Source organism: Clostridioides sp. LIBA-7602, assembly GCF_056688945.1.
Genome location: NZ_CP196991.1, coordinates 3633300 through 3748642, shown reverse-complemented (window position 1 = coordinate 3748642; position 115343 = coordinate 3633300). Strand labels below are relative to the sequence as shown.

Annotated in this window: 94 protein-coding genes, 1 other RNA gene, 4 pseudogenes and 1 CRISPR repeat array (1 of these 100 only partly in view); of the genes and pseudogenes, 72 read left to right on the top strand and 27 right to left on the bottom strand. The window is 28.0% G+C overall.

Annotated features, from left to right (window positions below):
* The first annotated feature begins 86 nt into the window (after positions 1 to 86).
* Positions 87 to 758 (top strand): response regulator transcription factor, encoded by a 672-nt coding sequence (locus tag ACTG45_RS17430; protein ID WP_021386163.1) that lies wholly within the window; start codon positions 87 to 89, stop codon positions 756 to 758.
* The gene (locus ACTG45_RS17425; RefSeq protein WP_021386148.1) at positions 755 to 1885 is read left to right on the top strand and encodes a sensor histidine kinase; all 1131 of its coding nucleotides are present in this window, start codon (positions 755 to 757) and stop codon (positions 1883 to 1885) included. The genes ACTG45_RS17430 and ACTG45_RS17425 overlap by 4 nt, the downstream gene beginning before the upstream one ends.
* Positions 1886 to 2093: 208 nt before the next feature.
* Here the strand turns inward: ACTG45_RS17425 and ACTG45_RS17420 are convergent.
* Positions 2094 to 3493, bottom strand: a pseudogene (locus ACTG45_RS17420) (IS3 family transposase).
* A 208-nt stretch (positions 3494 to 3701) separates the two neighbouring features.
* On the opposite strand from ACTG45_RS17420, the gene ACTG45_RS17415 reads away from it, so the two are divergent.
* From ACTG45_RS17415 to ACTG45_RS17400, 4 genes are read left to right on the top strand one after another with little or no spacing between them, the layout of a single operon-like run.
* Positions 3702 to 3830: a hypothetical protein gene (locus ACTG45_RS17415; RefSeq protein ID WP_021386161.1), complete on the top strand. Its 129-nt coding sequence runs from the start codon at positions 3702 to 3704 to the stop codon at positions 3828 to 3830.
* A complete protein-coding gene (locus tag ACTG45_RS17410; RefSeq protein ID WP_021386155.1) occupies positions 3827 to 4672 on the top strand; it encodes an ABC transporter ATP-binding protein in 846 nt (281 codons plus the stop codon). Before ACTG45_RS17415 ends, ACTG45_RS17410 begins: the two co-directional genes overlap by 4 nt.
* Entirely contained in the window at positions 4672 to 5700 is a 1029-nt protein-coding gene (locus tag ACTG45_RS17405; RefSeq protein WP_021386145.1) for an ABC transporter permease, read from the top strand. The genes ACTG45_RS17410 and ACTG45_RS17405 overlap by 1 nt, the downstream gene beginning before the upstream one ends.
* 5 nt (positions 5701 to 5705) lie before the next feature.
* Positions 5706 to 6716 (top strand): ABC transporter permease, encoded by a 1011-nt coding sequence (locus tag ACTG45_RS17400; protein ID WP_021386158.1) that lies wholly within the window; start codon positions 5706 to 5708, stop codon positions 6714 to 6716.
* Positions 6717 to 6842: 126 nt separating this feature from the next.
* Here ACTG45_RS17400 and ACTG45_RS17395 read toward each other — a convergent pair.
* The 7 genes and pseudogenes from ACTG45_RS17395 to ACTG45_RS17365 all read right to left on the bottom strand — a co-directional run.
* A pseudogene (locus ACTG45_RS17395) lies at positions 6843 to 7340 on the bottom strand (MFS transporter); the annotation flags it as partial.
* Positions 7341 to 7461: 121 nt separating this feature from the next.
* A complete protein-coding gene (gene tnpB / locus ACTG45_RS17390; protein ID WP_479919500.1) occupies positions 7462 to 8571 on the bottom strand; it encodes an IS200/IS605 family element RNA-guided endonuclease TnpB in 1110 nt (369 codons plus the stop codon).
* A gap of 616 nt (positions 8572 to 9187) precedes the next feature.
* Positions 9188 to 9952 (bottom strand): annotated as a pseudogene (locus ACTG45_RS17385) (MFS transporter); the annotation flags it as partial.
* A gap of 85 nt (positions 9953 to 10037) precedes the next feature.
* A complete protein-coding gene (locus ACTG45_RS17380; protein WP_479919499.1) occupies positions 10038 to 10784 on the bottom strand; it encodes a MerR family transcriptional regulator in 747 nt (248 codons plus the stop codon).
* Positions 10785 to 10880: 96 nt separating this feature from the next.
* Positions 10881 to 11903 carry a serine hydrolase domain-containing protein gene (locus ACTG45_RS17375; protein WP_479919498.1) on the bottom strand — a complete coding sequence of 341 codons (1023 nt, stop codon included), beginning with the start codon at positions 11901 to 11903 and terminating at the stop codon, positions 10881 to 10883.
* Entirely contained in the window at positions 11903 to 14323 is a 2421-nt protein-coding gene (locus tag ACTG45_RS17370) for an excinuclease ABC subunit UvrA (protein WP_479919497.1), read from the bottom strand. Before ACTG45_RS17370 ends, ACTG45_RS17375 begins: the two co-directional genes overlap by 1 nt.
* 85 nt (positions 14324 to 14408) lie before the next feature.
* Entirely contained in the window at positions 14409 to 15329 is a 921-nt protein-coding gene (locus tag ACTG45_RS17365; RefSeq protein WP_479919496.1) for an AraC family transcriptional regulator, read from the bottom strand.
* Between the two features lie 576 nt (positions 15330 to 15905).
* Here ACTG45_RS17365 and ACTG45_RS17360 point away from each other — a divergent pair.
* Positions 15906 to 16817, top strand: a complete 912-nt coding sequence (locus ACTG45_RS17360) for a conserved phage C-terminal domain-containing protein (RefSeq protein ID WP_479919495.1) — start codon at positions 15906 to 15908, stop codon at positions 16815 to 16817.
* Between the two features lie 128 nt (positions 16818 to 16945).
* Here the strand turns inward: ACTG45_RS17360 and ACTG45_RS17355 are convergent, their stop codons facing one another.
* The 6 genes from ACTG45_RS17355 to ACTG45_RS17330 all read right to left on the bottom strand — a co-directional run bounded on the left by ACTG45_RS17355 (position 16946) and on the right by ACTG45_RS17330 (position 24668).
* Complete coding sequence (locus tag ACTG45_RS17355; protein WP_479919494.1) at positions 16946 to 17566, bottom strand: response regulator transcription factor; 621 nt, start codon at positions 17564 to 17566, stop codon at positions 16946 to 16948.
* Positions 17538 to 19004 carry a sensor histidine kinase gene (locus ACTG45_RS17350; RefSeq protein ID WP_479919493.1) on the bottom strand — a complete coding sequence of 489 codons (1467 nt, stop codon included), beginning with the start codon at positions 19002 to 19004 and terminating at the stop codon, positions 17538 to 17540. The genes ACTG45_RS17355 and ACTG45_RS17350 overlap by 29 nt, the downstream gene beginning before the upstream one ends.
* Positions 19005 to 19278: 274 nt before the next feature.
* Complete coding sequence (locus ACTG45_RS17345) at positions 19279 to 21306, bottom strand: FtsX-like permease family protein (RefSeq protein ID WP_479919492.1); 2028 nt, start codon at positions 21304 to 21306, stop codon at positions 19279 to 19281.
* Positions 21307 to 21318: 12 nt separating this feature from the next.
* Positions 21319 to 22068 carry an ABC transporter ATP-binding protein gene (locus ACTG45_RS17340; RefSeq protein ID WP_479919491.1) on the bottom strand — a complete coding sequence of 250 codons (750 nt, stop codon included), beginning with the start codon at positions 22066 to 22068 and terminating at the stop codon, positions 21319 to 21321.
* Between the two features lie 405 nt (positions 22069 to 22473).
* The gene (locus tag ACTG45_RS17335) at positions 22474 to 24135 is read right to left on the bottom strand and encodes a cell wall-binding repeat-containing protein (RefSeq protein WP_479919490.1); all 1662 of its coding nucleotides are present in this window, start codon (positions 24133 to 24135) and stop codon (positions 22474 to 22476) included.
* 194 nt (positions 24136 to 24329) lie between these two features.
* On the bottom strand, positions 24330 to 24668 hold the full coding sequence (locus ACTG45_RS17330; protein ID WP_479919489.1) for a winged helix-turn-helix transcriptional regulator: 339 nt from the start codon (positions 24666 to 24668) through the stop codon (positions 24330 to 24332).
* A gap of 180 nt (positions 24669 to 24848) precedes the next feature.
* On the opposite strand from ACTG45_RS17330, the gene ACTG45_RS17325 reads away from it, so the two are divergent.
* From ACTG45_RS17325 to ACTG45_RS17310, 4 genes are all read left to right on the top strand, one after another.
* Positions 24849 to 26234 carry an MATE family efflux transporter gene (locus tag ACTG45_RS17325; RefSeq protein ID WP_479919488.1) on the top strand — a complete coding sequence of 462 codons (1386 nt, stop codon included), beginning with the start codon at positions 24849 to 24851 and terminating at the stop codon, positions 26232 to 26234.
* A gap of 164 nt (positions 26235 to 26398) precedes the next feature.
* Entirely contained in the window at positions 26399 to 27520 is a 1122-nt protein-coding gene (locus tag ACTG45_RS17320) for an aldo/keto reductase (protein WP_021386128.1), read from the top strand.
* Between the two features lie 230 nt (positions 27521 to 27750).
* Positions 27751 to 28140, top strand: coding sequence for a MerR family transcriptional regulator (locus ACTG45_RS17315; protein WP_479919487.1), 390 nt, complete (start codon positions 27751 to 27753; stop codon positions 28138 to 28140).
* A 16-nt stretch (positions 28141 to 28156) separates the two neighbouring features.
* Entirely contained in the window at positions 28157 to 28696 is a 540-nt protein-coding gene (locus ACTG45_RS17310; RefSeq protein WP_479919486.1) for a flavodoxin family protein, read from the top strand.
* 203 nt (positions 28697 to 28899) lie between these two features.
* Here the strand turns inward: ACTG45_RS17310 and ACTG45_RS17305 are convergent, their stop codons facing one another.
* Positions 28900 to 29385 carry a hypothetical protein gene (locus tag ACTG45_RS17305; protein WP_479919485.1) on the bottom strand — a complete coding sequence of 162 codons (486 nt, stop codon included), beginning with the start codon at positions 29383 to 29385 and terminating at the stop codon, positions 28900 to 28902.
* A gap of 871 nt (positions 29386 to 30256) precedes the next feature.
* On the opposite strand from ACTG45_RS17305, the gene ACTG45_RS17300 reads away from it, so the two are divergent.
* The 18 genes from ACTG45_RS17300 (at position 30257) to eno (ending at position 56275) form a co-directional block, all read left to right on the top strand.
* The gene (locus ACTG45_RS17300) at positions 30257 to 30634 is read left to right on the top strand and encodes a RidA family protein (RefSeq protein WP_003421988.1); all 378 of its coding nucleotides are present in this window, start codon (positions 30257 to 30259) and stop codon (positions 30632 to 30634) included.
* Positions 30635 to 31027: 393 nt separating this feature from the next.
* Positions 31028 to 32830, top strand: coding sequence for a sigma 54-interacting transcriptional regulator (locus ACTG45_RS17295; protein WP_479917560.1), 1803 nt, complete (start codon positions 31028 to 31030; stop codon positions 32828 to 32830).
* A gap of 352 nt (positions 32831 to 33182) precedes the next feature.
* Entirely contained in the window at positions 33183 to 33563 is a 381-nt protein-coding gene (locus ACTG45_RS17290) for a DUF3139 domain-containing protein (protein WP_021386117.1), read from the top strand.
* Between the two features lie 761 nt (positions 33564 to 34324).
* The gene (dpaL, locus tag ACTG45_RS17285) at positions 34325 to 35539 is read left to right on the top strand and encodes a diaminopropionate ammonia-lyase (RefSeq protein WP_479917559.1); all 1215 of its coding nucleotides are present in this window, start codon (positions 34325 to 34327) and stop codon (positions 35537 to 35539) included.
* 195 nt (positions 35540 to 35734) lie between these two features.
* On the top strand, positions 35735 to 36922 hold the full coding sequence (locus tag ACTG45_RS17280) for a YgeY family selenium metabolism-linked hydrolase (protein ID WP_479919484.1): 1188 nt from the start codon (positions 35735 to 35737) through the stop codon (positions 36920 to 36922).
* A gap of 15 nt (positions 36923 to 36937) precedes the next feature.
* Complete coding sequence (locus tag ACTG45_RS17275) at positions 36938 to 38521, top strand: N-acyl-D-amino-acid deacylase family protein (RefSeq protein ID WP_479919483.1); 1584 nt, start codon at positions 36938 to 36940, stop codon at positions 38519 to 38521.
* 27 nt (positions 38522 to 38548) lie between these two features.
* Complete coding sequence (gene ssnA / locus ACTG45_RS17270; protein WP_021386013.1) at positions 38549 to 39877, top strand: putative aminohydrolase SsnA; 1329 nt, start codon at positions 38549 to 38551, stop codon at positions 39875 to 39877.
* A gap of 105 nt (positions 39878 to 39982) precedes the next feature.
* Positions 39983 to 41335: a nucleobase:cation symporter-2 family protein gene (locus ACTG45_RS17265; protein WP_021386095.1), complete on the top strand. Its 1353-nt coding sequence runs from the start codon at positions 39983 to 39985 to the stop codon at positions 41333 to 41335.
* Positions 41336 to 41458: 123 nt separating this feature from the next.
* Positions 41459 to 42568, top strand: a complete 1110-nt coding sequence (locus tag ACTG45_RS17260) for a 4Fe-4S binding protein (protein WP_479919482.1) — start codon at positions 41459 to 41461, stop codon at positions 42566 to 42568.
* Positions 42569 to 42784: 216 nt separating this feature from the next.
* The gene (hydA, locus tag ACTG45_RS17255; RefSeq protein ID WP_479919481.1) at positions 42785 to 44176 is read left to right on the top strand and encodes a dihydropyrimidinase; all 1392 of its coding nucleotides are present in this window, start codon (positions 42785 to 42787) and stop codon (positions 44174 to 44176) included.
* Entirely contained in the window at positions 44170 to 46731 is a 2562-nt protein-coding gene (xdh, locus tag ACTG45_RS17250) for a selenium-dependent xanthine dehydrogenase (RefSeq protein WP_021386024.1), read from the top strand. The genes hydA and xdh overlap by 7 nt, the downstream gene beginning before the upstream one ends.
* 152 nt (positions 46732 to 46883) lie before the next feature.
* The gene (gene rpoN, locus ACTG45_RS17245) at positions 46884 to 48230 is read left to right on the top strand and encodes an RNA polymerase factor sigma-54 (RefSeq protein WP_021386088.1); all 1347 of its coding nucleotides are present in this window, start codon (positions 46884 to 46886) and stop codon (positions 48228 to 48230) included.
* 589 nt (positions 48231 to 48819) lie between these two features.
* Positions 48820 to 49842, top strand: a complete 1023-nt coding sequence (locus tag ACTG45_RS17240; protein WP_021386036.1) for a sugar-binding transcriptional regulator — start codon at positions 48820 to 48822, stop codon at positions 49840 to 49842.
* 59 nt (positions 49843 to 49901) lie between these two features.
* Complete coding sequence (gene gap, locus ACTG45_RS17235; RefSeq protein WP_479919480.1) at positions 49902 to 50909, top strand: type I glyceraldehyde-3-phosphate dehydrogenase; 1008 nt, start codon at positions 49902 to 49904, stop codon at positions 50907 to 50909.
* 221 nt (positions 50910 to 51130) lie between these two features.
* Complete coding sequence (locus ACTG45_RS17230) at positions 51131 to 52333, top strand: phosphoglycerate kinase (RefSeq protein ID WP_044213946.1); 1203 nt, start codon at positions 51131 to 51133, stop codon at positions 52331 to 52333.
* A 25-nt stretch (positions 52334 to 52358) separates the two neighbouring features.
* Positions 52359 to 53102, top strand: a complete 744-nt coding sequence (gene tpiA / locus ACTG45_RS17225) for a triose-phosphate isomerase (protein WP_021386084.1) — start codon at positions 52359 to 52361, stop codon at positions 53100 to 53102.
* A gap of 11 nt (positions 53103 to 53113) precedes the next feature.
* The gene (gene gpmI, locus ACTG45_RS17220; RefSeq protein ID WP_479919479.1) at positions 53114 to 54643 is read left to right on the top strand and encodes a 2,3-bisphosphoglycerate-independent phosphoglycerate mutase; all 1530 of its coding nucleotides are present in this window, start codon (positions 53114 to 53116) and stop codon (positions 54641 to 54643) included.
* A 339-nt stretch (positions 54644 to 54982) separates the two neighbouring features.
* Positions 54983 to 56275, top strand: coding sequence for a phosphopyruvate hydratase (gene eno / locus ACTG45_RS17215; RefSeq protein ID WP_479919478.1), 1293 nt, complete (start codon positions 54983 to 54985; stop codon positions 56273 to 56275).
* 119 nt (positions 56276 to 56394) lie between these two features.
* Here eno and ACTG45_RS17210 read toward each other — a convergent pair whose 3' ends face one another.
* Positions 56395 to 56823: a MarR family winged helix-turn-helix transcriptional regulator gene (locus tag ACTG45_RS17210; RefSeq protein ID WP_479919477.1), complete on the bottom strand. Its 429-nt coding sequence runs from the start codon at positions 56821 to 56823 to the stop codon at positions 56395 to 56397.
* Positions 56824 to 56907: 84 nt separating this feature from the next.
* Here ACTG45_RS17210 and ACTG45_RS17205 point away from each other — a divergent pair, with 84 nt between their 5' ends.
* A complete protein-coding gene (locus tag ACTG45_RS17205; protein WP_479917551.1) occupies positions 56908 to 57414 on the top strand; it encodes an N-acetyltransferase family protein in 507 nt (168 codons plus the stop codon).
* A gap of 117 nt (positions 57415 to 57531) precedes the next feature.
* Positions 57532 to 57756, top strand: coding sequence for a preprotein translocase subunit SecG (gene secG / locus ACTG45_RS17200; protein ID WP_003421948.1), 225 nt, complete (start codon positions 57532 to 57534; stop codon positions 57754 to 57756).
* Between the two features lie 253 nt (positions 57757 to 58009).
* Here secG and ACTG45_RS17195 read toward each other — a convergent pair whose 3' ends face one another.
* The 6 genes from ACTG45_RS17195 to ACTG45_RS17170 all read right to left on the bottom strand — a co-directional run bounded on the left by ACTG45_RS17195 (position 58010) and on the right by ACTG45_RS17170 (position 61813).
* Positions 58010 to 58396: a DUF3795 domain-containing protein gene (locus ACTG45_RS17195; RefSeq protein ID WP_021385992.1), complete on the bottom strand. Its 387-nt coding sequence runs from the start codon at positions 58394 to 58396 to the stop codon at positions 58010 to 58012.
* Between the two features lie 194 nt (positions 58397 to 58590).
* Positions 58591 to 59529: an AEC family transporter gene (locus tag ACTG45_RS17190; protein ID WP_044213943.1), complete on the bottom strand. Its 939-nt coding sequence runs from the start codon at positions 59527 to 59529 to the stop codon at positions 58591 to 58593.
* A gap of 3 nt (positions 59530 to 59532) precedes the next feature.
* A complete protein-coding gene (locus ACTG45_RS17185; RefSeq protein ID WP_479917549.1) occupies positions 59533 to 59907 on the bottom strand; it encodes a VOC family protein in 375 nt (124 codons plus the stop codon).
* A gap of 290 nt (positions 59908 to 60197) precedes the next feature.
* Entirely contained in the window at positions 60198 to 60695 is a 498-nt protein-coding gene (locus tag ACTG45_RS17180; RefSeq protein ID WP_021386079.1) for a YbhB/YbcL family Raf kinase inhibitor-like protein, read from the bottom strand.
* A 123-nt stretch (positions 60696 to 60818) separates the two neighbouring features.
* Positions 60819 to 61181: a winged helix-turn-helix transcriptional regulator gene (locus ACTG45_RS17175; RefSeq protein ID WP_021386106.1), complete on the bottom strand. Its 363-nt coding sequence runs from the start codon at positions 61179 to 61181 to the stop codon at positions 60819 to 60821.
* A 17-nt stretch (positions 61182 to 61198) separates the two neighbouring features.
* Entirely contained in the window at positions 61199 to 61813 is a 615-nt protein-coding gene (locus ACTG45_RS17170) for a DNA alkylation repair protein (RefSeq protein WP_479917548.1), read from the bottom strand.
* Between the two features lie 600 nt (positions 61814 to 62413).
* On the opposite strand from ACTG45_RS17170, the gene rnr reads away from it, so the two are divergent.
* The 5 genes from rnr to ACTG45_RS17145 all read left to right on the top strand — a co-directional run bounded on the left by rnr (position 62414) and on the right by ACTG45_RS17145 (position 69022).
* On the top strand, positions 62414 to 64549 hold the full coding sequence (gene rnr, locus ACTG45_RS17165) for a ribonuclease R (protein WP_479919476.1): 2136 nt from the start codon (positions 62414 to 62416) through the stop codon (positions 64547 to 64549).
* A 311-nt stretch (positions 64550 to 64860) separates the two neighbouring features.
* Entirely contained in the window at positions 64861 to 65352 is a 492-nt protein-coding gene (locus tag ACTG45_RS17160) for a YfbM family protein (RefSeq protein ID WP_021385952.1), read from the top strand.
* Between the two features lie 937 nt (positions 65353 to 66289).
* Positions 66290 to 67162, top strand: a complete 873-nt coding sequence (locus ACTG45_RS17155; RefSeq protein WP_479919475.1) for an ABC transporter ATP-binding protein — start codon at positions 66290 to 66292, stop codon at positions 67160 to 67162.
* The gene (locus ACTG45_RS17150) at positions 67159 to 68448 is read left to right on the top strand and encodes an ABC transporter permease (RefSeq protein ID WP_479919474.1); all 1290 of its coding nucleotides are present in this window, start codon (positions 67159 to 67161) and stop codon (positions 68446 to 68448) included. Before ACTG45_RS17155 ends, ACTG45_RS17150 begins: the two co-directional genes overlap by 4 nt.
* Positions 68378 to 69022, top strand: a complete 645-nt coding sequence (locus tag ACTG45_RS17145) for an ABC transporter permease (protein WP_479919473.1) — start codon at positions 68378 to 68380, stop codon at positions 69020 to 69022. Before ACTG45_RS17150 ends, ACTG45_RS17145 begins: the two co-directional genes overlap by 71 nt.
* A gap of 594 nt (positions 69023 to 69616) precedes the next feature.
* Here ACTG45_RS17145 and ACTG45_RS17140 read toward each other — a convergent pair.
* Positions 69617 to 70444, bottom strand: a complete 828-nt coding sequence (locus tag ACTG45_RS17140) for an AIM24 family protein (RefSeq protein ID WP_021386022.1) — start codon at positions 70442 to 70444, stop codon at positions 69617 to 69619.
* A 711-nt stretch (positions 70445 to 71155) separates the two neighbouring features.
* Between ACTG45_RS17140 and smpB the strand changes: the two genes are divergently transcribed.
* The 7 genes and pseudogenes from smpB (at position 71156) to ACTG45_RS17105 (ending at position 75965) form a co-directional block, all read left to right on the top strand.
* Entirely contained in the window at positions 71156 to 71611 is a 456-nt protein-coding gene (gene smpB, locus ACTG45_RS17135) for an SsrA-binding protein SmpB (RefSeq protein ID WP_021386105.1), read from the top strand.
* Positions 71612 to 71768: 157 nt separating this feature from the next.
* Positions 71769 to 72118: a transfer-messenger RNA gene (ssrA, locus tag ACTG45_RS17130) on the top strand.
* A gap of 517 nt (positions 72119 to 72635) precedes the next feature.
* Positions 72636 to 73814, top strand: a complete 1179-nt coding sequence (locus ACTG45_RS17125) for a protein NO VEIN domain-containing protein (RefSeq protein WP_021386072.1) — start codon at positions 72636 to 72638, stop codon at positions 73812 to 73814.
* A 16-nt stretch (positions 73815 to 73830) separates the two neighbouring features.
* Positions 73831 to 74178, top strand: coding sequence for a nucleotide pyrophosphohydrolase (locus tag ACTG45_RS17120; protein ID WP_021385990.1), 348 nt, complete (start codon positions 73831 to 73833; stop codon positions 74176 to 74178).
* Positions 74179 to 74380: 202 nt separating this feature from the next.
* Positions 74381 to 75247 (top strand): toll/interleukin-1 receptor domain-containing protein, encoded by an 867-nt coding sequence (locus ACTG45_RS17115; protein ID WP_021386092.1) that lies wholly within the window; start codon positions 74381 to 74383, stop codon positions 75245 to 75247.
* 302 nt (positions 75248 to 75549) lie between these two features.
* A pseudogene (locus ACTG45_RS17110) lies at positions 75550 to 75657 on the top strand (transcriptional regulator); the annotation flags it as partial.
* A 77-nt stretch (positions 75658 to 75734) separates the two neighbouring features.
* Positions 75735 to 75965 carry a hypothetical protein gene (locus tag ACTG45_RS17105; RefSeq protein ID WP_021386053.1) on the top strand — a complete coding sequence of 77 codons (231 nt, stop codon included), beginning with the start codon at positions 75735 to 75737 and terminating at the stop codon, positions 75963 to 75965.
* A gap of 117 nt (positions 75966 to 76082) precedes the next feature.
* On the opposite strand, the gene ACTG45_RS17100 is transcribed toward ACTG45_RS17105, so the two are convergent.
* The 3 genes from ACTG45_RS17100 to ACTG45_RS17090 all read right to left on the bottom strand — a co-directional run bounded on the left by ACTG45_RS17100 (position 76083) and on the right by ACTG45_RS17090 (position 78943).
* Positions 76083 to 77249 (bottom strand): tyrosine-type recombinase/integrase, encoded by a 1167-nt coding sequence (locus ACTG45_RS17100; protein ID WP_021386015.1) that lies wholly within the window; start codon positions 77247 to 77249, stop codon positions 76083 to 76085.
* Complete coding sequence (locus ACTG45_RS17095) at positions 77239 to 77991, bottom strand: Fic family protein (protein WP_479919472.1); 753 nt, start codon at positions 77989 to 77991, stop codon at positions 77239 to 77241. The genes ACTG45_RS17100 and ACTG45_RS17095 overlap by 11 nt, the downstream gene beginning before the upstream one ends.
* Positions 77992 to 78082: 91 nt before the next feature.
* Positions 78083 to 78943: a helix-turn-helix domain-containing protein gene (locus ACTG45_RS17090; RefSeq protein WP_021362988.1), complete on the bottom strand. Its 861-nt coding sequence runs from the start codon at positions 78941 to 78943 to the stop codon at positions 78083 to 78085.
* A 139-nt stretch (positions 78944 to 79082) separates the two neighbouring features.
* On the opposite strand from ACTG45_RS17090, the gene ACTG45_RS17085 reads away from it, so the two are divergent.
* The 25 genes from ACTG45_RS17085 to ACTG45_RS16965 all read left to right on the top strand — a co-directional run bounded on the left by ACTG45_RS17085 (position 79083) and on the right by ACTG45_RS16965 (position 108134).
* A complete protein-coding gene (locus ACTG45_RS17085) occupies positions 79083 to 79277 on the top strand; it encodes a helix-turn-helix transcriptional regulator (RefSeq protein WP_021362987.1) in 195 nt (64 codons plus the stop codon).
* A gap of 3 nt (positions 79278 to 79280) precedes the next feature.
* A complete protein-coding gene (locus ACTG45_RS17080) occupies positions 79281 to 79595 on the top strand; it encodes a transposase (protein ID WP_021386028.1) in 315 nt (104 codons plus the stop codon).
* 20 nt (positions 79596 to 79615) lie between these two features.
* Entirely contained in the window at positions 79616 to 80359 is a 744-nt protein-coding gene (locus ACTG45_RS17075; RefSeq protein ID WP_021386102.1) for a hypothetical protein, read from the top strand.
* A 12-nt stretch (positions 80360 to 80371) separates the two neighbouring features.
* On the top strand, positions 80372 to 81706 hold the full coding sequence (locus ACTG45_RS17070) for a replicative DNA helicase (RefSeq protein ID WP_021386017.1): 1335 nt from the start codon (positions 80372 to 80374) through the stop codon (positions 81704 to 81706).
* Positions 81707 to 81955: 249 nt separating this feature from the next.
* Positions 81956 to 82234 carry a DUF6809 family protein gene (locus tag ACTG45_RS17065; RefSeq protein ID WP_021385959.1) on the top strand — a complete coding sequence of 93 codons (279 nt, stop codon included), beginning with the start codon at positions 81956 to 81958 and terminating at the stop codon, positions 82232 to 82234.
* Between the two features lie 763 nt (positions 82235 to 82997).
* Positions 82998 to 83645 (top strand): CRISPR-associated protein Cas5, encoded by a 648-nt coding sequence (cas5, locus tag ACTG45_RS17060; RefSeq protein WP_021362982.1) that lies wholly within the window; start codon positions 82998 to 83000, stop codon positions 83643 to 83645.
* Entirely contained in the window at positions 83636 to 84400 is a 765-nt protein-coding gene (cas6, locus tag ACTG45_RS17055; RefSeq protein ID WP_021386075.1) for a CRISPR-associated endoribonuclease Cas6, read from the top strand. The genes cas5 and cas6 overlap by 10 nt, the downstream gene beginning before the upstream one ends.
* Before the next feature lies 1 nt (position 84401).
* Positions 84402 to 85550: a hypothetical protein gene (locus ACTG45_RS17050; protein ID WP_021385950.1), complete on the top strand. Its 1149-nt coding sequence runs from the start codon at positions 84402 to 84404 to the stop codon at positions 85548 to 85550.
* Positions 85551 to 85570: 20 nt separating this feature from the next.
* Positions 85571 to 86641 carry a CRISPR-associated negative auto-regulator DevR/Csa2 family protein gene (locus ACTG45_RS17045; RefSeq protein ID WP_021362979.1) on the top strand — a complete coding sequence of 357 codons (1071 nt, stop codon included), beginning with the start codon at positions 85571 to 85573 and terminating at the stop codon, positions 86639 to 86641.
* Positions 86642 to 86651: 10 nt separating this feature from the next.
* The gene (locus ACTG45_RS17040; RefSeq protein ID WP_021385995.1) at positions 86652 to 88634 is read left to right on the top strand and encodes a CRISPR-associated helicase/endonuclease Cas3; all 1983 of its coding nucleotides are present in this window, start codon (positions 86652 to 86654) and stop codon (positions 88632 to 88634) included.
* A 566-nt stretch (positions 88635 to 89200) separates the two neighbouring features.
* Positions 89201 to 90805: a CRISPR direct-repeat array (repeat unit 29 nt; unit sequence GTTTAAATTACACTAAGTTAGTTATAAAT).
* A gap of 336 nt (positions 90806 to 91141) precedes the next feature.
* Positions 91142 to 92104, top strand: a complete 963-nt coding sequence (locus tag ACTG45_RS17035) for a helix-turn-helix transcriptional regulator (protein ID WP_479919471.1) — start codon at positions 91142 to 91144, stop codon at positions 92102 to 92104.
* 78 nt (positions 92105 to 92182) lie between these two features.
* On the top strand, positions 92183 to 92812 hold the full coding sequence (locus ACTG45_RS17030) for a type 1 glutamine amidotransferase family protein (protein WP_479919470.1): 630 nt from the start codon (positions 92183 to 92185) through the stop codon (positions 92810 to 92812).
* A gap of 836 nt (positions 92813 to 93648) precedes the next feature.
* Positions 93649 to 94083, top strand: coding sequence for a hypothetical protein (locus tag ACTG45_RS17025; protein WP_479919469.1), 435 nt, complete (start codon positions 93649 to 93651; stop codon positions 94081 to 94083).
* Between the two features lie 31 nt (positions 94084 to 94114).
* Positions 94115 to 94531 (top strand): hypothetical protein, encoded by a 417-nt coding sequence (locus ACTG45_RS17020; RefSeq protein WP_021386009.1) that lies wholly within the window; start codon positions 94115 to 94117, stop codon positions 94529 to 94531.
* Positions 94532 to 94543: 12 nt separating this feature from the next.
* Positions 94544 to 94744: a helix-turn-helix transcriptional regulator gene (locus ACTG45_RS17015; protein ID WP_021397358.1), complete on the top strand. Its 201-nt coding sequence runs from the start codon at positions 94544 to 94546 to the stop codon at positions 94742 to 94744.
* Between the two features lie 634 nt (positions 94745 to 95378).
* Positions 95379 to 96422 carry an extracellular solute-binding protein gene (locus tag ACTG45_RS17010; RefSeq protein WP_479919468.1) on the top strand — a complete coding sequence of 348 codons (1044 nt, stop codon included), beginning with the start codon at positions 95379 to 95381 and terminating at the stop codon, positions 96420 to 96422.
* Positions 96423 to 96701: 279 nt separating this feature from the next.
* On the top strand, positions 96702 to 97559 hold the full coding sequence (locus ACTG45_RS17005) for a hypothetical protein (protein ID WP_479919467.1): 858 nt from the start codon (positions 96702 to 96704) through the stop codon (positions 97557 to 97559).
* 18 nt (positions 97560 to 97577) lie between these two features.
* A complete protein-coding gene (locus tag ACTG45_RS17000; RefSeq protein ID WP_479917529.1) occupies positions 97578 to 98579 on the top strand; it encodes an ABC transporter ATP-binding protein in 1002 nt (333 codons plus the stop codon).
* Positions 98572 to 100266 carry an ABC transporter permease gene (locus ACTG45_RS16995; protein ID WP_479919466.1) on the top strand — a complete coding sequence of 565 codons (1695 nt, stop codon included), beginning with the start codon at positions 98572 to 98574 and terminating at the stop codon, positions 100264 to 100266. The genes ACTG45_RS17000 and ACTG45_RS16995 overlap by 8 nt, the downstream gene beginning before the upstream one ends.
* Positions 100267 to 101149: 883 nt before the next feature.
* Positions 101150 to 102040, top strand: a complete 891-nt coding sequence (locus tag ACTG45_RS16990; RefSeq protein WP_479917527.1) for a ketose-bisphosphate aldolase — start codon at positions 101150 to 101152, stop codon at positions 102038 to 102040.
* A 24-nt stretch (positions 102041 to 102064) separates the two neighbouring features.
* The gene (locus ACTG45_RS16985; protein WP_479917526.1) at positions 102065 to 103960 is read left to right on the top strand and encodes a PTS fructose transporter subunit IIABC; all 1896 of its coding nucleotides are present in this window, start codon (positions 102065 to 102067) and stop codon (positions 103958 to 103960) included.
* A 221-nt stretch (positions 103961 to 104181) separates the two neighbouring features.
* Entirely contained in the window at positions 104182 to 106089 is a 1908-nt protein-coding gene (locus tag ACTG45_RS16980; protein WP_479917525.1) for a BglG family transcription antiterminator, read from the top strand.
* Complete coding sequence (locus tag ACTG45_RS16975) at positions 106079 to 106528, top strand: PTS sugar transporter subunit IIA (RefSeq protein WP_479917524.1); 450 nt, start codon at positions 106079 to 106081, stop codon at positions 106526 to 106528. The genes ACTG45_RS16980 and ACTG45_RS16975 overlap by 11 nt, the downstream gene beginning before the upstream one ends.
* A gap of 448 nt (positions 106529 to 106976) precedes the next feature.
* Positions 106977 to 107753: a nitroreductase family protein gene (locus tag ACTG45_RS16970; RefSeq protein ID WP_479919465.1), complete on the top strand. Its 777-nt coding sequence runs from the start codon at positions 106977 to 106979 to the stop codon at positions 107751 to 107753.
* A 15-nt stretch (positions 107754 to 107768) separates the two neighbouring features.
* The gene (locus ACTG45_RS16965; protein ID WP_227859683.1) at positions 107769 to 108134 is read left to right on the top strand and encodes an ArsR/SmtB family transcription factor; all 366 of its coding nucleotides are present in this window, start codon (positions 107769 to 107771) and stop codon (positions 108132 to 108134) included.
* 164 nt (positions 108135 to 108298) lie between these two features.
* Here the strand turns inward: ACTG45_RS16965 and ACTG45_RS16960 are convergent, their stop codons facing one another.
* Positions 108299 to 109048 (bottom strand): EFR1 family ferrodoxin, encoded by a 750-nt coding sequence (locus ACTG45_RS16960; RefSeq protein WP_479919464.1) that lies wholly within the window; start codon positions 109046 to 109048, stop codon positions 108299 to 108301.
* A 1136-nt stretch (positions 109049 to 110184) separates the two neighbouring features.
* On the opposite strand from ACTG45_RS16960, the gene ACTG45_RS16955 reads away from it, so the two are divergent.
* The 4 genes from ACTG45_RS16955 to ACTG45_RS16940 form a co-directional block, all read left to right on the top strand.
* Positions 110185 to 110853 (top strand): ABC transporter ATP-binding protein, encoded by a 669-nt coding sequence (locus tag ACTG45_RS16955; RefSeq protein ID WP_479919463.1) that lies wholly within the window; start codon positions 110185 to 110187, stop codon positions 110851 to 110853.
* Positions 110854 to 110864: 11 nt separating this feature from the next.
* The gene (locus ACTG45_RS16950; RefSeq protein ID WP_479919462.1) at positions 110865 to 113366 is read left to right on the top strand and encodes an ABC transporter permease; all 2502 of its coding nucleotides are present in this window, start codon (positions 110865 to 110867) and stop codon (positions 113364 to 113366) included.
* Positions 113367 to 113863: 497 nt separating this feature from the next.
* Complete coding sequence (licT, locus tag ACTG45_RS16945; protein WP_479917520.1) at positions 113864 to 114706, top strand: BglG family transcription antiterminator LicT; 843 nt, start codon at positions 113864 to 113866, stop codon at positions 114704 to 114706.
* A gap of 146 nt (positions 114707 to 114852) precedes the next feature.
* Positions 114853 to 115343: the 5' portion of a beta-glucoside-specific PTS transporter subunit IIABC gene (locus tag ACTG45_RS16940; RefSeq protein ID WP_479919461.1), read on the top strand. 1438 nt of this gene lie beyond the right edge of the window; the window shows 491 of its 1929 coding nt (coding positions 1–491); it begins with the start codon at positions 114853 to 114855; its stop codon lies beyond the right edge, outside the window.

The following is a 115343-nucleotide window of genomic DNA, read 5'->3' as shown; positions in this document are numbered from 1 at the left end:
ATAATAATACTATTAAAAATAGTTGCAAAATAAATAAATTAATATAGACTAAAATAAAGTCTACAAAAAAGAGGTGATAAACAAAAATGTCTAAAATACTGGTTGTAGAAGATGAAAAAAAAATGCAAGATATTATTGTAGAATACATGCAAAAAGGAGGATACACTTGCATAACTGCTGATGATGGAGTTGAAGCACTTGCAATATTAAAAAACAATAATATAGATTTAATGATATTGGATATTATGATGCCGTATTTAGATGGATTCTCAGTATGTAGAGTTTCACGTGAAATGACTAATATACCTATTATTATATTGACAGCTAAGGGTGAAGAGGAAGATAAATTAAAGGGGTATGAGTATGGTGCAGATGATTATATAACAAAGCCATTTAGTCCCAAAGTACTATTAGCAAAGGCTAATGCATTATTACGTAGATATACTAATGATATTCCAAAAAATTCATTAAGTCTAGGAAAGATACTTATTATGCTAACATCAAGGCAAGTATATGTAGAAGATAATTTAATTGATTTAACATACAAAGAATATGAATTATTACATCTATTTATGGAAAATCCTAATCAAGTTTTCTCTAGGGAGAAACTTTTAACTTGCATATGGGGATATGAATTTGAGGGTAATACACGAACTGTAGATACACATATAAAAACTTTACGTAAAAAACTTGGTAGTGAAGGACATCGTATAGTTACATTAATTCGTTCAGGGTACAAGTTTGAGGTTAAAGGATGAGTAGTTTAAGAAAAATTAAAAAAATAATAAAGAGTGTAGATATCTCAAACTGGGTTAAAAAGAATTTTGGACTTTATTCAGTTAGAAAAAAGGTATTTTTTCTCTCTAAATTATCAGGTGCATTAATTATATTCTTCTACCTGATTGTTGAAGACTTTTCGAAAAATACTAAATTTGGATTTTGGCTTTGGTTTATAATACTAGTTATATTCATTATGAGTATTGATTTTTTATTAGGAAAATTTATTTCAGAGCCAATCACATCTATAAATAAATCTGCAAAGAGTATGTCTCAACTTGATTTTTCTAATCCATGTACTGTAAATACTAATGATGAATTTGGAGAACTTTCTAGAAGTCTGAATACAATGTCTACAAATCTACAACAAGCATTATTTGAACTGGAAAATGCAAATATCCAACTTGAAAAAGATGTAAATAAGGAAAGGATGTTATTAGAGCAAAGAAAGGAATTAGTAGATACAATTTCACATGAAATGAAGACTCCACTTGGCATTGTACGTGCATATACAGAAGGGCTTATAGATGAAGTTGATGAAGTAAAAAAGAAAACTTATATGAATATTATTATAGAAGAAACGGATAGAATGAACAATATGATTGTATCATTATTAGATTTATCTTCATTAGAAGCAGGCATTTCTAAACTTAGTCTAGAATGTTTTGATTTTATAGAGTTTGTTGAAACTGTAGCAGGGCGTCTCTTAGTCGATATACCAGATGTCAATTTTTATTTTACATATGATTTGCCAGAACATGAAGTTTTTGTAGTGGCAGATAAAATGAGAATGGAACAAGTGATAGAAAATCTGATTATTAATGCAAAGAAACATGTTATATGTAATGGAAATTTAGACTTATCTCTTATATGCTTAAATGGTTTACTTTCATTTAAAATATATAATGATGGTAGAACTATAGAACCAGATGAGATTTCAAAGATTTGGTCTAAATTTTATCGTAGCCCCCAATCTCAGTGTACAGGAGGTTCTGGTCTAGGTCTTGCGATTATTTCACAAATACTTACAATGCACGGATTAGAATACGGAGTGAAGAATCGTGATAAAGGAGTAGAATTTTATTTTACAATTCCAATTGCTGAGTAAGCTAATATTAATTTATAAATTATAAGGATTTGATATAAAACTTATTACTTTAAGTATGTAGAATGAAGGGAAAAATTTTAAAAGAAATAAAACATAAAAAGTATAACGATAGAGCTTAATAAAAGGGGCTATCTCAAATAGAGATTGTACTGAGACCCAAAAGTTGGACTTTATACAGGAATGGAATTTTCATTCCTGTTTTTTTACTTTATGTAACTTTAGATACATATTCAAGTCTATATTTAACAGGGCTACGCCAATTTAATTTTTCTTTAATTCTTTTGTTATTATAATAGTAAATATATTCTGTTATAGCTGTCTTTAATTCGTTGAAACTTTTATATGTTTTTCTATAATACATTTCTTGCTTCATTATTCCAAAGAAATTTTCCATAGGAGAATTATCAAGACATGTACCCTTACGAGACATACTTTGAAATATTCTATTTTTCTTAAGTGTTTTGCTATACTTATTCATTTGATATGCCCAACCTTGGTCTGAGTGAAAAGTTCTTCTATAAGGACAATCTTTTGTAATATTGATGGCTTCATTTAAAGCATCACTTATTGATTTAAAGTTAGGTCTATCTGAGATTCTGAATGATAAAACTTCTCCATTAAACATATCTAAAAATGGATCAAGATATGCTTTTTTTATAATTAAATTTCCATTTTTATCAGTAGTATATATTTTAAATTCTGATGTATCAGTTGTTATTTTCTGATGTGGAATTGATGTTTTAAATCTTCTATTTATTTTATTATTTACCTTTCCAATTGTACCTTTATAAGAATTATATTTACGTAATTTACGAGAAAAAGCTATGCATTTAAGTTCTAATTTTCTCATAATACGTCTAACTTTCTTTTGATTAATAACGATACCACTATTTTTTAATGTAGCTGTAATTCGGCGATAGCCATATCTGCCATTGTGATCTTCAAAAATAGACATGATTTTTTCTTCAATATCTTTATCTGGATTTTCAATATCAAATCTCTTCTGGTAATACATCTATGTTGATTTAGGAAATTTAGTAGCTTCAAGAATAATGGAGAGTTTAAACTCCTTACGAAGATCATAAATTACTTTTGCTTCGTATTGTTTTTTAACCTTTCGGGAACATTCATCCCTGAAGCACGCAACTTTTTTAGAAATGCAAGCTCCGCTTTTAAAAGTTTATTTTCATATTCTAATTCTTGTTCTCTTGTTAATTTATTTTTTTCTTTAGTGTTTTTGTTTTTATTCATTGATGGTCTTCCTTTCATTTTAGACAAGGCATCGACACCACCATGTAAAAATTTTTGTTTCCATATTGCTATAAGTGTACTATTGTTCATTCCAAAGTGGTTAGCGACTTCTTGTGCACTGGATTTAGTTGTTATCATATAGTTTATAACATCTAGCTTGAACTGTATAGTATAGAAAGTATTTTTATTTTTTCTTTTTAGTCCATTCTCTCCTAATGTATTATATGTATTAACCCATCTTTCAACTTGAGAATGGTTAGCAACTCCATGTTGTTTTGCTATTGAAACATATCCTCCTTCTTTATTTAAATAGGATTTAACTACTTTTAATTTGAAATTAAAATCGTATTTAGCCATATAGAAACACCCCAATCGTTAGATTTTTAGTCCAACAATTGGGGTGCAGTACAGATAAGCCTCTTTTTCATTGTTAAAATGATGAAAATATATTTATTTCACCTCGATTTCACAATAGAGACACTTCGATTTCACAGGCTGGAAATAAAATAAGTTAAATAAAAAGATTAGAAGAGTAATTAAATAAAGAAGAGAGGGAGGAGTACTTATGAGATGGTCTACATGGTTAATTATTATATTGATAGTATTAATTTCTATTCCATTTAAAATTAAATTTGTAAAGTGGTGGGATAAAAGACAAAAAGAAAAAAATGATGAAGGAGGAGATGAGATATGATAAAAGTCAAAGATTTGACATTTTCCTATGGAAAGGATAAACAGATATTACATGGGCTTAATTTTGAAGTGAAAGAAGGGGAGATATTTGGATTTCTTGGACCTAATGGCTCAGGAAAATCCACAACACAAAAAATCTTAAATGGAGTTTTAAAAGGATATAATGGTCGAGTGTCACTTTTTGGCAAGGAAGTTGAAACATATACAGAATCTTTATATCAAAAGATTGGTGTTTTATTTGAATTCCCTTACTTATATACAAACTTAAGTGCAATTGATAATCTAGAATATTTTTCATCTTTTTATCCTAAAAATCAGAGGAGAGATATATATGAGCTTTTAGATTTGTTAGAGTTTAAGAAAGAGTTTATAAATAAGCCTGTATCATCTTATTCAAAAGGGATGAAGCAACGTATTAGTATGGCAAGAGCATTAGTCAGTAATCCAAGATTATTGTTTTTGGATGAGCCTACTAGTGGGCTTGACCCATCTGGAGCTGTATTATTTCGCAAGATTATTGAAGAAGAACGAAAAAAAGGAACAACTATATTTTTAACTACACACAATATGCAGGATGCGGATTTAATGTGTAATACAGTGGCTTTTATAGCAGATGGTAAGATTATAACAATAGATAGCCCTAAAAATTTAAAAATACAAAATAGTAATGATAAAGTCGAAGTAGAATTTATTTATAATGGAAAACGTGATATCAAAATTTTAGATATACAGGAGCTGAAATATGGAATAACTTTTAAACATGATGAAATCTTAAGTGTACATTCTAAAGAGCCTACATTAGAAGGAGTTTTTATAAAATACACAGGAAGGATGTTAGAGTAATGTATTCTAAATTTTTTACCTTAATAAAAAAAGATTTCTGGATGATGATTTATGGTAAATTTTTTGTACTAACACTTGCTTCTCTCATTCTTTATTCATGTTACATTAACTTTGGATATGTAAGATTTATGGATGAGGATAGCTATCATAATAGTGTATATTTGTATAATCCCAAGAATACAAGTATGGACGTATCTCCATTAATTCATCGAGTTTTTTCTATAGATGAATTAAAATCAAAACTGGGTGAAGATACGAATGCAGTTGGCATTGATATAAGTGATAATAAGCAAAAAGTAATTTTACATGAAGGGATTAAAGGCGTTGATAATTATAGAGCTGATTATGCATTGTCTTTGTTGGAATCAGAAAAAGATAATAATACTAAAGGGTTAGATAACAATGGAATGATTCAAATAGATGATAAAGATACAACTGAAATAAGGCTAAGAAAAGAAATGACTTGTGAGATTTTATTCTTTGAAATTGTAGCTATTGGATTTCTTGGGATTGCCTCTTTACTGTTTAAAGAAAAGCAGATGGGGGTAATGCGTATTACTGGTATTTTACCTGTAAAAAGAAGTCTTTTTATATCGTCAAAGTTATTTATTTTTTTGATATGTGACTTATGTTTTACAGTTCTTTTAGTAGCACTTAACATTGGGATTTCTGAAGGCGTAAAAATACTACCTCAAATATTAGTTCAAGTTGCTATTTTATCAATTATTATGTCTTTGATTGGGTTTGGATGTTCAATGTTATTGAGGGATTTTAAACAGTTTTCTCTTGCATATCTTCTGCTTGCTGTATTTATAACTACACCTGTATTTTTGTCTGCAAATACATCCTTTGAAATAAATTGGATTAAATATCATCCTTTTTATCACGTTTATAGTCAACTTAAAAATGCGTTTTTTACAAATGTTTCAAGTGAATCAATATATTTCATTTTGTGTTCTTTGATAATAATAGTCTTGTTTTTTATTGTAAAAAGTATTTTTAATAAAGAATTGATTAGGGAGGGATAATATTGATGGGATTACGTTATCAGTTAAAGAGTATAAGAAAAGATAAAATTTGCATAATTTCCTTCTTCTTACCAGTTGTTATGGCAATTTTAATAAATTTTATGGGAACAATTGATATGTCTTCAATAGGAGAATTACACTTCGGAATAGTAAAAAATACACTCTCCATAGAAACAGAGCAGTGGTTAAAAAGATATGGTACAGTAAGCTTATATCAAACAGAGAAGCATTTAATAAATGAAATTAAGAATATTAAAACAGATACAATTGGAGTTATCAGTGATGGTAAAGGGATTAAAACTATACTTTATGGAGATGAAATTAATGCTATAAAAAATGTAGGAAAGAGATTACCAAATGTTTTTAGACTAAGGGGGGATTTAAAAAATTCTGATGTTACAATATTACCCAAAGACAATGTTTTAAAAGAATTTCAAAATATTTTTATTACTATGATTCTAATTACAGCTATGTTTATGGGATGTACCTTTAATGCAATGAATATTATATCTGAAAAAGAAGATGGAATATCATTTATAAATGAAGTTTTACCACAGAGTAGAAGTAAATATATTATACAGAAAATATCTTTGGGTTTTTTGTGTGGGTGTTTATCTTCAATGATAACTGTATTTATATGTTTGGATATCTTGGTATTAGATATGGTAATGATGTTGTCACTTGTTGTATTTTCATCATTTATTTCATCATTGATAGGTCTATTTATTGGTAAGTTTTCAGAAGGTCTTATGGTAGGAATTGTTTATATTAAAATAATAATGATTTTATTTATAGGTGCACCTTTATTAATATATATCTTAGGAGTTGATATGAGTGGTATAGGTAATTTATGTTATATGATGCCATCAGTAGCCACATTTAATGGGATTATGGGGATTATTAATGGAAATTCTATTGTTGTAAAAGACGTTATAATTTTAGTTGTACATTGTATAGCATGGCTTATTTTGTATATGATTTTAGATAAAAAAAGAACTTTATCTTTTAGTAGATAATGAAATGTACTTAGCATAATTTAGTAGATACTTGAACGATATAAATATTTTTGTTTACCTCCGTTTCTGTAGTAAATTCAACTATTGATATAAATTGAAACGGAGGTATTATTATTTTAATATATATTATTTAGATTCTTTTGACTTAAATATACCTTGCTTATAAAACTGTTTTGAGTAGGGAATAGAAAAGGCAAAAAATAAGAGTATAGTACCTGCTATTATGATTAAATTATTAATAGATATTATATCCGCCATTGGTCCGAAAATCATCATACCAAGAGGTATGAAGCCAGTATATATAATAATAGGTAAACCAAGCACTCGACCTTGCATTTGTGGTTCTACATGTTCTTGTAACATAGTCATAGCTGATGCTTGAATAATTGGGATTGAAAAATTGGTAAAAAACATAAATATAAAAAATTGCCATGCCTGTGTTACAAAACCTAAAATAATTGAAAAAACAGCATAAGATAATATTGCTAAGAAAAAAGTCTTGTTTCTGTTTTTAAAGCCACCAAATATTCCTATAATCAATCCACCTAAAACCATACCCAAAAATCCAATCATTTCAATAATGGACAGATAGATATAACCTCTACCAAATGTACGTTCACTGAACCTCCCATGACTAAAGTCACAGGGTTCCTGCTTCATAGAATTTTGCATACTAAAATATGTCTTACAAACTCTCCACAGGCTATCCCCGTAGTTCCTACGGTTCTTACATAAGTTATTTATTTTAAACTGTTATTAGTCTTAGTCCTTCTTTTAGTATATTTATACTTGCATTTATATCTCTATCGTGAGTTACATTACAACAAGGACAAATCCATTCTCTTATATTTAAATTCTTCATTTCCTCGTTTTTGTACCCACATTTATTGCATATTTGTGAACTTGCAAAGAATTTACCTACCTTTACAATTTGTCTACCATACCAATTAGCCTTGTATTCTAATTGACGAACAAATTCTGACCATGACACATCAGAAATTAAGCGAGATAGTTTACTATTTCTAGTCATATTCTTTACTTGTAAATCCTCTATACAAATAATATTATTCTCTCGTATTAATTTAGTAGATAGTTTTTGTAGAAAATCCTTCCTTTGATTAGCTATATATTCTTGAAGTCTTGCAACTTTTAATCTTGCTTTATTTCTATTTAAACTACCAATTGTTTTTCTTGATAATTCTCTTTGTAATTTAGCAAGTTTGTTTAATGACTTTAGAAGATACTTAGGATTTTCTATAAATTCTCCACAACTTGAGATACAAAATTCTTTAATTCCTAAATCTAAACCTATCTGATTATTAGTATTTTCAAATGCTTTAATATCTATATCAGTACAACATAATGATACATAATATTTACCACTTGGTTCTTTGGATACTGTAGCATTAAGTATTCTCCCTTGAGGTACTTGTTTATCCCTTACTTTAACCATACCAAGTTTAGGTAATTTTATATATTGACCAAGGTGCATAATATTTCCATTTGTAAAGTTAGTTCTATATGAAAACCTATTAGTTTTCTTTGATTTAAATTTAGGAAATCCTACATTTTCTTTAAAGAATTTTTTATATGCGTTTTCTAAATCTTTTAAGGTGTTTTGTAGTGAAAATTTGTCAGGCTCTTTAAGCCACTCTAATTCTCTTTTTAAATTGGTCAAATCAGAACTACACTGTTTATAAGTAAAAGTTTCTTTATTATTTTCATAAACTTCTATTTTTTTAGCAAGATACTTATTATATACAAATCTACAACATCCAAAAGTTTTGTTAATTAACTCTTGCTGTTTTTTATTTGGATACATTCTAAACTTATAAGCTTTTTCCACTACTATCACCTCACTTTAATTGTTTTTTATGATTATTAATATACATATCCGAGTAACTTCTATTTTTCATCACCCATTATAATATTAACAAACGTAATTATTTAAAACAATTATTTCGAAGGTTTTTATATTTATTTTTAAATAACATATTTAAGAACCGTAAGTCCTAACTTTTATCATTTTTGAGGTTGTCGTTCACATAAGTTCGCTACTACCTATGCAGTTCTCTTATGAACTTCTTACACTTTCATGCAAGCACAGACTATATCTTATCCTTCGGCATTATCCGTTAAGGTCTACCCACTTCCACTACCGATAGCTTGTAGTGTACTTCCCTCAGGAGGAATAGTCGTTGAAGTTTCTCCTATTCGGAGCTTACCTGCTGATTGCCCATTTTAAAGTACTTAGGGTTTAACCTTATACCATCTAACCAATTTTTTCTACTTTCGTAACTTTCACACTTAGGTTTATTTCATCCTTATGTTTTAGTTTGGTTAGCTTTAGGGGTTTCCAGCAATTCAAGTAGTATTGGATAGGTTCTATCCTATCTCTACATATAAGTTTCCCTATATGCTGACTATTTTAGCTACTAACTCATGACTAAAGTCACAAGTGTGCGTAGCTATTTTTCAATCAACAGTCCTATAAGGAATCCTGATGGAACACAAAGAAACATAAAAGCTCCATAACTAAAAAGTATCTTTCTAATGAATTTATCTGAAAAGCAGTAGTTTATTCCTGACACCATATCCGTAAAAAATGATGCTTTTTCAACTTGTTTTGGTATGTTATGCTTAGGAATCTTGATAAATATCAACAATACAATAGCAATAATTGCAGTGAATACATCGATTAAAAGAACTTGATTTATTTGGTTACCAAAGCTAAGTATTGCTGCAGCTACAATAGGAACTATAAATTGTACTATAGATTGTAGACTACCATTTATGCCATTAAAACGCATTAAGTGTTCTTCTGGTACAAGTTGAGGAATCATTGCATTTACAGCAGGTGTCTGCACACCACTTCCTAGAGAACGTATAACAGATACTATTGCTATGGCTATCAATTCATTTTTTGTTCCAGTTGATGACATCATAAATATGATTAGAACTAATGTAGAGATGGCAATTATTGCATCTGATACAATTATGAGTACTTTTCTATTGTAGTAGTCTGCCCATACCCCAGCAAAAAAAGAAATTATCATTTGAGGTATAAAGGAACATACAGTTAAAACTGTTACCCATATACCTGATGATGTTTGAAGTGTGACATACCATATTAGAGCCATCTGTACAAGTGATGAGCCAAATAAAGAAATATATTGACTTGCTAGAAATGTGATTACTTTTTTCTTCCATGTAGAGTGAGTATTTTTGTTTTCCATTCTATTCCTCCTTTGATTTGTGTGTTGAATTTTTCTCGTTCTTAAGGATAACACACAAATCAAAGTCTGGAGTTAGAGTGTAGGGTTAAGAAAATTGTTTTTTCATAATTTGAAGATGGGACTTCATGGTTTTTGCATTATGCTCAGCTTCTTTCAACGAAGTTATCAATTTGTCACATACTGAAATAATTTCATCGTCATCTTTTGGAGTGTCAATGACAACTTTGATATTAGTATCAGGATTACAAGACAAAGCATTTAACATTCGTAAAATAGATGAAAGAGAATAGTTTGCTAAACGAAGTGAACTGATAATTTTAAGTCTCTTTATATCTTCATCAGTATATACACGATAACCATTTTGTTTTCTTTTTACTTTTAGCAAACCATTCATTTCCCAGTTTCTTAGAGTATCTATTGTAACATTTAAGTGTTCTGCAGTTTCTTTTCTAGTTAAAAATAGTTTATTTGTTTCCTGAGAATTTCCATTTAAAATCTGAGTGACAATAGTGAGTGCTTCTTCAGCATTAGATTTTTCTATTTCTAATTGTTGCAAGTAGTGATTTACAAGACAAATAGCCTTGTCAAAATCTCTATTTGCTGACGTTTTAATAATCTCAAGAGCATTTTTTCTCAATCCTCTTTGTAGAACTTCAATTTTTAAGGCTGTACGAGCAAATCTAAATTGTTCTATATGAAAATCATTAAAGATACGATAACCATTTGTATTACGCTTGGGTCTAGGTATTAAGTTGAGTTCCTCATATAAACGCACAGTATTAGGATGTACACCAATTAATTCTGCTACCTCTGATGTTGTGTAAGTCTCCATTAGTATTCATCTCCTTTTATGTATATAGTATCAATCATAATATCACTAAACCAAAGTCTGGTGTTATAGTGGAGGGTTTCGCTATTTGTGATATAGTTAATCTATCATAGATGTAAGTATGTGCTTTTGAATAAAATCCCATCTGTCATGAGGTTTAAAAACTATCTTAGATGGGATAGCTATCACTAAGTCATATTGTGGAATACAACAGATAGCATTTCCTCCAGCTCCCATTGCTGAATACCATAAAACTCCATCTTTTTTACATAGCCACCATAGGTAACCATACTCATTGGTATTCATTTTGACAGACTCTTCAATCCATGATTTAGATATAATACTTTTATTATTCCAAATACCTTTATTTAAATATAGAAAACCAAATCGTAACATATCTCTAGCGCTCAACATAAGTCCCCATCCACCTGTAGAATTACCTTGTCTATCTTTTGCCCAACCCTTAAGATTTTTTCCAAATAAATCTTCAAAGCCAAAGCCGTTCATATCATAATCTGGTATCTCTTTCATACCAATAGGTTTAAATAAGTATTCATTAGCAAATTCACGAGCAGATTTTCCTGTAGTCTTTGTGATAATAGCTGAAAGTAGATGCGTTCCAGCTGAAGAGTATTTGAAAGTACCAATATCACCTTTTTGACCAAGTTGATTTAAGGCATATTTTATCCAATCTTTCTGTTTACAAAATCTCTCTAATGACTCAGTATTATTTTTAAAAGGGTATGGTGCAGTCATTGTAAGTAGATGACGTATAGTTACTGCCTTTTTACATATTTCAGTAGGACTACAAGTATATTCAGGAAAAAAATCAACAACTTTTTGGTCAACATCTTTTATATATCCTTTGTCTATTGCGATACCTATTAAAGCTGATATAACACTTTTTGTAACTGATGCAACATGAAAAGTATCATCAATATTATAACCATTATAATATTTTTCAAATACGATATTTCCTTTTCTTGCGATAATTATTCCATTTATATTGTTGTACTGAGAGATTATTAGAGGTTCAAGTTGTGAAAGTTTTTTTGAACTCATACCAACATTTGAGGGTTCTATACTTTCAAATGTCAAATCTAAGCAACTATTTTTATTCATTATAGGTACCTTCCTGTTATAGAGTTTGGATTTTCTTTTAGAGTTTTAGGGGAGCCTTCTGCAATTATATAGCCTCCTTTATCACCACCTTCTGGACCAAGTTCAACAATCCAGTCGCAAACATTTAAAACATCTATATCATGTTCAACAACAATTACAGAGTTTCCATTTGCTACTAACTCATCCAACAGTTGAATTAGTTTGGCAGTATCATATAGACTTAGACCAGTAGTTGGCTCATCCAATACATAAAGGATATTACCATTTCGTTTTTTACCAATTTCTTTTGCGAGTTTGACTCTTTGAGATTCACCTCCACTTAAAGTAGGTGTGGGTTGACCCAATTTTATATATCCCATACCTATTTGTTCCAGTACCTTTAAGTGTGAAACAATATTTGGCATATCTTCAAAGAAATTTACAGCTTCAGAGACACTCATATTTAAAACATCATGAATATTTTTATTTTTATATTTAATGGATAAAGACTCATCATTAAACCTCTTTCCATGACATTCGCTGCATATATGGTCGATGCTTAAGTTATTACCCAGCCAGACCTTTTCATATCCACTACCACTACATTTAGAGCAAGCTCCTTTAGAATTAAATGAAAAATGACCAGCTGTAAATCCTCTATTTATTGATTCTGACTGATTTGCAAATAATGTACGTATCTTATCCCATATACCAATATAAGAAGCAGGAGTTGAATTCATATTTTTGCCAATAGGAGATTGAGATATTTCTGAATATCCAGAAATATACTTAGTACCTATTAATCTATCTGCTATAGTCTCAACAACTGCATAATCATCTTCATCACTTATTTCACTCTCTAGGACACTTGATTGACTATTGATAGTATGGTTATTAAAGTGACTTCTAAGAAGAGGGAGTAGGGTGTCTGATATAAGTGAACTCTTTCCACTACCTGATTTACCAGATATTCCAACCATAGAACCCAAAGGCATTGACACTGTTACATTTTTAAGGTTGTTTGTATTTGCATTTTGAACAGTTATACAAGGCATTTTATCAATACTATCAATATTTCTAGAGGTTGCTCTGTTAGGCATTGAGCATTTTCCTGATAAATATTGTCCAGTAATTGACTTGTCTGATTTAAGTAGACCATTTAAATCTCCTTGATAAATTAGTTGTCCACCTTCAATACCAGCCTTTGGACCAATATCAATAATATGTTCTGCCATTTCAATTGTATTTCTATCATGTTCAACGACTATAACTGTATTTCCTAAGTCTTTAAGTTTTTTTATTGATTTTAAAATGTCTATTTTTTCTGATTCATGTAATCCAGCAGTTGGCTCATCAAGTACATAAATTAATGAATCCATCTCTGAATCAAGATGTGAATTTAAAAATAGTCTTTGAATTTCTCCACCACTTAAAGTTGACATCTCTCTGTATAAGGATAAATGACCTAATCGTGATTCTATTAGATGTCTTGTTTTGGATAAAATATCATTTATAAGGTTTGTACCAAATGTATTTAAATTCCCTTGACCTAATAAGATTTTAAGGAACTCATCAATTTCTAAAATAGTCATTTTTCCAAGTTCACCAATATGTTTTCCATTTAAGAGTACTCCACGTGCTTCTTCACCAATCTTAAAGCCTTGACACTCAGAACAAGCAGTCATAGTGTAAACTCCATTCAAATCCTCACCCCTTTTGTAACGGTTGTGAAATAGCTTTGATAAAGAGGAACTTTTTTTGCCATTTTCATAGTGACCATAGAGTACTTCATTTTTTATTTCTTCAGGTAATTGTAAGAATTGTATCTCTAAATAATCGTTGAATTTTTTAGAGAATACTCTCAAATATCCTGGTGTAATTTTTGCTCTATCCAAGACTTGTTTTAGGGTATCGTGTTTATCAAAGACTAACTTTTCAATATTAATCTCAAAGTATGCTCCATGTCCAGAACATTTCATACACATTCCATCTGAAGAGTTGTATGAGAAATAACTTGGTCTCAATCGTTCTTCTTCATGACCACAATTATTGCAAACTAGATTGGTGCCTAAAGGAGTATTACACATTGTACACATTATCTGTCCCTCTGCTGAGTACAATAGTGTAAGCATATTAAGTATATTGGTTCTTGTACCTACTGTTGAACGAGGATTACTTTGACGAATAATATTTTGTTGAACAGCTATAGTAGGAGCTAGGCCTTGAATATTATCAAATTTATCTTCCTTATCAATACCTGAAAGTATACCTAAAGATTGCAGATATTGTTTACGCCCCTCCTCAAATACAATGTCAAACATAAGGCTGGATTTACCTGAGCCACTGACACCTGTTGCAACAACAAGTTTGTCTTTTGGGATAGAAACATCTATATTTTTAAGATTGTGTATCTTAGCTCCATTAATTTTTATTTCTTTCATTGGTTCACCTCATTTTATCAATCTTATCAAACCATAAAATATGGATTATGAACCCTTAATACAAGAATAATTTATACGAAGTTATTTAAAAAGGTTCTATTGGCAAATATATATCGACTAAGTGCCTATTTTGAGGGTGATTATTTGGGTTATTAAGATATACTTCAAAAGGAAAGGATGCACGTAGCTTGTAATTGCCATTTGATAGCCATTCTCTATACATAAAATCCCACGCATCACTGTATTCGTATTTTGAAATATCGAAATGTCCCACAAGATACTTTCCAGAAGGTATTATCATATTGCCAAGAGTATCATTTTCTTTTACAACTTTGCTGTCTGGAATTGTCATACAAATACTAGTCCTTAATTGGTGCTCCTGTGTAAATTGTGGATTATCATGATAGATGGCTAATATTTTTGTATTTTCAAGTCCAAGTAGATTCTGCTCACTTGCATATATGAATAGCTTTTCTAAAAGTTTTGGGAAAGTACTGGTTAGATTACCATATGAACCAGTATATCTAGTGTAAATGGTGTTCATATTACCAAGTTCTAGAATTTCAATTTCACCCTTAACCTCTCTAATATTCTTACATTTAGGTTTTGATATGCTTCTATTGTACTGAGAAATTTTATATGGTTCTTTGCAATTCTTGCTATAATTATTTCTATATTTTATAGGGCTTATTTTATAATAATTTTTAAATGCTCTAGAAAAAACAGCAGAATCAGTAAAGCCAAAGTAATGTGCAATATCAGTAATTGTCATATCAGGGCGGTGAATAAGAAAAGAAGTTGCGTTTTCTAATTTTAGCCTATTTACATACTGAGACAAAGTTTCTTTTTCTATGGCTTTGAAAATTCTATGAAAATGAAACTTTGAAAACCCTGCTATGTTGGAAAGTTCATCAAGAGAAAGAGGTTCATGCAAATGTTCTTCTATATAGTCTTGTACTTTGCAAATACGATTTAGATATTCTGTTCTACTTTTAGAGTTTGTCATAACTATTCCTCCTCATTGTGTAAAATATGTATATTAACTAATTGATAATACATAAAATTTTAGGTATTTGTAATTTATAATGAATAAGGTGTTATACATTTTTCTTGTGTTTAATAAAAAGTATAAAGCTCCTTATAGTTGTTTTTGTAGCTATCAGTATAATCTTCGTAATAATTAGTATAGCATAGTGATTTATTTTTGATTGCGTATTTATATAAATATATAGTTTATGGCAGTGACAAATTATTATATGAATAAACCATAATTTAAATAAATCATAATATAAACAAGTTAAGATATGAATTAGAGTTTAGTACACAGCAGAAAAATATAGAGAAGATAAAATAATATTAAAAAATTATATGATAAGTTTAATAAAATCTTTATATTAAAAATAATATTACACTTATTGTTTAAATAAAAAAGTTAAATCTGCACCATTAACTTAATATGATTAAAAGTTTAAAATAAAAATATCAAAGAATTCTTTTTAATAAAAATAATAATTTAATAAGTTATTTAGAAATCTAAAAAATTTTACAAACAAATATTTATTCAAATTGGAGGAGTGGGAATATGAGTAATGGCTTTTATCAATTAAATTCAGCGGTATTGTATTTTAATGAACGAAGTGATGTAAATAGAATCAGATTTAATCATTATATAATGAGAAAAGAAAATATACAAAGATTAAAAGGAACTTTGCCAAGAGGGCAATTTATGATTACATTAAGAAAAGCTGCATCTGACCTTGATGTATCTATATCTACAATAAGTAGACTTGTAAATGAATTTATAGATTTAGGTATATTGAGATTAATAAGTAGAGGAGTAAAGGGAAATTGTTGTTCTGTGTATAGTTATGTATGTTCTGAAGATAGTAATACAGGGGTTGTAGGAAAAAATAGTGATATTTTCACAAATATAGAGAAATATATTAACGGAACTATTAACAATAATCAAAAAACAATGAAACATAAGCATAGAGATGAGTTGTTCAAAACCAATAATACCAGCACATACGGCTGTATAGATGAATATAGTATAGACAAAGATTATGAGTGGGTAATTGATACAGGGTGTGAAACAGAAAATGAGACAAAGAAAAAAGAGTTATTAAAAAACAATTTAAATAAAAAGAATTTTAAAAAAAATACCCTTGAAGAATCAAATGAAGAATCGACTTGTGGAGTTTTAGAAACTATTCATGAAGTTATTATAAAAAAATTAAACAATGAATCAGGAAAAAATTTTAAAGTTGATTTAGGTATAACTAAAGATATTATAGATGAAAGATTAAAAGAAGGGTATAGTTTGGATGATTTTTATAAGGTTATAGAGGCAAAGGTAAAAAGATGGAGATATACACCTATGGAAATGTATATAGAACCAGCAATTTTGTTTAGTTGTAATTTTGAGTCGTATTTAAGTGAAGAAAGTTCCTTAAAACCCTGTAATTATGGGGATGGATATGATGATATGTATTAGGAGTTATATAGAGATATTTATTAAGAGGTTAGTTTGTTTTTTAGTTGCTTAAAATATGAGTATACAAAAATAAACGGTATATTAAAAAATAGTGTGCATTTTTTAAATGAGAAAAGCACACTATTTTTTTAATATACTGGAGAAATATAGCCCATTTGAATTGCTTTTGTAATAGCCTCAACTGATGAAGAAACATCTAATTTGTAATATATGTGTTGTAAATGATTTGATAATGTTCTTTCACTTATGTACAATTCATCAGCAATCACTTTTCTTTTTTTTCCACTACAGATAAGTTGTAATATTTTTTTCTCCATACTTGTCAAATCTTCAATAATTAGTTCATTATTTTCAGATGGGAAACAAGTTCGACCTTGATGGACTTTTAATAATGAATCAATTAAACTATCTGGACTGATATTCTTATTAAGGAATCCACAGATACCTATTTTTTTAGCTTTATATTTATAAACTGGTAGGTCATATCCAGTCAACATTATTATTTTAATGGTAGGGTTAGTTTCTAATAAATTATAAGCTACCTCTAAGCCATCACATTCACTTAAGTCTCTAAGATTTATATCCATCAATACAATATCTATTTTTTTATTTATAATTATTTCTGATAAATTATGAACATCTTGTGTGGAATAAAATTGTTCGAGTTCTTCATATTCTTCTAATGCAATAGACAAGCTTTTAGCAAAAAGCATGTGGTCATCAACTAACAAAATATTTATATGAACCATCTCCTTTCATAGGAATTGTAATTTGTACACAAATTCCGTGAGGTATATTATCAGAAATATTTATTGTTCCTCCTAGATTTTCTACTTGTTCTTTAATGGAGATAATGCCCTTATGCTTTGTTGTATCTAAAGGCATTTTAGGTGTATCTAAATTAGTTTTAAAGGATGTATTTGTCGCACCATTATCACCAACAGATAATTTTATTATATCTTTTTCTAGTGATAAAGTTATCCACGCGTGGCTACCATTTGAGTGTTTATATACGTTGGTCAATAATTCTTTAATTAGACGGTACATCAATATATCATATGGCTCAACCAAGAATAGAGTATCAGAACACTTAAAGGCAACTAGGATATTTCTTTGTGGAAATGATGAAGAAACACTTTCAATCAAATTCTGATAATTTTCTTTTATTGTCAAATTTTTTAAGATTACAGGATGATAGTCCTGCATCTGCTTTCTTATACATGTATTTAAGTTGTTAAGTGTTTCATATATAATATCTTGTACTTCTGGACGATATGACTTACTTGTCATATTTTTTATTGAAAGCAAATCTTGTAACACATCGTCATGTAAAAAATTAGAAAAATCTGTTTTTAGTTGTTCCTCTTGTTGTAATCTCTCTAATGCAAAAGTATACTTACTATTTCTAGGAGTTTGATTTTTTTCGTGTTTTAAATTAAATTCTAAAATAATGTTACAAAGGAAAATCAGCATAAATAAAACATTTATAGCGATTAATATTATAGAAAAATTACCACTACTAAGTAGTACCATCAAACTAATAACTGTAATACTCGTAAAAAGAAAAATAGACCTTTGTTTTAAGTTAAAAACTGTTGAAATAGGAAAATTATCATTTTCTTTAAGTACAATACCATGAATACTCATAGAAAATATCAATACAGTTAGATAGATTCCAAAATTACCAATATGATTTGATATTTTTAGTGTGAAAAAATAATAAATAAGGAATCCTATAATTGTTATAAATACAGAAATCAGTATAGGTCTTTTTTCACTTCTTATAACAAAAGTGACTCTTTTCCAATGATAAAAAATAATATAGAAAAAGCTTATTATACTTACAACAAACTGTATTCCATACATACAAGCATAGATTTTGTCAGATATAAATGCTCCCATAATTGCAGTAATACAGGTAATAATTAACAAAATATCTGTTATCTTACGAAATTTGTATCCACTACCTTGAAATAAAAATAAAAATATGAACTTGATAGAGACATACGCTATAATTGTGTTTAATATTTTAAAAATAATAGTACCTATTGGTGTGGCTACAAATGACAAGAGTAAATACCAACTATCTAGTGCTAATAACCCACAAAATAGTGAAATAATGTTATTTTCCCTGACATTACAAGAAGTTATATATGTAATATCTATAAGCAATAATGTTGAAATCATTAAGGGGATAATGCTTTGTATATTCATATAAATTTCAATACTTGTAGAGATTCCCATAAAGAGGAGTGATAGGATGTAGTTTCCTAAAAATAATGTTTTTAAATTAAAGTTTGGCAATCTTATACACCTCCTTATGAATTTATAGTATTGTACTATATCAAGTTTATGACTACATTAAACCTATGAATTTATAGTTTTGTATTATATCAAATATTTATAAATAAATAAAGTATACCAAATCGCCACACATTTAAGTATGACGATTTGAAAAATATCATTTTTTTAATACGATTTTACAACAGGATTTAGTAGTAAGTATGTAATATATTAAATATACTATAGCAGTTGAGAAAACCGCAATAATTACAGGTATATATTGTGAGAATGAGGTTCCAAGTAAATTTTGCATCAAAGCAGTTTTATAGACCAAAGTAGCAAATGCACAATCCAACATCCCAAGTAAAAACGGAATATTAAAAAATGGTAATACCTGTTTTTTAATAATTTTTTTAATTTGTATATCAGTGTAGCCCATTTTTTGTAAAATCTCATAATCAGACTTTGAATCTAAAATTGCTGTTATATTGTTAAAGTATAATATACTTCCAACAGCAATAAAGAATAAAATAACGAGAAATCCTATTAGTAGGAATGTAGAGCTATTAATTGATAATAAATCATTAATCCTGTGAGAATGTCCTTGTAAATAAGGGCTTTTATTTAGATAATCTGAAATATCACCATATAATTTTTCATTGTTTTTAATTGATTTACCATTGATACTCAAAATACTTGTTACTGGCAATTTATTTTGTTCTATTTCTTTATATATATTATCACTAACAATAAGTGTTCCAACACTATTACCAAAAGAAATGGTATTGTTTAATGATGTTTCTCTTACAGTTATAGGTGTTTCTTTACCATTGATGAGTAGTGGGTAAATCATTCCATTTTCAATACTTCCATCATTATTTGGTTGATACTTCATCAAAATACATTCATTATCATTTAAAGGTGTAAGTTGCTTTAGCAGTTTGGTTCTACCTTGTGCTTCTAATAATGTACAATAGTCCGAAAAAGATATACACTCAAATCCTGCTTTTCTTGAGATAACTACTTTAGATGAACTATTATTAGATAGCTCATTTTTAGATGTACCAATCCCATATTCAAGAGGAAGGTCTTTTGCTGAAGATGTTACTTTATAAATATCTGTCTGTGTAAAAATAACATCGTCTGTATCAGAAGTATATCGACTTACAATTTGTTTTACATCTTCAACTTGTTCATTTCTTTCTACCCTAAATTCTATCTCTGAAGGTGCAATACGTGAAATTGATGCAATAGGATAGTATAAAGAAAGTGCCATAACACTTGAAACTGTTAAAGTAGAAGCAGATAGTAATGTAAGCATAATTAGAGTCTTAGAATTTGAGCGTATACGATAGATAAAGTTTGGAATAGTTATTATCTTCATATCTGTGTAGAAAGCTTGTCTATTTTTTTTTCTCTGTTGCATAATGTATGGAAGAAAGGCACTGATAAAGAGAGCTGTACCAATTACAATAAGAATCATAGTTACCAATCCTATTTGATAAAATCCTATACGTATCCATACCGACTTAGTTCCACGAAGAATATCTAATGCCAGACAATAGCCACTTAAAATCATAATGAAGCCCATAAAAGCTGGAATTTTTCTGCACTTCAACTTTTTTTCTGCACTTTTTTCATATCTTACTAATTTTATAAGTGAAGTCCTAAAAAGAAACTTAGCATTTGATATAGATATTACTAAAACAACGAATACTATAAAGAGTGTTGTTTTACCTATTGCACTTATATTAAAAAATGGTATTTGTGAATTGTCAATTGATAAATTGAGCAGAGTAGTAATTCCAAAGATAATACCCTTATGAGCCAATGCTCCTAATACCAATCCTACAATAAAAGCTCCACTACAAATTAATATATTCTCAAAAGTAAGTAGTGATAGGATTGCAAACTTGCGATATCCAAGAAAAGCATATATACTCAGCTCTTTTGTACGACGTCTCAAGAAAAAACGATTTGAATATGCCATATAGAAGATAACAAAAGCCATTAAAAATATAGAGATAACATTGCACATAGACTCAACTCTACCATCAGTTGAAATCTTTTCTAGCATTACCTTATTAACCGAAAATGAAGTAAATGCAAAAAATACAGTGATGACAAAAGAGACTGAAAGCATATATAGAGAATAGAATGAAAAGTTCTTTTTAAGGTTTTTTATTGCCATATAAAAAATGTTCATTAAATTATCCTCCTATCTTTTAGTATCCAATTTTGTAATTTCTTTAATAATCAATTCGTAAAATGTATGCCTGTCATTTTGTTGTTTGTGTAGTTCTTTAATAATACAACCATCTTTAAAAATCAAAATTCGATTTGCAAAACTAGCTGCATAAGCATCATGAGTCACCATTAAAATTGTTGTATTCAATTCCTCATTTGCTTCTTGTAGTGAGTAGAGTAGTTGAGTAGCTGAATTGGAATCTAAAGCTCCTGTTGGCTCGTCTGCAAACAGGATACTAGGTTGTTTAACTATTGCTCTAACTGCTGAAGCTCTTTGCCTTTGACCACCAGATAATTCATTTGGATATTTGTTTAATTGAGCAGTTATGCCAAATCGTTCGGATAGACTTCTTACTAGATTTTCTATTTTATCTGGAGGTAGTTTTTTTAGAGTAAGAGGTACTGAAATATTTTCAAAAATTGTGAGACTGTCCAGTAAAAAATATTCTTGAAAGATAAAGCCTAAATTATTTTTACGAAAATCAGCAGAACTAGTATCATTAAGTGATTTTAAGTTTACATTGTTTATGAAAACATCCCCACTTGTTGGTTTATCAATTGTAGATAATACGTTAAGAAGAGTTGTTTTTCCAGAACCAGAAGCCCCCATTATTCCTATAAATTCTCCTTCTGATACATTAAAGGACACATTATCTAAACTCGGTTGTTGACCTTTAGTATAAATTTTAGTTATGTCATTTACTTTTAATATGGTATTCATAGTATATATCTCCTTTCATCTTAATACAGTCAAATTATATATTAACTTTATTGTTCGTTCATGAGTAAATCACGCAATAATTTTAGGCAAATTAATAATATTATAAAATATTATCTAAAAACCTTTCTTTTCTAGATGCTGTGAGAAAAGACTGGGTTTTAATTTAATCTTTTTATTGTATTTTGTAGATGAAAGGGAATTACTATCAAAGAATTGAAGGAGTAGATTATCATAAGGATATATAGTACTTACTAAACTTTTTATTAGAATTGAGTTAAAAGACATGTGTATATATATAGTGATGTGAGAGGATAAACCATTTAAAAAACAAAAATAAAAAAAGCCATATATACGGAATAATCCAGTATTTATGGCTTTGTGATAATTAATAAAGTATATATTTTATTAATTGTCTATTTCAAATTCCAATATTTCACCAGTAATTGCATTGATTGTTATCTCATATTCAGTATTTCCTTTTATTAGTTCACCTTCATATTCTTTATCATCTTTATCATATTCAAATTTTACTATTTTTCCATCGGGAACTTTACTTAGCATTATTGATTTAGCTTTTTCAGCACTAATAATAGAATTGTTATCATTAGTATTAGAGTTATTATTGTGATTATTATCATTATCATCAAAGTCATCATCAGAATCATTGTCCATGTCAATATCTACAATTCTTCCATCAAATGCATTTATCTCTAATTCATATGTTTTATTGTCTTTTACTATTTTAGCTTCATATTCATTATCCTCAACATCATATTTACAATAGATTAAATTACCATTAGGAACAGTATCTAGTGCTATAGATTTAGCTTTGTCCAATGATATATTTTTTGTACCTAAATTACTATCATTTAAGTCATCATCTTTTTCAATTTCTATTATTTTACCAGAGTAGGCATCAATTTCTATCTCATATAGGACATTATCTTTTATAACTTTGCAGTCGTATTTATTATCATCTTCATCATAGTAACAAACTAAAATATTACTTCCTGGAAGAGCTTGTTTTAATAGTTCTTTAGCCTGTATTAAAGATACTTTTTTAGTTTTATTTCTTATGTCGACATTTTTTAATTTTAAAATATCTTCAAACGCTTTTTGGTTATATCCTCCTCCTACTTGTGTTATTTCATCTATATCTTTATTTTTAATAAATTCCTTTTGACTATTTACGAGGCTACCATTAGATATCATTATAGGTGAATTTTCTTTAGCAGCTAGTACTCCTATTGATAATGAATCTACTAGTGCATTTTCTTGGTTAATACCATCTTTAGCTACAAATACATTATTTATTTTTTTGTCTTTATAAAATTTCTCAATAATTTTTGCATTAGTATTGTTTCTATCTGAACCACTAATTCTTTCTCTGTTTGGATATTTTTTTACTGTATTATCTGATAAAACCTTACTTCCTCCAACTATGTAAGATTTTTTTATAGACCTATTGTTTAAGAAATTTACACTACTATCATTACTGTTTTCATCTGATACTAGTATTATAGGCATATTATGTATTGCTGCTGGAGAAGCTATGCTAACTGCATCAGATAACCCCTTTAATCCATTTACAACAGCAACATTTTCTACTTTTTTTATTTTATCTATTTCTTTAAGTACATTTGTAGACATTTCATATATATTATTTCCTGCGACTTTATTTATTTTTATGTTAATTGATTTTAGCTCATTTTCTACTTTAGCAGAAATACTATTTCCACTATCTACTATGTACACATTTTCTACACCAAGTCTTTTAAGTTCAGCTTTAGTCGAACTCTCAATACTATTACTGTTTACTAAAAGAATAGGTGCATTCTTTAGTATAGCAAATGGATTTGCACAAAGGGCACTTTGAATAGAGTTACCATTAACTAGAATAGCTGTTTTTGATTGAACCCACCCCAATTTACTTACTTCTACGGCTGTTTCATATCTTGTTTTACCTATTAGTCGTTCTTGTTTTGTAGCATTATCTGCAAAGATTACTGAAAAACTAGAAAAAAACATCATACCCGATACTAATATAGCTAAATTTTTCTTATTCATATTTTTACCTCACAATCTTTAAAATTTTATTATTTAGCGTTACTTAGTAAAATATAATCTTAAAAGTAAGCTGATATTAAATCTGATACTATAAAATCAACAGATAAGATTATTTAAAAACAAAATTTTCCTTTTTATATTCAATATTGTATCATAAATATAAAAAGGAAAATGCTTTTTAAAAGGGGTATACACTATTCATTTTTATTATTTGATAAATGAGTCTTTCCCCATTGTTTCATATGTTCTAAAACAGGAACAAAACTTATTCCTAAATCTGTTAGAGAATATTCTACCTTAGGTGGGATTTCTTCATAAATATGTCTAGAAATAAAACCATCTGATTCTAGTTCTCTAAGTTGTTTTGTTAATGTAGATTGAGTAATGTTTCCAATCTGTCGCTGTAGTTCTCCAAATCGTATTGTTTTTAAAGATATATAGTAGAGAATTTCAATTTTCCATTTGCCTCCTAATATTTTTTGTATCTTAACTATCGTTTCACATCGTTCAACTTTTGATGAATTATTTTTCATAAAAACCTCTCCTTGAATTTAAGTATAAAGCAGAGTATTTTTAAATTCAACATACTTTATTTTGAGATACTTAGTAGCATATTTGATACTATAAACATAAAAAGACAGTACTTTTCGATTTCAATATGCAATGCTATCATTAGCCCTGAAAGAATTTTATTGATAGGGGAGAGTTGTGTTATGGCAAAAATAAAAAAAATAAGTAAAGACTTACAGAAAATAGATGTTTTTCAAAAGGGGATGTTTTCTAAACAAAGTTTGAAAAAAATAGTTATTCCTTTGATGATTGAGCAGACTTTGATGTTATCAATAGGTATGTTTGATACGTTAATGGTATCTTCAGTTGGAGAAAGTGCAGTTTCTGGTGTTTCTCTTGTAGATACCATCAATACTTTGCTTATATACCTATTAACTGCTCTTGCTGCTGGAGGAGCTATAGTAGCAGGTCAATATCTAGGTAGCAAAAACTCAGAAAAGAGTAATCTTGCTGGAAAACAGCTGTTGACTGTCAGCTTTGGAATATCTGTGTTATTTATGACAATTTGCTTGATTTTTAATCACAGACTTTTATCGTTGTTTTTTGGAACTATAGAGCACGATGTCATGAGAAACGCTAGAATATACTTCTATATAACAGCAGTTTCCTTTCCTTTTATAGCTGTTTATAGTTCATCAGTAGCTTTGTTTAGAGCAATGGGAGATACTAAAACTGCTATGATTAATTCCCTTATTATGAATGTAATCAATATAGGGATAAATGCTTTACTAATATACGGGTTGCAATTGGGTGTATTAGGAGCTGGGATAGGCACTCTAACTGCAAGAGTTGTTGGAGCTACAACAACCATACTTATGTTACGTAATCCGAAATTAACAATTTCTATTCGTTCATATTCTTTTTGGGATATTGACTTAAATACAATCAAAAATATCTTAAAAATCAGTATTCCTGCCAGTTTAGAAAACAGTATTTTTCAAATAGGAAGAATAATTCTTACAAGTTTAATTGCTGTATTTGGAACAAGTGCAATTACAGCAAATGCCGTAACAGGAAGCCTTATTAATGTAGCTACCATTCCAGGTCAAGCATTAGGTTTAGCAATCACTATTGTAGTATCTCAATGTGTAGGTGCTAAGGAATTCGAACATGCCACTTTATATACAAAGTATCTGCTTAGATTATCTTGGTTTTATATGGCTATACTTAATTTAGGAATTTTACTTCTATTAAATCCTATTCTTAATCTTTACAATCTATCCAATATCACATTTTATTTAGCTTTTGAGATTATGATTATCCATATTAGTGGTTGGATAACTGTTTGGCCTCTTTCCTTTGTATTGCCAAATTCATTTAGAGCTTCTGGTGATGTAAGGTATCCTATGATTATTTCTATTTTCTCTATGCTTATTTTTCGTATTGGGTGTAGCTACTTATTAGCTTATGTGGTAGGAATTGGTGTTTTGAGTGTATTTATAGCAATGCTTATGGATTGGATTTTCCGAAGTATCTGTTTTTTGTGGCGTTGGAAAAGTGGAAAGTGGAAAGAACATGCTTTGGATTAATATTAAAAACTATATTTTTATAATATTTGGACTAAAAATAAAAAAAGCTATTGACTTGAAGTTAACTCCAAGTAGTAAAGTATAGTTATACAAGATTTGTATAGATTTAAAAGAGAAGTTAAAAAGAAATAAATTAAATAAGATTTAAAGGGGGAAGTAAAACAATGGAGGCAAAAAAATTAGGTTTTGGATTAATGCGTTTACCAATAAAAGATGAGAATGATGTTACAACTATTGATATGGAATATTTAAATAAAATGATTGATACTTTTTTGGAGAGAGGATTTACATATTTTGATACAGCTTATGTATACCATATGGGAAAAAGTGAGATAGCACTGAGAGAATCTTTAGTAAAGAGACATAAAAGAGATAGTTTTACTGTAGCTACCAAACTGCCATTAATGGTTTTAAAGAAAAAAGAAGAACAAGAGACTATTTTTAATGAACAGTTAGAAAAGTGTGGTGTAGATTATTTTGATTATTACCTTTTACACAATATAGGTGTATCACATTATGAGGTAGCCAAAAAATTTGATAGTTTTAAGTTTATTGAAGAAAAGAAAAAAGAAGGGAAAATAAAGAATATTGGTTTTTCTTTTCATGATAGTGCAGAATTATTAGATAAAGTCTTGACTGAACATCCAGAAGTAGACTTTATTCAATTACAGATTAACTATATAGACTGGGACAATGAAAGTATACAGTCTAGAAAATGTTATGAGATAGCAGAAAAGCACAATAAGCCTGTGATTGTTATGGAGCCAGTAAAAGGAGGCACACTTGCAAAGGTACCAGAAAAGGCAGAGAAGTTATTCAATGATTATAATCCAGATATGTCAATACCATCTTGGGCAATCCGTTTTGCAGCAAGTAAAGACAATGTTATGATGGTCTTAAGTGGAATGTCAAATATGGAACAATTATTAGACAATACAGGATATATGCAAAATTTTAAACCATTTATAAAAGAAGAATATGATGTTATAGACGAAGCTGTAGAAATTATCAATGAATCAATTGCAGTTCCATGTACTGCATGTCAGTATTGTGTAGAAGGATGTCCAAAAAATATTGCTATTCCAAACTATTTTGCATTGTATAATTCAGAAAAACAAGCTATTAATGCTGGATTTTCAACACAGATGGTTTACTATAATAACTATACTAAGACTTATGGTAAAGCATCAGATTGTATTGGATGTAAACAATGTGAGGAAAGTTGCCCACAACATATTAAAATTATAGATGCTTTAAAGGATGTGGCAGAAATCTTTGAAAAATAATTAGTAGCTATAAATAAGAAGGATAAATAATTTTGAAAAATAATTACATGTAGATAAATAGAGTAAGTAGTTTTGATTAAAAAATAGTTACGTACACTTGTGATTTTAGTCATGGGAGGTTCAGAAGTTACTAACTATGGCTAAACAGAATAAGAAATTTCTATAGAATATTATTTGAATTATCTAATGATATTTTAATCTATACAATATCAAGAGAGAGGTATGTATGTATGACGATTTCAGAAGTTAGCAAAAAATACGAGCTTTCAGCAGATACTTTACGATATTATGAAAGAATTGGTCTGATACCACCTGTAGGTAGAAATAAAAGTGGGATTAGGTCCTTTACAGAAAAAGATTGCGAGTGGGTTAATTTCATAAAATGTATGAGAAGTGCAGGACTTTCTATTGAGACATTGATTGAATATGTGGCTATGTTTCAACAGGGAAATAGTACTATTAAAGCGAGAAAAGAACTTTTAATAGAGCAGAGAAATCAGTTGGCGAGAAGAATGGAAGAAATGCAAAAAACTTTGGAACGATTAAATTTTAAGATTGATAGATATGAAGAAGGTCTTGCTGAAAAAGAAAAGACATTAGAAAACAGTATAAGTAAATAAGTGGAGGAAGTATATTATGAGTAAAAATGTATTAATAGTATCCGCAAGCCCTAGAAAAGGTGGAAATTCTGATTTATTGTGTGACCAATTTATGCAAGGGGCATTAGAATCAAAACATAAAGTAGAGAAGATATTTCTAAAAGATAAAGATGTTAACTACTGTACTGGATGTGGTGCTTGTTATGAAAAAGGAGCAAGTTGTCCACAGAAGGATGATATGGGAGAAATTCTTGAAAAAATGATTGAAGCAGACGTGATTGTTTTGGCAACTCCAGTTTATTTTTATACTATGAATGGACAAATGAAAACTATGATTGATAGAACTTGTTCTAGATATACTGAAATTTGTGATAAAGATTTCTATTTTATTGTTGCAGCAGCAGACAATAATGTGGATGATATGGAAAGAACAATAGAAGGATTTAGAGGGTTTACATCATGTTTAAATGGTGCTAAGGAAAAAGGTATAGTATATGGTGTAGGAGCTTGGCACATAGGTGATATTAAGGGAAGTGAGTCAATGAAACAGGCATATGAAATGGGCAAGTTGGCATAGTATGTTTGTATATAATAAAGGGGCTATCTCAAAATAGAGATAAGCTTCTTTTTTATTGTTGAAATTATGAAAATATATTTGAGTTCATACAAAAAAGAGTGCCTCATGAACTAAAAAGTTCATTTTGGGACACTCCATTTATTTTATGATAATTATCTAAATATTTAGTATCACTCATATATCTTAATAATTATCATAAAAAATTATAAAGATTCTTGCATGATATTATTTTCCTTAATAATTAATTTTTCTAAGTTTTTCCAATCAGTTTCTTCCATATTTGCAAAATAATGACCACTTCCTATACAAGTCAAGTAAGACTTTCCATCTAATTCAAATGAAGAACCACCAATACACTTTGAATTACATTTTTTACAAGTACGAGTTTTAGTGATACTTTCCTTAATAGTTTTAGAACATTCTTCTACAACATCTTTATATGTATTTAGATGAAAAAGATTTGCTTTAACTCTCCATTTTTTTTCGTTACATTCTATAGTAAATAGGCTACGTTTTGGTTTCTTAGTGGAATATACTATCTTGTAAGAACGAGCACCTGTCTTTGGCTCAATTTTGCAATCTAATGATTTACCAAGTTCATGTAAATCACAAGCAACATTATAATCTTTACCACTTAATACCTTTAACATTTCCTCTGTTGTTTCTGCTGTTAATTCACTTTTACCCATATTAAAAAATCCCCCTAATAAATAATAATTTCATATAAAAATAATTAATATTAGTATATTAAATAAATTTATTAAAATCAATAAAATAACTACAATCTTACATTATTAGGCATAGAATAAGAGCTAATGCTTTATTATAAAAAAGACTTAATAGTATGAAAATTCACTTAGACATGATACAATTCTATAAAAGATTTAAAAAATAGGAAAGGAGAAAGTTGCTGAGAGGTAATCAACATAATAATTTACTGATAGATTATAAATTTATTATGAGAAGAATAATATTATGAAGTAAGGTTATTAAAAGAGGGATTTGTGAGTTCTCAGCAATGGTGATGGGTATTGATGATTTTTTGGTTACTATTATATTTAGCTATTATATTTTCAATAGGCTCTATGATAACTAGAGTAAATAAGGTTTGGGTAAAGGTTTTACTATTTATAGTGGTTGGATTGTCAACTATAGTTCTTTCATACATAATAACTTGATAATTCATACATAATAACTTGATAATTTAGGATTAAAAACTGGTTTTAACATATAAATTCTCAAAACAAGAATTCTCAAGTTGGTAAATTTCTAGATATGAGAAAAAAATTGACATTACGAAAAATAATTTTGAAGCGTTTTTTTATAAAAATATTTAGATGTGGCTGGTTTGAATGACTTCACAAAATTTTATATATAGGTAAAATTTGGCATGTTAATTGCTTTAATAAAAGTTAACATGGACACAAATAAATATAATCATCTAAGTATTGATTATTTGAAGTTTTAGATTTGAAATTTAATCTAAAGGTTCATATTGATATTGGTGTTTAGGAAATTTTATTTTCCTGTAAATATAACCTAATAATAGGAGGTGAAATTATGTCAAAAGTAGTAATAGCTACAGAGAAAGCTCCAGGAGCAATTGGACCATATTCTCAAGCGATACAAGTTGGAAATATAGTTTCTACATCAGGTCAGCTTCCAATAGATATGAAAACTGGTGAGTTAGTATCTGACCCAAAAGAAGCAACAAAAGCTTCTTTAGATAATGTAAAAGCAATATTAGAACAAGCTGGTACAAGCATGGATAAAATATTTAAGACTACAGTATTCGTAAAAGATTTAAAAGATTTTAATGATATTAATGAAGTGTATGCTACATATTTTAAAGAAAATCCACCAGCAAGATCATGTGTACAAGTTGCTCAATTACCAAAAGATGCAGTTTTAGAAATTGAAGCAATGGCAGTATTATAACAATAAAACCAATAACAAAACTAATGAAAATTAAAAACTAATAAAAAAAGTCTACAATTAAAAAAGTTTATATTAAAAAAGTCTATATAAAAATCTATCTAAATATTTAACTATTGAGCTTTTCTCATATAATGTATATTTTTGTGCCAAAAATATATTTGTTATATGGGGAAGGCTTTTTTGTATTTTATTATTGTATTATGATTCATTTTATTATTTCTATATTATAATTAATGTAATCACAATATAAAACAATTTTTTTATAATTGATATTATGTATTTTAATCCAAATATATAAATAAGTAATGTTTTATATATATTTTAAAGATTGACTATATGTTAAAATATAGCTAAACTGATAATTTGGTAAATTAAATTATAATGGGGGAAACTATGTTAAGTAAATTAAAAGAATTTCAACAAGAAATGATAAAATACACTGAAACAGTAGCTAGTGTGTTAGATGTAGATATTGAAATAGTTGACGATAGATTAATAAGGATTAGTGGCACAGGTCTATATAAATCAAAGATAAATGAAAGCGTTGTTACTGAAGGATTTATCTATGATAAAGTTATACAGACAGGTCAGGAATTAGTCGTATTGGATATATGTGATAATCAGCTTTGTATAGAATGTTCCCATTACATGAAATGCCTAAATAAAGTAATAATAGCAGTCCCAATAAAATATAATAATCGTACTATAGGGGTAATTGGAGCTATTAGTACAGATAAAACTAAAAAAGTAGAAATAAGTGCAAAAATAGATAATTATTTAAAATTTGTCAATCATATATGCGATTTAATTTCCATGAAGATAGAAGAACATGAAGCGTCAAAAAATAGTAGCAGAAAAATGAATATGATGATAGAAATAATTGAAAATGTTGAAAAAGGTGTTATTATACTAGATATAAATAGCAAAATATCATACATAAACAATATAGCTCTAAAAAAATTAGACATTGAGAAAGATATAATAGAAAATATAGTAAATATAGTATCTGTTGAATCCTCCTCAAATGGACATGAATTACTAGAAATTGATATTGATAGCAAGATTTATAATATAAATGCCAAAATAATTCCCGTATATCCATATATAAATCAATATGACAAAATAATAATATTTGACAAGACATATATCAACCACAAAGGACATGGAAAAGTTAATAGTGGATGGGGAAATAGTGATATAGAGTCTATAATTGGAAATTCAGAAGCGATGGTGAAAGTTAAAGAGAGAACCAAGAAATTAGCAAAATCAAATTCAACTGTTCTTATAACTGGTGAAAGTGGTACAGGTAAAGAACTAATTGCTAGAGCTATACATGCAGAGGGTAGTAGGTGGAATAAGCCATTTATTGCTATAAACTGTGCTGCTATTCCAGAAAATCTTCTTGAAAGTGAGCTATTTGGATATATAAAGGGTGCATTTAGTGGAGCTAGTAGTGGCGGTAAGGTAGGAAAATTTGAACTTGCAAATGAAGGTGTGATATTTCTTGATGAAATGGGAGATTTGTCGATGCCTCTACAAGCAAAGCTACTTAGAGTCTTACAAGAGAGAAAATTTGCAAGAATTGGCTCAAATAAACTTATTGATTTAGATATAAGAGTAATTGCCGCTACAAATAAGAATTTACTGAAATTAGTAAATGAAGGTAAGTTTAGGGATGATTTATATTATAGATTAAATGTAATTCCTATAAATTTGCCACCTCTTAGGGAAAGAAAAGATGATATTGAAGCAATAATGATGAAATTTGCTTCTAAATATTCTTTAGAATTAGGTATTCAATTGAATAAAATAGAAAAAAATGTGATGAATATGTTGATTAACTATAATTGGCCGGGAAATATAAGGGAACTGGAAAATGCAGTTGAGTATATGATGAATTTAGTTGGAGATGATGGAATAATATACAAAGATATGCTTCCATTAGATATTTTGAACTATTATAATATTAATGGAAATGCATGTAAGAGTACAAATGGAACCTTTGAAGATGATATAGTTGAAGGTATAGTAGAAAATCAAGAAAGGATACTTTCAATCAAAGAATTAGAGTTGACTTATATAAGTAAGTTGTTGAATAAGTATGGAAGAGATACAAAGACAAAGAAAAAAATAGCGAAAGACTTAGGTATCGGTTTGGCTACATTATATAGAAAATTAGAAGAGGAACAGCAATAACTTAAAATACGAAGTAAGAAAACTTTAGACTAGACATATATACAATTGGACTAAAATAATGACAGTTGGGTCGATTGAACTACTAGTTGGGTCATATATATTGATACTAAAAAATAAGGATGTTATCTTTTTATTAACAGAAGATAACGTCCTTATTTTTTAGTGTCATAAGAATTTATAAATTTTTGGATACTTATGAGAAGGATTAGTTACAGACGAATGTAGTATGGTAAATAATTAATAAATACTTGATAAGTAAAAATATATGGAAGAAGAAAGTACATTCATCTTCTATTCAAAGTTTACTGTAATGAATTTATATGGTAATTTTTATTGAAATAAGGAGGTTTATATGAAAAAATATGGAGTTATTTTACTAGTATTAATTATAGGATTTACAGGATTTTTTGTATATGATAAATCCTTTAAACCCTGGAATGAAGCTGAAAAACGTATTAATAAATACATGGTAGAGCAGCGAGTTTCAAAAGACGATATAAGTAAAATCATAAAAGAAAAAGCAAAAAAAGCAAGTTACAAGGGTATCCTTTATAAGGTATCTTATAAAAATGACCCTCAATATGAATATCAATACTTTTATAGTGATGATTATCATGCTTTATACGTAAACAAGGTTTTATTACAAATATATGACTTAAATGATGGTCATGAATTAAAGGCTGATAAGGAACTTAGAAATTTAAAATATCCGCCAATCTACTTGGATAAATAAGCTATAAAAGAAAAAGGAGTCTTATGAAAATAGACTCTTTTTTTATTTTTACATTAATTTGTTGGTATTAACTCTTAATTGTCTACCTTTACTACAAATAACACATTATTTTATTATTTGTGTATTATAATTAAGCTAATTGAGGTATAAAACGGATTTTTTATAATTGATATTATGTATTTTAATGTAAATATACAAATAAGTAATGTTATATATTTTTAAAAAATTGACTATATGTTAAAATATAGCTAAAATGGTAATTTGACTATATAAAAAAAGTATTTAGTGGAACTAGTCTTAAAGGAAAAAGGATATTTAAACACTGTTTCAGTTCTTCAAAGTAATCAGGTAAATTTAAACTCGCAAATGAAGGCATTATGTTCAGTGACAAAGTGAAATAAAAGTTAAAGTGAAATAGAAGTTATAGAAAATAAAGGCAGTAATATATCTGACAAAATAATAGACATATAAAGAATAAGAGCATAATAAAGGAAAAATTAAAACAAAGAAACGGTTTCTCGAATTGATAATTCTCGTATTGATAAAAATTTCCCAATATGAGAATTTTTTCTTTTATAAATCTTATTTTTCACATTCATAATTTATAAAATTTAAAGAAATTTTATAAAAGTATGTAATTCCAACATAAAAAAAATATTTTTAGAATAAATAATATTGGCATAGTAATTGCTTTACTATTAAGACACAAAGATAAAAAATTAAAATGACACCGAAAAATTTGAAAGGGGAATATAAAATAAATGAGAGAAATAAAATGGAAATTAAATAATCTACCTAAATCTGAGGAAAAAGAAAAAGGTATTGAATTTTTAAAAGATGAAGAGATTGCAAAGGCTAAAGCTTTCCATGAGAGCTTTCCACAATATGAAAAAACTCCTTTAGTTAAATTAGATAACTTAGCAAAATCACTAGGAGTAAGCGGAATATATGTTAAAGATGAATCTTATAGATTCGGATTAAATGCATTTAAAGTTTTAGGTGGCTCTTACTCTATGGGTAGATATTTAGCTCAAAGATTAGATACAGATATATCTGAGTTAGGATATGACAAATTAACTTCAAAAGAAATAAAAGAAAAGTTAGGAGAAATAACTTTCTTTACAGCTACAGATGGAAACCATGGTAGAGGAGTTGCTTGGACAGCTAATAAATTAGGTCAAAAATCTGTTGTATTAATGCCAAAAGGTTCTTCTGAATTTAGATTAAACAAAATCAAAGGAGAAGGAGCAGATGCTAGTATAACAGACTTAAACTACGATGATGCAGTAAGATTAGCTAATGATTATGCAGAAGCTGATGACCATGGAGTAATGGTTCAAGATACAGCATGGGACGGATATGAAGAAATACCAGCATGGATAATGCAAGGATATGGAACTATGGCTAAAGAAGCTATAGAGCAATTAAAAGAATATGGAGTAGACAGACCAACACACGTATTTGTGCAAGCAGGAGTTGGTTCACTTGCTGGAGCAGTTCAAGGATATGTTGCTTCAATATATGATGAATGCCCAATAACAGTAGTAGTAGAAGCTGATGAAGCTGATTGTTACTATAAATCAGCAGAAGCAGGAGATGGAAAACCAAGATTTGTTGGAGGAGATATGCCAACTATAATGGCTGGTCTTGCTTGTGGAGAGCCAAATACTATAGGGTTTGAAGTGTTAAAAAATTATTCATCAGCATTCGTTTCAGCACCAGACTGGGTTTCTGCTAAAGGTATGAGAATACTAGGAAATCCTCTAAGAGGAGATGAAAAAGTAATCTCTGGAGAATCTGGAGCAGTTACAACTGGAGCATTAGTTTCAATTCTTGAAAGTGAAGATTTAAAAGACTTAAGAGCAGCTTTAAAATTAGATGAGAATTCTAAAGTATTATTAATAAGTACAGAAGGAGACACTGACCCTGATAAGTATAAAGATATAGTTTGGAATGGTGAGTGCCAAAGTAAATAAAAGACTTAAAATAAGAACTAAATAAAATCAAAATAAGAGCTAACTAAAATTAAAATAAAGTCTAAATAAAAGATTAATAAATAAAATGTAAAGAAGTCAAAAATCAATAAATTAAGTAGAGTATGAATAAATTAAAAAAGTAAAATGTCAAAGTGAAACACCAACAAATTAAAAATTATATGGGGGAATATCAAAATGTTAAATGAAACAAGAAAAAAACAATTAACTGAAGTATGCCAAGATTTAATAAGAAATGCTAGTTATTCAGGTCAGGAAGAAAATGTAGTAAAAGCAATAGAAGAAAACTTTGCTTTACTAGGTTTTGATAGCTGGTCAAGAGATAGATATGGAAATATAGTAGGATGTATAAAAGGAAACAAACCAGGTAAGAAAATATTATTTGATGGACATATAGATACAGTTCCAGTTCCAGATGCAAGTAAATGGAGCGTTCCTCCTTTTGAAGCGAGAATAGTAGATGGAAAAATATATGGTAGAGGAACTTCTGATATGAAAGGGCAAGTAAGTGCTATGATGGCAGCTGTTTCATACTTTGCAGAAGATACTAACAAAGATTTTGAAGGTGAATTATACGTAGCAGGAGTTGTTCACGAAGAAATATTTGAAGGAGTTTCAGCTAGAGAAATAAGTAAGGCTGTTGAGCCTGATTATGTTGTAATAGGTGAATCTTCAGAATTAAACTTAAAGATTGGTCAAAGAGGTAGAGGAGAAATAGTAGTAGAGACTTTTGGAAAACCAGCTCACTCTGCTAATCCAGAAAAAGGTGTAAATGCAGTTTATAAAATGGCTAATGTAATCCAAAAGATACAACAATTAGTACCTCCAACTCATCCGGTTTTAGGTGATGGAATACTAGTTTTAACAGATATAAAATCTTCTCCATACCCAGGAGCTTCAGTAGTTCCAGATTACTGTAAAGCAACTTTTGACAGAAGATTATTAGTTGGTGAAACAAGAGAAGGAGTATTAGCTCCAATACAAGCATTACTAGATGAAATGATGAAAGAAGATGCAGAATTAAATGCAAAAGTTTCTTATGCAGTTGAAAAAGCTGATTGTTATACAGGAAATACTATAGAAAGTGAAAGATTCTTCCCAGGTTGGTTATATGATGAAGAGGATGAATTTGTTCAAGCAGCATATAAAGGATTAAAAGAAGCTGGAATAGATTCAGAAATAACTCAATACTCATTCTGTACAAATGGAAGCCATTATGCAGGTGAGGCTGGAATAAGAACAATAGGATTTGGTCCTTCTAAAGAAAATCTTGCTCACACAATAGATGAGTATATAGAATTAGACCAATTATTCAAAGGTGCAGAAGGATATTATGGTATATTAAAATCAGTTTACAAAAAATAATTAGGAGATGGTTTTGTGAGAACTTTAATAAAACATGGGCTTATAGTAGATGGAAGTAAAACACCAGCATATGAAGGAGATATTTTAATAGAAGATGAGAAGATATTAAAAATATCACAGGATTTAAATGAAGAAGCTGACAAAGTTATAGATGCAAAAGGTAGAGTTATATGTCCAGGTTTCATAGATACTCATAGCCATTCAGACCTAGTTATTTTAGTTAATCCATATAATGAGGTAAAGATTAGACAGGGAATTACAACAGAAGTGTTGGGCCAAGATGGTATATCTATGGCCCCTCTACCTCAAGAACATATATCTTCTTGGAGAAAAAATTTAGCAGGCCTAGATGGTGAAAGTGATGAAATTGATTGGAAATATGAAACAACAGAGAATTATCTAAAAATGATGGATAACAATGGGGTAGGTTTAAATGAAACTTATTTAGTACCTCATGGAAACGTTAGAATGGAAGCGATGGGGCTTGAAGATAGACCTGCCACTAAAGAAGAAATTCAAAAGATGTGTGAAATCACAGAGAGAGAATTAAAAGCAGGAGCTATAGGATTGTCTACTGGACTTATATATATACCTTGTGCATATTCATTGACAGAAGAAATTATAGAAATGTGTAAGGTTGTAGCAAAGTATGATGGAGTATTTGTAGTTCACCAAAGAAGTGAAGCGGATACAATTTTAACATCAATGGAAGAAATCATAGAAATTGGAAAACAATCAGGAGTAAAAGTTCATTTTTCACACTTTAAGGTTTGTGGTAAATCAAATTGGAAGTATATACCTCAAGTTATAGAGCTTTTAGAAAAAGCAGAAAAAGAAGGCATACGAGTATCTTTTGACCAATATCCATATGCGGCAGGAAGTACAATGCTTGGAGTAGTTTTACCTCCTTGGGCACATTCTGGAGGAACTGATAAGTTAATCGAAAGATTAAGTGATGAAAACGAAAGAGCAAAAATGAAAAAAGATATAGCAAATGGAATAGAAGGTTGGGATAACTTTATAGAATTTGCAGGAATAGACCAAATATTTGTAACAAGTGTAAAGACAGAACAAAATAAAGATACAATTGGTAAGAGCTTGTTAGAAATTGGAAAAATGAGAGGAAAAGACCCATTAGATGCAACGTTTGATTTATTAAAAGAAGAAGAAAATGCAGTTGGAATGGTAGATTTCTATGGATTAGAAGAACACATAATAGGATTTATGAAAAGAGACGAGCAAAATGTATGTACAGATGGTCTTTTAGCAGGAAAACCACATCCAAGAGCTTATGGTTCTTTCCCTAAAATACTAGGAAGATATGTTAGAGAGTTAAACGTGTTAACAATTGAAGAAGCTGTTTATAAAATGACTAAAAAGGCAGCTACAAGCTTTAGTATAAAAGATAGAGGCGAATTGAAAGAAGGATATTTTGCAGATATAGTTATATTTGATAAGGATACAGTTACTGGTTGTGACGATTTTATCAACTCTATGCAGTACCCTACAGGTATAGATTATGTAATTATAAATGGAAATTGTGTTGTTGAAGAAGGAAAATACAATAAAATTAAAGCAGGGAAAGTACTTAAAAATTAAATCTTAGCTTTAAGGGGGAATAAATTTATGATTTTAGTGGGGAATGGGAGGCTAATAAGCCAAGATTCTTTAAATCCCTATATGGAAGATGGATGTGTAGTAATAAACGATAATCTAATTGAAGATATAGGTACTACAGAGGAAATGAAAGCGAAATATCCAGTACATGAGTTTATAGATGCAGGCAAGAAGATAATCATGCCTGGTCTAATAAATTCACATATGCATATATACAGCTCATTTGCTAGAGGAATGGCAGTTCCAGGAAAACCTTCTGAGAATTTTTTAGAGATACTGAACAATTTATGGTGGAGACTTGATAAACAGCTTACACTAGAAGATACTAAATACAGTGCATATGCAACGTATATAGAATGTATAAAAAATGGTGTGACAACAGTTTATGACCATCATGCAAGTCCAAATGCAATTGAAGGAAGTTTGTTTACAATATCAGATGTTGCAAAGGATTTAGGAATAAGAACATGCCTTTGTTATGAGGTATCTGATAGAGATGGTGGGGATACAATCCAACAAGGTATCAATGAAAACGTAAACTTTATAAAATACGCTCAAAAAGATGATACAGACATGATAAAAGGTATGTTTGGTCTTCATGCTGCCTTTACACTATCTGATGATACATTAAATAAGTGTGCTTCAGAAATGGATGGTCTTGATACAGGTTACCATGTACACGTTGCTGAAGGATTAGACGATTTACAGTACAATTTAGACAAATATGGAAAGAGAGTTTTAGAAAGATTTAATGATTTCGGGGTATTAAAGGAAAAGACTATAGCAGTTCATTGTATATATATAAGTACAGATGAAATTAGCCTTTTAAACAAAACAAATACATTTGTAGTTCATAATCCAGAATCTAATATGGGAAATGCAGTTGGATGCTCTCCAGCAATAGAGTTATTAAAAAGAGATGTTACAGTAGGTCTAGGAACTGATGGATACACTAGCGATATGTTTGAATCATTAAAAGTTGCTAATATAATCCATAAACATCACTTGAGTGACCCAAGAGTTGGATTTGGAGAATCACAAACAATGTTATTTGATAACAATAGAAAAATAGCTAAGGCTTATTATAAAAATGACTTAGGAGTACTTAGAAAAGGTGCTTATGCAGATGTAATAGTAGTTGATTATATACCACATACTCCATTGACAGAAAACACAATAGGGGGACACACTATCTTTGGAATGAGTGGAAGAAGTGTAGATACGACTATTATAAATGGAAAAGTGCTTATGAAAGACAGAAAGTTAGTAAATATAGACGAAGAAAGTATTCTAGCTAAAAGTAGAGAATTAAGCCAAAAACTATGGAATAGAATTTAAATGTTGTAAAATAGAACTTAGACAAAAATAGGAATTTAAATGAAGTGTATAGATAAAAAATATACGGAATAGAATATTAAATTAAATAGAGAAGGGAGACCCAAAATGTCTCAAGATAAAAGCCCTAAAATAGCTCCAGTAGATGAAAGGTTACCCGTATCCAAATCTTGGGTATTTTCACTACAGCACGTTTTGGCAATGTGTGCAGGAGCAGTAGCAGTTCCTATGATGATAGGAAGTGCTGCACGACTAGATCATGCTAGTATTGTTTTTTTAATAAATGCTTGTTTATTTATGGCAGGGATAGGAACACTCATACAAAGTGTTGGTATAGGAAATATTGTAGGTGCTAAAATACCAGTAATAGAAGGAACTAGTTTTGCCGCTGTGGCAGGTATGACAGCAATAGCCTCATCATATAGTGATTCTCAGGTTGCAATACAGACAGTATTTGGTTCTGTAATAGTAGCTGGATTGTTTTGTATATTACTTGCTCCAGTGTTTGAAAAATTAATAAGATTTTTCCCTAGTGTAGTTACTGGAACAGTTGTTATGGTAATAGGTATTTCACTATTTCCAGTTGGGATAAAGTGGATAACTGACAACAAATTGGAAGCGGTTGAACCAAACTCACTAGCATTGGCTTTGGCAGTATTGGCAATAACTTTACTTTCATTTAAATTCTTAAAAGGAATTTGGAATAGTACAGCTATATTGGTAGGTATAGTACTTGGTACACTACTTTCCATGGCAGTTGGAATGGCAGATTTTAGTGCGGTAAATGGAGTTGGTTGGCTTAACTTAAATGTACCTTTAAAATTTGGAATGCCTAGATTTGAACCATCTGCAATACTATCATTGTGTTTAATTATGTTAGTACTTATGACAGAATCAGTTGGTAATATGATAGCTATTCATGAAATGGTAGACAAAGAAGTAACAGGTAAAAATATCAAAAGAGGTCTATTTGGAGATGGAATATCTACAGCTTTATCTGGAATATTCAACTCATTCCCAATAACTCCATTTGGTCAAAATACAGGGATAGTAGGTCTTACAGGTATAAAATCAAGATTTATAGCAGTTTATGCAGGGGTTATATTGCTAGTACTTGGTTTTCTACCAAAATTTGCAGCAATAATAGGAGCAATACCTAAGCCTGTTCTTGGAGGAGTAGGGTTTGCAATGTTTGGAATGGTAATGGTTGGAGGAGTAAAAACTCTAAGTAAAGTAAAGTTTGATGGAACTAAAAATGGAGTTATAGTAGCAGTTAGTGTTGGCTTATCTATGATACCACTAACAAATCCTGCTTTCTATAATAATTTCCCAACTTGGGTACAAACAATATTCCATAGTGGAATAACAACAGGTAGTTTATCAGCAGTACTTTTAAATATATTCTTCAATGAATTAGGTTCTAAAAAAGAAAAGAATAATAAAGTTGAAGAAGCAAAATAGAAATAAGATAAAAGGAAGATAAACAACAAATACAAATAAAATAAAAAGAAGATAAATAACAAATACAAATAAAAGAATATAAGCTAAATATTAAAAATATTTAATTAAGGGAGAGATAATAATATGGCTAATTTAAAAGTTAATTTATATGGAATGGAATTCTTAAACCCAATTATGACAGCAGCAGGTCCTGGAGCAAAAGATGGTGCTCTCTGTCAAGAGGCAACAAAAGGTGGAGCAGGAGCTATATGTACAAAAACTATATCTGTATTACCAGCAGATGTGCCAAGACCATGTATGGCAAAGACTAATAGTGGTTTCTTAAACACAGAATTATGGTCAGAGCTTCCAAAAGAGCAATGGATAGAAGAAGAATACAAAAAAGTAAAAGAAACAGGTCTTCCAGTAATAGTAAGTATGGGATATTCAGCAGAGCAAATAGCTGAAGTTGCTCCTTTAGTAAAACCTTATGCTGATGCAGTTGAATTATCTACTCATTATGTAGGTACAGATGTTGCTCCAATAGTAAATGCTTTAAAAGCTGCAAAAGCTGTTTTAGACGTACCAGTATTTATGAAAATGAGTCCTCATACTGATATTCAAACTATTGCAAAAGCTGTTGAAGAAGCAGGAGCAGATGGACTTGTAATGATAAACTCATTCGGACCATGTATGGCTATAGATGTAAATACAGGATACCCTATAATGGGAAGTAAAGCTGGATATGGATGGTTATCAGGTGCACCAATAAGACCTTTAGCAATAAGATGTATATATGAAGCTTCTCAAGTTGTAAATATACCAATAATAGGTGTTGGTGGAATCACTTGTGGAAAAGATGTAGCTGAAATGATGATGGCTGGAGCAAGTGCTGTTCAAGTATGTACAGAAGCAATCCTTAAAGGACCTTCTATCTATGGAAAAATTGCTAAAGAATTAAATGAATTTTTAGATGAGAATGGATATTCTGATGTTAATGAAATAAAAGGATTAACTCATAAAAAAATGGCAGCTAGAGGATTTAGAACTCATTCAGTAGCTCCAGTTGTAGATGATAACAAGTGTATCAAATGTAAACAATGTGTAACAAGCTGTGTATACGAAGCATTAGAAGTTACAGATAAATTAAATATAGATGCAGACAAGTGTTTTGGATGTGGACTATGTGTAACTAGATGTCCAAAAGGAGCTTTAAGCATCTGCTACAATCAAGTAGAAGCTGTAAATGAATAATATTGTATAAAAATTTAATAATTAACTTAGAGTAATATGTACTGAGATGATAAATATATGAGATTAATAGACTAGCTATAGCAATAATCTAATATAAAGCAATATACAAAACTATTCTAGTACAGTTTAGGTGGTATAAGGGTTTTAGTAAAATTACTTTAAGTTAATTGCTTGAGATAAAATAAATTGATACGTTATAAGTAAGGTGGAGTCTATATGGGAATTGTTTTAAAAGGCGGGAAAGTAGTAACAAGTGAAAAAACTTACTGTGCAGATGTAAGAATAGAAGATGAAAAAATAGTCGATATAGGTTTTGATATATCAAAAGAAAATGATGACATAGTCGATGTTAGTGATTCTTATGTTATACCAGGAGGTATAGATACACACACTCACTTTGACTTAGATACAGGGGTTACTAAGACAGCAGATAACTTTGAGACAGGTACAAAAGCTGCTATAGTTGGAGGAACTACTACTATATTAGATTTTGCTACACAAGCTAAAGGATGCTCTTTAAAAGAAGGATTAGAAGAATGGCATGAAAAAGCCAAAGATAAATCCTACTCAGATTATGGTTTTCACATGGCTATAACAGACTGGAATGACTCAGTTTGTAATGAAATGGAAGATATGGTAAAAGAGGGTGTATCTTCATTTAAATTGTATATGGCATATAAAGGAAGTCTCCAAGTTGATGATGGTGTCATATTTGAAGCTCTGAGAAAAGCAGAAGAGATAGGTGGAATTATTGGATTCCATTGTGAAAATGGGGATATAATATGTGAACTTGTGGATAAAGCGAGGGCAGAAAATAATTTGTCTCCAAAGTACCATCAATTAACTAGACCAGCTATACTTGAAGCAGAAGCTACTTCAAGACTTATGAAGATAGCTGAAGTTGCAAACTCTAAGGTATATGTAGTTCATCTAAGTTGTAAAGAATCCTTGGAAGAAGTTTTAAAAGCTAAGCAAAGAGGTGTGGATGTAATAGTTGAAACTTGTCCTCAATACCTTCTATTAAATGATGAATTATATGATTTAGATGGATTTGAAAGTGCTAAGTATGTAATGTCACCACCTTTAAGAAATAAGGAAAATAATGAAATATTATGGAATGCTATTTCAGATAATCAGATAGATACTATAGGAACAGACCACTGCTCTTTTAATTATAGGAGACAGAAGGAACTTGGAATAAACGATTTCAGCAAAATACCGAATGGTTCTCCAGGTGTAGAACATAGGATGAGTCTTTTATACACATATGGAGTATGTAAAAATAAAATATCTATCAATAAGATGGTAGAAGTAACATCAACTAATGCAGCAAAATTATTTGGAATGTATCCTAATAAAGGAACTATAGAAATAGGTAGTGACGCAGATATATTAGTCTTAAATCCAAACAAGAAATCTAAAATAGAAGCAAAAAAACAATTGCAAAATGTAGATTATACACCTTATGAAGGGTATGAAGTGGATTGTCAAATAGAACATGTTTACTTAAGAGGAAAAGAAGTAGTTAGAGAGGAAGAATTAATCTGCAATACTCCAAGTGGGAGATATATAAATAGGCGTCTAACAAAGGGGGCTAGAGAATGGTAGAATTTATATTAAATGGAAAGAAAGTTGTTGCAAAAGAAGGCAAAAAACTTTTAGACTTCCTTAGAGAAGATATGAATATAACTTCAGTTAAAAATGGATGTTCAGAAGGTGCTTGTGGAACATGTATGGTTATAATAGATGGTAAAGCAACTAAAGCATGTGTATTTAAAACTGATAAATTAGCTGGAAAAAACATAACGACTATAGAGGGATTATCAGAAAGAGAAAGAGATGTTTTTGCATATTCTTTTGCTAGCCAAGGAGCTGTACAATGTGGATTTTGTATTCCAGGTATGGTAATTAGTTCAAAAGCACTCATAGACGTTAACAATAATCCTACTGAAGATGATATAAAGAAAGCCTTAAAAGGTAATATATGTAGATGTACAGGGTATGTAAAAATAATTAAAGCTGTTGATTTAGCAGCAAAGATTTTTAGAGAAGATATAGATGTACCAAAAGTAAACTGTAAAGGTCTAGTAGGTGAAAATCTTCCTAGAGTTGATGCAGTAGGTAAAGCACTTGGATATTCTGAATATGTAGATGATATGAGAATTGAGGGTATGATTTATGGTTCAGCAGTTAGAGCAAAATATCCTAGAGCTTTAGTCAAAAAAATAGATATAGAAGAAGCAAAAGCTTATCCAGGAGTTGTTGCAGTTCTAACAGCTAAAGACATTCCAGGAACTATAAAAGTAGGTCACTTAAAGAAGGATTGGGATACTTTAATACCAGAAGGTGAAATAACTAGATATTTAGGCGATGGAATAGTCTTAGTAGCAGCAGAAACTAGAGAGGCATTGGAAGAAGCAAAAAAACTAGTTAAGATAGATTATGAAGAATTAACACCATTGAGTACTACAGCAGATGCTCTTAGAGAGGATGCTCCAAAGATACATGAGACAGGTAATGTACTTGTTAAGGAACATTTAGTAAGAGGAAACGCTGAAGAAAAGATAGAAAATTCAAAATATGTTGTAACTAAAAGATATACTACACCTGCTACAGAACACGCATTTTTAGAGCCTGAGTGCGCAGTAGCTGGTCCTTATGAAGAAGATGGAGTAATAATCTATTCAACAGACCAAGGGGTATTTGCTACTCAACATGAATGTGCAGATATGTTAGGGCTTCCACATGAGAAGGTAAGAGTGATAAATAAAATGGTAGGTGGAGGATTTGGTGGAAAAGAAGATATGAGTGTTCAACACCATGCAGCCTTACTTGCTTATCATACGAAAAGATTTGTGAAGGTACAGCTAACAAGAAAAGAAAGTATTATTGTTCATCCTAAACGACATGCCACAGAAATGGAATTTACGACAGCATGTGATGAAAATGGATATTTAACAGGTATGAAAGCAACTATAATATCTGATACAGGTGCATATGCATCTCTTGGAGGTCCAGTACTACAAAGATTGTGTACTCATGCAGCAGGACCATACAACTATCAAGATATTGATATAACAGGAACAGCAGTATACACTAACAATCCTCCTGGTGGAGCATTTAGAGGTTTTGGAGTTACACAGAGTTGTTTTGCAACAGAATGTAACCTAAATTTACTTGCTGAAATGGCAGGGATATCACCTTGGGAAATAAGGTATAAAAATGCAATAAGACCTGGTCAAGTTTTACCAAATGGTCAATTTGCAGATGAAGGAACAGCAATGGCAGAAACACTAGAAGCTGTGAAAGAAGAGTATGAAAAGCATCCACGTGCAGGTATAGCTTGTGCAATGAAAAATAGTGGAGTTGGCGTTGGTATACCTGATGTTGGAAGATGCAGACTAGTAATAAAAGATGGAAGAGTTCATATAAGAACAAGTGCTTCTTGTATAGGTCAAGGTCTTGGTACTGTTATGACTCAAGTAGTTTGTGAGGCTACTGGTTTACCACCTGAAAGTATAGTGCATGAAGTTCCAGATACTCATTTGACACCAGACTCTGGGAATACTACGGCTTCAAGACAGACCGTATTTACAGGGGAAGCCACTAAAGTTGCATCAAATAAATTAAAAGAAACTTTGGAATCTGGTAAAACTTTACATGATTTAGATGGAGAAGAGTTTTACGGAGAATATGCAAGTATTACAGATAAAATGGGTTGTGATAAAGAAAATCCAGTAAGCCATGTTGCTTATGGATATGCTACACAAGTTGTAATGCTAGATGAAAATGGAAAATTGGAGAAAGTAGTAGCAGCACATGACGTTGGAAGAGCTATAAATCCAATTAGTTTAGAGGGTCAAATAGAAGGTGGAGTAGTTATGGGTCTTGGATATGCTCTAACTGAGGATTACCCAGTAGTAGATTCTGTGCCTACAGCTAAATTTGGTACACTAGGTTTATTTAAGTCTACAGATATACCAGAAATACAAGCTGTAATAGTTGAAAAGAACAAAGATTTACTAGCTTATGGAGCAAAAGGTGTAGGAGAAATTTGTACAGTTCCTACAGCACCAGCAGTGCAAAATGCCTATTATGTATTTGATAAAGAGTTTAGAACTGAACTACCACTACAAAATACTCCATATAGTAAAAAAAAGTAACAAAAAAAAGAAATATTAAATAAAAAAATAGATGAAATTGTAAATAAAAAAAACCCTTTTGCATAAGGTATATTTTAAATGATAGAATATACATATACAGGAGGGTTTTTCTTTTATAAAAATAAGTTTAATAAAATTGAGAGGTGAGCAGAATGAATTTTAATAATAGTCTAGAGTTAACTCAGTCTCAGAAGCTAATAATGACTACACAACTCAAGCAATCATTATCAATATTAAATATGAGTAAGTTAGAATTAGAAGAAGAGATTAAAAAAGAAGCAGAGAATAACCCATTAGTTGAAGTTGAAAAAAGTGGGGAGATAAATTGGGAAGAATATATAAAAGATATGGATAAGTCAAGACGTTTAGACAGAACAGAGATAAGCTATAATCCCGATAATGAAGTTAATCTAGAAAATTTAGTTAAATATTCGTCAAATTTATATGAGGATTTAAAATTTCAGATAAGCTTATATAAACTGACAGATAAAGAATTGGAAGTCTGTGAGTATATAATTGACAGTTTAGATGAAGATGGGTATTTAAGAACTGAGGAAAAAGTAATTGTTGATACTTTAAAGATAGATGAGGAACTTTTTGAAAAATGTTTGATTAGTGTTCAGCAGTTGGAACCTAGTGGAGTAGGAGCAAGAAGTCTTTCAGAATGTCTGATGATTCAAATGGCAAGTTTAGGAATATATAATGAAATTTTAGAGGAAATCGTTACAAAAGACTTAAATTTGATTGCAAATAATAAATATAAAGAGATAAGTAAAAAATACAATATGTCACTACAAAAATGCGTTGAACTGATAAATATAATTAAGACATTAGACCCAAAACCAGGAAGAACTTGTTCAGTAGAAAAAAGTGTATACATTCAACCCGATGTAACAGTAGAAAAAATTGATGATGAATTTATTGTATATTTAAATGAAAAAGATTCTTATCAGATAAGAATCAATAGTTATTATAAAGACATATTAAAAAATTCACAGTCTGATGAAAGTGCAAAAGAATTTATAAAAGAAAGACTAAATTCAGCAACAGGACTTATGAAGAATATAGAGAGTAGGAAAACTACAGTACTTAAGATTGCAGAAGAAATAGTAAAAGCTCAAGATGAATTCTTGAGAAAAGGGACAAAATATATAAAACCCTTAAAAATGAAGGACATAGCAGAAAAATTAGAATTCCATGAATCTACTATAAGTAGAGGTGTAAATGGTAAATATATGCTGACACCTTTTGGCGTGTATGAATTTAGATACTTCTTTAGTAGTGCTATTGAAACTGAGAATAATGAAATGGCGTCTAGTACAAGCATAAAAAAAATTATAAAGGAAACAATAAAAGACGAAAATAAAAAGAAACCTTTAAGTGATGACCATATATCTAAGTTACTAAAAGAAAAAGGAATCAATGTTGCAAGAAGAACAGTTGCCAAATATCGTGAAGAATTAGGAATCCTATCTTCAAGCAAGAGAAAAGAATACTAATAAGTAAAAGACAAATATCAGTATAACAAGGGGAAAAGGCTAATTAAAAGGTGAATGGAAATTAGGCTAAAAATGTTATGAAGTAAAATAATAAAATATTGAAAACATTAAAATGATATAGAATTAGAGAGTATAAAAATATTGAAGAGTAGTAAAATACTAAAAAATATTAGAAAACCAAATAGCATTAAAATATTAAAAAACTAGAGAAAATTAGAATAGTGGAAAATACTAAAAAACTAGAAAACATAATTAAATGAACATTTTTAAAGAATCATTAAATATTAGAACAATAAGAATGTTGGTATAAATAAACTATTATTAAATTTAATAATTACAAAAGGAAAAACACATAGAGTATAAATTAAATAAAAATATAAAAACATATACAAAAAACCTTATATAAAAAAGAAAAATACTGTACTTTAAAAATGGTGGAGAAATATATTACAAAACAAAAAAATAAAAAAGTTTTTGAAAAACTATTGAAATCTATACGCAAATCCTATAAAATAAAAATATCTTGTGGGACTTAAATAAACACTAGGGACAAAAAAAGTCCCGAAAGGAAAGTAATAAGGAGTATGTTATGAAGAACTTATTAGAAATTCAAAAGAAATTAATTCCACAGGCAATTGAACTTATGGAAAGAAGATACTCTATTTTAAGACAAATATCTTTAAGTGAACCAATAGGGAGAAGAACTTTATCAAATGTATTAGAAATTAGTGAAAGAATAATCAGGTCAGAAACAGAGTTTTTGAAAGAACAAGGACTTATAGATGTAGCTGTATCTGGAATGACTATCACTAAAGAAGGTTCTGATTTGTTAGATAAACTTAAAGACATCATGAGTGATATCATGGGATTGTCTAAGTTACAAGATAGAGTAAGAGAAAAGCTTGGAATAAAAAAGGTAATACTAGTTCCTGGAAGCTGTGATGAAAATGGAAGTTTACTAAAAGATGTAACTAGATATGGATGTGAGTATTTCTTAAATATTCTTAAAGATGGAGATATTGTTTCAATAACAGGTGGAAGCACTATGTTGGAGTTTTCAAACGTTATTAAAACTGATAAGAGATATCCAAACTCTACAATAGTACCAGCTAGAGGAAGTATGGGGACTGATGTAGAGATGCAATCTAATAATATAGTTGCTTCAATAAGTAAGAAGTTACATTCTAATTGCAAACTTTTACATATACCAGATGAGTTGGACGAAAGTGCAATGAAAACTCTTAGCCAAGTGCCAGAGATTAAGACAACTTTGGAGTATATTAAAAGAACAGACATTTTAGTCTTTAGCATAGGTAGAGCAGATGTCATGGCAAAGAGAAGAAAACTTCCAGAAGATAAGGTTGATGAGATACTATCTAAAAATGCGGTTGGAGAAGCATTTGGATATTATTTCAACAAAGATGGAGAAATAGTTTATAAATTAAATACTGTTGGAATTGATTTAGAGACAGTTAAACAAGTAAAAGAAACTATTGCAATCTTTGCAGGTACTGAAAAGGTAGAAGCCTTATTAGCCATATCAAATATGCATAAAAACATGGTTCTTGTAACAGATGAAGAAAGTGCTTATAAGATATTGTCATTATTATAAAAGTCAAGACCTAGCATAGAGCTAGAAAACATACATTTACTTTATAGGAGGTAGCGAAAATGGTTAAAGTAGCTATAAATGGATTTGGAAGAATAGGAAGATTAGCATTAAGAAAAATGATGGAGCAACAAGATATGTTCGAAGTTGTTGCAATAAACGACTTAACAGATGCTAAAATGTTAGCTCATTTATTTAAATATGATACAGCTCAAGGAAGATTTAATGGAGAAATAGAAGTTAAAGAAGGTGCTTTTGTAGTAAACGGAAAAGAAATAAAAGTAACAGCAGAAAGAAATCCTGCTGACCTACCATGGGCTGAACTAGGAGTAGATATAGTATTAGAATGTACAGGATTCTTTACATCTAAAGATAAAGCTGAAGCTCATATACACGCAGGAGCTAAAAAAGTTGTTATATCTGCACCAGCTACTGGAGATTTAAAAACAATAGTATTCAACACAAACAGTGACATATTAGACGGTTCTGAAACAGTTATATCAGGAGCTTCTTGTACAACTAACTGTTTAGCTCCAATGGCTAAAGTATTAAACGACAAATACGGTATAGAAAAAGGATTAATGACTACTATACATGCATACACTAATGACCAAAACACTTTAGATGGCCCTCATCCAAAAGGTGATTTAAGAAGAGCTAGAGCTGCTGCTGGAAATATAGTTCCAAACACTACAGGAGCTGCAAAAGCAATCGGTCTAGTAATACCTTCATTAAAAGGAAAATTAGATGGTGCAGCACAAAGAGTACCAGTTGTAACTGGTTCAATAACTGAATTAATTTGTACATTAGGAAAAAATGTTACAGTTGAAGAAATAAATGCAGCTATGAAAGAAGCTTCAAACGAATCTTTCGGATACACTGAAGAAATGTTAGTATCTTCTGACATAATCGGAATAAGCTACGGTTCATTATTTGACGCTACTCAAACAAAAGTTATGGAAGTAGATGGAAAGCAATTAGTTAAAGTTGTTTCTTGGTATGATAATGAAATGTCTTATACTTCTCAATTAATAAGAACTTTAGGATACTTTGCACAATTAGCAAAATAGTCAGCTTTGAGAAAATAGAAAAGTAGATTGACAAAGTCCGAGTTTGTAGTTTAATACTACGGACTCAGGACTTTTTTTAAGAAAAAATATATAAAATACACCTAAATAATGTTACATACTATATATAAAAATATGATAATATGATATATTTAATAGGGTAAAAGTATGTACTATATTATACTTGGCAATAAAAAATTACTTTATTAAAAGGAGAGATATTTATGTCAATGCTTAACAAAAAAACTATAGAAGATATTGATGTGTGCGGAAAAAAAGTATTAGTGAGATGTGACTTTAATGTGCCATTACAAGATGGTGTAATTACTGATGAAAATAGATTGAACGGAGCTTTACCAACTATTCAATATTTAATTTCTAAAGGAGCAAAAGTTATATTATGCTCTCACTTAGGAAAGCCAAAAGGAGAAGCTAAGCCAGAACTATCTTTAGCACCAGTGGCAAAGAGATTATCTGAAATGCTAAATAAAGAAGTTATATTTGCAGCGGACGACAATGTTGTAGGAGAAAATGCAAAAAAAGCTACTGAAAACATGGAAAACGGAGATGTAGTATTATTAGAAAATACTAGATATAGAAAAGAAGAAACTAAAAACGAAGAAAACTTCTCTAAAGAGTTAGCTTCACTTGCTGAAATATTTGTAAATGATGCATTTGGAACTGCTCATAGAGCGCATTGTTCAACAGTTGGAGCAGGAGAATTCTTACAAGAGAGAGTTTGCGGATACTTAATTCAAAAAGAATTAAAATTCTTAGGAGAAGCTGTTGCAAATCCAGTAAGACCATTTACAGCTATACTTGGAGGAGCTAAGGTTTCTGATAAACTAGCTGTTATAAATGAATTATTAGAAAAAGTTGATAACCTAATAATAGGTGGAGGAATGGCTTATACATTCTTAAAAGCTCAAGGATATGAAGTAGGAACATCTCTACTTGAAATAGATAAGGTAGAATACGCTAAAGAAATGATGGAAAAAGCTAAAAATAAAGGTGTTAATTTATTATTACCAGTAGACGTTGTTATGGCAGACCACTTTGCACCAGATGCAACTCCAATAGTAACAGAAGATGCTAATGTAAAAGAAGACTACATGGGGTTAGATATGGGACCTAAGACTATAGCAAACTTTGTAAAAACTATAAAAGAGTCAAAAACTGTAGTATGGAATGGACCAATGGGAGTATTTGAATTTGAGAACTTCGCAAATGGGACATTATCAGTAGCTAAGGCTATGGCAGAGTTAACTGATGCAACTACTGTAATTGGTGGTGGAGATAGTGCAGCAGCAGTTAATCAATTAGGATTTGGCGATAAGATGACTCATGTATCAACAGGTGGAGGAGCATCACTAGAATTCTTAGAAGGTAAAGAATTACCAGGTATTGCAGCATTAGATAATAAATAAACTAATATATAGAGGAGATTGTAAAATGAGAAAACCTATAATTGCAGGAAACTGGAAAATGCATAAAACAATAAAAGAAGCTTTAGAATTTGTAAATGAAGTTAAAGATAAAGTTAATTCTGATAAAGTAGAGGCTGTTATATGTGCGCCATTTACTTTATTAAAGGATTTAAAAGAAGCTACTAAGGGTACAAATATAAAGATAGGTGCTCAAAATATGCACTTTGAAGAAAAAGGGGCATTTACAGGAGAAGTTTCACCTCTTATGTTAAAAGAAATAGATATGGACTATGTTGTAATAGGACATTCAGAAAGAAGACAATACTTCAATGAAACTGACGAAACTGTAAATAAAAAAGTTTTAAAAGCTTTAGAAGTAGAAATAGACCCAATACTATGTGTTGGAGAAACTTTAGAGCAAAGAGAAGCTGGAAAAACTAAAGATGTTTGTAAAGTTCAAGTTGAAAAAGCTTTAGAAAATGTTCTTAAAGAAGATTTAGCAAAAGTAGTTGTTGCATATGAGCCAATTTGGGCTATTGGAACTGGTAAAACTGCAACTGCTGAAGATGCTAATGATGTTATATCTTATATAAGAGAAGTTATAAAAGGATTATATGGAGAATTAGCTAACGAAGTTAGAATACAATACGGTGGAAGTGTTAAACCTTCAAATGTAGCTGAAATAATGGGTCAAAGTGATATAGATGGAGCTTTAGTAGGTGGAGCTAGTTTAGCTAGTAATGACTACCTAGACCTTGTTAATTTCTAAGGAGTGAAATGATGAAAAAACCAGTTGCTTTAATTATTATGGACGGGTTTGGATATAATAAGGACGTTAAGGGAAATGCAATTGCTAAGTCCAAAACTCCTAACTTAGAGAAAATAATAAAAAAATATCCAAACACATTGATAAATGCTAGTGGTCTTGATGTTGGTTTACCTGATGGTCAAATGGGAAATTCAGAAGTTGGTCACACTAATATAGGTGCAGGTAGAATTGTATATCAAGATTTAACTAGAATAACAAAATCTATAAAAGATGGTGATTTTTTTAATAATGAAGTTTTATGTGAGGCTATGAATAATGCAAAAGAGCATTCTCTTCATGTAATGGGACTTTTGTCTGATGGAGGAGTACATTCACATATAGACCATCTTAAAGCCATAATCAAAATGGCAAAAGATAAAGGTGTAGAAAAGGTGTATGTTCATGCATTTACTGATGGTAGAGATACTGACCCTCAAAGTGCATTAGAATATGCCAAAGAAGTACAAGCTAGTATGGATGAAATTGGAGTAGGAGAATTTGCTACAGTTTCTGGTAGATATTATGCTATGGATAGAGATAAGAGATGGGAAAGAGTAGAGCTTGCATACAATGCTATGGTTAGAGGTATTGGTGAAAAAGCGACTTCTATTGAGGAGGCTATTCAAAACTCTTATGATAATGGAAAAAATGATGAGTTTATAATGCCAACAGTTATTATGAAAGATGATAAAGCAGTTGGAAGTATAAAAGAAAATGATTCAATTATATTCTTTAACTTTAGACCAGATAGAGCTAGACAAATAACTAGAGCTTTAGTTTGTGAAGAGTTTGATGGATTTAAAAGAGAAGATATTAAAAACTTCTTTGTATGCTTAACAGAGTACGATATAACTATAGAAAACGTGCATATAGCATTTGGAGCTCAATCTTTAACCAACACTCTAGGTGAGTATCTAGCTAATAATGGAAAAACTCAACTTAGAGCTGCTGAGACTGAAAAGTATGCACATGTAACTTTCTTCTTTAATGGTGGAGTAGAAGAACCAAATAAAGGCGAAGAAAGATTATTGATACCTTCTCCAAAGGTTGCAACTTATGATTTACAGCCAGAAATGTCAGCATACGAATTGACAGATAAAGCTTTGGAGAAATTAGGAGAAGATAAGTTTGACTTTATAGTATTAAACTTTGCAAATCCTGATATGGTAGGTCACACAGGAAGTATAGAAGCTGCTGTAATAGCTGTTGAAACTGTAGATACTTGTGTAGGAAAATTAATAGATAAGATAGTAGAGTTAGGTGGAAGTGCAATAATAACTGCTGACCATGGAAATGCTGAATATATGTTAGACCCAGAAACAGGAAAGACTGTAACAGCTCACTCTATTAACCCAGTACCATTTATTGTAGTTGGTCAAGACTTTGAAAGTGCAAAGTTATTAGATGGAGGAAGATTGTCTGATATAGCACCAACTGTTTTAGATATGATGAAGTTAGAAAAACCAGAAGAAATGACTGGTCATTCACTTATCTCAAAATAATTAACTTTGATAAGTAGAAAAGAAAATATAAATATAAGCAAAAATTTTAGAATCATTGGTTGTACATTTTATGTTTAATGTTTTAAATCTAATTATAATGTTATGTATTGAAGATTACTTTTGAATTTTAGTCAAGTTTTTTAATACTATATAAGTTAAAATATTATAAAAAATAAAATAAAAATAGGAACTTTTACAAATTTACCCATCAAATAAATTTGTACCTAATTTTCAAAAAAGTCTTTATGTACTATAATATAAAAAGTAGAGTAAAATAGTAGACGTAAGTTTACAGTAAATGAAAATTTAACTAATAGAAAATCGAAGGGAGATATACAAATGTCAGTTATTGAATTAGTATATGCTAGAGAAGTATTAGACTCAAGAGGAAATCCAACTGTAGAAGTTGAAGTAGTGTTAGAAGATGGAGCAATGGGAAGAGCAATAGTTCCATCAGGAGCATCTACAGGAGCTTTTGAAGCTGTTGAATTAAGAGATGGAGATAAAGACAGATACTTAGGAAAAGGTGTGGAAATAGCTGTTGCTAACGTAAATGAAATAATAGCACCAGAAATAGAAGGAATGGATGCATTTGACCAACCAGCAATAGATGCAATGATGATAGAATTAGATGGAACTCCAAACAAAGGTAAATTAGGAGCTAATGCTATATTAGGTGTTTCAATGGCAGTAGCTAGAGCAGCTGCTGATGAAATAGGTCTTCCATTATTCCAATATTTAGGTGGAGTAAATGCTAAACAATTACCAGTACCAATGATGAACATATTAAATGGTGGAGAGCATGCTGATAATAACGTTGATGTTCAAGAGTTCATGATATTACCAGTAGGCGCTTGTTGTTTTAAAGAAGGTTTAAGAATGGGTGCAGAAGTATTCCATGCATTAAAGAAAGTTTTAGGAGAAAAAGGATTAGCTTGTGGTGTAGGTGATGAAGGTGGATTTGCTCCAAACTTAGGTTCAAACAGAGAAGCTTTAGAATTAATAGTTGAAGCTATAACAAAAGCTGGATACAAGCCAGGTGAAGATGTTATGTTAGGACTTGACGTTGCTGCTACAGAAATGTACAACAAAGATACTAAAAAATATGTTTTAGCAGGAGAAGGAAAAGAGTTAACTGCTGCTGAAATGGTTGCTTTATATGAAGATTGGTCAAACAACTTCCCAATAATAACTATAGAAGATGGTTTAGATGAAGAAGATTGGGATGGATGGAAGTTATTAACTGAAAAATTAGGAAATAAATTACAATTAGTTGGTGACGACTTATTTGTTACTAATACAGAAAGATTAGAAAAAGGAATTGAAAATGGAGTAGCTAACTCTATATTAGTTAAAGTTAACCAAATAGGTACAATAACTGAGACTTTAGATGCTATAGAAATGGCTAAGAGAGCAGGATATACTGCTGTTATATCTCATAGATCAGGAGAAACTGAAGATTCTACTATAGCAGATTTAGCTGTTGCAGTAAACGCTGGTCAAATAAAAACTGGTGCTCCATCAAGAACTGATAGAGTTGCTAAGTACAACCAATTATTAAGAATAGAAGAAATGGTTGGAGAACAAGCTAGATACTGTGGGTTAAAATCTTTCTATAATTTAAAAAAATAGTTATTGAAGATTAAAAAGATAGTATTAAAGATTAAAGAGATAACATAAAAGATAAAAATTTATCTTATAAGGGATAAGTGATAGTTGATTTTTCAATTCACTTATCCTTTTTTTATATTTCATTTCTTACTTTTATTCACAGCTTTAGAAAAAATACGAATAAAAGTTTCTATTTCATCTTTATCTAATTGATGTAAGAGATTTCTAAATACAATTATTTCTATATCTCTATGTTCTTGTTGAGCCTTTAAACCTAATTCAGTTAAGACTAAGTTATACCCCCTTTTATCTTTAATACAGGGATTTTTTTTAATAAATTTTTTTAATTCAAGACGTTTTACAGCACTTGTTAATGTGCTTTTTGGCAAGTCTAAAATTTCACTAATTTCTTTCATCATACTATTTGGATACTGTTCAACTATTTCTAAAATACTTAATTCTACTAAAGAAATACCATGAATAGTAGGATACTTACCACTACACATTTCTGTTTTCATCTGCATACTAACAATATGCCACAGGTTGTTTAGCTCTTTTACAGGATTCATTGACTTTTACCTCCATATATGATACGATTATCGCACTAATATAGTACGATAATCGTATTAATTTGTCAATAGGATGGTGTTTTTATGAATTTAGAGATTATACGAGCTACAAGTGAAAATGCTACAGAAATGGGTTTTATACATTCTTGTTCGTGGAGAAAAGCGTATAAAGGAATTATTCCAGATAAGATAATAGATGAATTCACTTCTGAGAAAAGAGCAGAAGTTTTCCAAAGTGTTATTCCAAAAGCTGAAGAGGAATATTATCTTTTTAAAGTAAATGGTATACCTGCTGGTTTTGCTTCATTAAATAGAAGCCAAGAGGATAATGCTCCAAAATATGTTGGAGAAATATATTCTATCTATTTCCATCCTGATTTTTGGGGAACATCTGTGACAAAAAAAGGATTACAATTTTGCATTGATAGATTAAGCAATTTAGGATATTCACATATAACGATATGGGTTCTAAAAGACAATACTAGAGCTATAAATTTCTATAAAAAAAATAGTTTTACTTGTGATGATTTTGAGAAAGAGATACATATTGGGAAAAAATTATTAGAAGTACGTTATTCAAAAAAGATATAGTAATTGCATATTATTTTTGTTTGTTATTTATACTTTAATAGTCTTGAAATGACTATATTATTGTGATACACTAAAGAGTAATGAAATTTAAGTAATAAATAGATAGGAGGGGCAATAATGAGCAACATTTTAATGGGTGTGCAAGTAGTGCTAGGGATTTTACTAGTAATTAGCATAATGCCTCAAGATTCAAAAAATGCTTTGCCTTCAGAGTTTGGTGGAGAAGGAAGTCAAGCTTACTTTAAACCAAAAGGTAAACAAGCATTTCTTGCTAGAGTTACAAAGATAACAGCAGTATTATTTTTTATAAATGCATTAGCATTACTTATAGTTAAAAAGTAATGATATTGTTGAATAACTGGCCATTATTTGATTAGTGTATTTAGGAAATATTTAAAAATTAAATTTAGTTTTTAATAAAAGTACGTAAAGTAAAAAATAAAAAGGGAGGTGTCTCAAAATGAACTTTTTAGTTCATGAGACACTCTTTTTTTATGAAATCAAATATGTTTTCATCATTTCAACAATGAAAAAGAGGCTTATCTCTATTTTGAGACAGCCATTTTTATTTTAAATATTAAGTTAGATATTTTGATTATTTACACTTATGTGTATCTTTATCAAACCAGACAATTAGTTTATTACAATTTGGACAAGTATTTTCAGTGACTTGTTTTTCAATCCACCTAAAAACACTGTTTTCCTTCATATACTGTAGATTATCAATGACATTTTTATGATGACAAATTCCATTGACAATATGTTTGTTTTTAAAATCATGTAATCTATCACAAGGGAATTTATCACATTCATAACATCGTGTAACATTATTCAATTCTGCACAATCTCTAAATCCGTGGTCACAAACTAAACACTCAGAGTTAACATTATCTGAGAGACAACCATGACAGTTTTCAGGGTATTCAGGACAAGTCCCACAAAATAAGCCACAAATAGCAGCAGTATTTTCACAAGGTTTCATAAAATCATCTCCATTAAGTTTTATAGTATAGCTAGTGTATTGTAAATATAAACAGTACTTTCATAATACTTAATAGAATCATCTTCATTAGGGCTTATATTATAAATATGGTGTACAAGTAAAAGCATACAACTAGAAAATATCATATAAGTAAAGCTAAATTTTTAAATAAGATTAGTTTAAATAAAATTAGTTTAAATAAGATTATTCTGTTTTAAAATAAATATTATTAAAAATACTGTAATTATAGAAAATGCAGAAGTAAATACTACAATTTGACCAGCTAGTTCACTATCAGAATCCATCTGTTGTGCCATTGTAAATGAAGAAACTGCAGTTGGAGCAGACAACATTATCATAAGTGAGGCTAATTCTACATTTCTAAATCCAAGAAAAATACTAATTGGCAAGAATATAGTAGGTACTAGTACAAGTCTTCCACATACTCCCAATATAATGGGTCTTATATGTCCCTTTATAGAAGAAAAACTAAAGGAACCCCCTAAAATTATAAGAGATAAAGGTGTTGCGATTTTAGATATATCGCCAATTGTCTTATGTAAAAATGTAGGAATATTTACATCTAAAATTAACATAATAAGACCTATTGCAGAAGCTATTATAAGTGGATTTGTTATAATACCTTTAATCATATGTTTTATATTTACTCTGCCTCCTCTAAAAATTTCAAGTATTACGACAGACAACACATTAAACATAGGTACAATGACTGCAATTAATAAAGATGTGACTCCAATGCTCTTATTACCAAATAGTGAGATTGTGACAGGAATACCAAATATAACGAAATTACTACGAAATATACCTTGTATTAATGCACCCCTTGATTTATTATCTTTTTCAATTTTAGGGATAATAAAAACTAAGATTAAGAAGGTTGAAAAAATGATTATAACAGCCACAGTCATAAGTCTAAAATTAAGAGAGCCGTTTAAATCTGTGTTATATATATTAAAAAATAATAATAATGGCAAGAAAGATTTGAAACAAACATTATTCATTTTATTTAAAGTATGTTCATCAAATAAGCCTAATTTTTTTAGAACATATCCAAGTGACATTGTGAGAAACAAAGGAAGAACAACATTTACTGATAAAATTAAATTTTCCAAAGTCTATTCTCCATAACTTGACAATTCAATTAAATTTCCATCAGGGTCTCTTAAATAAATGGATTTCATTTTACCAAAAAATCCTGTGCGTTCTACAATTCCTTGTTCAATTTGAATATCATTTTGTTCTAAGTATTTTTTTGTCTCATTAATATTATCGTTTATTTCAAAACATAAATCGGCACTACCTGTTTGTACGTTTTTGCTATGTGGTGAAAGTTCATGACCTTTTATATGGATATTTATCTTGAAATCTCCAGCATAAAGCTCATATCTTTTATTCATTTCCTTAAATGTAAAACCAAGTTTTGTATAAAATTTGATACAATTTTCTATATTATTAGTAGTAATTACTACATGGTCTATTTTTTTTATCATAACAACTCCTTAAGATTTTATATATTGATAAACTTATCATAAATTTATTTGATTTTATAAACTGATACGATTTATCTTGATTATCTAATTTTATCTTGATTGTTGAATTTTATATTTATTATTGAATTTTATATTTATTATTGAATTTCATGTAGAGTGTTAAATTTTATGTAAATTGCAGGATTTAATCTAATCTGTTAATTAAAATATAAAAAATATTCTAATAACAATTAAGCTAATCATTAATCAAATGTAGACATTTAATTAATGATTAGCTATAGTCAATCTAATTAGTTAGAATAACTTCCTTTTAATGTAAATGTATCTAAAACGTGTCCATCCATAGCTTTGAAAAATTCATTCATATAGAATCCTTTTTCAAGGTCAAGAATAGTATCAAGTGCAAATACATGTATCTCATAAACATGAGGTCTGTCTGGAGGAGCCATACCACCATATACACTGGCTTCTAATCTATCAAGACCTCCTAGCTTACCATGCCAGCTAGTAGTACCTTGAATAAAATCAGTAGCTGTTATACTTTCATTTTCACTTAATTCGTCTCTTGTTATATTTACAGCTAACCAATGTATCCACGCAAATCCACATACAGGGACAGAGTCTTTGTCTTCTAAAAATACAGCAAAGGATACTGTATTCTTTGGAGCATCTTCAAATTTTAGAGGTAGTGAGTATGTAGGCATACCGCCTTCATTGAACTGAGTTCCTCTTTTTCCATATTTATCTTCTATAACGCCATTTACTATACCAGTACTAGTTACTTTCATAATAATTTACCTCCTAAATATATAATAAATTAATATAATATTTCTGTAATTTAATTATATACCAGTTGAAAATAATGGTAAATTACTTACTTTTTTGTGGGTATATATTTAGAGTGTATCTACCTATTTTAAAATACCCTTTTCCTTAAGGACATCTTCCATACCATTATCTAGCATAAAGTTAATTCCTATATCTTGCATTATAGCCAAAGCATCTAATATTTGCTTTCCTCGAATAGGTGTAAGTAAATATTCAACCTTAAGCGGGTAACCTTCATATGTCTTTTTATCTACAAGACCAAATTCGATTAATTCTTTAAGTTGTTCAAGCAACATTTTTTGATTAATACCATTAATTTCCTTCTCAAGTTTTGATAGGGAAGTAGGTCCCATACGTAATCTCCATAATATAATAGATTTCCATTTGCCTTTTATCATATCATGTGTTAGTTCTAAGGGGCAAGTATATTCATCGCGAAGTTTCAAATAAGGTCACCTCCAATTTATTTTGCTAAGATACGTTTTGAAGCAAGCTTATATACAAACTCAATTTTTTTATTTGAAATATCCCATGAATCTAATTCTTTTTTTATTAAATCTGGATATTTTTTACTTATATCTCTAAGTGCATTACCTACAGATTTTCTTAAGTATTCACTATCATTATCCTTTAAACTGGAAAGTAGAGATATAGCGATATCAGGATTAGATTTAAAATAATCTCGATTGGTCCAAATCCTAAGCCCTTCTGTGACAGCTCTTTTTATGTTTGGGTTGTCAGAATTAATCCATTCTTTTATCACAGGTAGTGATTTTTCATATCCTACCTCACTACAATAATAATCAAATGATTTAGCTAATATCTCTTGTACCCTCCAGTTTTCATCTTTACTCACATTGTCTTTTAAAAATAACAAAGCTTCAGAAATCGTTATTGATATAAAGCCAAGTATAAACACTGCCAATTCTCTTACTTGATAGTATTCTGATCTATATAAGTAGATTGATAGATAATAACATTTTTTTGATTCATTATTTTTTACAATCTTTTTAGCGATGCTTTCAATTTCTTTAAAGCCATTTTCTATAGTAATAATTTTTGCAATTACTTCTTCCAATTTTATCTCCTCCAATAAGTAGATTAGTTTAAATTTCATGTATTTATTTGTAAAAAAAAGTTTGTTTAGTTTAGATAAAATAAAGACTTGTCAAAAAACGTTTGCAAGTCTTTAGTACTAGCATAAATAAAAAATAATAAAAAATCAACCTAATTTAGCATATAAATTTACTTTTATTATGAGTTTTATATTATAAAGTTGTGTTTAAAAAATTAATTGAGTTATATAAATTTTACATGATTTGAGTATACTAATAGAATAAATTATTATATAGTAATACTTATATGAGATGAATATTTTACCAATCTTATCTGATAGTGTATAATTAGGTGATAAAGTAGATAATAAATAGTAATTTAAACGATAATAATCACATTTATTACAGATAATTTATGATTAGAAAATCACTATAATGATGTTTCAAGATATTCCTTTACAATTTATAATAAATCAAAAATATAAATAAGTAATTTAGTTTGTAGGAATAATAAAAAGTATAAAAAGTTATGTGTAATTAATAAAAAAGCTTTGTTATAAGGAATATAAAGGATAACATAATATAAAAAATAATATAATAAAAGATTAAAATAGGAGGGAAAAATGATACCAGGACTTAAAGAGAGTTTGTTAGGATTAATAAATGAAAGTGCATATAATCCTCTAAAAAAAGAAGAATTAGCAGAAATTTTTGATATACATTCATCAGAAATGCCAATATTTTATAATTTTTTAAATGAATTAGAAGAAGATGGTTATATAAGTTTTACTAAGAAAGGAAAAATAATATCTCCAAATCAAATGGGATATTTTGTTGGAAAATTTGTATCACATAAAAAAGGATTTGGATTTGTGGAATCTGATGCTGAGTATACGCAGGATTTATTTATCTCAAGCGACAATATAAATGGGGCTATGCATAATGATAGAGTTATGGCAGAAATAGTTGTACCTGCTACTGAAGAAAAGAGAGCAGAGGGAAGAATAGTAAAAGTTATAAAGAGAGAGATAACTAGAATAGTAGGAACTTTTCAATCAAGTAAAACTTTTGGATTTGTAACACCAGATAACAAGAAGTTTACTAAAGATATATATATACCTAAAAAACATTTTAGTGGAGCAGTAGATAATGATAAAGTAGTATGTGAAATTACAGTATGGCCACAAGAGGATAGAAAGCCAGAAGGAAAGATTATAGAGATATTAGGTCAAAAAGGTGAAAGAGGCGTAGAAATAGACTCTATAATAAGGGAACATGGTCTGCCAGAAGAGTTTCCAAAGAAAGTATTGCAAGAAGCTGAAGCTGTAGCTGTTGAAATTCCTCAAGAGGAGATAAAAAGAAGAAGAGATTTAAGAGATTTAAACATATTTACTATAGATGGAGATGACGCAAAAGATTTAGATGATGCTATATCAATAGAAATATTACCCAATAAAAACTTTAAATTAGGGGTTCATATAGCTGATGTCACACATTATGTAAGAGAAAAAAATAAACTTGATAAAGAAGCTTTAAAAAGGGCTACATCAGTTTATCTAGTAGATAAAGTAATACCAATGCTGCCAAAGACTCTTTCAAATGGAGTATGTAGTTTAAATCCATTTGAAGATAAGTTAACACTTTCTATATTTATGGAAATAGACCATAAAGGAAATGTAGTTAAACATGAGATATGTGAATCTATAATAAATTCAAAAGCTAGAATGACTTATACAGAAGTGTCTGACATATTAGAGAAAGATGATGAAAAACTTAAAAAGACTTTTGAACATGTTGCAGATGACTTTAAAAATGCTGAGGTTTTGGCTAGAATTCTTATGTCAAGAAGGGAAAAAAGAGGAGCTATAGATTTCAACTTCCCAGAAGCAAAGATAATTCTAAATGGAGAAGGTGAAGTTGCAGATATAAAGCCTTATGAAAGAAGAATATCTAATAAAATAATAGAAGAATTTATGCTTATAAGTAATGAGACAATTGCAGAACATTTTTATTGGATGGGAATACCATTTGTTTATAGAATACATGAGACACCATCTTTGGAAAAAATGGAAGAATTGAGCAAGTTTATATCTACATTTGGATATGTAATAAAGGGTGATAAAGAGGAAGTACATCCAAAAGCATTACAAGGTATAATAGAGAAGATAAAGGGCAAAAAAGAAGAAGGTGCTATTAGTACTATAATGCTTCGTTCTTTAAAACAAGCTAAATATTCACCAGAATGTAGTGGACACTTTGGGTTAGCAGCTAAATTCTACTGTCATTTTACTTCACCAATAAGAAGATATCCTGACCTTCAAATTCATAGAATAATAAAAGAATCTTTAAATAATAAGATAAGTGGAAAGAGACAAGAACAGCTTACTACTATAGTTGATTATGCATCTGTTCAGTCTTCTGAAAAAGAAAGAAAAGCAGAGTTGGCTGAAAGGGATGTACATGATTTCTATAAGGCTCTTTATATGAAGGATAAAGTTGGTCAAGAGTTTGAAGGTGTTGTATCTAGTGTAACTTCATTTGGAATATTTGTTGAGTTGGATAATACTATAGAAGGATTGATAAGACTTGCAAATATGAATGATGATTATTATATTTATGATGAGAGTTCTTACAGTGTTGTAGGAGAAAGAACTAAGAAGTCATATAAGATAGGTGACCTAGTTAAGATAAAAGTTGAGGGTGTAAATGTAGATTTTAAAGAAATTGATTTTGAAATAGTTGAAAAGATAGAGGAATAAGTAAAACATTTAAAAAAGATATGAGAAGTTGTAGTATTTATGATATAGCTAAATTTACAATACTCAATGTTCAATAAAAATAGCTAATTAAAAAATATTTAATGGAAATAGCTAATTAAAAAATAATTAGTTAAAACAAATATTTAAAAAATAAATTTTTAATATAAAGTAAGTGTATCCTTTAAAATTTGAGATACACTTATTTTTTTGTTTTACATAAATTTTTGCTTTATTTAATTTATAACAATATATTACTTTGTATAAATTTAGTGTTAAAATTATTAAAAACACTACTTAGGAGGAATGGAATTATGGGTATGATAGGATGTTATACTAAAATAAGTGAAGAAAATGTTTTGAAACTACAACGAGCAGAAGGGAATTTACAAGAGTTTGTTTTTGGAGATGTGAATGAAAATAATTCTATTAATATTGATAAGGCATGGCATGCTATTCACTTTACTTTAACAGGTTGTCCATTTGGAGGAGATGATGATAATATATTTAGCAAATTAGTTCTAAGTGGAAATGTACTTGTAGAAATTGATGAAGAGCCACCTGCAATGTTGATTACAGCTAATGATGTAAAAAAATTATCAGAAGCAATGAACAATTTAGAAGAGCAGATGTTTAGAACAAAATTTAATATTGGTGAGATGTTAGAAAATAATATTTACCCTGTTATGGATGATGAGAATGAAGAAGAGTTTTTTGAGTATATATGGGCAAATTTAATTGAACTTAAAAAGTTTATAGAGGAAGCAGCTAATGAAGGACAAGCAGTGATATTTTGTATAATGTAATGATTACTAAAAAACTATGAATGTTGATGTACTTACATATCTTAGACAAGGATAAGGATGTTTTTTATAAGGGAAGAATAGATATTATATTAGCCTTTTAATTATTTATTTAATAGTAGCATTTTGAAATACGTATATTATTTTGAATTCTTGTGATGTATAGCTACATATGTTTTAATTTATTTTAAAAGGCTAAATGATTTATCCGAAGTTAGTATCATTAGGATACAAGTATGTGATAAATATTTCTTAGAACAGACTATATAATATGATTTTGAAATATATGAGTCTACAATAGGCATTTAATAATCTTTTAGATTCCAATTCAATTGATAAAATAGAGGATTTTTTAATTATAGTTTTGAATCTACTATATTTTTGAAATTTATCTATTGTGTCCTATAATTCTCTTGTATATCTATAATATTTTTTCATTATGTGACTCGATTTATTTTTGAAGCTAACCTATTATATTCAATAATTCTTTTAATTAGATATTGTATTTTTTTATTATGTGAATTAATTTTTAAAAAAATTTATATCTTATATCCAACAATTCTTTTGTATACTTATCTTATTTTTAAATTATGCAAATTAACTATTTTTTGAAGCTAATCTCTTATATCCAATAATTCTTTTAGTTATCTGCAATATTTTTTAGTTATAGCAACTTACCATCACATTGAAAGCTATCCATTATAAATAATTCTTTTAGCCATCCACCATATCTTTTTATTATATAAAACGAATTCACAAATAAAGTAAGTAAAAATTAAAAATATAGATACTTTAATTAAAAGTAGAAAAATTAAAATCTTTAGGAAAAATTTAGAAATTTATAAATAATATCTTAAGTTTTAGAATTTATTATGAAAATACAATAAAAAGTTTATAGAAACACAATTCTATAAAACTATTTCTGGAGGTGTATTTATATATGGAAATGAAAATATCAGTGTCTAACCTTAGTAAAAGGTTTGGAACAAAAAGTGCTCTTGATAGCATAAATCTTGAAATCGACAGTGGTATGTTTGGACTTTTAGGGAGAAATGGAGCAGGAAAAACGACTTTTATGAGAATATTAGCCACTTTATTATCAAAAACAGAAGGCTCAATAGACATGTGTGGAATTCCTATTGAGAATACTAAAGATATTAGGAACATGGTTGGCTATTTACCACAAGATTTTTCAATGTATCCTAATATGACAGTATATAAAGCAATGGATTATTTAGCAGTTTTATCGAATATACCACTAAGAAAAAGAAGAAAAATTATATGCAAGTTATTAAGTAAAGTAAACCTTACTAATCACCAAAATGTTAAGGTAAAGTCTTTATCTGGAGGTATGAATAGGAGGCTTGGTATAGCACAAGCACTAATTCATAATCCAAGAGTTTTAATAGTAGATGAACCAACAGCAGGTCTTGACCCAGAAGAACGTATAAGATTTAGAAACCTATTATGCGAAATTGCAAATGATAGAATTGTCATCTTATCAACTCATATTGTTGGAGACATAGAAGCTACATGTGAAAATGTGGCTATATTAGATAGTGGAAAGGTCATATACAATGGCTCTACTGAGGCATTAGCAAAACTAGCTGAAGGAAAAGTATATAGTATTGAAGTAGACAAAAAAGATATTGAAAATATAAAAAGTAGATTTGTAGTTATAGGTATGCTGACTCAAGGTGGAAAGGCTACACTTAGGGTCATATCGGATGATAAACCTTTTGAAAATGCAGTAGAATGTAATCCAACTATTGAAGATGGCTATATGCTTATAATGGGAGGAGAGAAGATATGAATCTATTTGTAAAAGAATGTAAAAATATATTAAAAAGTATAGTATATTATGTTTTTATTATAGTTTTAGTATTTTTCTATGTTTCTCAACTTGGTGGTTCAGTTTCTAAAGATGTAAGTAAAACTGTCCCTAATAATGGAAATCCACTAGTTGCACCTCAAAGGGTAGAAAATATTGAGGAATATTATTCTATACACAATCAATATCCATATGGTCAAAAAGAATCTATGAAAACAGAAGAAGTCATTCCCAACGCAACTATAAATTTAATTAGAGAATATCAAGAGAACTCATATACAACATATCCAACAGGAATAGCTAAATCTATAAAATTGGACCAAACTAAAACTAAGACTATAGAACAATATATAGAAGAAATAACTGGTAGAAGTATTGAGGAAATAAATGCACTATGGAAAAATGGAGATAGCATAAAAATAGATTATTCAAGAGTATCTATTGGAAGATTTGAAGAAATAATGCAAAAAGTAGATGATATTTTAGGTGGAGGGTCTGCATATGCCTTTGATAAGTTGCAAAGATTTGGAGTAGTTCCAATTACTTATAATGAAGCAGTGAAGAATTATAACTATACAATACAAAAAGATAAAGTTACTAATGGATATGCAAGAATTTTTTGTGATTATATAGGTATAGTTTTAAGTATATTTCCAGTATTTGTGGCAGTTTTCATGTCACTTAAAGATAAGCGTTCAAGAATGAGAGAAATTATTTATTCAAAACAAGTATCATCATACAAAATAGTTTTATCAAGATATTTTGCACTTGTTTTTATGATGTTATTACCAGTATTAATTTTAGGTATAAAAGATTTGCTTCCTTTGATTGCATTTGGTAAAAATGAAGGGATAGCAGTTGATAATTTAGCATTTATAAAATATACAATATGGTGGCTACTTCCAACTCTTATGATAGCTACAGCTATAGGTATGAGCCTTACTATATTAACAGATACACCAATAGCAATTATTGTTCAATTAATTTGGTGGTTTTACAGTATAAATTCTACAGCTCTTAAAGGGGATTATCCAACAATGGGATTAATGATAAGACATAACAGTGTGTTAAGTGGGGATATTGTTGCACAAAACTTTAATCAAATTATGAGTAATCGACTTATGATGAGTTTAGGTGCATTAGTGATTGTTTTGTTAACGATATTCTTATATGAGCAAAAAAGAAGGGGGAATCTTGATGTTGGGTCAAAGCTTTCAAAGCTGTTTAGTTTTAATAAAAGAAAACTTCAAATTAAGCACTTTAATTAATTTGATATGTTCAATTATACTGTTATGTTTGATTCCTCTAATACAAGGAGTAGCTAATTTAGATAGGATTTCGGCAGCCATATGCTTAGAAAATTATGTTGCAATATTAGGAATAATAATGTTAGTACCTATATTTTCACTAGAACAATCAAAGGAGATTGATGAAATAGTATCATCAAAATCATTATCTCAAGTTGTTGTACAATTAATTAGAATACTGATGTCAATTATAAGTATAGCTGTTTTAGTTATAGTCTTTGTAAATATTTTAATATATTTAGGTGGAGATTTTCCAGTAATCGAGTATATTGTTGGAAGTTTCGCATCAGCTATATTTATAGGAAGTTTGGGAATGTTTTTTTCGAATTTATTTAACAATACAATCATGGGATATATGATATCTATAGGATATTTAATTTTAAATATGATGACTAAAGACAAGTATGTTGGAAATTTCTTTATAATGTCTATGAGTCAAGGCAGTTTTGATGAAAAATATTGGTTGATATTTGGAAGTGTAGTGTTGATAATTCTATCTCTATTGATAAAACCAATAAAAAGGAAGGTTAGATAATAAAATGAGAGCTTTAATAAAATGAAGGTAATAGAAATAAAAAGTATATTTATGAAATACAAGTTTATTTTTATATACACAAACTATAACTTGATATTTATGTATGTAAATAGATGTACATATCTATTAGTATAAAAATACATACATATACTGCATTTTATTAAAAGCTCTCAAATTTATATTTTATATTGATTTCACAATAATAGTCTGATAAAACTTATAGTAATTTTATAAATTTCATAGTGATTTTATAATAATAGTTCAATAAAACCTACAGTAATTTTATAAATTTCATAATGATTTTATAATACTAGCTTAATAAAACCTACAGTAATTTTATAAATTTCATAATGATTTTATAATACTAGTTTAATACAACCTATAGTAATTTTATAAATTTCATAGTAATTTTATAATAATAGTCCAATACAACCTATTAGTAATTTTATAAATTTCATAATGATTTAATAATACTAGTTTAATACAACCTACAGTAATTTTATAAATTTCATAATGATTTAATAATACTAGTTTAATACAACCTATAGTAATTTTATAAATTTCATAATGATTTAATAAATATTTATAAAACTACTATTTTTGTTTAGAAACTTTATTATTCATATTATCATTAGTAGGCATTGCTCCAAAGCTTAATTTTTCATACATTACTTGAGTTGGAGCTAACCAAACTGTGCCATTACCAGTAAATGTATTTAAGAAACCTTCACCATTTAAAGCAGAACCTATTAAAGACTTATCTGATTTAGTAACAGAGAAATTAACTCCAGATGTTCTTGCTATTGCAAAGTTACCATCTACCTTTAATTCTTCTCCATTTTTTAATTCATACTCTACAATTTCACTTTGAGGAACAACACATTCTAGAACGATTACACCAGTACCACTTAATTCTATTTGGAAGAAACCTTCGCCACCAAGTAAAGCAGATGAGAAGTTCTTTTGTGTAAATGCCTTTACTTCTATTGTATCAGAACAGCAATAGAATAATCCTTTATCAACAACTATGGAGTCATTATCAAGACTCATAAATAAATAATGTCTAAAAGAAGGTTCTAAGTAAACTTCACCAGTACCTTTATATACAGGTTTCATCATTGATTCATTAGTAAGTGCTCCTGATATTCCTTTTTTGAAAAGACCACCAACACCACCAATTTTAGTTTCAGAAGAGATATTACCTTTATAATAATATAACGCACCAGCTTCTGTTTTTATTGATGAATTATTTAACTTTATCTTAATTTGTCTAGCTCTTAAGCCAGCTTCTCTAGCAAAATATAATCCCATTGCCATCATTGGGCTAGAAGCACCTTCAAGTTTTTCGAATTCTAATATCTCAAATTCACTTTTTCCATCTGATGCATTTTCTAAAATTCTTACTTTTTTGCTTAAATCCATACAAATTTCTCCCTACTATAGTTAATATTTATCTTTAAAATATTACAAGATATAATTATATATTACATTTTTTTTGGAAAAATGGCTACTTTATCATCAAATTTTTACATCTTTTAAGATGATTCTAGTCGGAGTAGGATTGTTTAAGGGTGTGTGATTATTTAAATAGATATTTTGAGTATTATTTATTATTTGTGGGTATTATATTTTATGGGTATGTTAAAATTATTTAAAAGATAAAAGATAAAAGATAAAAGATAAAAGATAAAAGATAAAAGATAAAAGATAAAAGATAAAAGATAAAAGATAAAAGATAAAAGATAAAAGATAAAAGATAAAAGATAAAAGATAAAAGATAAAAGATAAAAGATAAAAGATAAAAGATAAAAGATAAAAGATAAAAGATAAAAGATAAAAGATAAAAGATAAAAGATAAAAGATAAAAATTTAGAGTAGTTTTTGTTTTGAAGTTAATAAATTGAGTTTAGAGTTAAATTTAGCTTGGTACTGAATGTATTTGATATGTCTTGTTATTTATTTTGCTTTATTATTTATCATATTACTTAAGAAACTTAATACATTAGTGTAATCTTGACTAAAATCCCTAAATATGTTATTATACAGGTTAGTCAAATGATTTAGTGGTATGGAAAATTTAGCAAATTCTTAATATCAATTGAAGAATTTTCTAGCAAAGAAGGTGAGATTTATATGGCTGGTAAGAAAGTATTAGCAACAAATAAAAGAGCAAGACATGAATATTTTATAGAAGAAACTTATGAATGTGGAATTGAATTAAAAGGAACAGAAGTAAAATCAATAAGACAAGGTAAAGTTAACCTAAGTGATGGATATGCATCTGTAGATAATAGTGAAGTATTTTTGAAACAAGTTCATATAAGTCCATATGAGCAAGGAAATATATTCAATGTTGATTCTTTAAGAGTTAGAAAATTATTGCTTCATAAGCATGAGATAAGAAAACTTATTGGAGCAACTACTATAAAGGGGTATTCACTTATACCACTTAGTTTATATCTAAAAAATGGTAAAGTTAAAGTAGAAATTGCTTTAGCAAAAGGTAAGAAGTTATATGATAAGCGTCAAGATATGGCTAAGAAAGATGCACAAAGACGTATAGAACGAGAAATGACAGGCAAATATTAAATTAGATAAAAGTGTATTTTTTAGAATAAAATTCTTTATTATCTAGAACATAACATTGATTTTTATTCTTAAAAGTATTATATTATATATACATTAAAAATTTAATAAAAATGGTGATAAAGTTTGCGAAAAGTCTACTGGACTATAAACTACTCAAGGGGGCGTAAAGGTTTCGACGTGGGTTTGGAACTTGAGGCTGCATGTCGTGTTACTCTGGGTCACGTAAAAACTGGGGAACTTTAAAATAAACGCAGACGATAATTTCGCGATAGCAGCCTAGTTGCTGCTCGTCCCTCTTAGTCCTCCTGCCGACTAAGACTGGACGTCATTATGCAGGGAACTATTTTAAGGGTGTCTCGACTTAAAGTAGATTAATTGGGACTGGCTAAGCATAGAGCCTGCCACTTGGCGTTATGTGAGGCGAGATATTAGTGAAGTTGGCTAAGCATGTAGATGCAACGAGGAAAAGACTTACGGACAGGGGTTCGACTCCCCTCGTCTCCACCAATTTTAAAAAAAGAATGATGAAATACTTGGAAATACTAGTCTCTATTGACTAGTATTTTTTGTTTTGGTGATAAAATCCACCAACCGTACCCCAACCACAGAAAATGAGGTTTTTTTGTGGATATATTTGAAGGAATTATATTAGGATCATATAGTTTTCAATACTGAATATCACAATATATTATTTCTAATAATGCTCTATGAGAAAATGTATTAATGGATTAAAATTGTACTTAAAGCTATAGAGATAAATATGATCAAAAGTAAAAAAATACAATTCTACTAATAGTATGAGATGTAGTATAAACAATATATACAAGAGATTTTGTATTATTTTAATTAAACTCTATAAAAAATAGAGTTGTTTTTTTATTTGAATTCTAATACAATAATAAGTAGAGATATAAAATTCACTCTACTTATCAACCTAAAATCAGTAATTGCAAGATATATATATGATTTGTGCATGTGAAATGTGTACTCTACAAAATATTGGTATAGGAGAGGACTATAAAATATGGAAGCAAAATTAATTAATAAGAATTTACATATATTTATAAAATATAATGAAGAGACATGGCAACCTGGAAAATTAACTATGCCAGAACATTTAAAGGTATGTTTAGAAAAAGGACAGGTGGCTTGGGGACATTTTACAAAAACAAAGCCATCTAGGAATAAAAAAGGATTATGGGATCAAAGAGTAAAGTATTTGGATGAACAATTAGAAAATAATGAAACTACACTTGTGTTTTTTTATTGTAGAAAATCAACTGAGTTATATGTTGCTGACTTAGTAAGTTATTATGATAGAGAAGAACCTGACAAAAATGAAGAATTAAAAGAATTGATTCCAAAATATTATCACGATAGAATTGGGGCTATAAATGAGAAAAAAGATATAGGAACTATGAGGAGTTATGCATTTGTAAGAGTTACAAATTTAAGAAAAATAGAATTTGAGGACACTAAATATATATATAATTTTAAGGGAGAAAATGAGGCGTTAGGGATTGAAAATGTATTAGAATCTAAAGGAATGGCTTCATTACTGTATGTTAATTTAGAACAAGAATTTTATGATATATTGGCTAATGATATTCAAAATATAGTGAGAACATCAATAGTTAAAGAAGAAATTTCATTTAAAGAAGGGGTTTTACTAGAGAAGACAGAGACACCAAAACCTAAGTTGCTAGAAGAAAAAGAATCAGATTTACAAAAGAGTAGCATTATAGAAAAAAGAAAGAGAAAAGGTAGAAAGTATTCAATAGAGAAAGACATAAAGAATAAAGGATTAGGATATGCAGGAGAAAGATTAGTTTTAAAGCTAGAAAAAGAGCGAGTTAAAAAAGAAATTGGTAAAGACTATGTAGAAAAAATAGAACATACATCAGAAATAGATGATGAAAAGGGATATGACATATTATCTTTTGAGAAATTAAATGATGGAACAATAGTAGAAAAGTATATTGAAGTAAAAACTACTGAAGGAGGAGTGTCATCTCAATTTTTTATATCAGCAGGAGAAGTGAAATTTTCAAAAGAGAATAAAGAACAATATTATTTATATAGAGTTTATAACTATGATAGAAAGACTGGAGATGGAAAGTATTTTGTTCAAAAAGGAAGCATAGAAGAATATTTTACATTAGTTCCTAAGAATTTTGCAGTCTGTTTTGAAAGTAAAAAATAAATTTATGGAGAAAACAATGATAACTAAAGAAACTTTAAATAGGATATATAGCTTTAGAGAGAGTAGAGATTGGAGTAAATTTCATACACCAAAAGACTTGTCAGTAGCCATTAGTATAGAATCAGCTGAATTATTACAATATTTCTTATGGAATAATAAAAATAGCGATGATATAAAATCGGATTCTAAAATATTAGAAGGAATACATGAAGAGATAGCTGATATTCTTATATATTTAATATATTTAACAAAAGAATTAGATTTAGATATGGATACAATTTTATGTGATAAAGTAGAAAAAAATAGTGCTAAGTATCCAGTTAGTAAGTGCAAAGGCTCTTGTAAAAAATATACAGAATTATAGTTTATTTTTTTATGAAGTTTTATTAGGAACATAAAATATTATATAGTTGATATTAAAAGAAAAAAATTACACGATATCTATTTCTATAGTAATATGCAAACAAATATAAATAGAGACTTAGATAAAAAATATAATACATTAGTTATTAATATAAGGAGATAAATAGCTATTGAATAAAATAACTGATTGGAGGGTATTATAATTGAAAAAAGTATTTTTATCATATAGTTGGAAAAATGAAGAAATAGCAGATACAATAGAATGTTTATGTGAAAAAGAAGGAATAGAAATAATCAGAGATAAGAGAGATTTAAAATATAGGCAAAGTATAAAGGAATTTATGAGACAAATATCAAGTTCAGACTATGCAATAATGTTAATAAGTGAGCAATATTTAAAATCTGAAAATTGTATGTATGAGGTATTAGAGTTTATAAAAAGTAATGATTTTAAAAATAGAATAATACCTTTAATACATAAAAATACTAATATATTTAAACCTATAGATAGAATTGATTATATAAAGTATTGGGAAGATGAGTATAGTAAATTAAAAGAAAAAGCAGAGTGTATTTCAAGAGAAGTTAGCATTGAAATATCTGATGAAATAAAAAAAGTAAAGAATATAAAAAATTCTATATCAGAGTTTATAAATGTAATTTCTGATATGAATGTCATTATTTATGAAAAAGATATAAGTAATGATGAATTTAAGAAAGTTAAGAAGATTATTAATGAAGAAGAATTTTATTATTTATTGAATATACCAAGAACAATTCTTAATCCTTTTAAAACTATGTTATGGATTAAAGATGACAAACGAGGTTATGTAGATAGATTAAGTGAAGCATGTAAGTATACTGAGGATGAAGTGCATGTATTTTTAAAAAATAAATTTAATTTAAAGAAATTCACAGCTGTACCAATAAATGATGTTTTATTGAAATTTAGACAAGATGTAATACCATTTTCAGGAGATTTTTATAAAGATATAAGAAATAATGAAGATAAGTTAATAGGAAATAAAAGTCTATATTTAAATGAAGAAGAAATTAGTGATTTAATATAATTTGATAAAATTTATAAATAGAATTTTAATTATGAATATTATTTCTGTAAATTGTCTTTATCAATTTTGAAAAATAAATGATTATATACTTGGAAATGCTAGTTTTTATTGACTAGTATTTTTATTGTAGTAATTGAATTACAAAATTAGATACTAATCATAGAAAAAAAGACTTTTTGATGGCGTATAGAGATATATTTAAGGTATATGATTATGTTTTCCAATCCTATGTGTTCATTAAGATAATAGATAGTAATAAATGTGATCAATAGAATAGATATAATAACATACTTTAGTATTATATTATAATATTAGAAAATGAAAAATATAATCTATCTTTGAAGCTAGCGATGGATATTGTTAAAGTATTTGATACTATAGTAGAAAATTTGTTTGAATTTAATGAATAAGAATAGTGAATATAAAATTAATTAATAAATAATAGATAAAAATTTAAAATTTAGATGCGATGAGGAGGTATAGTTTTATGGAAGCCAATAAGACATTGTTACAATCACTATATAAAAAAATCATATTAGAATTTTCCAAACAGACAGGTAAAAGCTTGGAAGAAAGTATGGATTATTTATATACTTCTGAAACATATAAACTTATAAGTGAGGGTGTATCAGATATGCACTGTAAGAGTCATATGTATTTGGCTCAGGAATTGATGCTAGAAAATGGATTAATGTACCAGATAGGTTATCCAAGATAAATAGTTAAAAAACTAGATACAAAATAAGGATACAAGATAATATGAAATTAATTTGTATCCTTATTTTGATTTTTTAATTAACTATATGAAATCATAGTATTTTTATGTATTTGATTTTTAAAATGAAAATATTTTATCCAACTTTTCTACAGCTTCAACCTTCTTATCTTCCATAACTTGAGTATATATATTCAAAGTTATTGATATATCATAATGACCCATTAAAACTTGTACAGTTTTAGGAGGGACATCATTCTCAAAAAGTCTAGTTGCATAAGTTTTCCTAAGACCATGAAACTTTATAGGCTCTATATCCAAGCTATTTAATATAGACTTTAAATTCCTTAAAGGTCTTTTATCATCTATAGGGATACCTAATTCATTGCAAAATACATAATTATCATTTCTATACAATTCTCCAGCATTTAATATATCCGCATTTTGATTTACTTTATGCTCTTTCAGTTTATTTAAAACATCTTTTGGAATAGGTACAGTTCTGTAAGAATTTGATGTCTTTGGCTCTTGTTCTAATACTTTAAGCTCTCTATTTCCAGTTTTATCTATAAAATATGTTCTTTGAAGAGTTCTTTTAACTGTTAAATTAGACTTTTTAAAATCAATATCAAACCATTTAAGTCCTAATAATTCTCCTAATCTAAGTCCAGTACCAAGAGCAAGTAAAAATAATACCTCTAATTTATGACCTTCTATAGCTTTTATAAAACTCTTTTGTTGTTCAAGAGTCAATATTTCAAGCTTATTTTCCTTTTTCTCAACTGGTATATTTACCATAGTACAATAATTACGTTGTATAAGACCTTGTTTTTCAGCTTCTGATAAGCAGGTTTTCAGTTTAGTGTTTATTTGTCTTATAGTAGGTATACTTTTATTAGAATCAAGCAATCTATTGTAATATTTTTGTATGTGAGATACTCTTAAGTCTTTTAATTTAACATTGCCTAAATCAGTATCTTTAATATAATTACGATAGATGCTTTCATATCTTTCAAATGACTTTGGTTTTAAATCTTTTATTCTATATTCAAACAACCAATTGTAAAACCAATGCTCTAAAGTTATTTTATCATCTGAAATATCAGAACTTAAATAATATTGTTTTTTATAAGCATCAAGTTTATCTTTAACTTCCTTTTGAGTTTTACCATAAAATTCTTTTCTTATTGGTTTTCCATCTTCATTATAACCAATCATTATACGAGAACGCCAACCATCTTTATATTTTCCGATAGAGCCTTCTCCATTAGCTCTTTTAGTTGCCATTTTTAAACAGCTCCTTATATGATTTATAGTTATATCCATCAAAGAATGTAATACATTTCTCTAATAAGAATTTTATAACTTCATCAGCTTCTAGTGTTTCATAGAAGTTTAGCATCAATGTGTTGTATTCTTGTTTATGTTTAGCTGGTATTGATAGAACTCCTATATCATTACTTATAAGTATTAGGTTTGAAGTAAGTCTAGCAGTTCTTTTGTTGCCATCATAGAAGAATTGACAATAGGACAACCATAAATTTATTATTATAGCCTTTTCTAAGGGGTTAGTTATTTTATTTATGATACTTATGTCACTTACAAATAAATCATTTAATAGAGTGGCTTCTATGCACTCATATTGAGTAGTACCAGCTATACCTATGTTACCGTTTCTAAAATCTCCAACGATTAGAGCTTCATCTTTTGCAACTATTTTATGTATAGAGCAAATTGTATTTTTATTTAAAGATAAATTTTCTTTGTTACTTAATTTTATTACATAATCCCATGATGATTTTATATTTAGTATTTGATTTTGGTCACTTAATTTATGTCCACCTACTGTTATACCATCAAGTAATGTTTGTACTTCTGGGAATGTAAATGGGTTATTTTCTAGGTTACCCATATCATATACAAATTCACTTATCATTCTTCTAATGTATGTTAAAGTATATTTTTTATCTCCATGAGGTAGATTAGTAGGGAATTTATGTGTGTATTTTGGTATATATGATTTATTCATGATTTTAGCTCCTTTCATATCTAATTTTTATTTATTAACTATGAATGTATAAAAGTTAATAGGTAAACTCATATTTTGAAAATGTGCAATATTAATATTCTTCATCCTCATCTTCAATAAGACCATTAGAGTTTTCTTGTATAAAATTTTCAACAAGACCATTTATCACCCAATTTAGATTTTTGGAGAAGTCTTTGAAGTCAGAGAAGCTTAAGCTAATTGGTTTTATTGTATCTGCATTATCTGCAATTTCAAACTTTGTCTTATAATCTGTTTTTACATCATAACCATAATTTTTTAATATATGAATTACTAAATCAAATTCTGACTTATCTATATAATAAGAAACTGGAGTATTATCTATGTTAATATCTTTATTTATAAAATCGATAAGAAAGTTATCTATAATATATCCAGTTTGGGGATTTCTATAGAGGATTGTTTGGTTATCTATTTTTATCTCCTCTAATGGAAATCCAAATAAGTCTTCAATCTTAGTATAAGTAGCAAGTGCTATTTTTTTTAATATTTCAATTCTAGGCATTTTTGTTCCATTCTCATAATTTATAATTTCATTCTCAGAACAATTTATTTTTTCTGAGAGCTCTTTGAGAGATATATTATTTATATTTCTAAATTTGCTTATATTATTTCCGATGAGTTTTGCTGAGTAATTATCAAATGTTTTTACAACTAAATCCAATTCTTTTAAATTAGTATAATTATTTGTTGAAGTATCTAAATCACTTTCATCAATAATAAGCCTATTTATAGGAATTGATAATGCAGTAGATATTTTTTTTATCATATCTAAACTAGGCTTTCTTTGGCCTTGCTCATATTTAGCTACAGCATAAACTGAACAACCAATCTTATTAGCTAACTCATCCCTTGACATATTTATAGATTTTCTATATTGTTTAATCTTTTTTCCAATTGTATTATTTATCATAATTTCACCTCAAATACATTATAGCACTAAATGGGTCTATTGATACACTTAAATATATTGACAATACACCGAATGGGTGTTAGAATATTTTATAGAAATGAGAATACACAAAATGGGTATGAAAGAAAGGAGGAAATCAATGAAACTCAAATTAAAAAGAATTGAAAAAGGTATAAAGCAATATGAATTAGCTGAAAAAGTTGGCATCTCAAGATATTATTTATCTTCTTTAGAAAGAGGTAAATCAAAAAATCCAAGTAATATGTTGATGTTAAAATTGGCTCAAGAACTAGATACAAGTGTAGAAGAATTATTTTTTGATAAGGAGGAATGATGTATGGCAGATACAAATAATCTAGAAGTTCTTAAAACACTACAAGCTACATTGAATATACTTGTCAAACAAGAACAAGAAGCACAAGAAAGGGCAAAAGGGTACAAGGAGATACAGACATATAGAAGAGATAAAGCTCAACTTATCACATGTAAAGAAGCTTCTAAAATTTATCCCATAGGGGAATCAAAATTTAGACAGTTATGTCATTCTAAAAATAAAGGATTTCCTTGTATATGGATAGATAATAGAGTGTATATAATAAAAAATAAACTAGATGATTGGTTTATTGAAAATGCAAATGGCATAAAATTATAGGTTTAAGTGGGTGATAGTACTTGAGTAATCTAGGTTGGATAAAGCTTCATAGAAAGATAAAAGAAAGCCCACTATATAAAGATTGTAATTCCAAACAAAGAGATATACTCATAAACCTATTACTGTCAGTTAATCATAAGCCTAATAAATGGGTTTATGGAGGTAAAGAATATGAAGTTAAATCCGGACAGTTAATAACATCTTTGGAAAGTATAGCAAATATGTGTTCAAAAGATGTAAGTATTCAGAATGTAAGAACTGCTTTAAAGAAATTTGAAAGATATGGATTTCTAACAAATGAATCAACAAACAAAAATAGGCTTATAACTATTGAAAACTGGGAGTTATATCAATCTAATGAAGAAAATCAACAGACTAATCAACATGCAATTAACAAGCAACTAACAACTAACAAGAATGTAAATAATGAAAAAAGTAAAATATACAGTGAAATTATAGAAAAATTCAATATTACTTGTACAGAACTATCAAAAGTAAAGAAACTTACAGAAGCTAGAAAAAAAGTAATTAATGCTAGGATAAAAGAATATGATAAAGAGACTGTATTAGAAATTATTCATATAGTTAGTAAAACTAGCTTTTTAAATGGAAGCAATGAAAAAGGTTGGAAGGCAAATTTTGATTGGATAATGAGCCCAAATAATTTTATTAAGATATTAGAAGGCAATTATCAAGATAAATCAATTAATGTCAAAGTAGATGCAGAGGTATATAGTCCAGATGATTCACAATTAAAGTGGTAGGGAGTTTATATTATGGATAATATGAGTAATTTAGTTAAGAACACAGAAGCAGAACAATCTATATTAGGTAGTATTTTACTAGATTCGAGGAAAATAGAAGAGATTGAGATATTAATAAGTGAAGATATGTTTTATCATCAAGAACACAAACATATATTCAATTCAGTGAAAGATATACATAAAAGGGATGAGCCTATAGATATAATAACTCTTACAGAAGATTTAAAGAAAAAGGGGTTTATAGATTATGTTGGAGGTATAAGTTATTTGACAAAACTATCAACAATAGTTCCAACTATAGGTAATGTATCTCATTATATTGAGATAGTTATTGAAAAATATAAAAATAGAAATATAATTGATAAATTTAATAAATTCAAATTAGGTGAAATAGATGATAATACACTTATATATCAATTAGAAAAATACATTAATGAAGTAAATCAGAAATTGGTTAAGAAGGATTCTAGTATAACAGCTATATCAGAGAGAGCCTTTGAATACATAAATGATGAAATTGAAGAAGGTATTAATATAGGAATAAAATTTTTAGATGAAACTATTGGAGGTCTATATAGTGGTGAATTAATTACAATAGCGGCCAAAAGTGGAAGAGGAAAAACAGCACTAGCCTTACAGATAATGAGAAATGTAGTATTTCAAGGTAAAAAAGTACTTTTTATAAGTGGTGAAATGAGTGATATACAAATTTTGTTTAGAAATATAGCTTCTTTAACTGGAATATCAGTTGTAAAAATGAAGAATAGAAATCTAAATGAAGAAGAAATAATTAAATACATAAATGCTTTAAGTACTTTAAATCAGGAGAATAATCTCTATATTAATGATTCAGTGAATACAATATCAGGAATTAAGAGGGAGATAAAAAGTATTAAACCAGATGTTGTTATAATTGATTATCTTCAGATTTTGGATTACGAAGGTAAAGAAGTTGGAGAAGCTAAATTTGCTGATTTATCAAGGCAAATAAAAAAGATTACTTTAGACTTTAATATTCCAATTATACAGTTGGCTCAATTGAATGATGAATTGAAGGATGAAAGACCAAAAGGTGATAGAGTAATGAGAAGTTCAAAACAAATATATATGGATTCTAATTCAGTTATATATATTCATAGACCTACAGAGAAAGAGGCTCTTGATTATTGTAAGACAATGGGAATAGAGGATATAAAAGAATTAAGACGTAGAGAAAAAGGTTTTGGAGCTAATTTAAGTGAGATTATAGTTGCTAAAAATAGAGATGGGGAATCAGGTTTTAGACCTTATTGGTATATAGGAAGTTTGTTTTCTTTTAGGGAATGTAAGAAGACAAAAGAGATATGAAAAGAAACATAATTTATTAGATGATATGTAAACTATTGTCTAAGGAGTGTTAGAAGAAAAGTATATAATTCTTAATTGTATGCAATAAAGATTTAAAATATATAGTATTTAGATTAAAAAATTTATTAGAAAAAGGTAGTTGCCATATAAATATAACAACTACCTTTATAAATTAGGTACTTAATGTACACTAACCTACACAAGTTAAGTATATATTAAGTACCAGATGAAAGTCAAGGAGGTACTAACATGTATGATGAAATTATAGAAATATATTTTGATTATTGGATAAATGAACATATGTATAGGAAAGTACTAGAAAAAGATGAGTATTATAATGATAGATGTAAAGAAATTAAGAAAGTTAACAAATTACTAGAAAAAAATTTATCAGAAGAAAAGAAAAGGGATGTATTGATAGAGTTAAATGATTTGTTTAATTCAGTTATAGAGATTGAAAGAGAACTTGGTTATAAGCTTGGTTTTAAGGCAGGAGCCAGATTTATGATTGAATTATTAAATAGTTAATTTGACATATTGTAAATAAAGAGTTTTTGAAGATGTGAGGAATTAAATGTGTAGTTATCAACGAAAAATAAGCTTTGAATAGTACATAAAATTATTGTTTTGAGTTTATGTGTATTAAGATTAAATTTTTATTTGTAATTAAAATAATTATCAACTATAATTTAAATAAGAGGGAAGCTGGAACCTTCCCTCCTAATTTAAAATTTTAGATTATACCAAAGATGACTATTTTTACAACAGTTAAAAATGTGCCAACTTGAAGGACGAGTTCAGTTAATTCTTTTAGGAATTTTTTGAACTCTCGGATTTTTTTATTAGAAAACATTATGTATTATCACCTCATTTCTTTATGTAAATTGTAGGTTGAATAAATAAAACCGTGTCACGCTTATATTATACATGGATATAAGGCGATTGGGATTATATAATAAAAATTTTATAAAAAAAATAATTATGTAATGTGTAGTATGAGAATAAGTAAAATTGTGTGATGAAATGTATATGTTAGAAAAGGTATTAAAATTGTACTTTGTAGAAAATTTTAATTGTTTAATATTATATAAATTAAATTATAGCATATTCTGAACTCTTATTTTATGGAGAAACAATTTTTTTATAATAAACTACCTATACAATAGACTGATGGTATTTTGTTTTTTGAAGTAAAATAGTGGAAAAAAATAAAGGCATTTAAAGATATATGTCTAATTTTATAAAATAAACATATATTACGAAATTTATATTAAATATTTGAGGAGATAAAATGATATTAAATAAGATAGAAATAATTGGAGATATAGCTCACTTTAAAATTCCTATGCATAGCAAGATACAAAGAACATATGAGATTCCACCAATATCAACAATCGTTGGAATTTTGAAAAATATATATGGTGAAGAAATCGATGATTTTACACTGGGATATGTTATATATCATAATGGTACATTTAAGGACTTACAAACGATATATAAAGAAATAAATCCAAATGTAAAGACATTAACAGATAGTGATAGATTTCAAACTGATGTATGTCCTATTGAATATCTAATTAATCCTAAACTCATCATATATACAGATATTAACAAAAATATAGAATTTAATGAACCGCTATGTTTAGGTAAGACAAATTGCTTAGCAAAGGTATTGTCCTTAAGTGAAATTAAAGTAAATCTAATAGATAAAGAAGCTGTTGGATACAATCAATATACAGATATTAATATTGGAGATGGAATGATAAAAAGAATAAATACATTAACAGAATATAATGAAAAGAAGGGTTATTATGATATATATTCATCAATGGTAAGAGAAAATAATGAGTTTGAATATAATAAATATTATGATGAAGATGAGAAACAGAATATTTTCTTATGGAATTGGAAAAAAGGGGGAGTAATTAAATGCATTTAGTAAGAAGATATTTGATACTCACAGTGGATAATGAAGTTGTATTAGATTACAATTACCAGTATGAGCTAATGAAAAGGATATATGAAGCTATTGAAAGTAATGATAGAAGAAAAGCACTAAGCCTTCACAATGAAGGTTATAAAATAGATAAAAAGGTATTTAAGCTATTTAATTATACAATGATGTTTGAAGATGCTAAATATTCAAAAGAAGGAATACATTTGAATTCTCGAACAAAAATTAGATTAATTTTAAGTGGATATGATGATATATTAAATAACATAATAAAAGGTTTTATTAAATGTAAAGTTTTTAAATTATATAATATAGAGTTTAAATTATCAAATATGGATGAAGATTCAAAAATAGGTTTTAACAGTATAACACTTTATAAAGTAAGGTCACCTATTGTAGCAAGCCTATATGACTTAAAAAGTAAAAAGCAAGTATATTTAAATCCAATGCAAGAAGAGTTTTATAAAGCATTGCATGATAATTTAATGAAAAAATATAAGCTTATATATGATAAAGAATATACTGGTGAAGTATACTTTGATATTGAGGATGTATTATCAGTAAAAAAGAAATATGTAACTAATATAAAAGGTAAAGGATTTGTAATTGGATATACAGACTTTGAAATATTTGTAGAAGCTGATAAGGATATGCAAAAAGTTATTTATTATTGTGGACTAGGGGAAAAAAATAGTATAGGAATGGGGTTATTAACTTATATAACTTCTAGGAGGGCTTAATATGGATAGAAGTTACAATGTATTTGTTGATAATGGTCTATATGTATTAGCATATTATTTGAATAAAGATATTAATGATATAACTTATCAAGACATAGAGAATAGTATAGATTTAATGAGTGATAAAATTGAAGAATTTGTAAGTTGCGAAAAATACTCTAATTTGAAAAGTATGTGCTTTAGTAATTCTACATTAACTCAGCCAAAAGGAAAAGTTACTTTAAAGGATAAACTAAAAGGTTTTGTTGAAAACAAAGGAAATGAATATTGTAGTTTGTGTGGCCAATATAAAGCTAAAGTTAAAATTGAAGATAAAGAATATAATATAGGAAGAAGCTATATGCCTAATTTAGTTGCAAATACATTTTATAATTTTTCTAATAACTTGCAAGGTTTGAATGTATGTCCATACTGTTTAGTATTGACTATGTATTCAATTTTGAATTGTAGAGTGAGTAAGTATGCTTTTTTATACAATTCGACATCAAATGAATTTATGGAAGATTACACTTACAGGATGCAACAAGAAAATTTAATTGACATAGAGTTGGGAGCAAAGAAAGAAAAAGAAAAATATTCAACTATAGAATTATTAGAGAGTCTAATTTGTAAATATAACTCATTTGATGGGCATATAGAGCAATATATGTTTAATAACTCTGGTCAATCTCAGGATATTCAGGTAAATAACATAAAAAATAGTGATGTAAATTTGTTAATGAAATTGCAAAAAGAAGCATTACTAAGAGAGTTTAAAGATTTACATCTAGAGATATATGTACTAAGAGGTACTTTAGAAAGTAACTATCTTAGAAAAATCTATAATTTGGACAAGAGAGAGAAAATAGCTTCTGATGAACTTATTGTATTTTTAAACAGGGAGGTAAATGTATTGAAAAAAGTTAAAATAGATATAATAAAAAAACTAACAGATAAATTAAAAGCGAGTAACTTAGATATAGACAAAATTTACAAAGAATTGAAAATGCTGGGTAAATTTCATGCATATGAGGGCTGGTTGGTTAATTTAAATGAAATATATTATGAAGATACTGGAGAAAAGTTATTCGAAACAGATGATTATATAGAATTAGATGATGTAAAAGGTTTTAGACAGATTAAAAATCTAATATTAGTAAGTTTAATTTAATAATATTATGGAGGGTTAAAATGGAAAATAAAAATTCAAATAGAATGTTAAATATAGGCTATGCAATAGAGGTTTTATGTGGACGATTAAATGGAAGTAGTAGTGAAGTAGAAAAGAAAAATAATTCCTATAAGAACTCTACTTATACAAAAAAAATAGGAAATAGAAGTAGAATATCAAGTCAATGTCAAAAATATAATCAGAAGCTATTTATGGAGCAAGTTTGTGGTTATGAACAAAATGTTAAGACAAAAGATGGTAAACAAGTAAAATTGATTCCAAACCCATTTAAATATGCGACAGATGATATATTTGGGTTTATGATGGCAGAAAAATTATCTATAGAAGAAGATGTATACAATGAATTATCAGATGAAGAAAAAGAAATATATAAAAAAAATAAGAAGAAATATGAAGCAAATATAACTAAAAAAAGAAAGTCAAGATGGCAAATGAACTCTTTAATAAATGTATCAAATAGAAAGGTTGAATGGGAGTGGAATGTTTGTGGAACTACAGGAGATAGTATGCCATATCAAGTTGAAGTATATTCAGGAGTACATGCAAATATAGCAAATCTTAATATAGGAAAGATAGGAGAATATGATATATCTGATATAGCAAGTGAGCATAGAGATTATACAACTTTAGAAGCTAAATCAATTGGTGTTGAAAAGTTAGATAAAGAAGAAAAGTTTAAAAGAATAGAAGCTCTTCTAAAATCACTAGAATACTTAAGCATAGAAGGAAATAAGACAAATCATTTAACTGATACAAAACCAAAATTTGTTATATTGGGGGAATACTCATGGGGAAATAATGTATTTCAAGGAATTGTCAAAGAGAATGGATTAGATATAGAGATGTTAAAAGAATCTATAGAACAAAATGAAGAATTTAGACAAAGTGATATATGGATTGGGATAAATAAATTTTATGATGATACATTTAATGAGATAGAAGTTAATAATGAAAAGGAACAAATAAAGAAATGTCTAGAAGAAGAATTTGAAGAATATGATTTTATAAAAATATCAAATGTACATGAAGCTTTTGAGAGTTATAAAAAATTTCTAAAAGAAACTTTATAAAGGTAACATAATGAATAGTTTAGATAAGTATAAAGCTAAATCAGATGGGATAAGTATAGATAAGCATAATGAAGATATGAATTACATAATGAATCAATTAGTTAGTATATATAATATATCTTATGATATGAGAAACGATTTACATGAGGCAATTGTATGTCATGATGTAGGAAAAGTAGTAAAAAGTTTTCAAGATAATATTGAAAATACAATAAGAAGGGTTAGGCATGAGTTATTGTCAGCAAGTATTAAGCATTTAAAGAGAGGTCAGAAGTTAGCTATATTAACTCACCATAAAGATATAGAATATTTAGTTAGTCAAATAACAAATTCTATTTATGAAATTGAATTGAATGAATTAAAGGAAATATTAGATGTTGAAGTAGAAGATATAAGACCATTTATAAAGGAAATATCAAGAGCAAGAAATGATGACACTAGAAAACTTGAAAATATATTATTAAAAGGTTACTTGCAATATTGTGACCATATAGCTTCTGCTGGAATTAAAAGTATAGATAAAGGATTTAATTCTATTAAAGATTTTAGTCTACCAAAAGGTGTAAGTTATAATTCAATACAAGAAAAAGTCTTAAATATGGATAAAAATGAAGATATAATGATAATGGCTATGACAGGTCTTGGAAAAACAGCAACATCTTTATATTGGAGTGATATAGCACAAAATGAAGGTAAAAGCAAAAGAATATATTATATACTTCCATATACAGCAAGTATAAATTCTTTGTATGAAAATTTGCATAATAGGAATATAAGTGTAAGTATGTTACATAGTAAAGCTCCATATTTTTTGAATAAAATCAGCGATGAAGAAGATATAAAACAACTTTATCAGATATACAAAAAGAGTGTAAAACAGATTAATGTATGCACCATATTTCAGTTGGTAAAGTCTATATTTTCTTGTAAAAGGTTTGAAATGTTACTATCACAATTAAAAGATAGTATATTTATAGTTGATGAAATACATTGTTTTGATACAAGAGTATTGTGTTATACATTGGAGTTCTTAAAATATTTAAAAGAAAACTTAAATGTACAAATATGTATAATGAGTGCAAGCATACCAACTTGCTTAAAAAAGTTAATACAGGAAAGATTGAAAATAAGTACAATTATTGAGCCAGATAAGAATGATTTAATAAACAGACATAAGCTAAATAGAATAAATAAAAGTATACTAGATGGTTTAGACAAAATAGAAAATGATATGATTCAAGGAAAAAGGGTATTAATATGTGTTAATTCAGTAGATTTAGCTCAAGAATTATATAGGAAGCTTCAAAGTTATAATCCTAAACTAATACATGGTAGATTTAACACTAGAGATAGGGAACAAGCAGAAGAAGGTATAGACAAAAGTTTTTTATTGATAGGTACTCAAAGTATAGAGGTGAGCTTAGATATAAGTTATGATGTACTTTATACAGAGTTAGCTCCTTTTGATTCGTTGTTACAAAGATTTGGTAGAGTAAATAGAAAGGGCGAAAATAAGGAATTAAGTAATGTATATATATATGATTATGATATGAATCTTAATATATATGATTATGATATAGTAAATAGAACAGACATAGTAATATCAGAGATAATACATAAAGATAATTCTATAGTTAATGAGAGTAAAGTTTCATTTTATTTAGATAATGTCTATCTGGATATAGATATGGATAAATACAACAAGCATAAAACTACCTTAGAAATTATAATAAGAAATATGAGAGTAGGCGTCTGGAATAAATCTGCTAGTATTGATATGCTTAATAATGATAGTATTAGTGTTATACCTGAAAGTTTAATAGATGAGTATAAATTGTTTTTAAATCAAAAAATGTACTTGGAAGCTAGTTCATTATTTGTAAATGTATCTGTAAAGAGATATAATTCCAATAGAAATATGTTTTATGAAGATAATGATGTAATTGTTACAAGCTATAGTTATGATAATAAATTAGGTCTAGAATTTGATTAGGAGTATTTATTTAGATAGTTGTAAATATATATGTTTTTATATATAATTATATTGAAGCTTATTATTTAAATTAAACTATATTAGTTATAAAATGCCATGCTTATATTATGTGTTTGAATTAAACTAAATTAGTTGAGATATTAAGAATTAAAATGTTAATACAAGCAAGTTATATTAAAATATATAAAAATCATATGATAATATTTATATATTTTAGATAATGAAAAAACTAATTAAGGACATAGACATGTTTTTAATAGTTTGTATTTTGAGTATAAAAGATATTGATTGTTTAATTAATATCTTTTTATATTGTTATCTTATATCAAAAAGTATGTAATAATTCTATGTTAGATATGTTTTTAAATTTATTATGTCTTAAAAATAATATTTAGTAGTTTTGGTTTTGCAGTGAGCGAAAAAATCACATAAGTGGCTATAAATTAGTGATGGCAAAGATTACAACTGTATTTTTGATTATACCAAAAAACACTACTTAGGGCTCACTGCAAATTATTCATTTTAATAATACTATAAGTATTGGAATTACTGTAGTTTTATTTGGGGTTTAAATTACACTAAGTTAGTTATAAATCGAACTCTGTAACTCCGGATGCTGACGACCAAGATGCGTTTAAATTACACTAAGTTAGTTATAAATCAGTATTTGATTTATTAGTTTTAGGCTTTATAGCTTGTTTAAATTACACTAAGTTAGTTATAAATTCGTCCTGCACGGTTTTTACACTTGTTTCTTTCACAGTTTAAATTACACTAAGTTAGTTATAAATTTTTCTAATAATAAGTCACCATCTCGACCTGGTACACGTTTAAATTACACTAAGTTAGTTATAAATATTATCAATAAAGATTGGCATCTTAACTTCAAAATGAGTTTAAATTACACTAAGTTAGTTATAAATACAAACAAGTTGTAAGGAAACTTCCAAGCAAACCCAAGTTTAAATTACACTAAGTTAGTTATAAATATAGATAATGTAAAAAAAATTGCATGTGCTTATTCTGTTTAAATTACACTAAGTTAGTTATAAATATAAAAGTTGTAGAACTTTCTTTAAACAATCAGGGCGTTTAAATTACACTAAGTTAGTTATAAATGTAGAAGAAAACACATTAAATTCATCTGATAAAAATAGTTTAAATTACACTAAGTTAGTTATAAATGATATATCTCCTCTTTTAATAGCTGAATATAGATTTCGTTTAAATTACACTAAGTTAGTTATAAATAAAGTAAATCCATGAATAACATAATTTTTAAATAAAGTTTAAATTACACTAAGTTAGTTATAAATTTTATTAGATACACATACATCTTAATATTTTCTTCATGTTTAAATTACACTAAGTTAGTTATAAATAAGCATAAAAAATTAATTTTACTCAATAAAATAGTTTCAGGTTTAAATTACACTAAGTTAGTTATAAATCATAGCACTACACAAAGCATTAACAAGAGTTTCGCTAGTTTAAATTACACTAAGTTAGTTATAAATCGTAGCGTTGGGAGGATAATCTTTCGTGTATAGACTGTTTAAATTACACTAAGTTAGTTATAAATTATAGATTTTTAGATAATGAAGGAGATTTTATATATCGTTTAAATTACACTAAGTTAGTTATAAATATTAAAGAGCCAGACTCTCACACAGTAGAAATGAAAAGTTTAAATTACACTAAGTTAGTTATAAATTGGAGGAAATGGAGTTATATATATGATTTTGTTGAAGTTTAAATTACACTAAGTTAGTTATAAATTCAAATAATCCGCTTGAAGGGGGCTATTATCAAGCGAGTTTAAATTACACTAAGTTAGTTATAAATTTTGACATATTAAGTGATGTGGATAGAAGAATATGGTTTAAATTACACTAAGTTAGTTATAAATTCCATATATTTTTGATATTTAACCCACTCATACATAGTTTAAATTACACTAAGTTAGTTATAAATTCCTTATATGTAACCCAAATATTTAACCACTTTGTCAGTTTAAATTACACTAAGTTAGTTATAAATGTAGATACTTGAAACTGTGCAAGGTCTAAAGACTCTAGTTTAAATTACACTAAGTTAGTTATAAATTATTGAATGGTCGAGAGTTGTAACTAGGCACTACAAGTTTAGATTACACTAAATTAGTTGTAAATTTACTTATTCATTAAGAAACTTAACTGAGAGTTTGATTTATATTACTGAATTATCAAGAGTCTTAGAAAGTAGAAAATTATACCCCAATAATACCCCAACTACAAAAATAAACAATAAAAAACAATCAAAAAGATTGCTCTAACATCATAACTAAATAGATATATACCTACACTTACAAAAACCAACAAAACAATCAAATAACCACTTATAGACTCCCCTCGTCTCCACCATTGAAATCCAAGAAAAATATTAGCAAATTGCTAATATTTTTTTGTGAAAACCAATCATAACCTATATAATTAACTTATAAAACACACATGAAGAGGTAAAACTATATGGCTAAAATTGATAATATGATGTCCATATTATGGATGCTAAACTCAGATAAAAAAATCACCGCAAAACAAATATCTGAAAAACTAGAAATAAATATAAGAACTGTCTACAGACACATTGATGCACTATCTGCTAGTGGAGTACCTATAATTTCAGATACAGGTCATAATGGTGGATATACACTTTTGAATAATTTCATCAAAGCACCTCTTTTTTTCGATACAGAAGAACAAACTGCGTTACTTCATGCAGCTATATTTGCTAAAGAAGAGGGATGTTTCTTAGATGATACACTAGACAAAGCAACCTCAAAGTTAAAAATGTATTCAAATCAAAAACAAGAAGAAACTTTAACAAAACATTTAATAGGTTTTGAAGTAATAAAACCAACTGGAAAAATATCCATAGAATCTGTACTTAAGAAGTTAAAAAATAGTATAGCAAATGAATTATCTGTAGAAATCAACTATCGTACAGCTCGTGAAGAAAAATCAAAATGTAGGATTATAAATCCATATGGAATTGTTCGTTGGAATAATAATTGGTACATAGTAGCATTTTGTCAAATGAGAAATGAGATTCGTAGTTTTAGGGTAGATAGAATTAGTAGTGTCATAGAAACATCGAATACTTTTAATAGACCAAAGGAATTTTCAGCAAGTGAATTTTTTATAAGAGGAATTATGGATGAAACAAAAGATGAGGATAATATTATACCATTAGTTATAGAAGGAAGGATAAATACATTAGATAACTTATGTCAGCATTGGCTTCTAGGATATTATTTAAAAGAAAGGACTCCAAATAAAGCAATATTTAAACTTCAAGAAGAGATAATATTTACATATGTACCAAATATACTTATACCTTATAGAAAATCTGTACAAATAATTGAACCATTAAGCCTTAGGGATAAAATGGTTGAAGATTTACTCGAATTAATTAATCATTATCAAATTTAATAACTTAACTGACAGAGTATGTCAGTTAAGTTATTTTACAATGTAGGTATATTAATTAATTATAGAAGGAGCAAAAAAATGAAAAATAGAAAAGTATATATGTATGTATTCGATACTATGTCAGATTGGGAAGTTGGATATTTAACTGCTGAATTAAACACAGGAAGATATTTTAAAAAAGGATTAAAACCACTAAAAGTAATTACAGTAGGAGTTGACAAAAATCCTATTATAACAATGGGTGGATTAAAAGTTTTACCTGAGATTACAATTGATGAGCTTAATACTGAAAGTAATGACTTATTAATTTTGCCAGGGGGAAATACTTGGACATCTATAGGTCATGAGAAAATATTAGAAAAATCTAAAGAGGCTTTGGAACAAAGGTCTATAGTTGCAGCTATTTGTGGTGCTACTTTAGGGTTAGCTAAAACAGGTTTACTAGATTTTAGAAATCATACAAGTAATGATTTAGAATTTTTAAAAATGGTGATACCAAGTTATTCTGGAGAAAAATATTATAAAATGGAATCTGCGGTTAATGATGAAAATTTAATTACTGCTTCTGGAATTGCACCATTAGAATTTACAGTACAAGTTTTAAAAGTTTTAGATGTTTTTAAAGAAGAAGCATTAAGTTCTTGGTTGAATCTTTATAAAACTCATGACTCTAAATATTTTTTCGAACTAATGAATTGCAATAAATAAATTTAAGATTTAATTTTAAATTCAAATTCTAAACTACTTTTTCTATGGCAATAGATAAGTAGTTTAGAATTTTATCATATATATAATTTGTACTTATACCAACACAAATAGAAATGATAATTCCAATAATAAAATTTATAATTAGTTCAATATGGAGTACACTTCTTTCCTACTAATATAACTAAGAATATATGAAACCACCATAGATTGTAGTTTTTTCTGTTGTATTATATCATGGGATAGTAAAGTGACGTATATTTTTGATGAAAACATAGGATTGTATATGAAATGAATTAATCCTGTGTATTATTCCTGAGATTCGTGTCCAATGATTTGTAAAAATAAATAATGAAATACTTAGAAATACTTGTAAATGCTAGTCAATATTGACTAGTATTTTTTATTTTATTAATGAAATCCCCAACTGTACTTCATCCACAAAAAAAGAGGTATTTTTGAGGATGTATTGGAGTGAACTTAGGCTGTATAATTATACATTTCAATATCTTATATTAATTAGGATAATAGTTGGTAAATGATATGATTGAAACAATAGATATAATAAACTAATCTAGTACTGTACTGTAATGCTTACTAAAGAATATATTTTTATGGTATAAGAATTTTTTAGAGAGTTGGTTCTATAGGAGTGAATAAAAAAGTAATTTTATAATATTATTTGTAACCATTAGATGTCTATTATGAAATCTTTTATGGACTATACTTGTAAAAATGTTATTAAGTATTTACAATATTTTCTTGCAATTTATTTGGAAAAGTTATATATTTATAACATGAGGTGTTATAAATATATAACTTTTAAGGGGTGATTTTATATGTCTAGATCAGAGCTTGGTGTTAAAGCAAATCTTGTTTCAGAATTACTGATGCTATCCTATTTCTTTATAGACTTATTATTAGAAAAGTTTATTTTTAAAGGAGAAGGTATTTGGATTACTTTTATAATCTTATTAGTTTTTTGGGTATTTGACTCCATGTATAATAAAAAATATAATGATTTAGTTGATGAGGCATCAAAACTTATGTTATTAAAGGTTGATCAAATTGCATCAAAAATAATGCTGTACTCTATATTTGTAATAGCTGTTCTCTTTTCAGCTAATCATGCAAGAGCTTTGGATATATCAAATTTGGATATAGGTATAATTCTATTAGCAGTTTTATTTATACAATCGTTATCTAAATTAATTTTGTATATATATTTTGATAAAAGAGGGATAAGTAATTATATTAATGAAAACAAAAACTAAAGAATATATAACTTTTAAGGAGGGCTTTTATATGTCTAAATCAGAAACTGGTGTAAAATCAAAACTCATATTGGAATTACTTGTAATAACTTATCTTTTTATAGCTGTATTAGCTACTAAGTATATTTTTAAAGGTCCAAGTACTGCATCTCTTCCAGGACTGAGTTGGTTAATAGTCTTTGGATGCTATTCAGTTTATAATAAAAAATATAATGATTTAGTTGATGAATCATCTAAATTTATACTATCAAAGGTTAATCAGATTGCAATAACAATAATGATGTACTCTATAGTTATAATAGCTATTTTCTTTGCAACACCATATACAAGTAATATAAATATATCAAACTTGGATACTGGTATAATTCTTATTGCAGTTTTATTTATACAATCGTTATCTAAATTAATTTTGTATATATACTTTGATAAAAGGGGGATATGTAACTAAGTGGCAATATCGATGAAAACAAAAATTAAAGAATATAGAGAAAAACTCCTTATGACACAAAACGAACTTGCTAAATCAGTTGGGGTAAGACGTGAGACTATTGTACACTTAGAAAATGGAAAATATAATCCTTCTTTAAAGTTAGCGATGGATATTGCTAAAGTATTCGGGACCACAGTAGAAAATTTGTTTGAATTTATTGAAGAAGATTAGTAGATAGGATATAAATATTTATAAGATTGTTAATAAAATATAGTTATTTAATTATTAATTTTGTTAAAAATATTTATATATAATATAATGTATGAGTAAAGTTAGGTTGTAATTATTTTAAGATAAGAAGACTACTGTAAATGATAAAAATTAGTGAATATACAGCCAATTAATAAATAATAGATAAAACTTTAAAGCTTAGATGTGAGGATGAGATATGGTCTTACAGTAGTTCACACTTTTAATTAAGACTTAAAATGGAAACCATACACATACATACACTATTTACTGAAAGTGGACTAGATAAAAAAATAATAAGTGATTTAAGAAAGTATCTCATATACTATATAAGTATTATTTTAGGTGACCTATTTATAGGTCATTTTTTATGTATATAAATGATAATAATACTAATATTTAAAATAGGTTTTAAAGAAATAAAATATCCAGATTGAAAAATGGATTAATGTTAATAAAAAAATTATATGTATAAAAATAGGTATAATTATAGAAAAAAACAATAATAAAATAAGTTGTTATAGAAAAATACAATTATATAGATTATTGTCGAATCGTTGACTATAAGAATAATAACATTTAAAATGAACATGGAGAATATGAGGGAGGAATCAATATGAAGAGGAAAATAGCAGCTATTTTATTAACTGTAGCAATATCACTATCACTTGTAGCTTGTAGCAATGATAGCACAGCAAAAAGTGATAAATTAGAGGATACATTAGTAGTATATACTACACATGCAGAGGATATGCTAGGAGCAATCTCTGAAGAATTTAAAAAGGAAACAGGAGTTAATGTTGAATTTATAAACTTAAAAGGTGAACTAGCAGATCGTGTTAGAAGTGAAAAAGATAATCCACAAGCAGATATAATGTTTGGTGGAGATACATCTACATATATGCAATTAAAAGAAGAAGGATTATATGAAAAGACTGAACCAAGCTGGAATAATGAATTGGACAAGTCTTATAAAGATTCAGAAGGATATTGGTATGGAACTATAAAAACGCCAGTAATGATGTTTTATAACACAAAACTATTATCAGCTGATAAAGCACCAAAAGATTGGAGCGATTTAACAAAAGAAGAATATAAAGATTTAATAGTTACTAGAGACTCATTATCATCATCTATGCGTTCTACTGTTAGTAACTTAATCAATTACTATTCAACTACTAAAAGTGAAGATGAAGCTTGGAAGTACCTTGAAGATTTAAATAAAAATATAAAGAACTACTACAATAGTGGAAGTGTTATGTATTCAGCAATAGGTAAAGGTGAAGCTGCTATATCTGTTGCAGTATTAAGTGATATAATAGATAATAGAGAAAAAAATAATATGCCATTAGAAGTTGTGGATGCAGAGAGTGGTTCTGTAGTAATCACAGACTGTGTAGCAGCTTTAAAAAATGCACCACATCCAAAAGCAGCAGCTAAATTTGTAGATTTTGTTGGAAGTGCTAAGGTTCAAGCTATGATTGCAAATGATTTTAACCGTATTCCGACATTAGATTCTGCACTTAAAGATTCACCAAAGTGGATGTCGAAAGAATATAAAGCTATGGATGTAGATTGGTCTGTAATTGGAAAAAATCAGTCTAACTGGATTGAAAAATGGGAAACAGATATAATAGATAACAATAAAACTATAAAATAGCCTAATTAAATAATTTAATATTATATACAAAAATAGTGAGGATTTTCCTCGCTATTTTACGTATAAGGGAACTATGGTATCTCATAGTTTTTGTATAGCTCATACAAACAAATGATACTAATACACCAATATTAAATAAAATAGCTTTTGAGCAACTGACGAAGTAGTTGGAGATATGAAGTGATTCTTAGACGTAGTCGCTCAATTGAAGCAAATTTTTTATTATGTAAAACTTTTAATTATAGTAAAGGTACAATTTATGTGAGCAAGGAGATAAAAATGGGACTGAAAATTAGTGATTATAAATTATTATGCAATAAAGGTAGTGGCAATTTTAACGAAGATATCATAGGTTTATCACCTTATGGAGCATGGGTACTTGATGGAGCTACAGGTTTAAATAATAAGAACTTAGTCTCTACAGAAAGTGATGCCAAATGGTATGTAAGTTGGTGGAATAGTTATCTTCATGATAATGTGGGAAGAGAAGATAGCTTAAAAGTAATTATTAAAGAAGGCATTGAGGAAATAACAAAAGAGTATCGCAAATTAATAGGTGATAAAGAAATAGAAGCAATAGATATTCCTTCTTGTTCATGCTCTATATTAAAGTTTTATAAAGATAAGATAGAGTATTTACTTTTGGGAGATTGTACTTTATTAGTTAGCTATAATGAATCTGTGAAAGTTTTAAAAGATGAGACTCTATGTAGGCTTGATAAAAAAGTATTTGATTTTATGCAAGATGGCAAAGACTCTTTAAACCTTACCTTAAATGAGAGAAAAGCTAAGGTAATGCCAATTATAATAGATAATAGACTTAAGAAAAATACTGTAGGTGGATATTGGGCTTTAGAATTTTCTAAAGATGCTGTTGATAATTGTGTAAGTGGATTTATTGATATAGAATATAAAATGAAAATTATGATATCTAGTGATGGTTTTTCATGTGGATATGATAGATATAAGATTTTTGATAAAGACGAAATGATGAAAATAGCAGAAGTTAAAGGTATAGACTATATATATAGAAAAGTTAGGAAGCTAGAAAAGGATGATGAAATGGCAATAGAGTTTCCTAGATTTAAAATCTATGATGATTCATCATGTGTATATTTAGAGATTTATAAATATTAGATAATTTGTGGAGACGATATGAAGAATATAGAATTAAAAGAAATTAATCATTATTATGGAAAAGAAAAAGTATTACATGATATTAATATATCCATTAAGGAAGGAGAATTTTTTACTTTATTAGGCCCTTCTGGATGTGGTAAAACAACTATTTTAAGAATAATTGGTGGATTTATAAAACCTTCTTCTGGAAGTATTTATGTTGGTGATAAGAATATTACCAATCTAGAACCAGAAAATAGAAATATGGGGACTGTTTTTCAAAACTATGCACTGTTTCCAAATATGACTGTAGAAGAAAATGTATCTTATGGATTGAAAATAAAAAAGTTATCTAAAAAAATTATAGTGGAAAAATGTGATACTTATTTAGAATTGGCAGGAATGAAAGATTTTAAGAAAAAAAAGATTGATGAATTATCTGGTGGACAGCAACAAAGAGTAGCAGTAGCAAGAGCATTAGCTACTGAGCCTACTATGCTTTTATTAGATGAGCCAATGTCTAATCTAGATGTAGCTTTAAGAGTCAAAATGAGAGAGGAAATAAGAGAGATACAGAAAAAGATAGGTATTACTACTTTATTTATTACTCATGATCAACAAGAAGCCTTAGCTATTTCTGATAGAATAGCTATAATGGAGAAGGGGAAAGTTCTTCAAATTGGTATGCCAATGGAAGTTTACAAAAGCCCATTGAATGATTTCGTAGCAAACTTTGTAGGTACTTCAAACTGTATTGAAAAAGAGGATTATGTCAATTTCAGCATTGAAAAAGAGACAAAGCCCTATATTTATAAAAGACCTGAAGAAATGGTATTATTACAAAATACCAACCAAAGCGGATTTGTAAAAGTAAAAGTAGAATCTAAGAATTTCTTAGGTCCAATTTTAGAATATACAGTATCAAATAATGGAAAAAAGTATCAAGTAACTGAACTTAATAGACTGAATAATAGTAATAAATTAAACGTAGGGGATATGGCATATTTAGGCGTGTTACAAGGTGAACAATATGATTAAAAAAATAAACCATAGTAAATTCACACCTAAAAATATTATTTCTATTATTTTATACAGTATATTATTTTGGATTCTGATTGGATATATTATCGTTCCAATAGGTAACACTTTTGCACAAGCATTCCAAGGTGAAGGTGGATATTCTTTTGAAGTTTTCAAAGAATATTTTTCAAATACTAATAATTTAAGGGTAGTAAGTAATACTATAATTTTGGGGTTGGGTTCTGTATTCGTATGTGGAATTATGGGAATATCACTTGCCTTATATATGACATTTATTTGTGATAAACACAAAAAAATAATACATATTCTTTTACTAAGTCCAATGATGATTCCTGGAGTAATTATGGTAATTGCATGTATTCAGCTTTATGGAGAAACTGGTATAGTTACAAAATTTATAGAAATTTTACTCTCCTTTATCAACAAACCTTATGATTTTAGTGGGTTAAAGGGAATTTTATTTGTGGTTGCCTATACTCAGTATGTGTATTTTTATTTAAATGTATATGTTGCCTTAAAATATGTGGATTACTCAACAGTTGAGGCGGCAAAAGGAATGGGAGCATCAAAGCTAAGAGTATTTTTTGATGTAATATGGCCTGTTATTACACCTGCTGTTATAACCTCCACTATTATAACTTTTGCATCAGGTATTAGTTCTTTCTCAGCACCAAATCTTATAGGTGGTGGTTTTAAAGTTTTAAGTACTCAGATTGTTAGGTCTAAGGCTAATAACCATATGGATATAGCCTCAGTTCAAGTAATTACTTTATTACTAATGGGAATTGTATTTATGCTTTTGTTACAGTATTATGGCAAAAAATATGGAGTAGTATCATCTCTAAAATCTCAAAGTTATAAAGTTGATAATAGAAAAAAAGACTTATTTACATTTGTATGTAAGATTATTATTGAAATACAAATTATTATGATTATGCTTCCTATAATTACTATTGTATACTTATCATTTGTAAGTACACATTCAATTATGACAACCATATTTCCTAGGGACTTTACACTGGAAAACTACCAGATGATTTTCCAAAAATCACGTGTATTACAGCCTATTTTAAACAGTTTGAAAATGTCTTTAATGGCAGTGGCATTAGGATTGATAATTACTGTACCAGTATCATATTTAGTAATTAAAAATGATAATACATATAATCGACTAGCAAAATTTATTATAATGTTACCTTGGAGTATGCCTGCAAGTGCCATTGCAGTTAACCTAATTAATACATTTAATCAAAAAAGTATATTTGCTTTTAATGAATCCTTAATAGGTGGTTTTTATATTTTACCTATAGCATATACAATTTATGCCTTGCCATTACTATTTTCATCCAATGAAGTTGCTATGAAGTCAATAAATTTAGGACTAGAAGAATCATCAAGGAGTTTAGGTGCTGGAAAGATACAAACCTTTTATAATGTAATAATACCAAATATGATGCCAGGAATAATTTCAGGAGCTATATTAGTATTCATTCGTACAATTGGAGAATATACAATGTCAGCCTTGCTTTATGGCGTTTACAATAGACCTATTTCAATTTCTATTGTAACTAATATGCAAGAATTTAAGATAGGAGTATCTATGGCTTATGGTGTATTAGTAATTGGTATATGTTATATAGCATTAGGAATAATTTTTAAATTGGATAAAAAAAGATTTACATAAAATAACAGATACTAATTTATAAATTAGTGGTTAGAAAACCAAGTCTCTTCATTTCTTAGAACTGAACTTAAGGAGTGTAATTTTGGTGTTTTATGTCAAGATTATGTGAATAAAAAATTAGATAATTGTGAGTATGATTCCTATAAATCATATCTGCTATTGAAATCTACAAAAAGATATTGGCTAAATAGCTAATATCTTTTTAATTTTTTGATACAAATATAGTATTAACTGTAGTGTTAGTATTTTAAAATTTATAGCTATAGGTATGTAAAATATAACATCTATATAAAATATGTTATTATTGCCTGTTAATTTTTTAGTAAATAAAAGTAGGATATTTGATATGCCTTATATCTTTTGATAAATTAGATGATATAACTATAGGATAGAATTTAAATGAATACTTACAAAGAACCGTAATTATTAGAGTCAGCTTTTAAGCTTATTGAGTATTGATAACAAATAACTTTAAGAAATTAGGACATTAAATGATTTCATAAAATTTTGTAATTTAGTATATCTTTGCTTTATGAACTATTATTCCAGTTTATAATATTAATTTGTTAGAATGTAATAATTTGAAACACTAAAGGCATTGTAATTGTATTTATCTAATTGATTATTATAAATAATTAGGAAAGATAAGTCATGTTAAAACAGTTAAGAAGAGAAGTTGTACCTAAGAAATATAATTAACTATGATACAGACTTCTAAAAACTCCTTATTGAAAAGGAACTAAGAATATATAATAAAAGTTCCTTTTCAATAAGGAAAACGATTGTTATTTTCTGACTTTTATTACCCTGATATTATTTAAATATAAACAATAACAAAACCAATAACAAATAAATCAAAATTAAAAATATCAGGAGGTACAATATGTTAATAAATATGAAGGAAATGTTACAAGTGGCACAAGAAAATCAATTCGCTGTACCAGCATTTAATATAGGGAGTGGGCAAATACTTAAAGCGGTAGTACAGAGTGCTAATGAAAAAAATGCACCAGTAATCCTTGCAATTCACCCAAATGAGTTAAGTTTTCTAGAAGATAGTTTTGTAGCTAGTTGTATAGAAGAAGCAAATAAGAGTAAGGTACCTATGGTAATACACTTAGACCATGGAGCAAATAAAAGTCAAATATTAAGAGCTATAAGATGTGGATTTACATCAGTAATGATTGATGGGTCACATTTACAATATGAAGAAAATGTAGCTATATCTAGAGAAGTAGTAGAAATAGCAAAAGGATTAAATGTATCTGTAGAAGGAGAACTTGGCACAATAGGGACAACTGGAACATCAGGAGAAGGTGGTTCTGATGAAATAATATATACAAATCCACAATTAGCTAGGGATTTTGTTGAAAAAACAGGAGTAGACACACTAGCCATTGCAATTGGTACAGCGCATGGTATATATCCAAAAGGGTTTAAACCAAAACTTAGATTAGATTTATTAAAAGAAATAAAAGAAGTAGTAGATATACCTTTAGTCCTTCATGGAGGCTCATCAAATCCAGATGAAGAAATAGCACAAGCAGTTAAACTAGGAGTTTGTAAAGTAAATATTTCAAGTGATGTTAAATCAGCATATTATAAGAAGTGCAGAGAAGTATTAGAACAAAATCCAAGTTTATATGAACCAGATGCTATATATCCACAATGTATAGAGGCTGCAAGGGAAGTTATAGAGTTTAAAATGAATTTATTCAATGACATAGATAAATTAAAATGCTTTTCACAAAAAGAAGAATTAGTGATTGGATAATAAATTACGAGGAGGTGAGAGTCTATGATAGAGCAAATATTACGTAGTGATTGTATTGTATTAGATAAACAATTTAAAACTAAGAAAGAAGTAATTGATTATATGGCAAATCATTTGTATCATGGAAAGTATATAAATGATAAAGAAAAGTTCATAATTGATATTAATAAACGTGAAGAGGAATCACCAACCAACATGGGAAATTTAATAGCTATTCCTCATGCTAAGTCAAGTGCAGTAAATCAACCTGTGATGATGTATTTAAGAACAGATAAGGACATTGTGGATAATGATGGTCAAAAACTTAGGTCATTTTTTATGATAGCAATTCCAGAATCAGGTTTGGACGCTCATCTTAAGATTATATCTAAACTAGCTACATATTTAATGGATGAAAATCTTATTAAGAATCTACTAAATGCAGAAACTCCATATGAAATATTAAATATATTTAATTGTAAGGCTGTAGAATCAGGAGATTTAAGTAATAATCAAAGTAAAGGTCTTATAGTTGGAATAACAGGATGTCCAACAGGGATAGCTCATACTTTTATGGCAAAAAAAGCGTTAGAGGAAGCAGGACAAGAACTTGGATATGAAGTTAAAATAGAAACACATGGAGCTATAGGTATAGAAAATAAGTTAACCAAAGAGGATATAAAAAGAGCGGAGTACGTGATAATAGCTTGTGATAGAGAAATTCAAACAAGTAGATTTATAGGAAAAAAAGTATTACAAAAGAAAGTAGCAGATGCTAAGAATGTTTCACTAGCAAAAAATCTAATTATAAATGCTGAAAACGGCATGGCCAAAGAAATTAAGCCAGGTGGAAAAACTTTAGAAGATTCAAAAGAAATACTTCAAGGGTCAGAGAAAAAAGGTATTTATAAACACTTAATGAATGGTGTATCTGAAATGATTCCATTTGTAGTAATAGGTGGGATTGGTATAGCTATAGCGTTTATGTTTGGTATATTTGCATCAGACCCAACTCATGAAACATACAACCCTATAGCTGGATTCTTTGGACAACTTGGAGGCGACTCAGCATTTAAGTTATTCATACCAATACTTGCTGGTTTTATAGCTAAATCAATTGCTGGAAGGCAAGGTTTTGCTCCTGCTATGATAGCTGGTTTTATGGCAGTTATTGGAGGTTCAGGATTCCTAGGGGGTATGGTAGCAGGATTCGCAACAGGATATATAGCTTTAGGAGTAATGAAGATAACAGAAAATTTACCAGATGTATTAAAGGGAGTAAATGCCGTACTGATATGTCCATTGTTGATTGCATTCACAAGTGGGGCTATAATGTTCTTCATAGTTAATACGCCAGCATCATGGTTAAATGAAGCTTTACAGTCATGGTTACAAAGTATGTCTGGAACTAATAAAATATTATTAGGAGCAATATTAGCAGGAATGATGGCATCAGATATGGGAGGTCCTATTAATAAAACAGCTTCAGCATTTGGATTAGCTATGTTCTCTAGTAATGTATTTGAACCATCAGCAGCATTAATGGTAGGTGGAATGGTACCTCCATTAGCAATAGCATTAGCTATGTTAATATTTAAAAATAAGTTTACTAAAGAAGAAAGAAAGTCAGCACTGCCAACTGCTATAATGGGTGCATCTTTTATAACAGAAGGAGCAATACCATTTGCAGCTGCAGACCCATTAAGAATGATTCCAGCAAATATAATTGGTTCTTGTATAGGTGGGGCAATATGTATGAGTTTAGATATAACCTTGATGGCACCACATGGAGGAATATTTGTAATACCATTTGCATGTAGTGCACCAGTTGCGTATATAGCTTGCATATTAGCTGGAACAGTAATAACAACATTAATTATAGGGATAACAAAACCTACTGTAAAGAGTGAAAGTAGTGAATTTGAATTAATTAGCGCTTAAATTATAAATAAGATTGAAAATAAGGATATTGAGAAGTAGTCAGCTACATCTCAATATCCTTACTTTTTATTTTGAAATTATATTATATATTATATTAATTTTGTAAAGTGTATCATAAATTCTTTTATGATACAGAAGTATCTTAGTATTCTTACATAGTGATAAAATATGCTAAAATGGTACTTAATAGAAATATCAAAAAATAGGTAGGGGGCATAAGTATGCTTGTATCAAGACAAATTGAATTTCTTAAATTGATATTAAATGAAAATGAATATAAACCTATAAAATACTTTAAAGATAAGTTAAATGTATCAGACAAAACATTACAAAAAGATTTGAAGATTATTGAGATATATCTAGAAACTTTTAATATAAAAATTGATATAAAAAGAGGTTGTGGAATATTAATCGAAGCTTCAGCAAAGAAAAATATAGACCTAATTAATAGTTTAAATATACAACCAAAGGGAAATAAATCTTTATCAGTAGAGCAAAGAAGAATGGAAATTTTAAAATATCTATTATTAAATTCAAGTAATATAACTTCAATAAATCAGTTATCGGATAAATATTATGTAAGTAAAACTTCTATAGTAAATGATTTTAAATATATAGAGGAATGGATAAAAGAATATAATTTAAAACTTAATAAAACCTTAGAGGGAACTAAAATTATAGGTAAAGAAGTAGATATAAGGAAATCGATTGCTAAGATGGTAGATGATTTATTAGATGAAAATTATGAACAGCATGATATATCTGAGTTAACAAGATTAGATTCTGCTACATTTAGTGCATTGATAAATTTATTTGATATTGATTCCATCATATTTGTAGAAACTATAATTACAGAATTGGAAAACAATTTAGGCTATGTTATAAGTCAGCCCTACTATATAAATTTAATTACGCATATACTTATATGTTTAAAGAGAGTTAAAGAAGGTAATCAAATAGAGTTTCAGGAAGAAAAGGAAGTTTCCATATGTAATTTGGATGAGTTAGTATATCAAAAAGTCACTACACTTATAGGTAAAATAGAAAATAGATATGGAGTAAAAATAACTAAAGATGAAATTAAATATATATATATTTATTTAGTATCATCTGGATTTAGTAGCGAAAGTAATAGGAGTTGCAATGATGAATCATATATATTAAGTGACAGTGAAAAAGTATCATCTATAATGATAGAGAATATGTCACAGTTTTTAAATATAAGTCTTAGAGATGATGAACTATTACAAAAAAGTCTAGTATCTCATGTAAGGCACATGTTAAACAGATTAAGATATGATATCCAAATAAAAAACCCATTATTAGAAGAGATACAAGAGAGATTTTCGGAGGTATTGGGATTGTGCATGATGACTATAAACATTATGAAAGAACATTATAATCTTAAGGATATTAGTATAGATGAAGTTTCGTATATTGCTACATATTTTCAAGCGGCTATAGAAAGAAATATGAGTAGTAAGAGAGTAATAGTAGTTTGCAATACAGGATATGGAACATCTCAGCTTCTTGCAGCTAGATTAAAAAGAGAATTTCCTGAGTGGACTATAGTTGATATAATTCCTATGCATCAGTTGAATAAGCGAAATTTAGATGATGTAGATTTTGTAATATCTACTGTAAATTTAGATTTGAGAGACAAATTACATATAGTTGTATCAGTGCTATTAATGGAAAGTGATATCAATAATATAAAAAATGCTTTACTTAATAAACCTAGGAAGAGTATGAACTTAGATACAAATTTATTAGGAGTGTATTTAAAAGATAATATATATTTTAATCTTGATGTAAGCCAGATGGGAAGTTTAATAGGTATGAATTTAAGCAGTAAATATGATTCTATCTCATTAGGAAAAGATTTAAATATATATATATGCAATCAAAGTAAAGTAAATAAGGTAATAATGAATGTTGATAATGTTAATAGAGTGATTAATCTTTATTTAGAAACTAGTAATCATAGTTTTTTAAAGCATATACTGATTGAAGTATCAAATCTATATAGGCAAAAAAACTATGTAAATTATATAATAGATTGCGAAAGAGAAGAGGATATTAAAATATTATTTGATAATAATGTACTGGAGAAAATAAATGGAAATTAGAGATATATTAAGCGAAGAAAGTATTATTTTAGACTTAAAATCAACTACAAAAGAAGGCATAATACAAGAATTAGTAGATAAATTATACGATAAAGGAAGTATAACTTCAAAAAGCAAGTTCATAAAATCACTAAAGCATAGAGAGAAAATAGGCTCTACAAGTATAGGTTATCAGATGGCTATGCCACATGGAAAGACAAAGTATGTGAAGAAAGTATCTGTAGTAATAGGTAAATCTAGAGAAGGTGTAGATTGGCCAAGTATAGATGGCTTGCCTGTAAAAGTAATAATTATGTTTGCTATGCCACAATCTGAAAGCAATGAGGATATAATATTAATATCTAAAATAGCTTATATTTTAGGTGGTAAATATGTAAGTGAAAAGCTTTTAAATGCACATACTAAAAAAGAAATACTAGATGTGTTTTATGAAGCTTAAATATTATATAAACTATAAATTTGAATTTATTTTTGGATATTGAATTAATATAAAAGAACCTGGTGAAATCTACATGGATTATAATTTTTATAAAAAATATATTTATTTAAAATGTGCATCTGATTGGGGATGTGCTTTTTTGTTGTTTGTTATAACTACAAATGAAAGATAACAATTATGAGGATTTTTCAAAACTTAACCCATAAAGACATAAAATGTGTTGTTATAGGTGCCTATTCTAAATATGTATCAAGTTATGAAGGTGGTTATTAGGCTTAAATAAAAGAAAGTTACTATATGAAAACAATAATGCTTTAAAATCTATGAAAAGCTTGTGTAATAGAGATGGTAAAAATTTAATGGTAATCAAATTCTTTACCAATGAATATAAAAAATATCTACGTGTTATAATAGTTTAAACTAATGAACGAAAGGTAGATAAAAGCATATGAGATATAAGCATATAATTGAAGTTAATAAAGAACTTTGTATTGGATGTGGACTTTGCAAAAATGATTGTCCAGTAAATAATATAGATATAAAAAATAAAAAATCAGTAATTAAAAATCAAGACTGTCTAATGTGTGGACATTGTGCAGCGATTTGTCCAAAAGAAGCTATTACACTGACAGGGTTTGATGAACCACCAATAGAACTTACAAATAGGCCAAAATTAGACTCAGATGAATTATTAATGGCAATTAAATCTAGAAGAAGTATTCGTAAATTCAAAGATAAAGAAGTTTCTCCAGAAATTGTAAAGCAAATTATTGAGGCAGGTAGGTATACACCTAGTGCTAAAAATTCACAAGATGTATCATATATTGTTTTGGATAATAAAAAAGCAATATATGAAAAGGAAGCAGTGAAATTTTTTAGAAAAATAAAACCTATTGCAAATATAGTTGTTAAATATTCAAAGGAAGTTTCGATTGATGGTAACTTTTTTTTCAAGAATGCTCCTACTGCAATAATTATAGTTACAAAAGATAAGATTAGTGGTTCACTTGCAGCATCAAATATGGCACTAATGGCAGAATCTTATGGTCTAGGAGTTTTATTTAGTGGATATTTTTCAGATGTAGCAAATAATTCACCAAAGTTAAAAAAACTTTTAGGTCTAAAACACAGGGATCATGTACTTATGACACTAGTGATTGGATATCCAGATGTTAAATATAGACGTACAGCACAAAAAGAATCAGCAAATGTTAAGTACTTATAAGAAGTGGAGGATTTTATGGAAAAAGAATGTCAACAAAGAATACAAGAAATAACATCTAAATTTAAAGAATGTCGTAAAGCTATTTCTGCTATGGGTGATGAAACTAGACAGTTGATTTTAATTACACTTCTAGAGAGTGATTTTAATGGAATAAGAGTGGGAGAAATTACAGAAAAAACACATCTTTCTCGTCCTGCTGTATCTCATCATCTTAAAATATTGAAAGAAGCAGAAATTGTCAATGTACGTAGAGAAGGAACAAAAAACTACTATTATCTTGACTCAAAAGAATCACAATGGAAATCACTAACAGAATTAATAAATCTTATATTTATTGGAATACAACATATTGGTGAAAATGATGTAAGAAAAGGTGAGTAAAATAATTTAACAAAAAGGGAGTATCTCAAAACTAACTTTTTAGTTCATGAGGTTCTCTTTTTTGTATGAAATCAAATATATTTCTATGATTTTAACAATGAAAAAGGGGCTTATCTCAATCTTGAGACTGCCCCTTTTATAATGGTTTAAATGGCAAAAATGTATTATTTTAAATAGTATCTTTCTTTATTCTGAGTATTATTTTTATACTCAATAGCTTCAGTAGGGCAACCACAAATACATGCCATACAATGAGTACAGTTATTTCCCCAATCTGGTTTTTGATTTTTTAAATTAATATTATTTAAAGGACATAGTGCTACACATTTTCCACAGCCAATGCATTTATCAGTATAGTGAAATCCTTTGGCATGAACAATTATCTTATAAAAAGCTATGTTTGTTATACCACTTTTAATTGTACCGCCTAAGCCACTAGGGGTAATGGTTTCAAATTCATTTTCATTACGTATATCAGAAATAATTTTATATATTTGTTTATCTGCCTCTTTAATCATTTGTTTTGAGGTTTCTTTATCTGTTGTTGGAAATAAAGCTATATAATTTTCTGGCATTTTAATTTCTGCCATGCCTTTTAGTTGCCAATCTTTATATTTACATAGTTTTTGAATATAGTTTACAGCTTTTGCTGTATCTCCTCCGCAAGTCATTACAAAGTAAACTTTATTGTTTCCTAAAAATTTTGTTCTTTTTATAAAATCTGTAACTACTATTGGCAATCTCCATGCATAAGTAGGACATACGAATATGAATGGTTTATCTGTTGATATTAAGTCATTTGTTTTTTCTTCTTTTATAAGTTGATTTAATGATATTAGTTCATCGTTTAATTCTTGTGCAATTTTGCGAGCTACATATCGGCTATTACCAGTACCGCTAAAATATAAAATCATAATTATATCTCCTAACTATTTTTTATGTTAATCTTTAATATTTTTTTGTAATAAAGTAATTTATGAATATATTGCATTATAATAAATATAAAATTTACTAGTTAAAGAAATTATAGCACATTAATCTTTTTTATATTTATTGGTAAAGAATTTGATTACCATTAAATTTTAAGGTCAAATTTATAATGATTTAAATGATGTATTTGAAAATATAGATTTTATTAATCTAATAGATAGTTTGTATTAACTAAGGTGTAAAATAGACTATATAATAAGATATTTTTTTAATGTATATTTATTTATATTGATACAAGAAATTCAAAAAAATAGCATTAAGTATTAATTAAAGTTAACTTTCATAAAATTTTAAAACTCAATCGAAGAAAGCTGGAAGAGTTAGTATTAAAAAATAATATTGATGAATTAACTAGAATTACTTCATTGTATAAATCAAAAATTCCTTTTTTTATTTTCTAAATATGCATTTATACTCTTCTATGAGAAATCAATTATTTATTGAGTATATAAATTAAGTGCAAAAAAGAAACTAATTCATAATTAAATAATCTAATTACTTTATAAAGAGAATACAGTGTTTAATTTCTATATAGTTTTATTTTTTATCTTGCATAGCATAAGTGTAAATATCAATAGCTATGATAATGTAAGAGTGACCAAACAAAGGTTGAACTGTTTTATAAAAGACATCAGATTTAAATAATCTATTAATGTATATATTATTTAAAGAGTGGAACTTGATTGTGTCAATATATTACTTAGATGATGATTAAGAATTTAAATTGTATTGATAATAGTGTAACCTAAAATAGTTGATTTAGCATGAGTTTGACATTTAGTTATAATGTTAATATAATTCAATTAAATAAGGATGAGTAAGTAGAATGTACAAAAAAATGAAAATGAGATTATGTATTTTTTAAACAATTTATTAAAGAAAAAGACAATTATAATAATTTGTTGTAGAATTACGTCTATAACAAATGTACCTAATATTTACATTTTAGATAATGACTATATAGATGGTATATGGGAGAACATGAATATTTATTAAAGAGGTATCCTATATACTCTGTTTTAATTAATCTTAAAGGTTTTATATGAAAGGAAATTATATTATGAAAAAAACAATAATTGAGGTCTCAAATTTATCTAAAGTTGTAAACTTATTGAATACAGAACTTAACATACTAAAGGATATAAATCTACACATAGAAGAAGGAGAATTTGTTTCTATAATGGGAGCTAGTGGTAGCGGAAAAAGTTCCCTAATAAGTGTTTTAAGTGGTCTTGATAAAGCTTATACTGGAGATGTGAATATTTGTGGTGAGGAGCTATCAAAATTAAATGATAATCAACTTGCTGAATATAGAAATAAAAAGATAGGAATTGTATTTCAATCATTTAATTTAATTCCATCAATGTCTGTTGAAGAAAATATAAAATTACCATTGATTTTTTCTGACAACAAAGAATGTGAAATAGTAGATAAGATGATTCAAAAAGTTGGTCTAACATCAAAAACAAAAAACAATACTAAACAATTGTCTGGTGGCGAAAAACAAAGAGTTGCTATTGCAAGAGCTTTAATTTGCACTCCATGTATACTATTTGCTGATGAACCAACTGGTTCATTAGATAGTACTAATAGTCATGCTATAATGCAGCTGTTTAAGGATATAAACAATGAATATGGTACTACAATAGTAATGGTTACTCATGATATCCAAATGGCAAAGTACAGTGATAGAATTATAAGCATAAAAGATGGAACTATTATAAAATAGGTGGTGATAAATTGATATTTTACAATGTTTATAAAATATATAGTAAAAATAGTTTGAAAAATAATAAATTATTAAAACTATCTTGTATAGTATCTATTGTATTTGCCACAGCCATATTACTCTTTACAAGAGTGCTAACTGATACATATTCAAATGAAGTTGAAAAAAATATGCTTATAACAAATGGTGGGGATATAAAGATACAAAACATAGAATATAATAAATACTATTTTACAAGTAAACAAATAGATAAATTAGAAGAATTAAAAAATAAAAAATATATTGACTTTCAGTTAGGAAATAGTATGAACACAAATATATTGTCAAACGCTATGATTGAAAGTACTGAGCTTACCGTAGTAAATAATATAAAAATGCAAAATAAACCTTTAAAATTAAAAAATGAAAACGATATAATTTTGTCTCAAAAAATAGCGAATAAATTAAACGTAAATATAGGAGATAAAGTGTTTTTAAAACTACATTCTTCAGTTTATGATGATACATATTTCAAAATTACTGATATAATACCAAAAAGGTTTTCATTAAGTACAGCTCAAAAAGAAGCAGAGGTTGGTCAAGAGGTAGTTGGAGAAAGTTATGTGTATTTACCTAATGAAACTAAATATAATGTAGCTTATGTAAATGTAATAAACAAAGATAATGTGAAAAACATTAAAAATCAAATAAAAGGTAAATTTAAAAATAATTTTGAAGTTAGAACAATTGACGAACTAGAGCAGTCAATAATGAAGAGAATATCTATGCAATTAGATTCGATAAATTTAATTGGAGCTATTTCGTTACTAATTACTGGAATTTGTTTGTGTTCTACATTTATTGTATTTATTTTGAATCGAATAAATGATTTTTCAACTTTTAAAGCTTTAGGTATTAAAAAAAGAACTTTATCTTTGTTAGTATTTACTGAACTTATGTCACTTACTATAGAGGGGATTATAATAGGTATTATTTTGGGACTACCTATAAGTATATTTTATATTAACTTACAGCATATTAATTTATTAGATATCTCTATTTTGAGTATTATTAAAAATATTTTTATTTCAATAATTATAATAATTATTGAAACATCAATATTCTCATTAATTCCAATAAGCTTTGTTAAAAATATACCTTATGAAGGGATAAATAGAGATGATAATATATTATCTTCATATAAGTTCAATCTTATTCCAGATATAATTCTTGTAATACTCTTAACAAGTATTTCTTTTACAATATATGTGAAGTCCTTTCTAGGTATTTTATTTATTTTAGGAGTAATACTACTGAACTTATTGGTATATAGCTTGATACATATATTATTAAAAATAGTATGCACAATTAAAAAATTTATTAAAGGTAAATACTCAATTACTTTTATATATCTTAATAATGATTGTAGAATGAATGCCTTTAGTTCCAGTTTACTGACGATAACAATAATATTTGTTTTGTTGCTATTTGTGATATCTGAAATAACATTTGCTATGTTTAGCAATTATGAAGTCGGTAATGATATAAAAAATTCAGTTATATATCAAACAACACTAGAGGGAAAATTAATTGTTGATAAAGAACTTATTGAAAATAATCTAGATTATTTTCAATATTATCCTATAAAAATAGATAACATAGAGTCAGTAAACAATATTTCTATTAATAATTATATAAGTAAAATGCCAAAGGAGAGTAGAGAAGATGTAATAAATGATTTAAATAATTTAAATGTTGATTTATTTGATGATAAAGAAGCAACACTGAAGAGTGATTTAGAATATGGGTGCTGGTTTAAAGAAAACAGTAATGATAATAGTATAATTATAAATAATTATCTGCATAGATACTTAATAGATTATAAATTAGGAGATACTGTACAATTAAAGATTAATGGAAAAAATATAAGTTTTAAAGTAATAGGTTTTTTAAGTCCAAAATCATTAAACAAGGGTATAGATTTAGGATATATAAATACAAGTAAAGATATTTCACCCAAAAACCTTGGTTTACCTAAAAATCAGTCAGTTATATACATTTTTAAAGAAAAACTAGATAACAGTTTACTTAGTAAATTATTACATAATGATAAAGATGCTAATTTAGAAGACTATGACGATTTTGCTTATTCTATGAAAACATATGTTGATGACCAAAAGTCACTACTTTTGAATATTATATTTGCAGTGTCATTATCAAGCATACTTCTAATACTAACATCACAAATAATTATTTTTATAAAGAGAGTACCAGATTATCAAATTATGTATAGGGTAGGGATGAGTAAGAAAAAATTAATAAAAATAGGATTATTAGAAAGGATAATTATATCAATTGTACAAAGTATTCTTATAGCAGTTTTTTATGAATCTTTCAGATTTTTGTTGATTTCTTTGCTACAGAGAGAGTATAGTATTAACTGTTTATTGATTTTAATAGAATTTCTAGTAGTATTGAGTATAAATTGTTTTATATTTATATTTACTCAAAAAAATATTAAGTTAGATTCATAAATTTTTTTATTCTTTAAGTGGATTTTAAGTCAAACTAAGAAGTTAGTAATTGAATTTGTAAATCATAAAAATGGTATACTGTGATAGATAAAATTATTACAAAGAGTTATTTTAATACCTAAAATAAAAAAATAGATAATAACTTAGATAGAAAAATTGAAATATAATCTAAAATAGACAATAATACGTAATTTATTGAGAAATAAGTGAATCATATAATTTAATAGTTTTGATTTTAAAAATATAATAAAGATATGAAGAATAAATTATTTTAATTTAATATCACAGAAGTAATTATAATTGACTAACTTAGAAGATTAAATAAATGTATAGAAAACGTTGACAAAATATGTCTAATGTTTTATCATAATAATTGGAATTAGGTAGTAATTGTTTAAGTACAAGCTAAGCTTATTCATTAATAATAGCAGTATCCTAGGAAGGAGTATGCCCATTATTATGGATAAGCTTTTTTTATGCTTAAAAGGAGGATAATCATGATAATTAATAAGATATTAAACAATAATGTTGTAATCACATTAGATGAAAATGATGAAGAAATTATCGTCATGGGCAAAGGCATTGGTTATCAAAAATCAAAAGGTAGTCTAATAGATAAAACTAAAGTTAACAAAGTATTTAGAATATCAAACAAAGAAATATCAAATAAGCTACAAGAATTACTTAATAACATTCCTATAGAACACATGAAATTATCAAGTGAAATTATAGAATATGCACAGACAAAGTTAAACAAGAACTTAAATGAAAGTATTTATATATCACTAAGTGACCATACATATTCTGCAATTCAAAGAATGAAAGAAGGAATAAACGTAAAAAATGCAATACTTTGGGAAATTAAAAGATTTTACAAAGAAGAGTTTGAAATTGGGATGAAAGCACTAGACATTATCGAAAGCAAAACAGGTGTAAAATTACCCGAAGATGAAGCTGGATTTATAGCTTTTCATATAGTAAATGCCCAGCTAAGTGAAGGTCATACTTTGGCATCTGATATTACAAAGCTAATACAAGAAGTACTTAGTATAGTTAGATATCATTTTAGGATAGAATTTCATGAAGAATCAGTATTTTATTATAGATTTATAATGCATCTGAAATTCTTTGCACAGAGATTACTTTTAAATAGTGCACATGAAGGTGAGACAGATAAAGAGTTATTAAGTATTATTAAGTCTAAGTACAATAAAGAGTTTGAATGTGTAATTAAGATTAAGAATTTTATTAAAAAACAATATAACTACATATTAACAGATGATGAACTTATATATTTAACTATACATTTAGCTAAAGTAGTTAAAGATTCAAAAATATAAGTTGAATAATCTTGTAGTAGTTTATATAGGAATAGCCATTGAAAGGAGTGATACTAAAAAGATATACCTATGGTTGGATGGTAACATTGAGTTGGCCAAACCTTCAAATTTCAAAAATTTAATTTAAACGAAATATGGAGGAGAAAATGGGAAAATACAAACAATTAGCACAAGACATAGTAAAAAATGTTGGAGGAAAAGAAAATATTAGTGGATTAGTACACTGTATTACGAGATTACGTTTTACATTAAAAGATGAAAGTGTAGCAAATGACGATGTGTTGAAAAATATGGAAGGTATTGTTACTGTAATGAAAAGTGGAGGGCAATATCAAGTAGTTATAGGAAATCATGTTGAAGCTGTATATAAAGATGTAGTTGAAATAATTGACTTAGATGACTCAAGTACAAATTCAGAAATGAAAAAGTCAGGTAGTATGTTAGATAAATGTATAGATATAATATCAGGAATTTTCCAGCCAGTATTAGGAATAATGGCAGCCTGTGGTATGTTAAAAGGTTTTAATGCTCTATTTGTAGCAATGGGACTATACAGTGATGTATCTGGTATATATATGGTAATAAATGCAACAGGAGATGCATTGTTTACATTTCTTCCTTTATTTTTAGGATATAC

What these genes read in the sequence shown, in the direction of transcription:
- ACTG45_RS17430 (WP_021386163.1), top strand. Translation starts at nt 87, where the DNA reads ATGTCTAAAATACTGGTTGTAGAAGATGAAAAAAAAATGCAAGATATT.
- ACTG45_RS17425 (WP_021386148.1), top strand. Translation starts at nt 755, where the DNA reads ATGAGTAGTTTAAGAAAAATTAAAAAAATAATAAAGAGTGTAGATATC.
- ACTG45_RS17415 (WP_021386161.1), top strand. Translation starts at nt 3,702, where the DNA reads ATGAGATGGTCTACATGGTTAATTATTATATTGATAGTATTAATTTCT.
- ACTG45_RS17410 (WP_021386155.1), top strand. Translation starts at nt 3,827, where the DNA reads ATGATAAAAGTCAAAGATTTGACATTTTCCTATGGAAAGGATAAACAG.
- ACTG45_RS17405 (WP_021386145.1), top strand. Translation starts at nt 4,672, where the DNA reads ATGTATTCTAAATTTTTTACCTTAATAAAAAAAGATTTCTGGATGATG.
- ACTG45_RS17400 (WP_021386158.1), top strand. Translation starts at nt 5,706, where the DNA reads ATGGGATTACGTTATCAGTTAAAGAGTATAAGAAAAGATAAAATTTGC.
- ACTG45_RS17380 (WP_479919499.1), bottom strand. Translation starts at nt 10,784, where the DNA reads ATGGAGACTTACACAACATCAGAGGTAGCAGAATTAATTGGTGTACAT.
- ACTG45_RS17375 (WP_479919498.1), bottom strand. Translation starts at nt 11,903, where the DNA reads ATGAATAAAAATAGTTGCTTAGATTTGACATTTGAAAGTATAGAACCC.
- ACTG45_RS17370 (WP_479919497.1), bottom strand. Translation starts at nt 14,323, where the DNA reads ATGAAAGAAATAAAAATTAATGGAGCTAAGATACACAATCTTAAAAAT.
- ACTG45_RS17365 (WP_479919496.1), bottom strand. Translation starts at nt 15,329, where the DNA reads ATGACAAACTCTAAAAGTAGAACAGAATATCTAAATCGTATTTGCAAA.
- ACTG45_RS17360 (WP_479919495.1), top strand. Translation starts at nt 15,906, where the DNA reads ATGAGTAATGGCTTTTATCAATTAAATTCAGCGGTATTGTATTTTAAT.
- ACTG45_RS17355 (WP_479919494.1), bottom strand. Translation starts at nt 17,566, where the DNA reads ATGGTTCATATAAATATTTTGTTAGTTGATGACCACATGCTTTTTGCT.
- ACTG45_RS17350 (WP_479919493.1), bottom strand. Translation starts at nt 19,004, where the DNA reads ATGATTTCAACATTATTGCTTATAGATATTACATATATAACTTCTTGT.
- ACTG45_RS17345 (WP_479919492.1), bottom strand. Translation starts at nt 21,306, where the DNA reads ATGAACATTTTTTATATGGCAATAAAAAACCTTAAAAAGAACTTTTCA.
- ACTG45_RS17340 (WP_479919491.1), bottom strand. Translation starts at nt 22,068, where the DNA reads ATGAATACCATATTAAAAGTAAATGACATAACTAAAATTTATACTAAA.
- ACTG45_RS17335 (WP_479919490.1), bottom strand. Translation starts at nt 24,135, where the DNA reads ATGAATAAGAAAAATTTAGCTATATTAGTATCGGGTATGATGTTTTTT.
- ACTG45_RS17330 (WP_479919489.1), bottom strand. Translation starts at nt 24,668, where the DNA reads ATGAAAAATAATTCATCAAAAGTTGAACGATGTGAAACGATAGTTAAG.
- ACTG45_RS17325 (WP_479919488.1), top strand. Translation starts at nt 24,849, where the DNA reads ATGGCAAAAATAAAAAAAATAAGTAAAGACTTACAGAAAATAGATGTT.
- ACTG45_RS17320 (WP_021386128.1), top strand. Translation starts at nt 26,399, where the DNA reads ATGGAGGCAAAAAAATTAGGTTTTGGATTAATGCGTTTACCAATAAAA.
- ACTG45_RS17315 (WP_479919487.1), top strand. Translation starts at nt 27,751, where the DNA reads ATGACGATTTCAGAAGTTAGCAAAAAATACGAGCTTTCAGCAGATACT.
- ACTG45_RS17310 (WP_479919486.1), top strand. Translation starts at nt 28,157, where the DNA reads ATGAGTAAAAATGTATTAATAGTATCCGCAAGCCCTAGAAAAGGTGGA.
- ACTG45_RS17305 (WP_479919485.1), bottom strand. Translation starts at nt 29,385, where the DNA reads ATGGGTAAAAGTGAATTAACAGCAGAAACAACAGAGGAAATGTTAAAG.
- ACTG45_RS17300 (WP_003421988.1), top strand. Translation starts at nt 30,257, where the DNA reads ATGTCAAAAGTAGTAATAGCTACAGAGAAAGCTCCAGGAGCAATTGGA.
- ACTG45_RS17295 (WP_479917560.1), top strand. Translation starts at nt 31,028, where the DNA reads ATGTTAAGTAAATTAAAAGAATTTCAACAAGAAATGATAAAATACACT.
- ACTG45_RS17290 (WP_021386117.1), top strand. Translation starts at nt 33,183, where the DNA reads ATGAAAAAATATGGAGTTATTTTACTAGTATTAATTATAGGATTTACA.
- dpaL (WP_479917559.1), top strand. Translation starts at nt 34,325, where the DNA reads ATGAGAGAAATAAAATGGAAATTAAATAATCTACCTAAATCTGAGGAA.
- ACTG45_RS17280 (WP_479919484.1), top strand. Translation starts at nt 35,735, where the DNA reads ATGTTAAATGAAACAAGAAAAAAACAATTAACTGAAGTATGCCAAGAT.
- ssnA (WP_021386013.1), top strand. Translation starts at nt 38,549, where the DNA reads ATGATTTTAGTGGGGAATGGGAGGCTAATAAGCCAAGATTCTTTAAAT.
- ACTG45_RS17265 (WP_021386095.1), top strand. Translation starts at nt 39,983, where the DNA reads ATGTCTCAAGATAAAAGCCCTAAAATAGCTCCAGTAGATGAAAGGTTA.
- ACTG45_RS17260 (WP_479919482.1), top strand. Translation starts at nt 41,459, where the DNA reads ATGGCTAATTTAAAAGTTAATTTATATGGAATGGAATTCTTAAACCCA.
- hydA (WP_479919481.1), top strand. Translation starts at nt 42,785, where the DNA reads ATGGGAATTGTTTTAAAAGGCGGGAAAGTAGTAACAAGTGAAAAAACT.
- xdh (WP_021386024.1), top strand. Translation starts at nt 44,170, where the DNA reads ATGGTAGAATTTATATTAAATGGAAAGAAAGTTGTTGCAAAAGAAGGC.
- rpoN (WP_021386088.1), top strand. Translation starts at nt 46,884, where the DNA reads ATGAATTTTAATAATAGTCTAGAGTTAACTCAGTCTCAGAAGCTAATA.
- ACTG45_RS17240 (WP_021386036.1), top strand. Translation starts at nt 48,820, where the DNA reads ATGAAGAACTTATTAGAAATTCAAAAGAAATTAATTCCACAGGCAATT.
- gap (WP_479919480.1), top strand. Translation starts at nt 49,902, where the DNA reads ATGGTTAAAGTAGCTATAAATGGATTTGGAAGAATAGGAAGATTAGCA.
- ACTG45_RS17230 (WP_044213946.1), top strand. Translation starts at nt 51,131, where the DNA reads ATGTCAATGCTTAACAAAAAAACTATAGAAGATATTGATGTGTGCGGA.
- tpiA (WP_021386084.1), top strand. Translation starts at nt 52,359, where the DNA reads ATGAGAAAACCTATAATTGCAGGAAACTGGAAAATGCATAAAACAATA.
- gpmI (WP_479919479.1), top strand. Translation starts at nt 53,114, where the DNA reads ATGAAAAAACCAGTTGCTTTAATTATTATGGACGGGTTTGGATATAAT.
- eno (WP_479919478.1), top strand. Translation starts at nt 54,983, where the DNA reads ATGTCAGTTATTGAATTAGTATATGCTAGAGAAGTATTAGACTCAAGA.
- ACTG45_RS17210 (WP_479919477.1), bottom strand. Translation starts at nt 56,823, where the DNA reads ATGAATCCTGTAAAAGAGCTAAACAACCTGTGGCATATTGTTAGTATG.
- ACTG45_RS17205 (WP_479917551.1), top strand. Translation starts at nt 56,908, where the DNA reads ATGAATTTAGAGATTATACGAGCTACAAGTGAAAATGCTACAGAAATG.
- secG (WP_003421948.1), top strand. Translation starts at nt 57,532, where the DNA reads ATGAGCAACATTTTAATGGGTGTGCAAGTAGTGCTAGGGATTTTACTA.
- ACTG45_RS17195 (WP_021385992.1), bottom strand. Translation starts at nt 58,396, where the DNA reads ATGAAACCTTGTGAAAATACTGCTGCTATTTGTGGCTTATTTTGTGGG.
- ACTG45_RS17185 (WP_479917549.1), bottom strand. Translation starts at nt 59,907, where the DNA reads ATGATAAAAAAAATAGACCATGTAGTAATTACTACTAATAATATAGAA.
- ACTG45_RS17180 (WP_021386079.1), bottom strand. Translation starts at nt 60,695, where the DNA reads ATGAAAGTAACTAGTACTGGTATAGTAAATGGCGTTATAGAAGATAAA.
- rnr (WP_479919476.1), top strand. Translation starts at nt 62,414, where the DNA reads ATGATACCAGGACTTAAAGAGAGTTTGTTAGGATTAATAAATGAAAGT.
- ACTG45_RS17160 (WP_021385952.1), top strand. Translation starts at nt 64,861, where the DNA reads ATGGGTATGATAGGATGTTATACTAAAATAAGTGAAGAAAATGTTTTG.
- ACTG45_RS17155 (WP_479919475.1), top strand. Translation starts at nt 66,290, where the DNA reads ATGGAAATGAAAATATCAGTGTCTAACCTTAGTAAAAGGTTTGGAACA.
- ACTG45_RS17150 (WP_479919474.1), top strand. Translation starts at nt 67,159, where the DNA reads ATGAATCTATTTGTAAAAGAATGTAAAAATATATTAAAAAGTATAGTA.
- ACTG45_RS17145 (WP_479919473.1), top strand. Translation starts at nt 68,378, where the DNA reads ATGTTGGGTCAAAGCTTTCAAAGCTGTTTAGTTTTAATAAAAGAAAAC.
- ACTG45_RS17140 (WP_021386022.1), bottom strand. Translation starts at nt 70,444, where the DNA reads ATGGATTTAAGCAAAAAAGTAAGAATTTTAGAAAATGCATCAGATGGA.
- smpB (WP_021386105.1), top strand. Translation starts at nt 71,156, where the DNA reads ATGGCTGGTAAGAAAGTATTAGCAACAAATAAAAGAGCAAGACATGAA.
- ACTG45_RS17125 (WP_021386072.1), top strand. Translation starts at nt 72,636, where the DNA reads ATGGAAGCAAAATTAATTAATAAGAATTTACATATATTTATAAAATAT.
- ACTG45_RS17120 (WP_021385990.1), top strand. Translation starts at nt 73,831, where the DNA reads ATGATAACTAAAGAAACTTTAAATAGGATATATAGCTTTAGAGAGAGT.
- ACTG45_RS17105 (WP_021386053.1), top strand. Translation starts at nt 75,735, where the DNA reads ATGGAAGCCAATAAGACATTGTTACAATCACTATATAAAAAAATCATA.
- ACTG45_RS17100 (WP_021386015.1), bottom strand. Translation starts at nt 77,249, where the DNA reads ATGGCAACTAAAAGAGCTAATGGAGAAGGCTCTATCGGAAAATATAAA.
- ACTG45_RS17095 (WP_479919472.1), bottom strand. Translation starts at nt 77,991, where the DNA reads ATGAATAAATCATATATACCAAAATACACACATAAATTCCCTACTAAT.
- ACTG45_RS17090 (WP_021362988.1), bottom strand. Translation starts at nt 78,943, where the DNA reads ATGATAAATAATACAATTGGAAAAAAGATTAAACAATATAGAAAATCT.
- ACTG45_RS17085 (WP_021362987.1), top strand. Translation starts at nt 79,083, where the DNA reads ATGAAACTCAAATTAAAAAGAATTGAAAAAGGTATAAAGCAATATGAA.
- ACTG45_RS17080 (WP_021386028.1), top strand. Translation starts at nt 79,281, where the DNA reads ATGGCAGATACAAATAATCTAGAAGTTCTTAAAACACTACAAGCTACA.
- ACTG45_RS17070 (WP_021386017.1), top strand. Translation starts at nt 80,372, where the DNA reads ATGGATAATATGAGTAATTTAGTTAAGAACACAGAAGCAGAACAATCT.
- ACTG45_RS17065 (WP_021385959.1), top strand. Translation starts at nt 81,956, where the DNA reads ATGTATGATGAAATTATAGAAATATATTTTGATTATTGGATAAATGAA.
- cas5 (WP_021362982.1), top strand. Translation starts at nt 82,998, where the DNA reads ATGATATTAAATAAGATAGAAATAATTGGAGATATAGCTCACTTTAAA.
- cas6 (WP_021386075.1), top strand. Translation starts at nt 83,636, where the DNA reads ATGCATTTAGTAAGAAGATATTTGATACTCACAGTGGATAATGAAGTT.
- ACTG45_RS17050 (WP_021385950.1), top strand. Translation starts at nt 84,402, where the DNA reads ATGGATAGAAGTTACAATGTATTTGTTGATAATGGTCTATATGTATTA.
- ACTG45_RS17045 (WP_021362979.1), top strand. Translation starts at nt 85,571, where the DNA reads ATGGAAAATAAAAATTCAAATAGAATGTTAAATATAGGCTATGCAATA.
- ACTG45_RS17040 (WP_021385995.1), top strand. Translation starts at nt 86,652, where the DNA reads ATGAATAGTTTAGATAAGTATAAAGCTAAATCAGATGGGATAAGTATA.
- ACTG45_RS17035 (WP_479919471.1), top strand. Translation starts at nt 91,142, where the DNA reads ATGGCTAAAATTGATAATATGATGTCCATATTATGGATGCTAAACTCA.
- ACTG45_RS17030 (WP_479919470.1), top strand. Translation starts at nt 92,183, where the DNA reads ATGAAAAATAGAAAAGTATATATGTATGTATTCGATACTATGTCAGAT.
- ACTG45_RS17025 (WP_479919469.1), top strand. Translation starts at nt 93,649, where the DNA reads ATGTCTAGATCAGAGCTTGGTGTTAAAGCAAATCTTGTTTCAGAATTA.
- ACTG45_RS17020 (WP_021386009.1), top strand. Translation starts at nt 94,115, where the DNA reads ATGTCTAAATCAGAAACTGGTGTAAAATCAAAACTCATATTGGAATTA.
- ACTG45_RS17015 (WP_021397358.1), top strand. Translation starts at nt 94,544, where the DNA reads ATGAAAACAAAAATTAAAGAATATAGAGAAAAACTCCTTATGACACAA.
- ACTG45_RS17010 (WP_479919468.1), top strand. Translation starts at nt 95,379, where the DNA reads ATGAAGAGGAAAATAGCAGCTATTTTATTAACTGTAGCAATATCACTA.
- ACTG45_RS17005 (WP_479919467.1), top strand. Translation starts at nt 96,702, where the DNA reads ATGGGACTGAAAATTAGTGATTATAAATTATTATGCAATAAAGGTAGT.
- ACTG45_RS17000 (WP_479917529.1), top strand. Translation starts at nt 97,578, where the DNA reads ATGAAGAATATAGAATTAAAAGAAATTAATCATTATTATGGAAAAGAA.
- ACTG45_RS16995 (WP_479919466.1), top strand. Translation starts at nt 98,572, where the DNA reads ATGATTAAAAAAATAAACCATAGTAAATTCACACCTAAAAATATTATT.
- ACTG45_RS16990 (WP_479917527.1), top strand. Translation starts at nt 101,150, where the DNA reads ATGTTAATAAATATGAAGGAAATGTTACAAGTGGCACAAGAAAATCAA.
- ACTG45_RS16985 (WP_479917526.1), top strand. Translation starts at nt 102,065, where the DNA reads ATGATAGAGCAAATATTACGTAGTGATTGTATTGTATTAGATAAACAA.
- ACTG45_RS16980 (WP_479917525.1), top strand. Translation starts at nt 104,182, where the DNA reads ATGCTTGTATCAAGACAAATTGAATTTCTTAAATTGATATTAAATGAA.
- ACTG45_RS16975 (WP_479917524.1), top strand. Translation starts at nt 106,079, where the DNA reads ATGGAAATTAGAGATATATTAAGCGAAGAAAGTATTATTTTAGACTTA.
- ACTG45_RS16970 (WP_479919465.1), top strand. Translation starts at nt 106,977, where the DNA reads ATGAGATATAAGCATATAATTGAAGTTAATAAAGAACTTTGTATTGGA.
- ACTG45_RS16965 (WP_227859683.1), top strand. Translation starts at nt 107,769, where the DNA reads ATGGAAAAAGAATGTCAACAAAGAATACAAGAAATAACATCTAAATTT.
- ACTG45_RS16960 (WP_479919464.1), bottom strand. Translation starts at nt 109,048, where the DNA reads ATGATTTTATATTTTAGCGGTACTGGTAATAGCCGATATGTAGCTCGC.
- ACTG45_RS16955 (WP_479919463.1), top strand. Translation starts at nt 110,185, where the DNA reads ATGAAAAAAACAATAATTGAGGTCTCAAATTTATCTAAAGTTGTAAAC.
- licT (WP_479917520.1), top strand. Translation starts at nt 113,864, where the DNA reads ATGATAATTAATAAGATATTAAACAATAATGTTGTAATCACATTAGAT.